We start from the raw sequence: 112,275 nt of genomic DNA, 5'->3' as shown, positions 1-112,275 counted from the left end.
GATGAAGCTGGAAACCATCAAGACGCGGCTGACCGAAACCAAGGACCGGCCGTCGGGTGTGCTCAGGGTAACGACCACGGTGGGCCTGGGCGCCGGCTGGCTGACCGAGCGCGTGCAGGAATTCATCGAGCTCTATCCCGAGATCAGCCTGCAGCTGATCCTCGCCAATGAAGAGCTCGACCTCACCATGCGCCAGGCCGACTGCGCGATCCGGCTACGCCAACCGCAGCAGCCCGACCTTATCCAGCGCCGGCTGTTCACGGTGCATTTCCACCTCTATGCCGCGCCGTCCTATATCGCCAAATTCGGCAAGCCGGCCTCGATCGCCGAGCTCAGGAACCACCGCATCGTCACGTTCGGCCTGCCGGTGCCCTCGCATCTGTCGGAGCTGAACTGGCTGGAGACGGTCGGCGATTTCGAGGGCGGCCAGCGGGTGCCGACGCTGCAGATCAACGACATCCTGTCGATCAAGCGGGCGGTGCAGGGCGGCGCCGGCATCGCCATGCTGCCGGACTATGTGATCAACAAGGACACGGACCTGGTGCAGCTTCTGCCCGAGACCGAGGTGCCGTCCTTCGACACCTATTTCGCCTATCCCGACGCGATGAAGAACCAGGCGAAGCTGCACGTGTTTCGCGACTTTATCATCGCAAAGGCGCGCAGCTGGTCCTACTGAATATTCAGGTGAGGCCGGCCTGCGAACGGCAGGCTCCTGCGCTTCCGGTACTCACGTACTGAAGTACGCTCCGTTCCGGTTCTCGGAGCCTACCGTTCTCGACTCGGCCTGACCTGAATATCGGCGCACTCCCCTCGGAAAGGGAGGCTTATCCGCGCCAGGGCGTGATGCGCGGCAGCCAGCCGGGCACGGCGCGGCGGTAGGCTTCGTATTCTTCGCCATAGCGGTTGGCGAGCGTCGGCTCTTCATAGAGCTTGACGAAGGAGATCATCGCCGCCGCGGCGATGAGGCCGTAGACCAGCACCGCCCAGCTCGAAAAGATAAGCGCCTGGCCGAGGATGATCGACAACACCGCCACATACATGGGATTGCGCACATGGCGGTAGACGCCGCCGACGACCAGTTTCTCGGTCGGCGCCACGGGAGCGGGCGTGCCCAGGCCCTCAAGCGCAAAGCGGGCGAACGCATGAAGCAGGATGGCGGCCGCTCCGATCACAAGAATCGAGCCCACAGGCACGAAGCCGGGCAGAGCCGACAGAGGTTTGCGATAATGGTCGGTCAGCAGCCACGGCGCGAAGCCGGCGACGACGCCCGGCGCTGCAACAAGGAACAGCGCGCTGCCGGCGATTGCTGAAAAAGTTCGCATCATCGGTCTCCTGCCGTAAAAATAAACTCGGCTTGCCGAAATCGACATCATTTCGCCGATTTGCATATTTCTGAGCAAAATCGGCTCGGTTTGCTTTTAAGCAGTCGCTTTAGCGCCGGAAACGCGCCGGAATCGGCGACTTTTCTGGTCCTATGGCTTCGATGAACAGGTTGGACCACAGCCTGCGTCTTTTTGCATGCGTGTGTTGCAAAATAGATGCTTGTTTCTTGGGCATGATGAGCACATATATAGTCACATCTCCGGGGCGCGTTCTCCTCCCATTAGCGCCCTCGAGTGTTCCCCTCTGGAGGTTAGCCTTAATCGGCACTTCCAATCAAACTCAGCCGGATCTTTATTGATCCGGCTTTTTTGTTGCCCGCACGCCTTCGGGCCGGCAAGAAAACGACTGAATCCACCGCGTAACAGTGACATGTAACATCGGGTAACATGTCGCAGACCCACTCTATCGTTTAAGTAGACGATAGGACGCGGTTGGTCGGTTCGGGAGATGGGGGCATCACTCGAAAGACCGGGCTCAGGCAAGCACCGCGTCCGAACCTTTTTTCCGGATGCGGCGGACTAGCCGTTGCCTCCCAGGAGAACGGTCCGCAATAGGAACGGCGTCCGGATCATCCGGACGCCGTTTTCGTATCTCCAACAGAAGCCTGCCAGACAGGCCGACCTGCTCGTGCGTTTCACCGTTTCACAGAAACGGCGAACCGCACTATCTCCTTGTTCTTACGCAACTCCGGACGGAAAACCGCGCACACTTTTCCCGGAATTGCTCTAGGCCGCTTTGCCGTTGGCGTTCATCGCTTCGTCGGCCAGCCGGCCGGTGAGCTCGGCCATGTGATCGAAAGTGGCCTTGTAGCTGGCGACGCCGGCGGTCGCCGAGCGCAGCTCGATGATCAGGTCGCCGATTTCGGCCTGGGGCATGGTCGCCTCGACGACGTCCCAGCCCGGCCAGTCGGGCCTTGCATCATAGCCGAGGATCTGGCCGCGCCGCTGCGGGATCAGTGCGATGATCTTCGAGGTCGCGTCGGAGGGCGTGACGATCTCGACCTTCATCACTGGCTCCAGCAGGACCGGCGAACAGGCGGCCATGCCTTCCTTCATCGCGAGCTTCGCCGCCATCTGGAAGGCCATGTCGGAGGAATCGACCGCGTGGTAGGAACCGTCCGACAGGTTGACGGCGACATCGACGACCGGAAAGCCGAGCGGGCCCGTCTTCAGATAGTCGCGAATGCCGGTCTCTACCGACTGGATGTAGGTTTTCGGCACCACCCCGCCGGTGATGGTGTCGGAGAACTGGAAGCCGGACCCGCGCGGCAGCGGCTTGATCTCGATCACCACGTCGCCGAACTGGCCGTGGCCGCCGGATTGTTTCTTGTGGCGGCCGCGCTGTTGCGCCGATTTGCGGATCGTCTCCCGGTAAGGCACCGCCGGGGCATGGCCCTCGATCGGGATCTGGTTCTTGCCCTCAAGGCGTTCGCGCACCACGCGCAGATGCATCTCGCCATGACCCGACAGGACGGTTTCGGCGGAATCCTGGTTGTGGCGCAGGCTGAGCGATGGATCTTCCTCGGCAAGCCGCTGGATCGCCGCCGACATCTTGACCTCGTCCTTGCGCTCCTTGGGGCGAAGCGCGAAGGCGAAGACCGGCTGCGGCGGCTCCAGCGTGACAAGCGGCCGGATGCCGCCCTTGGCCGAGCTCAGCGTCTGGCCGGTCTTGACGTTGTCGAGCTTGCCGAGCGCAACCGTGTCGCCCGCTTTGGCGGATGTCAGCTTCGACTGGTCCTTGCCGAGCATCCTGTAGATGCCGGAAACCTTCGCCGTGTCGCCGTTGGAAAGGAAGAGCTCGGCTGCGTCGGCCAGTTGGCCCGAGAGCACGCGCGACACCGAAAGCTTGCCGCCATGCGCGGTGTGAATGGTCTTCATCACCTGCACCACCGTCTGGCCGTCCGGCGCGCCCAGGCGCTTCCGCGTCGCCTCGACATCCGGTGCGTCATGGCGGATGGCTTTCAACAGGCGCAGCACACCGTTGCCCTTCTCGGCCGTGCCGATCAGCACCGGCGTCACCGCGCCGGCGCGCAGATCGGCCGAGAGATCGTCGAAGATCGCGTCCTTCGGCGGCTCGATCTCCTCCAGCAACTGCTCCATCAGGTGATCGTCATGATCGGCGAGCGTCTCCAGCATGGAGAAACGGGCTTCCAGCTCGCGCGCCTTGTCGTCGTTCGGGATCTCGGCAACCTGGCTCTCGGCGTATTCGCGATAGATGTAGGCGCGTTCCAGCGCCAGATCGATCGAGCCGATGACGATGCCGTCCTTGCGCACCGGAATCTGGCGCAGCAGCAGCGGTGCCGTGCTTGCCGGCTGCAGCATCTTCAGCGTCTCGCGCACGCCCGCGACCGCCTTGTCGACCTTGTTGAGGAAAAGGATGCGCGGAATGGCGAGATCGTCGAGCTTGCGCATGATGAGCTGCAGCGCCGGGATCTTCTTCTCATCGGCCTCGGCGACGACGACCGCGAGGTCGCAAGCGGCAAGCACGGGTTCGGCCTCGAAGGCGAATTCGATGGAGCCGGGACAGTCGACGAAAGTGATCTGCTCCCCCATGAAATCGGTGGTGGCAAAGGTCGCCTCGACGCTCATGGCGTGGGCGCGTGCCTCCGGCGAATGGTCCGAAACGGTGTTACCCGATGAAACTGGTGACTGGCGGGGGATGGCGCCCGTGCGGGCGAGGATGGCTTCGAGAAGTGTCGTCTTACCGCTTGCGAAGGGACCGACTATGGCAATGCATTTCGGTCCCGTGCGTCGTCCTCCGGCGCGAGTACCCATGGCTGAACCTCCACTCAGGCGTTTCCCGAGAGAGCGATCAGCAAAAGTGGAAACCGGTTTGCGTCCGATCGCACCCTGTGCAGAGCGGCGGCCGGCCTGTTCGGCCGTCGCGGGCGGGGTTTTCACCTCTTCCCAAAACCATCGTCACACGGGTTTGTCGGGAGGGCAAGAAAAATAGGACGTTCGCCGGCTTGGGTTCACCAGACCGCCATTTTTTACTTGTCAGGCTGTGAGGGCGAGCGGTTCGCGGGCGGCGGCACACAAGGCGCTTGCCTTGTCGCGCGGCGCCGGCCTGCCGAAGAAATAGCCCTGGAAGCGGCTGCAGCCGGCCGTCCGGGCAAGCGCGAATTCCTCCGCGGTTTCGACGCCCTCCGCGACGATGGCGATGTCCTGGATGCGGGCGATCTGGGCAAGCGCAGAAACGAAGATCTGCGCCACCTGGTCGTGGGCGAGGCTGCGGATGTAGGAGCGATCGATCTTGACGCTGTCGATGGGCAGCGACTTCAGGTAGTTGAAGCCGCAATGGCCGGTGCCGAAGTCGTCGAGGGCGATGTGGAAGCCGAGGCCGCGCAGTGCCTCGAGGCGCCTGAGAACCTCGGGCGTCGCGGCCGTCGCCACCGTCTCGGTGATCTCGATGATGAACTGCGACGCGGACCGGCCGGTCTCGCGCAGGACCCGGTCGCACATCGTCACGATCTCGTCGCGCTTCAGCTGCTCGCCGGAGACGTTGATCGAGATGCGCCGTCCGGGAAAATGCCCGATATCGGCGCAGGCGCGCTTGAAGACCCATTCGCCGATCATGTCGATCAGCGTCGAGCGCTCGGCGATAGGGATGAATTCCGACGGCGAGATCAAGCTGCGCACGGGATGACGCCAGCGGATCAATCCTTCCAGCGCGTCGACCGAGCCGTCGGGACCGACGATCGGCTGGTAGTGCAGTTCCAATTCGCCGAGATAGATCGCAGCGCGCAGCTCGCGCTCCACCAGCCGGCGATAGCGTTTGTCAGACAGCATCTCCTCGTCGAAAACGGTGACGCGGCCGCGACCGCCCGCCTTGCTCTCGTAGAGCGCGAGGTCGGCCAGCAGCATCAATTCAGTGCCGTTCGAAGCGTGCAACGGCGCGAGCGCGACGCCCACCGAGATCGACAAGGGAATGATCTTGCCTTCATGTCTCTTGCCGGCCCGCATCGCATCCAGCAGCCGGCGGGCGTCCTTGCCGATACTGGCGACGTCGCCATGCGGAACCATGATGCCGAACTCGTCGCCGCCGAGCCGGCCGATGACGCCGTCCTCGAAGATGCGTTGCGCTTCCGCGACCAGATGCGCCAGCGCCAGATCGCCGAACTGATGGCCGAACGTGTCGTTGAGCTGCTTGAAATGGTCGAGGTCGATCAAAAGCAGACTTGCCTGGCGACGGTTGCGCGAGCCGCTGAGCCAATCGCCCAGCGCTTCGATGAAATAGCGCCGGGTCATCGCGCCTGTCATGGCATCGTCAGTGAGAAAGCGATGCTTCTCGGCCTCGGCGTCCGCCGCCGATTGCAGGCGCTGGACGACGTTCGAGCGCATATACATCAACACCAGAAGCGCCATTAAGGTCGAAGTCACCGACACCGCGAGCGCGCCGGCGCGGGAGGCGTTCTCCGTCAGCGCGAAAGCCGCGAGCCCGGTGGCGGCGATGCTCATCACGAGCAATGCCTGGATGCCGCGATAGATACGGCCGCTGTGATCTTTGATTGTCGCCAAGATACTCATGTCCGCGCCCCCACAGCACGCGACATGGCTAGGACCTCAGCCGTTAAGAAACGCTGAGCGTGGCGGCTGCCTCGATTAATTCCTTTGCCGCTGAGTGGAGATCGCGATTTTATGGTTAAAAAGCAACGATTTATGACAATTTTCAGACATTCTAATGTTGCAATCCGCCCGCTGCGCGAATGAGAAATCGAGGTTGCCGCCGGGCAATGGCTCAAAGCCGGTTGCAACGGTCTCCCGACGAGGCGAAACTATCGCGTGAGACACCGCGCGGGGCGCTCTGTTCGAGAGGATCTGAACGATGAAGCTCATTGCGTGCGGCAGCGTGCCGACGATCGTCGCGCCGGAGACATATTTCACCGGGCGGGTGCTGCAGACGCCAATCATCGAGAAAGAGGCGCCGGCGCGGCTCAGAGCGACGCTGGTCAGCTTCGAGCCCGGCGCGCGCACCTATTGGCACACGCATCCGCTTGGCCAGACGCTCTATGTCACTGCCGGCGCCGGCCTGGCGCAAAGCTGGGGCGGCCCGGTGCAGGAGATCAGGGCGGGAGATGTCGTTTCCTTCGCGCCGGGCGAAAAGCACTGGCATGGCGCCGGCCGGAAAACCGCCATGACGCATATCGCCATGCAGGAGGCGCTGGAAGGCGTTCACGCCGACTGGCTGGAGCAGGTTTCCGACGAGCAATATGGCGGCTGATCGGCGCCTAAGAAAAACCCGGCGCGGCGCCGGGTTTTTCTTGCTGGCCGGCCGGATGGCCGATCAGGTCAGCGACGCGGTGAAGCGCTGGATGCGCGTGCAGGCTTCTTCCAGCAAGGCGTCCGACGTGGCGTAGGAGATGCGGAAGTTCGGTCCGAGGCCGAAGGCCGAGCCGAACACCACCGCGACGCCTTCGGCCTCCAGCAGTTCGGAGCAGAAGGCCTCGTCATTGTCGATCACCTTGCCCGTCTTGGTCTTCTTGCCGATCAGCTGGGCGCAGGACGGGTAGACATAGAAGGCGCCTTCCGGCGACGGGCAGGAGATGCCGCGCGCCTGGTTGAGCATCGAGACCACGAGGTCGCGCCGGCCCTGGAAGATCGCCTTGTTCTTCGCAATGAAATCCTGCGGCCCGTTGAGCGCCTCGACGGAAGCCCATTGCGCGATGGTGCAGGCGCCCGAGGTCTGCTGGCCCTGGATCATGTCCATCGCCTTGATGAGCGGCACCGGCCCGGCGGCGTAGCCGATGCGCCAGCCGGTCATGGCATAGGCCTTCGACACGCCGTTCATGGTCAGCGTGCGCTCATAGAGGCTCGGCTCGACCTCGGCGATGGTCTTGAAGACGAAATCGCCATAGGTCAGGTGCTCATACATGTCGTCGGTCAACGTCCAAACATGCGGATGCTTGAGCAGCACGTCGGCCAGCGCCCGCAGCTCGGCCTCCGTGTAAGCGGCGCCCGACGGGTTAGACGGCGAGTTCATCAGCAGCCATTTGGTTTTCGGCGTGATCGCCTCTTCCAGCACTTGCGGCGTGAGCTTGAAGCCATTGTCGATCGAGGTGTCGGCGAACACCGACGTGCCGCCGCAGATCGCCACCATTTCAGGATAGCTCACCCAATAAGGGCGCGGGATAACGACCTCGTCGCCCGGGTTCAGCGTCGCCATGAAGGCGTTGAACAGGATCTGCTTGCCGCCGGTGCCGACGATGGTCTGCTCCGGCCGGTAGTCGAGATTGTTCTCGCGCTTGAATTTTTTCGCGATCGCCTCGCGCAACGGCACGATGCCGGAAACCGGCGGATATTTGGTCTCGCCGCGGCGGATCGCCTCGATCGCCGCGTTCTTGATGTTGTCGGGCGTATCGAAGTCCGGTTCGCCGGCGCCGAGGCCGATCACGTCACGGCCGGCATTTTTCAGCTCGCGCGCTTTCTGCGTCACCGCGATGGTCGCGGAAGGCTTAACGCGGGAAAGGGCGTCGGCGAGAAAGGCCATGACGAAATGTCTCCTAGGAAAAGCGGCCAGGAGCGGCCGCGGCGCCTCTCATGTCGCATCATCGCGCGGAGCGCAAGCATTGTGCGATGAGCCAGAGGTCAAGGAGGCGTGACCAAAGTCAGCCTGCGTGAGCGGCAACGCTAAATTCATCAACGGCCGGTAAACCCTTGGCTGGCAGGATCGCAGATTGGATTGCGCCTATTCGCGGAGCGAGAAACCTTGTCGCGCAGCATCGGGCTTGCCCATATCATCCGTCATGATGACGGCACCTCGACCGGTGTCTGGGGCATCTATACGCTGCAGAGCGCGTTCCAGCCGATCTTCGCCTTCAAGGAGGGCAAGCTCTCGGTCGCCGCTTTCGAAGGGCTGATCCGGCCGTTCCGCGATGGCGAGCCGCAGTCGCCGGCGACATTTTTCGGCACCTGCCCGGCGGCCGACCGGCTGCATATCGAAGCGCTGACGCGCACGCTGCATCTTCTGAACGCCGGCGCCTGCCTGCCGCAAGAGGCCTCCATCTTCGTCAATTTCGACCCGTCGGTCTTCACCGATCGCCACATCGCCGACAAGGCCCTGCGCGACATGCGGCTGGTGCTGCACGAAGCCGGCATCGATCCGCGCCGCATCGTCTGCGAGGTCACCGAGCAGAAATCGGCTTCGCAGGAAGCGCTCTACGGTTTTGTCGAGGCGCTGAGGGCCAATGGCTTCAGCATCGCGGTGGACGACTATGGCGCCGATGATTCCGACATCAATCGGATCAAGGAACTCAAGCCGGACATCGTCAAATTCGATGCGAATTGGATCACCCATCTGATGGAGTCCGGCGCCGGCTTCGCCTTGCTGACGGCGATGGTGCAGAGTTTCGAGAACCAGGGCATCCGCACCGTCTTCGAAGGTATCGAGGAAGGCTGGCAGCTGGAGCTAGCCGAGAGGTCCGGCGCCTCCATGGTGCAGGGCTACGTGCTTGCCCGGCCGGAACTTGCCCCCACCAGCTTTCGCGTCTTCGGCAAGGGCGCGCAGCAGCCTTCGAGCGAAGACAGCAAGGCACCGGCCGCCGCAAGCCCGGCGGCCCCAACGCTGCACGGACGGCCGGCAAGGGTGTTCGGGCGCAAGGTCGCGCCATGAGCGAACAACCAGACAGGCGGCGCAACGTCGCCAAGGCGATCTTCGCCGACGAGATCGGCCTCCAATTCGGCGTCTATAGAGAATTCCGGCTGTGGAGCGCCTATCAGCCGATTTTCGCGCCGGAGGGCAGGGTGCTCAGAGCCGTCGCCGTCGAGGGGCTGATCGAGCCGCGCCGCATCGCGCAGCCGGTAGCCGCTTCGGTCTTCTTCGGCAGCATTCCCGCGCCCGACCTTCTGTTTGTCGAAACGATGTGCCGGATGCTGCATCTCGGCAATTATCGCAACATCGGCGTCGAGGGATTGACGCTGTTCTTCAACTATAATCCGACCATCAACGACCATCTCGGACGGGCGCTCGCCGAGATCCGGCTGATGACCAGGCATCTCGGCGATCTGGAGCTTGAGCCCAGCCTGCTGGTCTGCGAGATCACCGAACAGGCAGCCGATGACCAGGTTCTTGCCAGCCTGGTGCGCGAAATGCGGCGCGACGGCATCCGCATCGCCATCGACGATTTCGGCACGGGGCATTCGACCGAAGCGCGCATCGATCTGCTTACACCCGACATCGTCAAGATCGACGGCGCCTGGTTTGGCGAGCTCTGCCGCCATGCCGCCGCCGAACGCTTCTTCCGGCCGTTGGTGGCGGTGCTGCACGAGCGCGGCGCCAAAGTGCTGGTCGAGGGCATCGAGAATGCACAGCACTTGCGCGTCGCGCTCGAGGGCGGCGTCGACCTGCTGCAAGGTTTCCATCTCGCCCGCCCGGCGCTCGCCGGCACGATCTTCAAGGAAGAACCGCTTTCGGTCGACGCCCTGCTCGGCGCCGGCAACAAGGTCGTGCCCCTGCATCAGCATCGCTGATGCTCGATCCCAAAAGGTGCATCAGCATCGCTGATGCAGACGCCGAAAACATATCAGCGCCGCTGATGGTTCTTCTCAAATACAAATCACTGGATGGTCTCGCCTGGGCACGTTAGTGCCGTGCCGAAATGAGCTTCAGGCGACGCGCGAGGTATGTAGGATGATCCTTTACGACATGGCCGACAGTGGCAATTGCTATAAGCCGCGGCTGTTGCTGGCCAAGCTCGGCATTCCTTTCACCCGGGTAGAGGTGAGCTCGCATACCGGCGAGACGCGCAAGGCCCACTATGTCGCCAAGAATCCGAATGCGATGGTGCCGATGCTCGAGCTCGACGACGGCAGGCGTATCGCTGAAAGCAACGCCATCCTGCTCTATCTTGCCGAAGGCACGCGCTTCCTGCCCGCCGATAAATACGAACGCGCGCTGGCTTACCAATGGCTGTTCTTCGAGCAATACAGCCATGAGCCCTATATCGCGGTGCGCAAGGCGCTTTTGACTTTTCCGGAACGGGCGAAGGACGCCACGCCGGAACGATTGGCGCAGACGTTGGAGCGCGGCAACAAGGCGCTCAGCGTGATGAACCAGCATCTGAAGCAGAACGAATTCTTCGCCGGCAGCGCCTACAGCGTCGCCGACATCGCCTTATACGCCTATACCCACACCGCCGGGATGGGCGGCTTCCAGTTGGATGCCTATCCGGCGGTCGCCGCCTGGTTGAAGCGCGTCGAGGCGGATAAGGGGCATGTGCCGATCGAGTGGAAGGCATAATTCCTCACCGCTTTGCACCCAACCTGTATGGGCGCGCCAGCGAGCCGCTTTGCATGCATACAGCCGTAAGCGGCTATTTCAAAAGGCGTTCATACTCGGAGTGGGTGCCGATCCAAAACCAGATCATGTCGTCCTGGTCACGGACTGCAACAGCGCGGTAGTCCAGATCAACTCGAGCTGACCAGTAACGTCCAACTCGCTTGAAATGGAGCGAAGGATGAAACGGATCTGCACGCAGCTTGGCGAAGCTGCTGTCAGCCTTCATCCTGATTGCTTTAGGTAGTTTATCGTAGGCGTCCCAAAACGAAGGGGCGGCAGAGTGATTCACAGGGGCCGAGTCCGACCCGCGCGATGCTCAGCCAGTGCTTGTTCTGCAAGCTTGTCCAGCCTGCCCGCTTTCGCGTCGGCTTCGATCTGCTTGTCCCACAAATCGGCCCGCAGAGCCTCGAACCAGGCGGCAAATGCCTTCAGCTCTTCAGGGCTCAGTTCGGCGACGGATTTTTCGATCTGTTCGAGTTTGGTCATGTATCAATGATAGCACTGGTGGGCCAAAAGTGCCACCCGTGGGCCTGCTGGGACCGGAGAAGAACTCGCCAAAATCCAGGCAACAAAAAAGGCGGGCAATGCCCGCCTTCCTCTGCCGGTAGCCTGATCGGGAGCGTCTGGTCCGGGCCGGCAGCTATCTGCTGTTCCAGCTTGTCGGGTCTTTTCGCTCCGGCGCGCTTCTCGCGCGACCGTCAGTACATCCGTGACTTGCCGCGCGCCCCGAACCTTCGTCCGGCGCGCGCCTTTGCTTAGCCGCATTTCTGCAACGCCAAGCGATTCCGCTTGGCTGCAAAATGCTTAAGCCAAATCAGGCTGCCTTGCTAAGAGACCCAGCAGCGGACTTGCCGGTGCGGCGGTCCTGCTCGATCTCGAAGTTGATTTTCTGGCCTTCAGCCAGGCTCGTCATGCCAGCGCGCTCGACAGCGGAGATGTGGACGAAAACGTCCGCGCCGCCATTGTCAGGCTGGATGAAGCCGTAGCCCTTGGTGGCGTTGAACCACTTGACCGTACCAGTTGCCATATAGAATGCCCTTCACATTTGCTTTTGTTTGACCGGACCAACGTCCGGCCGGCGGTATCGAAATTTTGGAGATAGACGTCAGCAAACGCGAAGATCGCGGCCCGATCGATCGGCCAAATTCAATGCTGCGGATATAGGATAGTTTGAGCAAGAAAACAAGACGGGTTGCCTGGACGCTGCCCCGCATCCCGGATCGAGCGGGATACAAGCATGGAAGTTTTGACAGCGGTGCCGCGTTGTGGAGGGATGCGATGCTTGCCCTTCCGAGGAGAGAAGCCATGAAGACCATTCTGCTTGCCGCCTGCTTCCTGCTGCTGGCCGCGGAAGCGCAGGCGGTGACGCGCTACGATCCGACGCGCATGAGCTGCGACCGGGTGCAGGCGACGATCGCCAGACAGGGCGCCGTCATCCTGCGCTACCAGTCGACGCGCGTGCCGGGGCTGCCGCTCTACGACCGCTATGTGCGCGACGAGCGCTTCTGCAACGCGGGCGAGGTGAGGGCACGCGCCTATGTGCCGAGTGCCGACGCCAGGTCCTGCATGGTCTATGTCTGCAAGCGTCCGGATTTCGAGCGGCGCTTCCGCCGCCGGTTCCTACAGGACTGATACGCAGCGCCTTAGAAACCGAATGTGGCCTGCGTCGCCGGCGGCGGGCCGACGCGAACGCCTTCCATGGCCAGCATCCTTTCTTTGGTGACCGAGCCGCCGGGCGCGGAGAAGCCGCCGATCTTGCCGCCGGCCGCCAGGATGCGATGGCACGGAATGACCAGCGGCACCGGATTGGCGCCGAGCGCCGCGCCCGTTTCGCGCGGAAGGCCCGCATGGCCGGCGCGCTTGGCCAGTTCGCCATAGGTGGTGGTCTCGCCGAAGCCGAGCTTGCGCGCCGCGTCGTAGATGGCGAGGCGGAAATTGTCGACGCCGTCGAGATCGACCGGCACGCTCGAGAAGTCGACGTCCTCGCCGGCCGCATAGGCCTTGATCGAGGCGATCAGATCGATCACCCAGGACGGCTGGTCTGTCGAGGCCGAGACGCCGGGGTGGCGAAGCAGCCGGCGCTCGACCGCTTCGCGGCTGCGCTCCGGCAGGCAAAGCCGGATCAGGCCCTTCTCGCTCCAGGCTATCCCCATAAAGCCGATCACTGTTTCTAACACTGCGTGGCCGGCCGTGATCTGGGATGTGGGTTTCATGACGTATTCCTTCCGCAAAACAGCGAAAAACGAGTACATATCCAGAACAATATGGCACTTCGGCCCTGTTGTCGCCACCCGAAAACCGCCGGGTGGCCCCGATTGCCGGGTGTGAATCGCTGGTGTAAGGACTCCTTAACAACCGACAAACCGGACCCGCACGGCTTGCCCGCTAAAATCATATCCACCGCGATAGGCGTGCTCGTCGCAGCAGCCGGTCTCAGCGGCTGCACCTCGACTTCGCAGATGAAGGCCGCGCCCGCGCTTGCGGAAGCCTCGACGCCTGCTGTTGCGGACGACACGCCGACGCTCGCGCTGCCCGAAACGGTGGCCGTGCTGCCGGAACCTTCGGGTCTCGCGCAGGTGCAGACCGCGGCGCTGGCCGGCGATGTCGTCGCCATGGCGACCACGCCAGGCGCGCCCGCGACGCAAAGCGCACTGGTGATGCAAGGCGCGTCCGCGACGCAAGGCGCGCTTTTGCCGCCGCCTGTCCAACCCGGCGCGCCGGCCGCGGCGCTGGCGCAGCCTGCGGCTTTCGCCGGAGCGACGCCGATGGCCGGCCAGTTTCCGCCGCCGCCGGTGCTGACGGCCGGCGGCTCGCCGACCGGCCCTGGATCCATCAGCCGAGCGGCATCCATCAGCCGAGCGGCGGTCTATACGACCGCAGGCGTCGCCATGCCGGTCACCGGCCAGTCGGCGAAAGTCGCCCCGATGCCCGGCGTCCAGCAGGTCGCCTATATGATGCCGGAAAATCCGGCGCTGCTTGCGGCACCTGGCCAACCCGAGCAGCACGCCAGCGGCCCGCGCGGCGAGATCGAACGGCTGATCGAGAAATATTCGGCGATCTATGAAGTGCCGATCGACCTGGTGCGTCATGTCGTCAATCGTGAAAGCACCTTCAACCCGAAAGCCTACAATCATGGACATTGGGGGCTGATGCAGATCAAGCACGCGACGGCGCGCGGCATGGGCTATGACGGACCGGCGACCGGCCTGTTCGACGCCGAGACCAATCTCAAATATGCGGTCAAGTATCTGCGCGGCGCCTGGCTGGTTTCGGGCGGCAACGCCAAGCGGGCCGACATGCTCTACCAGACCGGCTATTACTACGATGCCAAGCGCAAAGGCCTGCTCGAGGCGACGGGCCTGGGCACCGACCGCAAGCGGCACCGCCTGCCACCCGACGCCTGAGCGGACGGTTCCGCGCGGCGTTTCGAGACAGCGCCATGCATGAAAACCCAATTCCCCGCCCGCCGGCTGCCAACGACATCCGCCTGCGCAAGCTGCTCGACGATACGCTGACCGCGCCGCATTGGCCGCAGGGTTTCGTCATGCGCGCGTTCGAGCACCGGGATGCGCAGGCTTTGCACGCGCTGCTGGAAGAGGTGTTCGACGACGGCGCCGACGGGCCGTTCGACGAGTGGTGGCCGCGCATTTCCGGCGATGCGGAGTTCGACCCCGCCCTCTGTTTCCTGGCGATCGACGGCAAGGGGCTGCTGGCGGGCGCGGCGCTCTGCTGGACATCCGGTTTTGTCAAGGATCTCGCCGTGCATCCGGAATCGAGACGGCAGGGCCTCGGCGAGGCGCTGATGCGGCAGGTGTTCCTGACCTTTCGCGAGCGCGGGGCGACCCATGTCGATCTCAAGACCAACACGGTGAAGAGCACCGCGGCCTTCAGGCTCTACGAGCGGCTCGGCATGATCCCGGTCGACTGGGAAGGCTGACGCGCAAAGCGCGGCGGGCCGGATCGGAGGCTCCCGGCGCGGCGTTGCCATCGCCTGCGCTCGGACATTGTGAACTCCTTCACATAGGCTGACGTTAGGGCATGCTAATTCGTCGTCGTGCCGGGCGGCCGATCGGCGGATCGACGCGGGCAAGGCGTCGGAGGAGGCTGTGCCGGCATGCGTCAGCCACTCCCAGGCGGGCTCCGGGGCGGGGGTTTCGGAGCCCGTCCGCTTTGCGTGAAGCGAGGCGGACGGGACGGGCCGCCGACGCGGTCGCGCCAACCGAGATCGGCTTCACCGACCCGCCGGCCCGGTCGGCACGCACAAGCGCGGGAACCCTAAGCGGCGTCGCGCATTCAACGCAGGGGCCTTGATGAGCCGCGACCTGTGCGTCGCCGGTCGCGCAGGGAGGTCCGCAATCCCGTGAAGCTCGCTTCAGCATTCCTGGCCGCCGGCATCCTGCTGGGCGCTGTTCAAGCGCGAGCCGTGGAACTGTCGATCGTGTCGGGCGATACCGGCAACGGAATCAAGGTGCTGCGCGAGATACTGGATCGTTACGAGAAGAAGAGCGGTAACAAGGTTGATATCGTCGTCATTCCGCCTTCGACCACCGACCAGTTCGGCCAATATCGGCTCTGGCTCGCCGCCGGCAGCAGCGATATCGACGTCTACCAGACCGACGTTATCTGGGCGCCGCAGCTTGCCAGCCAGCTGGTCGACCTGACCGGGGCGACCAGGGATGTGGTGGGCGAGCATTTCCCGTCGATCATCCAATCGCAGACTGTCAACGGCAGGCTGGTCGCGCTGCCGATCTTCACCGACGCGCCGGCGCTCTACTACCGCAAGGATCTGCTCGACAAATACGGCGCCAAAGTGCCGACCACCTGGAAGGAGCTGGCCGATACCGCGAAGCTCGTGATGAACAAGGAGCGGGCGGCCGGCGACAAGGACATCTGGGGCTTCGTCTTCCAGGGCAACGCCTATGAGGGGCTGACCTGCAACGCGCTCGAATGGGTGATGTCGAATGGCGGCGGTCGGATCATCGAGCCGGACGGTGAAATCTCCATCGACAATCCAAAGGCGGTCGCGGCGCTCGACATGGTCAAGGGCTGGATCGGCACGATCGCGCCGCCGGGCGTGCTCGCCTATCAGGAGGAAGAAACGCGCGGCGTCTGGCAGACCGGCAATGCCGTCTTCATGCGCAACTGGCCCTATGCCTATGCGCTCGGCAACAGCGAGAATTCGCCGATCAAGGGCAAGTTCGACGTGGCGCCGCTGCCGGCCGGCGAAGGCGGGCATCCCGCCGCCACGCTAGGCGGCTGGAATCTTGCCGTCTCCAGATATTCGAAACATCCAGACGAGGCGATCGAGCTGGTCAAGTTCATCGCGTCACGCGAGATGCAGAAATACCGGACACTGAGAACGTCCAACCTGCCGACCATTCCGGCCCTCTATGACGACCCCGACATCGCCCGGCAGCAGCCGATCGTGCCGCGCTGGAAAGGGATTTTTCTCAACGCGCAGCCAAGGCCGTCGGCAACCGCCAGGATCAAGTACAACGAGGCATCCAGCCAATTCTGGACTGCCGTGCACGACACGATCTCCGGCCAAGGCGCCGCCGCCGACAATCTGGCCGATCTCGGGGCGAGGCTGACCAGGCTGAAAGGCAAGGGCTGGTGAGCGCGGCAAGGCGATCGCCGCTGATGCGCCGACGCGTGCGCACGGCCTGGCTGTTCCTCGCGCCGATGCTTCTCGTGCTCGCTGCCGTTGCCGGCTGGCCGTTCCTGCGCACGGTCTATTACGGTTTCACCGATGCTTCGCTGGCCGATCTCGACGCAAGGCAATGGGTGGGCTTCGACAACTATTTCTCGGTGCTGCGCCTGCCGAGCGGCCGCCTGCTCTATGACGGGCTGCTCGTCGATCCGGTCTGGTGGCGCGCGGTGTGGAACACGGTGCGCTTTGCCGCGGTGTCGGTGACCTGCGAGACGGTGCTGGGCATGATCGTGGCGCTTGCGCTCAACACCGAATTCCCGGGACGCGGCATCGTGCGGGCAGCGATCCTCATTCCCTGGGCGATCCCGACCATCGTCTCGGCCAAGATGTGGCAGTGGATGCTCAACGACCAGTTCGGCATCATCAATGTCGCGCTTCTCAATCTCGGCCTGATCGACACCAAGATCGCCTGGACCGCCAATGCCGATACGGCGATGATCGCCGTGCTGATCGTCGACATCTGGAAGACGACGCCGTTCATGGCGCTGCTGATCCTGGCGGCCCTGCAGATGCTGCCGCGCGAGATCCTCGAGGTGGCGAAGCTCGACGGCGCCAACCCGTGGCAGATCTTCTGGCGGGTGACCTTGCCGCTGATCCGGCCGGCGGTGATGGTGGCGGTGATCTTCCGCGCGCTCGACGCGCTGCGCATCTTCGACCTGATCTACGTTCTGACGCCCAACAATGTGCAGACCAAGTCGATGTCGATCTTCGCGCGCGAGAACCTGTTCGAGTTCGACAAGTTTGCCTATGGCTCGGCGGCCTCGACGCTGCTTTTCCTGATCATCGGCCTGCTCACCATCGCCTATATCCGCATCGGCCGGCTGAGTTTCGACGGAGGGCGCTGATATGAAGATGCTGAAGCGCGCCGGCTTCTACTTGCTGCTCCTGGCGATCGTTTTCGTCGCGGTGTTTCCGTTCTACTACGCAATCGTCACCAGCCTGAAATCGGGAACAGAGCTGTTCCAGGCAGGCCTGTGGCCGCGATCGTTCGGCCTTGCCAATTACCGCAACGTGCTGACCGAAGGTCCCTTCCTGCGCAATCTCGTCAATTCGCTGATCGTCTCCGGCGCGGTCGTCGCGGTCTCGCTGCTGCTCGGCGTCACGGCGGCCTACGCGCTGGCGCGCATCCGCTTCCGCGGGCGCTCGGCGCTGATGCTGGCCATCCTGTCGGTGTCGATGTTTCCGCAGGTCGCGGCACTCGCCGGGCTGTTCGAGATCATCCGGGCGCTGCATCTCTACAATTCACTCTTGGCGCTCATCCTGTCCTACATGATCTTCATGCTGCCGTTCACGGTCTGGGTGCTCACCACCTTCGTGCGCGACCTGCCGGTCGAGATCGAGGAAGCGGCGATCCTGGACGGCGCCGGACCATGGACCATCCTCACGCGCATCTTCCTGCCGTTGATGTGGCCGGCTTTAGCCACCACCGGGCTGCTTGCCTTCATCAGCGCCTGGAACGAATTCCTCTTCGCGCTCACCTTCACCTCCACCAACACGCAGCGCACCGTGCCGGTGGCGATCGCGCTGCTCTCCGGCAATTCACAGTTCGAGATTCCGTGGGGCAACATCATGGCCGCCTCGGTGATCGTCACCGTGCCGCTGGTGGCGCTGGTGCTCGTCTTCCAGCGCAGGATCGTGTCGGGTCTTACGGCTGGCGGCGTCAAAGGCTAGATGCGACGCGAAAAAGTGACCGGAAAGCGTGTGCCGAAATGTCGGATCAGGTCGCGGCGAGCCGTCCTTGGATCGTAGAGCAACCCGCGCCGGGACGCCGGCGCCAGGAGACGATCATGATCACCTTTCCCAATGAATCCGCCAAATATCGCACCGCGCGCGAAAAATTGCTGCGCAAGGAAATCGAGCTGCGCCGCGCCATGGAAGCGGTGGCGGAGGCAAGGCGCGCTCTGCCGCCGGGCGGTTTGGTGCCGCAGGACTATGTGTTCGACGCCCTGGACGGCGAAGGCAGGCCGGCGAAAGTCAAGCTGTCGGACCTGTTCGCGCCGGGCAAGGATACGCTGATCCTCTACCAGATGATGTTCCCGCGCCATCCGCAGGAGACGCGCGAGGTGGCGAAAGGCGGCGAGACGGCGAAGCTTGCCAGGCAGGACCAGCCATGCCCGTCCTGCACGGCGCTGCTCGACCAGTTCGACGGCGCGATCAGCCATCTCGAAGCGGCGGGCTTCAACTTTGCCGTGGTGGCGAAGACAGCGCTCGACAATCTTGTAGCGCTCGGCCGCGACCGCGGCTGGCGAAACATGCGGCTCGTCTCGTCGGCCGGCAACGCTTTCAAGCGCGACTACAACTCCGAAACCGCCGAGGGCGCGCAGATACCGCTGCTTTCGGTGTTCCACCGCGATGGTGATGGCATCCGGCATTTCTGGTCGTCGGAGCTCGGCTTCGCGCCGACAGAGCCGGGACAGGACCCGCGCGCCATCGGCACCTGCGAGATCCTGTGGAACCTGATGGATTTCACGCCCGAAGGCCGGCCGGACTGGCACGAGCAGCTGCAATATGCCGGGCACGCCGCCGGCGCGCAATGCCACTGATGGCGATGCGGGCGCCGGGCCCCTGCGCTTCTTTCCGAGGCAACCTCTTAGGCAACCCTGGGGCCGGTGCTGCGTTGGGAAAGGCGGAGGGGCTGTTTCGGATCGGAGATCGAGATGAAAACGCTGCTGCCCCTGGTCGCCGTCGCGCTTCTTGCCGGCGCGCCCGCCGCGTTCGCCCAGTCGGACAATTCAGACGCCGTGGGACCGATGGTGACCGAGAACAAGGTCGACACCCAAACCTTCGTCACAACGGTGCCGAATGCCAACACGTTCGAGATCGAGTCAAGCAAGCTGGCGCAAGAGAAGTCGGCGTCGGCCGACATCAAGGCTTTCGCCGCGCAGATGATCAAGGATCACGGCAAGGCCGGCGAAGACTTCAAGACAGCGTTGAGCCAGGGCCAGACCACGGCGTCAATCAAGCCGGCCGGCCCCGCGCTGCAGCCCAAGGAGCAGCAGCTGCTCGACGACCTGAAGGCTGCGAGCGGCAAGGAATTCGACGCCAAATACATCAAGATGCAGGCCGACGCGCATAAGGACGCGGTGGCGCTGTTTTCCACCTATGCCAATTCAGGCGACGACCCGGCGATGAAGGAATTCGCCAAGAAGACGCTGCCGGTGCTGAAGATGCACGAGAAGCATGTGAAGGAACTGGCGGTGGCGCATCAGTGAGGCCGCCCTTGCCTTCTCCCCTTGTGGGAGAAGGTGGCCGCGAAGCGGCCGGATGAGGGGTGCTCCAGCGGAGTGAGACGCTGGCAATAAGCCATACGGTCACGGTTGGACGAGCGGTTTTGCCAGGCTGGAACACCCCTCATCCGTCTCGGCGCTATCGCACCGATCCACCTTCTCCCACAAGGGGAGAAGGGAAAACTGGCGTTCCCCCGCTGCCGCGATAAGCTCCCCGCCAAAACAATGGGAGGACCGCCATGGACAAGGAAGTCATCGAAGTGCCCGTGATGTCGGCAAAGGTGCGTTCGCTCGGCCTGCCGTGCTCGACGGCGGTGCGGGCCAACGGCTTCGTCTTCATCTCGGCGACGCCGCCGGTGGATATGTCGACCGGCGAGATGGTGCGCGGCGACATCGAGACCCAGACCGAAGCATCGCTGAAGGCCTTGAAACACTGCCTGGAAGCGGCCGGCACCTCGCTGGACAAAGTGGTGATGGTGCGCATCTACGCCGTCAATTCCGGCTTCTACAACGCCATCAACCGGGTCTATGCGAAATATTTCAGCATCGACCCGCCGGCGCGGAGTTTCGTGCCGGTGGCGTCATGGCCGATGGAATTCGATATCGAGATCGAGTGCGTGGCTGTGGCTTGAGGCCTGAATCATGGGCAGGTGCAGCGCCCGCAGATAAGTCAAATTAGAAACTCATAAGGTTTTAAGCTGACGGTCTTTTTGTGAGGGATTATCAAAACATATTCACCCTCTGCCGGCTCGCCGATGTGAACGTGCCAATATTGGCTTGTTTTTGTTTTTGAAGCGTGAAGATCAATTAGAAGTCTATTTACAACCAATCTAGGGATGGAAAACGCAATTTTTAAATCTAGACAACCGAGTACGAAATATCCATCCGGCGCGTCTCTCAGAAAATCATCCCATTTTGGGTGGTATGCGTACCAATACGGTGTTCGGCCATCGTATCTCTTCGATATTGTGCACGCTATCCTCTTTTTCCCATCGGCGTTTTGATACATTGCCTGACTTGTTTGTATCAATGTATCCCCAAGCCGGGAGGACATCGCAGTTACGATTTCTCGTCTCTTTTGAATGAGTGCTTGAGTTCTAATTCGATCCGACGAGCTGGAATTGTTGGTGAACTTGGCGCCTTTAGTAACGGCGCCGCTGAAATTGGCGTTTCCGATATTAGCTTTTGTGAAATCGCAGCCCGTGAAATCAAATCCTCTCAATTTGCAATTTGAAAAATCCATGCCCTCAAAATTAGCAAAACGAAAATCCGATGCTGGATCGAGGCCCGATATCCTCACCAACTCTACAAAGTTGTCGGTATCGGCTGAATGAACCTTCGCCAAAACCTCGTCTAGTTCCACCACCACTATAAATCCGTTTCACAGAGAGGTTGGTTTCGTTCACATATCGATGCTCGCAACAAGAGCCTTATAATTCCAAATTTATTCCCAGATGAGAATGAGCCATCCATCCGCTTGAATAGAAGGGCGTCATACGGGATTTCGAACGAGACGGAAACTTTTGGCTTAGGCCCGTTGGGCTCGGCTCTGCAGAACCGGTCGTGTTTGATAAGTGTTCCAAGCAGCGGTCTTTGCCCCAGTTCAGAGGTAAGACTCCAAGCTGGCTTTACCTCATTTCCATGCGCCAAAATCGACTTGTTTGTCGTGGAAAATCGTGACGTCTTTACACCTGTTTTTTTGATTGATCCCGAACGAGATGATTTTACGCCTCCACTTGGGGCGGACGCAGAGATAGATGCCATCCATTCATTGTCTACACCTTTGTTGATTTCGGTAGTCTCCGAAATCTCGTGGGCTACCTCTATGTCTCCCAAAGTTATGGCGTCAAAAGCCCAATCCTCTTCTGGAAGAGAACAATCTTCTGTGTGAAAATGAAGGACTATGCGGCTCACCGCATAACGAATAGTAGGGAAATGCCAGCCGATCTTGGCCTCCCCGGCGCGAACCGTGAGACCTAAAGTCTTTCCAACCTTGTTTGTAGGTGAAAGAGCAAGTGTCGCACTGACCAAGGCCTTCGAACTGTCCACGGAAAAATCCCGACTCCGCCGCTATGTACTGAAATTAGCAAGCGTCGGTTCAATCCGCAAATAATTGAAATACTTGTTGGCTGTGGTCTCTTGGTCGGAGCTCGACTGACGGCTTAGCGTTACCCCATGCAGGATGCCATGCGTGCCAAAGCTCACGCTGCAGACGGCCTGTCGGAACTCTGAAGGCAGAGTTAATCACCTAAGCAAAATACTCCTGCAGCGGCCGCACCTCCAAGTTCCCCGCCCGCAGCGCCGCAATCGCCTCCGCCACCGCTGCCGCACCCGACAGCGTCGTGTAATACGGCACCTTCTGCATCAGCGTGGCGCGGCGCAGCGATTTCGAGTCCGATACCGCCTTCTGGCCGTCGGTGGTGTTAAAGACGATCTGGACCTGGCGGTTGCGGATGGCGTCCTCGATGTGGGGGCGGCCTTCGAGCACCTTGTTGATCTTTTCGGCCGTCACACCGTTCTCGGCGAGGAAGCGGGCGGTGCCGGAGGTGGCGAGCACTTTAAAACCCTGGCCGGCGAGGCGTTTCACGGCCGGCAGGATGCCCTTCTTGTCCTCGTCGCGCACGGAGACGAACAGCGTGCCGGCGCGGGGGAGATCGACACCCGCTCCGAGCTGGCTCTTGGCGAAGGCCAGCGCAAAGTCGCGGTCGAGGCCCATGACCTCGCCGGTCGAGCGCATTTCCGGGCCGAGCAGGATGTCGACGCCGGGGAAACGGGCGAAGGGGAAGACGGCTTCCTTGACCGCGATGTGGCCGGGCCGCCTAGGATCGGGCATGGCGCCGTAATGGGCGAAGGCGTTTTCCAGCGTCTCGCCAGCCATGATGCGAGCCGCGATCTTGGCGATCGGACGTCCAATGGTCTTGGCGACGAAGGGCACGGTGCGCGAGGCGCGGGGGTTCACCTCCAGCACATAGACCGTGCCGTCCTTGATCGCATACTGCACGTTCATAAGGCCGCCGACATTGAGCGCGCGCGCCAGGGCCGCCGTCTGGCGCTCCAGCTCGTCGACGAGATCGGAGGGCAGCGAGTGAACGGGGAGCGAGCAGGCGCTATCGCCCGAATGGATCCCGGCTTCCTCGATATGCTCCAGAATGCCGGAGACGAAAGTATCCTTGCCGTCGCACAGGCAATCGACATCGACCTCGATGGCGCCGGAGAGATAGGTGTCGAACAGAAGCGGGTTCTTGCCGAGCAGCGTGTTGATCTGACCGGTCTTGTCGTTGGGGTATTTCTGCTTGATGTCCTCCGGCACCAGGCCGGGGACGGTGTCGAGCAGGTAGGTCTGCAGCATGCCCTCGTCATGGATGATCTGCATGGCGCGGCCGCCGAGCACATAGGAGGGGCGCACCACCAGCGGGAATCCTAGCTCGCCGGCGACGAGGCGGGCCTGCTCGACCGAATAGGCGATGCCGTTCTTCGGCTGGCTGAGGTTGAGCTTGTGCAAGAGCTTCTGGAAGCGGTCGCGGTCCTCCGCTAGGTCGATCATGTCGGGCGAGGTGCCGAGGATCGGGATGCCGGCCTTCTCCAGCGCGTCGGCCAGCTTCAGCGGCGTCTGGCCGCCGAACTGGACGATGACGCCGACCAGCTCGCCCGAGGCCTGCTCGGCGCGCAGGATCTCCAGCACGTCCTCCGCCGTCAGCGGATCGAAATAGAGCCGGTCGGAGGTGTCGTAGTCGGTCGAGACCGTCTCCGGGTTGCAGTTGATCATGATCGCTTCATAGCCGGCGTCGCGCAGCGCGAAGGCGGCGTGGCAGCAGCAATAGTCGAACTCGATGCCCTGGCCGATACGGTTCGGGCCGCCGCCGAGGATCACGACCTTCTTGCGCGACGACACGCGCGCCTCGTTGGCAGGCTCGCCGACGAAGGGCACTTCATAGGTCGAGTACATATAGGCGGTCGGCGAGGCGAATTCGGCGGCGCAGGTGTCGATGCGCTTGTAGACCGGATGAACGTCGAGCTTTTGCCTAGCCTTCTGAATCACTTCCGCGTCGGTCTTCGTCAGCGAGGCGAGGCGGGCGTCGGAAAAACCCATCGCCTTCAGCATGCGCAGATTGACGGCGTCCTGCGGCAGGCCATGCTCGCGGATGCGTTCCTCCATGGCGATGATGGCGGCGATCTGCTCGAGGAACCAGGGGTCGATCTTGCACATGGCATGCACGTCTTCCAGCGAGGTGCCCATGCGGATCGCCTGCGCCACCATGCGCAGCCGGTCCGGCGTCGGCGTGCCGAGTGCTGCGCGGATGGCGTTGCGGTCGTCGACATGGCTTGCGGCGGTGCTCCCGTGGCCAAGGCCCGGAATCTCGATCTCATCCAATCCGGTGAGACCCGTTTCCAGTCCACGCAAAGCCTTCTGCAGCGATTCCTGAAAAGTGCGGCCGATGGCCATCACTTCGCCCACCGACTTCATGGCAGTGGTCAGCACCGGCTCGGCGCCGGGGAATTTTTCAAACGCAAAGCGCGGGATCTTCGTCACCACGTAGTCGATGGTCGGCTCAAACGAGGCCGGGGTCGCGCCGCCGGTGATATCGTTCTCCAGCTCGTCCAGCGTGTAGCCGACGGCAAGCTTGGCCGCGACCTTGGCAATCGGGAAGCCGGTGGCCTTGGAGGCAAGCGCCGACGAGCGCGAGACGCGCGGGTTCATCTCGATGACCACCAGCCGGCCGTCGGCCGGGTTGACGGCGAACTGCACGTTGGAGCCGCCGGTCTCGACGCCGATCTCGCGCAGCACCGCGATCGAGGCGTTGCGCATCATCTGGTATTCCTTGTCGGTCAAGGTCAGCGCCGGCGCGACGGTGATGCTGTCGCCGGTGTGCACGCCCATCGGATCGAGGTTCTCGATCGAGCAGATGATGATGCAATTGTCCGCCTTGTCGCGGACGACCTCCATCTCATACTCCTTCCAGCCGAGCACACTCTCCTCGATCAGCACCTCGGTGGTGGGCGAGGCATCGAGGCCGGACTGGACGATGTCGTAGAATTCGGCGCGGTTGTAGGCGATGCCGCCGCCGGTGCCGCCCATGGTGAAGGAGGGGCGGATGATGGCCGGCAGGCCGACATGGTCGAGCGCCTGGGCGGCGATCGCCATGGCGTGGCTGATATAGCGCTGCTTGCGGTCGCCTTCGCCGAGATTCCAGCGGGTTTCCAACGCATCGAGGGCGGCGTCGAGGTTTTCGGGATGTTCGGCCTTCAGCGCGGCGCGCTCGGCCTCATGCGTCTTGCGGTCAGCGTTCTTGACGTCGGTGGCGTTGGCCAGCATCGACTTCGGCGTCTCCAGCCCGATCTTGCTCATCGCCTCGCGGAACAGCGCGCGGTCCTCGGCCTTGTCGATGGCATGAGCGTCGGCGCCGATCATCTCCACTTGATAGCGCTCGAGCACGCCCATGCGGCGCAGCGACAGCGCGGTGTTGAGCGCGGTCTGGCCGCCCATGGTCGGCAGCAGCGCGTCCGGCCGCTCCTTGGCGATGATCTTGGCCACCACTTCGGGCGTGATCGGCTCGATATAGGTGGCGTCGGCCAGCTCCGGATCGGTCATGATGGTGGCCGGATTGGAGTTGACCAGGATGACGCGGAAACCCTCTTCCTTCAGCGCCTTGCAGGCCTGGGTGCCGGAATAGTCGAACTCGCAAGCCTGGCCGATGACGATGGGGCCGGCCCCGATGATCAGGATCGACTTGATGTCGGTGCGTCTTGGCATGTCTGCGGGTTCCGTTCGGCGAGCAGCTTGCACGAAAAACCGGGCGGGAAGGACCCGGCCGGTTGTGCTTGCGATTCTGGTATCAGGCTAGGAGGGCCTTATAGGGAAGAGTTTTGGCGGATGTAACCCCGAAAATGAGGGAGTAGGGTGCAGGCAGCAGGCAGTAGGCAGTAGGCAGTAGGCAGTAGCCAGTAGCCAGTAGCCAGTAGCCAGCATGTGGGTTCGGAGCCTATTGCCTAATCCCTACTGCCTACTGCCTGTTCACCCAACGCCACCTGATCCGTGATCTCGAAGCGCTCGGACACGCCGATGCGGATCATGTTGAGGCTGCCTTCGCGGGTGAAGCGGAATTCGTCGGGGGAGTCGGAGCCGGCGGGCTTGCCGTCGTGGAAATTAATGAGGCGCGTGCCGCCGTCCGGCCAGGTCACGGTCACGACGCTGTCGCCGCCCTCATGCGCGACACTGATTTCGCAGCGGGTCATCGGCTGGCCGACATGGCGGGCGCAGGGGATGCCGGCGTCCAGGGTGTCGGACCCGGCGCTGGCCGAGGCCGCGAAGGCGAGGCCATACGCGTCCTGCATGGCGGTCCTGCCGATCTCGGCCGCAGATGGCGGCTCGGCCGGCTCCCCGCCACCCAAGCGCGCCGCGATGTCAGGTTGCGGCTCCTCGGAAGGTTGAGGCGCCGCGGCCGCCGGCGCGGCGGCATCTTCAGGCGCCGGCGCAGGGTTGTTGGGGCTAAGATAGCGGGCGGGCGCCCAACCGACGATATGCGCATCCCGCGCATCCTCGACCTTGCACCAGGGATAGCCGTTGACGACGTTACAGCCGAAATTCTTGACGGCCGTGCCGTTGGGCAGCCGCGCCGCCACTTTTCCACTCGGCGAAGCGGTGACGCGGATGTTGAGGAGATCGTCCGGCGCCAGGCCGCCGATAATCGAAACGATCGGTCCCGGCGCATCCTGGGCCATGGCCGGCAGGGCCGCAAGCAGCGAGGGAACGGCGAAGAGTGCCTTCAGCGTCAGTCGGAGCGTAGTTTTGCGCTTCATCTTTGGCTGCATTTTTCCGAGTCGCGCCCAGGGCCAAAGGGAGCTCCGACCGCAAGGCGATGGGTTATAGTCGGCGAGACCGCGGGATGTCATGCTGAATTTTAGCGGAATTGTGAGGCCCAGGGCACGCGCAGATCGTTCAGGCCGAAACCTCGATCTCAGACGTGCCGACCGCCGGCAGATCCTTGTCGCCGTCAGCCGCGGCGATCACGCTGTCGAGCAGGCCGGGAAAGCGCTTGTCGAGGTCGTCGCGGCGCAGCGTTATAAGTCGGCTGGTGCCTGCCGCCTCGCTGCGGGTGACGCCCGCCTCGCGCAGCTTGGCGAGGTGGTAGCTGAGATTGGTCTTGGAGGCGAGGTCGAGGAACTTGCTGCAGTTCATCGGCACGCCTTCCTTGCGAGCCAGATAGCGGACAATGGCAAGCCGGGTCGGGTCGCCGAGCACGGCGAGCACGATCGGCAGGCTGATCTGGTCGGCGGTTGGATGGGGCAGGCTCATGGCCCAGAATTAAGCATAAACGGCACGAACTTCAACGCGGCTTCCTTTTCTGCCGACAGACATTAGCCTCTTCCCTTTCGGCCCGTCCTGACACAGGGCTGTCAGCAGGGTTCAGCTATTTTCTGCCGGCTCGGTTGACATCATGCCCTGTTATGTCCAATTGTTCAATAACTTTTGAACTAAGGACGGTTCCCCATGGACAAGCGGATCTTCTGGCTTGCGCTCGGATCGTTTGCGATCTCGACCGAAGGCTTCGTCATCTCCAGCCTTCTTCCCGATATCGCGACTGACGCCGGCATATCCGTGCCGCTCGCCGGCTCGCTGATCACCGCCTTCGCGCTCGCCTATGCGTTCGGCGCGCCGGTGCTGGCGACGCTGACCGGCGAATGGGACCGGCGGCGCGTCATCTTATGGACGCTGGTGTTCTTCGTCCTTGGCAATGTTGCTGCCGCGCTCAGTTCGTCCTTCGAGGTGCTTTTGATCGCCCGCATCGTGATGGCGCTGTCGTCCGGCCTGTTCGCGGCGACCGCGCAAGGCACGGCAGTGGCGCTGGTCGACGACCACCATCGGGCGCGCGCCATCGCCGTCGTCGTCGGCGGCACCACTGTGGCGGTTGCCGTCGGCGCGCCGCTCGGCGCGCTGGTAGCGGCCATTGCCGGCTGGCGCGGCACTTTCTTCGCCATTGCCGGGCTCGGCGCGCTGGCCGGTGCGATCCTTTGGTACCGGTTGCCGCGCGGCATCGTCGGCACCAAGCTGCCGCTGAGGGCGCGGCTGGCGGCGGCAGTGCGGCCCGGCGTGATGCCGATCCTGCTGACCACGGTGCTGGCGCTGATCGGAGCCTTCACCGTCTTTGCCTTCATCGCGCCCTTGGCCATAGAAGGCGGCGGGCTCTCTGCGATCGCGCTGCCGGGCATGCTGCTCGCCTTCGGCGTCGGCGCCGTCATCGGCAACATCGCCGGCGGACAGGCCGCCGACCGCTTCGGCGCCACCCGAACCGTCGCCTGGTCGCTGGCGCTCTCCGCCGCGATGCTCGCCACCTTCTCGCTGATCCCGACCTTCCTGCCGCAATCGATCGCCGGGCCGGCGCTGATGGGTATGATGGTGCCGTGGGGCATTGTCGGCTGGGCCTTCCCGCCGGCGCAGGCGAGCCGCATCATAAAGATCGCGCCGGATGCCGCGCCCATCGTGCTGTCGCTCAATGCTTCGGCGCTCTATCTGGGCGTCGCCCTGGGCGCGGTGGTCGGCGCCGCAGTGCTGCGCTTCGGCGCGCCGGCCGATCTCGGCCTGATTGCGGCGGTGTTCCCGATCATCGGCCTGGGCGTCGTGCTTGCCGGCCGGATGTTGGCCCGCCCCGTGGCGATGCCGGCGGAATAAAGCTGCCCATGGAGACTGACTGGCGGCCTGGCGCCAAGGATCGTTTCTTCGTCTGTTTTTCCGACAAGTCGGCGGCCGCATGCATTGTCCAATGTAGCGCTGGTCGACCCCCACTCCGTCTCGGCTTCGCCGAGCCACCTCTCCCCCGATCGACGGGGTAGAGGAAGGCGCCAAGCCTTTTGCCGTCAACGCCCGTCCAGCAACGCTCCCTTCCTTTCCCTCCGGAGGGAGGAAAAGTGGCGCTGCGAAGCGGCGACGGATTGGGGGAACCACGTGGCAATCAAACCTCAGATCGATCAGTCACGCCGGTCACAGAAGATGTGCATAGCGTAGCCACCTTCGCGGGGCGAGGAACCAGCGTTTATACCGGTCGCCACATCTGCAGGATCGAGGCGGCCAGCAACAGGCCGAGCACGATGTTGAGCGCGCGCCACTGGCGCTCCGTCTTGAGCAGGCGGGCAAGCAGGGTTCCCGCCACGCACCACAGCGACAGCGAGAAGGCTGCGGTCAGCCCGAACACGGCGCCCAGCAACAGCGCAAGCTGCAACGGACCATCCGCCAGTGCCGCGAAGGATGCGGCGGCGCCGAGCCCCATCGCCCAGCCTTTCGGATTCATCCACTGGATGCCGGCGCCGCCGAAAAAGCTGTTCGGCCTGGCCATGCTGATGTCGAGATTGGGCGGGCCGCTGCGGCCGATCTTGATCGCCAGCCAGATCAGATAGAGCGAGCCGGCGATCTTCATGGCAAGCTGCAGGGATGGCACGGCGGTGAGCAGGCCGGCGAGGCCCGCCGCGCCCGCGGCCGCCACGGTAGCCAGCCCCGCGGCGCTCCCGGCCATCAGCGGCACCGACCGGCGAAAGCCGAATTGCGCGCCCGACGCGGTCGATAATGTCGTGGCGATGCCGGGCGTCGAGGTCGAGATCAGCGCGAACAGGACCAGCGGGATGATGGTGTCGGACATTCGGGCTTCCCAATCGAGGAGCTGGCATGCTTAGGCGCTTCGCGGCATCAGTAAATGCAATGTTTGATATGGTTTGCATTAGCGATTATAATTCCAGCCATGATCCGCGACCTCGACACGACCCTCATCCGCACCTTCGTCACCACCGCGGACAAGGCCAGCATGACGGCGGCGGCCAATGCGCTTCACCTGACGCAAGGCGCTGTCAGCCAGCAGGTCAGGCGGCTGGAGGAGGTGCTCGGCCAGAGCCTGTTCGAGCGCGACCGCCGCGGCCTCAAGCTGACGCGGCCCGGCGAGCGGCTGCTCGACAAAGCCCGCCGCCTGCTGCAGCTCAACGATGAGATCCTTGCCGAGATCAGGGGAAGGGCGGTTGCCGGGCAGGTGCGGATCGGCGTGCCTTACGACCTCGTCGGCACGTTGCTCGCGCCCGTGCTGAAGGCCTATGCGGAAGCCTATCTGCAGGTGGAGATTTCGCTGATCTGCGCGTCCTCGCCGGAACTCGCGGCGGCCCTGGCGGCGGGCACTATCGACCTTGCCGTCATCGAGGAGCGTGTCGGCCCGACCCTTGGCGAATGCCTGCTCGTCGACCGGCTGGTCTGGGTCGGCGCAAGAGGCGGGGCGGCACGCCTGAAGCGGCCGCTGCCGGTTTCGATCGTCGCCGACACCTGCGCCTTCCGACCGGCGGTGCTGACAGCGCTCGGTGAGCAGGGGCTCGACTGGCGCACAGTGTTCGAGAACGGCAACATCGATGCCACGACCGCGACGGTGCGCTCGGACCTCGCGGTGACCGCGTGGCTTGCCTCGACGGTCCCGGCCGATCTCGACATATTGTCAGACGCAAGCCTGCCGGCGCTGCCGAATTTCTCCGTCAACCTGCATCTGCCGAAACATGCCACCCGACCGGCGGCGCGAGAGTTTGCGGCACATATCCGCAAAGGCTTGGTTAGGCGGAGCGAGGCGGCCTGAAAGTCTCACTCCGCTGGAGTGTCCGTCTCGGCGCTGCGCCGAGACAGATGTTCCAGCCGGCGACAACTTCCCCAAATTCTACTTCCAGTTCTTGCGCCGTTCGAGCTCGGCTTCCGAAGGCTCCTGCTGGGCAAACGAGCCCGTACGGATTTCGCCTCCGCGCTCATAGGTCGCCATGATGACGCCGGTGGTGGAAGCCTGCGATTTGACGAGCTTGAAGGCCGCCGGCATCGCGTCGTCGCCGAACAGCCGCTTGCCCTTGCCCAGCAGCAGCGGGAAGGTCATCAGCCGGATCTCGTCGATCAGCCCGTTGGCGAGCAGGGTCTGGATCAGATTGCCCGATCCCTGGATGAGCAGGTCGGGTCCATCTTCCTGCTTGAGCTCCTTGAGCCTTGCAACGACATCCGGTCCGAGCGACTGCGTGTTCTGCCAGGTCAGCGTATCCGGCCGGTGCGTCGCCACATATTTGACCGCGGGGTTGAAGACAGCCGCGATCGGATCGTTCTGATACGGCCAGTACGCGGCGAAGATATCGTAGGTTCTGCGGCCGAGCAGCAGGTCGAACGGCTTGGAGAACATCTCCTCCATGGCCGCGCCTGCCACCTCGTCAAAATAATGGAAGGTCCAGCCGCCGAATTTGAAGCCGCCGACCGGATCCTCTTCCGGCCCGCCCGGCGCCTGCATGACGCCGTCGAGGCTAACGAATGTGGCGGCGATGATCTTGCGCATCTGTCTTCTCCCTTTCACGATCCGCGCCGTCGCGGCCGGATTTCTGCCTAAAGCATTCGACGCAATTCCTGACGGAAAACCGCTTCGCACTTTTCCTGGAATTGCTCCAAGGACGAACGGCAAGGCTGCTCTCCGACACAGCCCCACGAATTTTTAGCGCGTGTCGCCGGCGCGAATGGCGCGTGACGAGAACCAGACCTCACCGGAGACGGCGGTGGCGGTGCGGTCGGGCGCCTTGTCTTTCCTCAGCCAGATCGAGCGCGTGCGCGCGGCGCGCTCACGTGTCGGTATTTTCGCGCCCGGCCCGGCAACGGAGGCGCCGACGCAAGGGATGAACCAGGAGCCCATGAAGGGCCGGCAGGCAAAGCCGTTTTCCAGGCGCATTACGACCACCGCGAGGCCGACGGTTTCGGAGGGACGCCACGGAAAGATCATGCGGCCGCCGGGCTTCAGCGCTTTCAGCCACGCGGCGGGCGGCGCGACGACGCCGGCATTGACATAGATGATGTCGGAGGGCGGCAAAGGGTTGGCGACGGCGTCGCCATGGATCACCTCGATGTTTCGGTACCGGGCGAGGTTCGCCTTGGCGCGCGCGGCAAGGCCGGCCTCGATCTCGAAGGCGGTGACGCCGCCGCCCGGCTCGACCAGCCTCGCCAGAAGCGCCGTGTAATAGCCGGTACCGGCGCCGATATGGGTGACGTGCTCGCCCGGCTTCGGCTCGACCTTGCCGAGCCACATCGCGTGCAGCATCGGCTCGCCATTGTTGATGCCCTTGTCGGCATCGAGCACGACGAGGACATTCTGGTAGATATAGCCAGGATCGGCGCTTGGCGTCTGGAACCGGCCTTCGCCGGCAAAGACGGTCCATGGCCCCGGACCCAGGAAGGCCTCGCGCGGCACCGCGGCGAACGCCTCCTCGATGCGTGGATCGGCCGACCGGGCGTGCGCAGCCATCAGCCTGGCGTAGAATCTGCGGGCTTCGTCCGGTTTGGCCATGGCGCGAAGATAGCGCGGCCGGCGCGAATGTCGCGGTCAGCCGGCGACCGTGTCGTAGAGGAGCTTGAAATTGAGAACGAGGATGACGGCGGCAACCACCCAGGCCAGCGCCGCAACGCCGCGCGGTATGGCGAAATTGCCCATCTTCTTCTTGTCCGACACGAACTGCACCAGCGGCACCACCGCGAAGGGCAGCTGCATCGACAGGATCACCTGGCTGAAGACGAGCAGCTGGCCGGTTCCCTTCTCGCCATAGAGTGCCGTGACGACCACCACGGGGATAATGGCAATGCCGCGCGTCACCAGGCGCCGCGTCCATTGCGGGATGCGCAGGCGCAGGAAGCCTTCCATCACGATCTGGCCGGCGAGCGTCGCGGTGACGGTCGAGTTGAGGCCGGAGGCAAGCAGCGCGACGGCGAACAGGATCGAGGCAATGCCGAGGCCGAGCAGCGGCGAGAGCAGCTCGAAGGCCTGGCCGATCTCGGCGACGTGGTGATGGCCGGTATCGTGGAAGGCGACCGCTGCGACGATCAGGATCGACGCATTGACGAACAGCGCCAGGATCAGCGCGATGGTCGAGTCCGTCGTCGCCCATTTGATGGCGTCGCGCTTGCCGGCATCGGTACGCTCATAGGCGCGGGTCTGCACGATCGAGGAATGCAGATAGAGATTATGCGGCATGACCGTCGCGCCGATGATGCCGATGGCAATGTAGAGCATCGCCGGATTGGTGACGATCTCGGGCGAGGGCACGAACATCGAATGCAGGATCGTGCCGGCCGGCGGCGCGGCGACGAAGATCTGGATGGCAAAGCAGCCGAAGATGATGATCAGCAGCGCGACGACGAAGGCCTCGAGATAGCGGAAGCCCTTGTTCATCAGCAGCAGCACAAGGAAAGCATCGAGCGCGGTGAGGATGGCGCCGCCGATCAGCGGGATGCCGAACAGAAGCTGCAGCGCAATCGCCGTGCCGATCACCTCGGCGAGGTCGCAGGCGATGATGGCCAGCTCGCAGGCGATCCAGAGCAGCAGATTGACCGGGCGCGGATAATAGGCGCGGCAGGCCTGGGCGAGGTCGCGGCCGGTGGCGATGCCGAGACGTGCGGCAAGCGCCTGCAGCAGGATCGCCATCAGGTTCGACAGCATGATGATGAAAAGCAGCGTGTAGCCGAACTGGGCGCCACCGGCGAGGTCGGTCGCCCAGTTGCCGGGGTCCATATAGCCGACGGAGACCATGTAGCCCGGCCCCATGAAGGCGAACAGGCGGCGGAACCAGACGCCGGTCCGCGGTACCGCGATCGAGGCGTTCACCTCGCGCAGGCTCGGCTGCTCTTCGTCGGGCCTGTCGAATCGCCATGCGGGTCGGGCTACGGTTGCTGCATCGGCATCGGACATGGGATTTCCGCTGGAATTGTCGAATATGCCTCTTATCTACGCCATGGCTCAACATTATGCAATATGCTATATTTCATTGATCATGCTTTCGTGATGAGCCGAGACAAGGCTGGCGGCGGGCTGCCGCAAACGCCGGTTGCGCATGAGCGGGAATGCAAATAAACGGCCGGACCATCAGGGGTTCGTGTTATGGATGCGGTCCCCGATTCAAGGAGGAGCGCGGATTGGCGCTGAGGAACAAACCGGTTCGACGCGAAGAGCCGCTTCCCGATGCCGAAATCCATTCGGAGGGTTTCCGGCAGACGCGCGAGGCGCGCCGTAGCGCGCTGGTCGAGGACTATGTCGAGCTGATCGCCGACCTGATCGAGGACGGCAATGAAGCGCGGCAGGTGGATATCGCGGCAAGGCTCGGCGTCGCGCAGCCGACGGTGGCAAAGATGCTGACCAGGCTGTGCGCCGACGGGCTGGTGTCGCGAAAGCCCTATCGGGGTGTGTTCCTGACCGAGGCCGGCCGCAAGGTCGCCGAGGAAAGCCGGATCCGGCACCAGACGGTCGAGGCGTTCCTGCGCTCTCTCGGCGTCAGCGCCGAGACGGCGCGCATCGACGCCGAGGGCATCGAGCACCATGTCAGCGCCGAAACGCTGGAAGCTTTCCGCCGGGCGATGACCTCCGCTCGTTGAGCTCAGGCCCGATACGGGAATAGCGCTACAGGACGCAAAGTGTCGGTTCCGACCTCGCGAAAAATACTGACTTGACGTATTCGTTGCGATAATTGTCGGCAGGGGGCGGTGGCATGCCGGTCCCTCCAGGACATTCGTGTCGCGAGGAGTTGCCATGCTTTGGAGAGGCCGTCGTCAGAGCGACAACATCGAAGACGAACGCAGCGACAGCGGCGGCGGGCCTGGCGGCGGACTGGGCGGCGGTGGCCAGTTCCGCATCCCCATCGGCGGCCGTACCGGTGGCGGCGGCAGCATCATCCTGGTTATCCTTGTCGTGCTCGCAGGATGGTATTTCGGCTTCGATCCATCGCAGATCCTGGGTGACGGCAGCGGGGGCCTGGTGCCGGGAGGCGGCGGCCAGATCTCCGACACACAGGACAATGGCAACGCGCCCGCCAATGACGAGATGAAGCAGTTCGTCGCGACCGTGCTTGCCGATACCGAGGACACCTGGACCGGCATTTTCAAATCCCAGGGCCTGACTTACGAGGATCCCAAGCTGGTGCTGTTCAGCGGCCAGGTTCGTTCGGCCTGTGGCTTCGCCTCGGCGGCGGCCGGGCCGTTCTACTGCCCAGGCGATCGCAAGGTCTATCTCGACATGACCTTCTTCCAGCAGCTCGACCAGCAGTTCGGCGCGTCCGGCGAATTCGCCCGTGCCTATGTGGTGGCGCATGAGGTCGGCCACCATGTGCAGAACCTCACCGGCATCATGGGCAAGTTCAACCAGATGCGGCAAGGCATGAGCGAGGCCGACGCCAACCAGCTGTCGGTGCGCATCGAGCTTCAGGCCGATTGCTTCGCTGGTGTCTGGGCACATTACACGCAGCAGAAGGGCATCCTGGAGCAGGGCGATATCGAAAGCGCGCTGAACGCGGCCAAGCAGATCGGCGACGACACGCTGCAGAAGAGGATGCAGGGCTATGTCGTGCCGGAAAGCTTCAACCACGGCACCTCGCAGCAGCGGCAGACGTGGCTGGCGCGCGGCATCAAGAGCGGCAAGCTGTCCGACTGCAATACGATGGGCGGTCCGATCTGACCCGACCCTACCGCTTCCTTGGCGGCGAGGATCGGCGATCAAAGGCGGCTGGCAAGTGATGTCAGGATGAGGCAATTGCCATCGTTCGCGTATTGTTCCTGTAGGCGACGTCGCCTATAAGATGCCTCCCGCCTTTGCCCCCGGGCGGCCTGAGGAGATTATCATCATGATCGACCCCAAAACCGCCAGGCGGGGCCTTGCGCTCGTTTTCACCACGCTGCTGCTCGATATCATCGGTTTCGGCATCATCATGCCGGTGCTGCCGGCCTATCTGGAGGAACTGAGCGGCGTCAGCGTCAGCCAGGCCGCGATCGAGGGCGGCTGGCTGTTCTTCGTCTATGCGGCGATGCAGTTCGTCTTCGCGCCGATCATGGGCGGCTTGAGCGACCGCTTCGGGCGGCGGCCGATCCTGCTTGCCTCGGTGCTGACCTTTTCCATCGACAACCTGATCTGCGCCATCGCCTGGTCCTATCCGCTGCTGTTCATCGGCCGCGTGCTCGCCGGTGTTTCCGGCGCCAGCTATTCGACGACATCGGCCTTCATCGCCGACATCTCGAACGACGAGAACCGGGCAAAGAATTTCGGCCTGCTCGGCATCGCCTTCGGCGTCGGCTTCGTCATCGGCCCGGTGCTGGGCGGTCTGCTCGGCACGTTCGGGCCGCGCGTGCCGTTCTATTTCGCCGCAGCACTTGCCTTCGTGAATTTCCTGATCGCGATGTTCCTGCTGCCCGAGACGCTGGACGAAAAGCATCGTCGCCGTTTCGAATGGAAGCGCGCCAATCCGGTCGGCACGCTCATGCAGATGCGCAATTATCCGGGCATCGGCTGGATCGGGCTGGTGTTCTTCCTGATGACGCTCGGCCATATGATGTATCCGGCGGTCTGGGCGTTCGTCTCCAACTACCGCTATGGCTGGAACCAGCAGCAGATCGGCTTCTCGCTCGGCGCCTTCGGCCTGTGCGGGGCGATCATCATGGCGACGGTGCTGCCGCGGATCATTCCCAAGATCGGCGAGTGGAGGACGGCGGCGATCGGGCTGACCTTCACCGCGCTCAGCGCCTTCGGCTATGCGTTTTCGACGCAAGGCTGGATGATCTATGCGGTCATCGTGGCCGGCTGCCTGGAGGCGCTGGCCGATCCGCCGCTCAGAAGCCTCGCCGCCGCCAAGGTGCCGCCCTCGGCGCAGGGCGAATTGCAGGGCGCGATGACCTCGATCTTCTCGATCACCTCGATCATCACGCCGCTGCTCTACACCGCGATATTTTCCTGGTTCACAGGCCCGGCGGCGCCGGTCGTGTTCGGCGGCGCGCCCTATGTGCTCGGCGCAATTTTCCTGACGCTTGCAGTGATCGTCTTCGTGACGAAAGTTGCCAAGCCGACGCCGAAGGAAGTCGAGCGCATGCACACGCAGGAACCGGTGACTGACGCGGCGTGAGGCGCTCGATATTCAGGTGAGGCCGGCCTGCAAATGGCGGCCTGCCGCGTTGGCTGTTAGACGCGTTCAGCCAGCGCTTCCTCGCCGCGGCGTTCGCGGATGAGGTTGACGAAGCGCCGGAACAGGTAGTGCGAATCCTGCGGGCCGGGCGAGGCCTCGGGATGATGCTGGACCGAGAACACTGGACGGCCGGTCAGCGCGATGCCGCAATTCGAGCCGTCGAAGAGCGAGACATGGGTTTCCTCGACGCCTTCGGGCAGCGAGTCGGCGTCGACGGCGAAACCGTGGTTCATCGAGACGATCTCGACCTTGCCGGTGGTGTGGTCCTTGACCGGATGGTTGGCGCCGTGATGGCCCTGGTGCATCTTCTCGGTCCTGCCGCCGAGCGCCAGCGCCAGCATCTGATGGCCGAGGCAGATGCCGAACACCGGGATGTCGGTCTTCAAGAGGTCCTGGATCACCGGCACGGCATATTCGCCGGTCGCTTCCGGATCGCCGGGGCCGTTCGACAGGAAGATGCCGTCCGGCTGCATGGCCATAATCTCCTCGGCGCCGGTCTTGGCCGGCACGACGGTGACCTTGGCGCCGAGGCCCGCAAGCAGGCGCAGGATGTTGCGCTTGACGCCATAGTCGACGGCCACGACGTGCATGGAAGGCTCGCCCAGCTCGCCATAACCCTCGTTCCAGATCCAGGGCGTCTCGCGCCAGACCGAAGACTGGCCCGACGTGACCTCCTTGGCGAGATCGAGGCCGATCAGACCCGACCAGGCCGCGGCCTGCCGCTTCAGGTCCTCGATGTCGAAGACGCCGTCGGGCGCATGCGCGATGACGGCATTGGGCATGCCCTTCTCGCGGATCAGCACAGTCAGCGCGCGGGTGTCGATGCCGGACAGCGCGACGATGCCGCGCCGCTTCAGCCACTGGTCGAGATGGCCGGCGGCGCGATAGTTCGACGGGTCGGTGACGTTGGCCTTGAAGATCGCGCCGACAGCGCCGGCGCGGGCGGCTGGATGCAAATCCTCGATGTCCTCGTCATTGGTGCCGACATTGCCGATATGCGGGAAGGTGAAGGTGACGATCTGGCCGGCGTAAGACGGATCGGTGAGGATTTCTTCATAACCGGTCAGCGCGGTGTTGAAGCACACTTCCGCAACCGCCGATCCCGTGGCGCCAAGGCCGCGGCCTTCGATCACCGTGCCGTCGGCGAGCACCAGAAGGGCGGTCGGCTTTTCGGTTGCCCACGGGGCGGTGGTCGTGGCCATGGCGGCACTCCTGTCAGGCGCGGCAATCGGTCGGGAGGACCATTTGCGCAGCAAGGCGCGAAGCTGGATTGCCCGGCTCCCACGCGTCAACTCATTGTCTCATGCAGGACCGAGTACATAGGCGAACGCGCCGGAGCGGTCAATGCGGCGCCCCCGGACCACGGCCGATTTGCTTTCGTCCAGCAATATCAGCGGCTTGCCGGAATTTGCGTTGACCGTTCGGCAAAGCTATTGTCCGCCGCATTCGAAGGAGAAGCACGATGCGCGAGAAAATCGCCGAATCCATGAAGAGCGCGATGAAGGCGCAGGACAAGCACCGCCTGCCGACGCTGCGGCTGATCCAGGCCGCCATCCACGATCGCGACATCGATAATCGCGGCGCCGGAAAGCCGCCTGCCGGCGAGGAGGAGATCCTGCAGATCCTCGCCAAGATGGTGAAGCAGCGCGAGGAATCCGCCAAGGCCTTCGAGGACGGCAAGCGGCCGGAGCTGGCGGCGCAGGAGCGCGGCGAGATGGAGATCATCCGCGAGTTCCTGCCGACGCAGCTCGACGACGCGGCGATCCAGGCTGCGGCGCGCGAGGCGATCGCGGCGACAGGCGCCGCCAGCCAGAAGGACATGGGCAAGGTGATCGGCGCGCTGAAGCAGAAATATGCCGGGCAGATGGACTTCGCCAAGGCAAGCGCCATCATCAAGGGGTTGCTGCAATAGACGACGGTCTCAGTCCTTGCAGATCGGCACCGGCTGCGGGGGCGGCGCCGGATGATCCTTCCTGTACTGGACGATGATGGGCTCCAGCATGTTCTTCGGCCAGAATTTGGGAGTGCCGATCTCCTTCAGGCAGGAGGCGTTCCAATAGGTGCCCGCGTTTGAGAGCGCCTGGCCGGCGGCCTTGGCCCGGGCGACAGCGGCGATGTCGCGCGATTCCGGATAGATGTAGAGCGTCGTCGGTTTGTTCTTCACGAGGGGGATGATCTGCTCGGCGTCGGCGGGCGACCAGCTGGTGCAGCCATTGCTGCGGCCGCCGGCATAGTTCACCAGCTTGCCGAACGGAACGAGGCCGTCATGGTCGGCATAGGAGCTTTGCGGGCTCTTGCGCATGCACAGGCCCTTCAAGATCGCGGCCGGATGGCCGCCGATCACGCGCTGCCTGGCGTTCGCCGCTTCGCCTTCGCCGTCGAATTGGATGAAGCTGCGCATGAACACCGCGTTCTGCGCGCCGACACGGTAGTAGCCCTTGAAGGACGTCTTGGTCTCGGCCGTCATATAGGCGCCGCCGGCTGTCAGCGCCGAGTCCATGGCATTGCCGAAATTCTTGGCGCAGCGCCTGCCGTTGGAAAAATCGGCAACGCCTTTCAGGTTGCGGCCGCCGCCATGGCCCGAGGAAACCGCGCGGAAGAGCTGCTTGCTTTCACAAATGGTGTAGTAGCGCTGGCCAGGCACGCTGTTGCCCAAATCCCCGGGACGCGTGGCATCCATGGCGAAGTAGCAGGGGTTGCTGACCGAACCTTCGTTGACCTTCTTCTGGTAGAGCGCGCGCGCCCGCTCCAGCACGACCTGAGAGATCTGGCCTTCGCCGTCGCCGACATGGCGCTGCAGCCAGTCGGGAACGGTCGACGGCCGCAAGGCCGCAAAAGAGCTGACCGATGCCGTCAGGGCGGCCAGGATCGCGACAAGGCAGAAGATGGCCGCGCCCCGCGGAACAGATCTCAACCGCACCCTCTTGCCCCTCCCGTCGAAATGTCTCGTACCCGTGAATCAGCATGGACGATTATAGAAGGTCTCGCACGCATCGGCGAAACACTTCTAGTTTAGCGACGCCTTTTGGAGGTCGGATTTTCGGCCCGCTTCGATTGAGCTATGATCTGATTCCGGCGCGCCCACGCCTCCTCCCTCCGTCGGGAAGCATCATTCATGCAGGGCAGTTTATCACCGAACCAACTGTTCGAGCGCCAGGCATAAGGAGGGGTTGTCAAGACTGCTCGCGGCAGGAGGTTTTTCGATGCGGTTTTCCGCACCCGTCTATCATCTGAAGCGCCAGGCGAGACTTCTGTCCCGCAACGAAAATGTGCCCCTCCACCAGGCGCTCGACCGCGTTGCCGCCAAGCAAGGCTTCGGCAGTTGGAGCCTGCTTGCGGCTAAGGCCGCCGAGGCTGCGCCAGCCGGCGCCTTGTTGGCGCGGCTGATCCCCGGCGACATGGTCCTCGTGGCGGCGCGGCCGGGGCAGGGCAAGACGCTGATGAGCCTCGAACTTGCCGTAGCCGCCATGAAGCAAGGCAGTCGCGCCGTATTCTTCACCCTGGAATACATGCATGCCGATATCCTCGATCGGTTCCGTGACATCGGCGTCGACCCAGCCGATTTCAACCGCCTGTTCGAGTTCGACAATTCCGACGCCATCAGCGCCGCCTACATCATCGAGGCGTTGCGGGCGGCGCCGCGCGGCACGCTGGCGGTCATCGACTATCTGCAACTGCTCGACCAGAAGCGGGAGAATCCGGAACTCATGGTCCAGATCCGCGCCTTGAAATCGTTTGCCCGGGAACGGGGACTGGTGCTCATCTTCATCTCGCAGGTCGACAGGTCATATGATTCCGCCCGGAAAGCATTCCCGGATATCGGCGATATCCGGCTGCCGAACCCGCTCGACCTGTCGCTGTTCGACAAAGCCTGTTTCCTGAACAAGGGCGAAATCCGGTTTCAGGCGACTTGAGAGCGATCCGTATCGCTTCTATGCCGGTCTCGACAGGGAAGCCAAGAATGATCGAAATCGTCAAACCCGCGCTCGAACATTTGCCGTCCTACAAGGCGGCGCTCGAGCGCGGATGGTCGCCCGACAATGTGCGGCTCCTCGAAGCGACGCGCGAGCAGCTCGAGGCGATCGAGAAAGATCCCGTCGAATTTCTCGCCGGCCTTGACGACCCCGAAGCGAAGGGGCCGCCCATCGCGTTGCCCGACGGCACCGAGGTCGCGCGGCTGCCTGGATTCCGGCGCTGGATCTGGGACGGCGAGGCCGCCGGCTCGATCGGCTTTCGCTGGCAGAAGGGCACCTCGGAGCTGCCCTCGCATGTGCTTGGCCATATCGGCTATGCGGTGGTGCCGTGGAAGCGCAACCGCGGCTATGCCACCGAAGCGCTGCGGCTGATGCTGGACGAGGCGAGGGCGGTCGAGCTCGATCATGTCGAGATCACCAGTGATCTCGATAATCCTGCATCGCACAAGGTGGTGCTTGCCAATGGCGGCAGGCTGGTCGGGCGGTTTGCCAAAATTGCAGCCTATGGCGGCGCAGAGAGCCTGAGGTTCCGAATCGATCTTTAAAGCGCATCGCGCTGAAACAGATTCAGGCGACGCGCTTTAAATCTTTGTTTTGATGCATGTCGTTGTCCCAGAACCGCTGCATACTTCTGAGCGACATGCATTAAATTATTCCGCGGCCGCCGGCAGCGGCGGCGTCGCGCGGCTGCGCCATTCCCAGGTCTGCGAGGCAAAAGCCACCACGACCGCCACCAGCATGGCGAGCACGCCGGCCAGCGGCAGGCTGCGATAGCCCAGGCCGGCATTGAGCATCGCCGCGCCCAGCGAGGCAGCCAGCGCGATGCCGACATTGAAGCCGGACGGGATCAGCGAGGAGGCGAGGTTGGAGGCATCGGCCGTCCAGGCGAGGATGCGCGTCTGGATCGGCGCGCCGATGGCGAAGTTGAGACCGCCCCAGACGACGATTGCCGCGACCATCGGCACCGGATAGGGGCTGACGAGGTAGATGACGCCAAGCGTCACCGCCTGCAGGGCAAGCATGACGACCAGCGACGGCATCAGCTTCCAGTCGGCGAGCTTGCCGCCGACCAAGACGCCGATCGTGGCCCCGACGCCATTGAGCAAAAGCACAAAGGGGATCAGGCCCTCGTCGAGGCCCGTGACCTCGAGCAGCATCGGCGTGATGTAGGTGAACAGCGCAAACTGGCCGATCATCAGCATCAGCATCAGGATCAGCGAGGTCCAGACCTGCTGGCGGCCGAGCACGCGAACTTCGCGCGCCAACCCGGCTGGCCGGTTGGCGGCGCCCGCCGTGCGCGGCAGCAGCGCCAGCATGGCGACGATCGCGACGAGGCCCAGCGCGCCCATTACCCAGAAGGTCGCGCGCCAACCCCACAGGCTGCCGATCGCGGTGCCGGCCGGCACGCCGATGATATTGGAAACCGTCAGCCCCGAGAGAATGACCGCTACCGCCCGGCCGCGCTGGTCCTCGCGCACCAAGCTGACCGCAACCACCATGGCGACACCGAAATAGCAGCCATGCGCCACGGCAGTCGCGACCCGCAGCAGAAGCATCGAGGCGAAATCGGGCGCCAGCGCGCAAGCCGCCTGGCCAAGGGTGAAAGCGATCGTGAGCCCAATCAGCAGCGTCTTGCGCGAGACCTTGCCGGTGGCCAAAGCCAGCAACGGGCCGCCGATCGCAATGCCGCAGGCATAGCCGGAGACGAGATAGCCGGCGGTGGGCACCGAAACGCCGAGGCCCTGCGCCACCTCCGGCAGCACGCCGGCGATGACGAATTCGGTGGTGCCGAAGGCGAAGGCGGCAAGGAAAAGGGCAATCAGCGGCAGCATGGTTCAAAATATAGGCGAGGAATGCACGTCTCAAACCATGCCTGTGCGGGCGCGGCAATGCAGAAATTGGCGATGGCGCTTTAGCTTTTCTTGACGGGACGCATCAAAGTCGGCCTGTCGCCGCGACTACGCTGCCTTTTTGCGCCCGTAAGGGATCTTCAGCCAGGCCCGTTCGTGCAGGTAGTAAAGCAGCGACTTGGTGACCACTTCGGTGAGCCCGATCGTGGCGGCGAGCTTGATGCTGCCGGTGACCACCAGGGAGATGATCATTGTGTCGATCGTGCCGGTGACGCGCCAGGAAAGCGCCTTGGCGAAGCTGCGCGAATGCGTGTCCATCGACGGATCGTCCTCCCAACAGGTCCACAGGCGTTCCTTAGCCGACGGAAGCGAGGATGAGCAAAGACTTATTTTTTCGGAAGGTCCCGATCGCCTCAGCTGGCCTTCAGCCGCGAACCGCCGAGCAGGCCGCGCTCCTCGAGCACCGGATAGGCGATCGAGGCGAGCAGCGAGTTGATCTGCTTCAGGTCGCGGATGGTGTCGAGGTGGATCGAGCTCGTCTCGACGCTCTTGGCGGTGCCTTCGCGCAGGCGCTCAAAATGGCTGGCGCTGGTTTCCTTCTCGCGTTCGCGCAAGAGATCCTTTTCCAGCACCAGCTGGCGCGCGGTTTCCGGATCGCGCGAGACCAGCACGTTGAAGGCAAGCCGCGCATTGGCGAGCACCGAGGAATGGAAGGCGCAGAGCTCCTGCCAGCCTTCAGGCGTGAATTCCAGGCCGCGCTCCAGCTTCTTCCTGACATGCACCAGCATGTTGCGCACGATGATGTCGCCGACCTGCTCCAGCTTGACGCAGGCGCCGATCAGCTCCTGGCACCGCAACGCCTCATCCTCGGTCAGCGGGTTCCTGGTGATCTTGGCGAGATAGAGTTTTATCGCCGCGTGCTTCCTGTCGACGCGGTCGTCGAGCGCGGCCAGCGCCTTGATCTTGTCCGTGTCGGCGCTCTCGTAAAGCTCGATGATGCGCTTCAACATGATCTCGACCGTCTCGCAGACCCGCACCACCTCGCGCGTCGCATTGGCCAGCGCCTGGCTCGGCGTGTCCAACGCGCTTTCATTGAGCGCCGACAGTTCGACGACATCCAGCGTGGCGGCCGGCTCCGGCACGGCTCCGAGCGCAACGATCTTCTCCGAGACGCGATAGACGAGGCCCGCCAGCGGCAGTCCGGCGAGCAGGATGATCACATTGAACAGGATGTGGGCGTTGACGATCTGGTCCGGAACAGTGGCGCCGAGGAAACCGATAGGCAGCTTCAGCGTCATGAACAGGATCAGCATGACCAGCGAGCCCACGCCGCGCATCAAAAGGTTCCCGATCGGTACGACGCGGACGCCCGGATCGGCGTTGCGGGTAAGCAGGGGCGCGATGATCGAGGAGCCGAGATTGACGCCGAGCACCAGCACGATGCCGAGCTCGGGAGGGATAAAGCCGCGCCCGGCCAGCGTCACCAGGAGCAGCACGGCGGCGATCGAGGAATGGAACAGCCAGGTAACCAGCGCGGCGAGCAGGTAAGCGGTGACATAGTCGCCGGAGAAATAATTGACGATCAGCGGCATCAACTGGCTGTTGCGCAGCGGTTCCGACGCCTGACCGATCATCTCCAGCGACAGGATCAGCAGGCCGACGCCGATCAGGATACGGCCCATCTGCCGCCAATCACGCCGCTCGGTGGCCATGAACATGACCGTGCCCGCGATCAGGCAGAGCGGCACCAAAAGCGTCAGATCGAAGGTGAGCAGCTTGGCCACCAGCGCCGAACCGATCTCGGCGCCGCGCACTGCCAATTGCCCGGCGGCGCCCGAAACGATGCCGGCGCCGGCGAAGGAGCCGACCAGCAGCGTCACCGCGGTCGAGCTCTGCAGCGCGATCGCCAGCCCGCAGCCGGCCAGCACCGCCATGACCGGATTGCGCATGGTGGCGCGCAGCCGGTGGCGCAGCACGTCGCCATAGGCGCGCTCGACGCCCGTCTTCACCATGCGGGTGGCGAACAGCATCAGCGCCACCGCGCCGGCAAGGTGCAGGAGGACGACGGAGCCGCTCACAGCCAAACTCGCGAGGTGGCATCAGGGGTGCGGAGAGGGGTACGAATCTTAGTCATTTCAACGGGTCGAAATATACCAGATAAAATTAGCCGAATAATAGATTTTTCTGATGCGATGATCGTCTCGGCTCGGCGGCGCATGTCGGAAATGAATGTAGGAAGCATTGGTTGCATGCGCCTGCCGGCAGCGCTTCGCCTCATATCGCCCAACGCTCGGCCGCGTGATCCGACGCGTTGTTGAAGCGGCTGGTGCAAGCCTCGGAAAACATTACAGAATTGTAATTCTGGCGTTCAGTTTCGGTTCATTCATTGGCGGCTATTCCTCTGCGTATCGACAACAAGGAATACCGACCATGAAGCGTCTCATACTTTGCGCCGTCACCGCCTCGATGCTGGCCGCTACGGCCTTCTCCGGCCAGGCCGCGCCGCTCGCCCAGCCGAGCACGCCGCAGTCGAGCTACATGCAGGTCGACTGGCAGAAGCCCGGCAGGCATATCGACAAGCGCGTCATCGTCAAGAAGAAGGTGGTAAGGCGCAGCCATTGGCGCAGCGGCCAAAGATATTCCAACTGGAAGCGTCACCAGCCGCTCCGCGACTGGAACCGCTACGGCCTGCGCCGCCCTGGTCCCGGCCAGGAGTGGATCCGCGTCGGCAACGACTATTTGCTGGTCAGCATCCTCTCCGGCATCGTCTTCGGCGCGATCGCCGCTCAGTAATCCGCGACAATCCGCAAATCCGGTAGGCGGCCGCCCGGCCGCCTTCTTTTCGTCTGTGAAAAGCGGGTACGACGGGCCGGATGGGGTCGCCGTGCCCGGGCGGCTTGATTATATGGAGGGCAAACGAGTTCCCCGATGCGCTTTCCGCCCGCCTTCCTCGACGAGATACGCGACCGCGTGCCGATTTCGCAGGTCATCGGCACGCGCGTCGCATGGGACAGGAAGAAGACCAACGCGTCGCGCGGCGACTACTGGGCCTGCTGTCCCTTCCACGGCGAGAAGAGCCCGTCCTTCCATTGCGAGGACAAGAAGGGCCGCTATCACTGCTTCGGCTGCTCGGTTTCGGGCGACCATTTCAAGTTCCTCACCGAGCTAGACGGATTAAGCTTCCCCGAAGCCGTCGAGAAGATCGCCGAGATGGCCGGCGTGCCGATGCCGGTGCGCGACGAACAGGAAGAGCGGCGCGAGAAGGATCGCGCCAGCCTGACCGACGTCATGGAAATGGCGACCGCCTTCTTCCAGGAGCGGCTGCAGAGCGCCGACGGCGCCAAAGCCCGCGCGTATCTGCGCGACCGCGGGCTGACACCGGCGACGCAGCAATCGTTCCGTCTGGGCTATGCGCCCGACAGCCGCAACGCGCTCAAGGAGCATCTTGCCGGCAAGGGCGTGCCGAAGGCCGATATCGAGGCCTGCGGCCTGGTGCGGCACGGCGACGACATCCCGGTCTCCTACGACTGGTTCCGCGACCGCATCATGTTTCCAATCCCGGATTCGCGCGGCAAGATCATCGCCTTCGGCGGGCGCGCGCTGGCGCCCGACGCGCTCGCCAAATACATGAATTCGCCGGAGACGGAGCTCTTCCACAAGGGCAACGTGCTCTACAATTTCGCGCGCGCCCGCAAGGCGTTGGCCAAAGGCGGCACGGTGATCGCCGTCGAAGGCTATATGGACGTGATCGCGCTGGCGCAGGCCGGCTTCGAGAACGCCGTGGCGCCGCTCGGCACGGCGCTGACCGAAAACCAGCTCGAGCTTCTGTGGCGCATGGCGCCCGAGCCGGTGCTGTGCTTCGACGGCGACCAGGCCGGGCTGAAGGCGGCATGGCGTGCCGCGGATTTGGCGCTCCCCTCCGTGCAGGCCGGGCGCTCGGCACGTTTTGCGCTGCTGCCGGAAGGCAAGGACCCCGACGACCTGGTCAAGGCCGAGGGACCGGACGCGTTCCGCGTGGTGCTGGCGGAGGCGCGACCGCTTGTCGACCTTCTGTGGATGCGGGAGACCGCCGGCGGCGTCTTCGAGACACCAGAGCGACGCGCCGAGTTGGGAAAAAGGCTGAGTGAACTCGCCAGCCGTATCCGGGACGAGAGTGTTCGCTACGAATATCAACAGGTGATGCGCGAACGGGTGCGGAGCTTCTTCGGAGCCCAGCGGAATGTTCGGCAAGGCCGTCAGGATTGGAAGCCGGGGCAGGGCAAGACGCCCGTGCCCGGCGGGCAGTTCGCGAAAGGTGGGGCGGCCGGCGGGCGCGCCGCGATCACCGAGAGCCTGGGTCGCTCGGCGCTGGTCAAGCGGGCCGGCGAGGGGATGTCGGTGCGCGAGGCGACGATTATCGTGGCGCTGGTCAACCACCCGGCGCTGATTGACGAGAATTTCGCGCATGTCGAATTCCTCGACCTCGCCAATTTGGATTTGCGCAAGCTCCACGCGGCCATTCTCGACGCCATGGCGCATGAAGCGGCCGACGAGCGCGGCGCGGTCATCGCGACCATCGAGCGCGCCGGCTGCGGCGGCATCTGGGAGCGGGCTGTCGAGTTGATCAAGCGCGCGCGGCAATGGCCGGCGCTGGAAACGGCGGCGCTTGACGATGCCCGCGACGCCTTCAACCAGGCGCTCCACTTGCAGCGCAGCGCCCGCACATTACATAGAGAGCTGAAACAGGCGCAGGCGGCGCTCGATGCAGACCCTTCGGACGAAAACTTCCGGCATCTCGTCGAGATTCAAGCGCAATTCAACGATGTGCAGGCAACGGAAGCGCTGATCGAAGGATTCGGCGTCTCGTCGGGCAGGGTTGGCCGCGTTTAGGCCGAACACCACCCATTGGAAGTGAAGTGGAAATGCGCGGCGCGTCGAATCGACGCCTCTAAGTCGGGTAATTGATTCGCTTTTTTCATGCGAATCATGCCAGAGGCGCTTGACCTTCTGGCAGATTGGCGGAATCAGGACGATTCGAAACGTTAACCGTGGCACGGCATCGACGGGAATTCGAGCGATGTGAGGCACCGGTGGCGACTGGACAGGCAAAGTGCCCGCTCCAGATATCAGGGTTAATCTGGACTTAATGCATGTCGCCCAAAAGTGGAAATCGGTTTGGGACAGAGACATGCACAAAACAAAAGAGATGACACGGTTGCTGGGCCGGTGAAAAGCGTTCCGGCGCGAGCGCGTCCAGCATAACCGGTACGGCAGTTTACGCGGCCTCGATATTCGGCCGCTTGGAGACGACAAAGAATGGCGACAAAGGAAAAGGAAGAGGTCGAGACCGAACGCGAAGGCGCCACCGATGGCCCCCTGCTCGACCTTTCCGACGATGCTGTCAAGAAGATGATCAAGGCCGCGAAGAAACGCGGCTATGTCACGCTCGACGAGCTCAACGCGGTGCTGCCCTCGGAAGAGACGGATCCGGACCGCATCGAAGATATCAATGCGATGCTCAGTGACATGGGCATCAACGTCGTCGAGGACGACGAGGTGGGCGAGGAGACCGAAGCCGAGCCGGCCGCCGACGCCGAGGAAGACGCCAACGAGCTCGCCGAGCAGACCGGCACCGCCGTCGCCGCCACGACCACCAAGAAAGAGCCGACCGATCGCACCGACGACCCGGTGCGCATGTACCTGCGCGAGATGGGCTCGGTCGAGCTGCTGTCGCGCGAGGGCGAAATCGCGATCGCCAAGCGCATCGAGGCCGGCCGCGAGACGATGATCGCGGGGCTGTGCGAAAGCCCGCTGACCTTCCAGGCCATCATCATCTGGCGCGACGAGCTCAACGAATCGAAGATCCTGCTGCGCGAGATCATCGACCTCGAGGCGACCTATGCCGGCCCCGAAGCCAAGCAGGCGCCCGTCGTCGAACGCATCGAGGAAGCGCCCAAGCCCGAGGAGAAGCCGCGCGGCCGCTCGGCGGCACGCGAGGAAGAAGACGACATCACCAATGTCGGCGGCGACACGCGCGGGCTGGAGGAAGAGGAAGACGACGAGGACGAGGCGAGCCTGTCGCTGGCCGCGATGGAAGCGGAACTGCGCCCGCAGGTGATGGAGACGCTCGACGTCATCGCCGATACCTACAAGAAGCTGCGCAAGTTGCAGGACCAGCAGGTCGAGAACCGCCTGGCCGCGGCCGGCACGCTGTCGCCCAGCCAGGACCGCCGCCTGAAGGAGCTGAAGGACCAGCTGATCAAGGCAGTGAAGTCGCTGTCACTCAACGCCGCGCGCATCGAGGCGCTGGTCGAGCAGCTCTACGACATCAACAAGCGCCTGGTGCAGAACGAGGGTAAGCTTTTGCGCCTCGCCGAAAGCTATGGCGTGCGCCGCGAGGAGTTCCTGCGGGAGTATCAGGGCTCGGAACTCGATCCGAACTGGACGCGCTCGATCGCCAACCTGACCTCGCGCGGCTGGAAGGAGTTCACCAAGAACGAGAAGGATTCGATCAAGGAGCTGCGCGCCGAGATCCAGAACCTCGCCACCGAAACGGCGATCTCGATCCTGGAATTCCGCAAGATCGTCAACCAGGTGCAGAAGGGCGAGCGCGAGGCCGCGATCGCCAAGAAGGAAATGGTCGAGGCGAATCTTCGCCTGGTCATCTCCATCGCCAAGAAATACACCAACCGCGGCCTGCAGTTCCTGGATCTCATTCAGGAAGGCAATATCGGCCTGATGAAGGCGGTCGACAAGTTCGAGTACCGTCGCGGCTACAAGTTCTCGACCTACGCCACCTGGTGGATCCGGCAGGCCATCACCCGCTCGATCGCCGACCAGGCGCGCACCATCCGCATTCCGGTGCACATGATCGAGACGATCAACAAGATCGTGCGCACCTCGCGCCAGATGCTGCACGAGATCGGCCGCGAGCCGACGCCGGAGGAACTGGCGGAAAAGCTCGCCATGCCGCTGGAAAAAGTGCGCAAGGTGCTGAAGATCGCCAAGGAGCCGATCTCGCTCGAAACGCCTGTCGGCGACGAGGAGGATTCGCATCTCGGCGATTTCATCGAGGACAAGATGGCGATCCTGCCGATCGACGCGGCGATCCAGGCCAACCTGCGCGAGACGACGACACGCGTGCTTGCCTCGCTGACGCCGCGCGAGGAGCGCGTGCTCAGAATGCGTTTCGGCATCGGCATGAACACCGATCATACGCTGGAGGAAGTCGGCCAGCAGTTCTCGGTAACGCGCGAGCGCATCCGCCAGATCGAGGCCAAGGCGCTGCGCAAGCTCAAGCATCCGAGCAGGTCGCGCAAGCTCAGAAGCTTCCTCGACAGCTGAGCGGGAATACAATCACACGAAATCGAAAGGGCGCCTCGGGCGCCCTTTTTGCTTTTACGGCTACCTCTCATGCCGCCTTGCCGGGTTTGCCCGACAGGAGGATAATCGGGCGTCGGATGCATTTATGGGCGACAAGCCGGATGCCCGCCCCGGCGCCGGTCGCAGCGGCCAGGTGTCGCGCTCCGTGGCTCCCGGTGGGAGGTGTGCCATGACAACCTATATCGTGCTTATCAACTGGACTGAGCTCGGCGCCAAGAATGTGCGGGAATCGCCGAAACGGCTCGATGCCGCCAAGAAGCTGCTGGGGGAGATGGGCGGTTCGTTCAAGGCATTCTACCTGACCATGGGCGAATGCGACATGGTCGCCATCGTCGAAGCGCCGGACGATGCAGTGCTCGCCCGCTTCGCGCTGATGTTGTCGTCGGGCGGTAATGTCAAAACGCGGACGATGAAGGCGTTTCCGGAATTCGCCTATCGGGAGATCATCAGTTCGCTCGGGTAAAGCGGCTGACGGGCGCAGCGCGGCTGTTGCGAAGCCGCGCCGCATTCCCGATAGTCGCGCCATGCCCGAGCCGTTGCTGACCGTCTGGTACAACACACGCTGTCCAGTGTGCGACGCCGGCATCAACCGGCAGAAGCGGCGGCTGGTCGAGGCGGTCAAGGTCGGCCGCATCGAATTCCGCGACATCAATTTCGAACCCGAGGCGCTTTCCGCCTTCGGCGCCTCGCTGGAGAATATCCGCCGGCGCCTGCATGCGACCGATGCCGGCGGGCGGCTGCTGGTCGGCGCCGACGTGGCGATCGCGGTCTGGCGGATCACGCCGGGCGAGGGATGGCTGGCGAGCTTGTTCGGCAACGCCATCGCGCTGCCGTTGACGCGCTTTGCCTATGACCGTTTCGCGGACGTGCTCTACGCCTGGAACCGACGCAAGGGCCGTTGGTAAAGCGGTCTGGCCCAGCCGTATGAGGACGTATGCGCGATCTTGGAACGGCGTAAGATACATCTTAAGATATATCTTGACTCAACAAGCGCCGCGTCTTACTTACGATGTATCGTAAGATATAACTCAAGGAGCAATCCATGCACAGACACAACCACTTCGGCGAGCGCATGTTCATGCATATGGCCGGCAAATTTGGTGGCAGAGGGGGCGGCGGCTTCGGCCCGTTCGGCCATGGCGGCAGGGGCGGTGGACGCGGCGGCCCGGGCGACATGTTCCGCGCCGGGCGCATGCTGGCCGATGGCGATCTCAAGCTGATCACGCTGTCGCTGCTGGCCGATGCGCCGCGCCACGGCTACGACGTCATAAAGGCTCTGGAAGAGCGCACCAGCGGCATCTACAGCCCGAGCCCGGGCGTGGTTTATCCGACGCTGACCTTCCTGGAGGAGGCGGGCTACGCGGTATCCTCGAGCGAAGGCAACAAGAAGGTGTTTTCGATCACCGAGGCCGGCAAGGCGCATCTGGACGAGAACCGCGAGATGATCGACAGCGTGCTAGACCATCTCGAGCGTTTCGGCCGCAAGATGGCCGCGGCGCGCGAATGGTTCGGCTGGGGCGACGACAAGGACGAGGGGCGCCGCGGCCGTTCGGAAACGCGTGACCGGTTCCGCTCGCTGCGACACCGGCTGCGCGCCGCGCTCGGCGACATCGCCGACGCGCCGGAGGACAAGCAGGCCGAGGCGATCAGCATCCTGGAAGACGCCGCCGAGGCGATCGAAGCCTTGGCTCGCCGCTAAGACATTCTCGTAGGGAAGCCCAAAAGCCCGGATCGCTCCGGGCTTTTGCATTCAGTCAGCGATCGGCAAGGGCAGGGGATTATTCCTTGCCGACGTATTCGCTGATCAGCTTCTCGTTGCGCGCCTTCTCGATCTTGGCAGTGGTCTCGGCCGCAATCCGCTCGTCGGTGCGGTATTTGACCAGGTTCACCAGGCTGCCGGTGAGCAGCAGCACGCCCATCGCCCAGTAGCCTTTGGTCGAGAGGTCGACCGGCGCCAGCCACAGCGACAGGCCGAGCATGAAATAGGCAGCGCCCACCGATATGGTGTTGAACAGGATATAAGTCTGATTGCCATTCATCGTCGTGTTCCTTGGATTTGATCTGTCACGGGAAATTGCGGGCTCAGTTCAGGGTTTTGAGGCGCGCCAGAACATCCTGGGCGCGCACCTTGGTGGCCGGCCCATGGCCTGCTTCGGCGAGGCGTTCGCGGATCGCCTCGTGGCGCAGCTCGCCGTCGATCTCGTCGAGGATGCCGGCCTCCTCGAACGGGTCGGAGCTGTCCTTGATGCGGGCCAGCAATTCCTCCGCTTCGTTGATGCTTGCGGTGCGGCCGATCGAGCGGTTGAGGCGCGACTGCGCCTTGCGTTCGGCATCGATCGCCCGGGCTGAGATCATGCCTTGGTTGAGATCGATGATGCGGCGATGCGCCTGTTCCACGGACAGACGCATCCGCAAGGTCTTCTCGCTCAGGCTCTTGACTGTGGCGCGGCGGACCTCGCGCTCGTTCTCGAGTTCGGCGATTGCGGAGGCGCCGCCTTCGGCAAGCGCCTGATTGTTGGCGGAAAGCGCGCTGAGCGTGCGGGTTTCCAGATCGGCGATGCGGCGGTCGAGCTGGTCGAGGCTGGTCTGCTCGGCGCGCTGGCGCACGATCAGCGAGGCGAGCGTCTGCTTGGCGGCGGCAAGGCCCGCCTCCGCGTCGCGGATGCGCTGGGCCAGAAGGTCGATCGCAAAACGATCCTTCAGATTGTCCTCGGCCCGTGCGCTGGCGCCGTCCAGCAATGTCTTGATCAGGCTAAGCATGGTCTTCTTCTCCCTGTTTTCGTGAACGTTGTTCACAAGCTCAACATAACAGGAAATGAACATTGTTCAAGAGCTATTTTGAACGCTGTTCATGAGGCGCCGGACATGGTAAACGCAAGCAACGGAATGAATCGCGGGCTTGCCGACTACGGACGTAAGGACAAGAAAGCATGGCGCTGGACAAGGAAGAGATGAGCGAGAAGGTGCTCGCCATTGCCGAGGTGCTGCTCAACGAGGGCGGCGCCGACAATCTGAAGGCACGCACCATCGCCGAGCAGGCCGGCATCTCGGTCGGATCCGTCTATAACCTCTTTGCCGATCTCGACGAGGTGCACCGCGCCGTCAACATGCGGCTGCTCGACCGGCTCGGCGCGACAGGCTTGGCGGCCATGGCCGATCTCGAAAGGCAAGGGGTGACCGATGTCCGGCATCGCATCCTGGCGATGGCGGCGGCCTATGTGCGCTTCGTCGAGGCGCATCCCGGCAGCTGGCCGGCGGTGCTTGCCTTCAACCGCCGCCGCGCGACGCGACCGGGCCCCGATGCCTATGACGCGCTGCTCGACGCGCTCTTCGACATCGTTGCCGGCGTGCTCAAGGCCGGCGATTTCGGCCTCGACGACGACCGCCGCGCGCTTGCGGCGCGGACCTTGTGGTCGAGCGTGCACGGCATCGTGACCAGCGGCTATGTGGCGAATTCGAACAGCAGGCAGGCCGAGGAGATCTCGCGTCAGGTCGAGCTTCTGGTCGGCGTTTTCGTCAAGGGGCTGGAACACGGCGGCGCATTCGCGCATGCTGACGCAAAGCCTGCGTAACAGGGGCGCCGCGAATCCTTGGTGCCCGCGTGAATGGGAGTTTTGAAAATGTCTTTTCTGAAAAAGCTGTTTGGCGGCGGCGGTGGCGAGGCAACGGAGGCCGGCACCGCCAAGCCGGCCAAGCAGGTCGAGCACAAGGGGTTCCTGATCAGCGCGACGCCCTACAAGGCCGAGGGCCAGTACCAGACCTGCGGCGTCGTCTCGAAGGAAGTGGACGGCGTGATGAAGGAGCACCGCTTCATCCGCGCCGACCGCTTCGCCGGATTGGACGACGCCGTCGACATCTCGATCAAGAAGGGCATCCAGTTGGTCGACGAGCAAGGCGAGCGGATGTTCGGCTAATTAGAGCCGCGGATCGATCGGCTCGCTCTCGAGCGCCAATACAGCGAAGACACATTCGTGGACTCGCCGCAACGGCTGTCTCGCGACAAACCGCTTCAACGCCTCGTGACCGAGCGCGAACTCACTGAGCGCCAGGTTCCGTTTGCCGCCCAGATGCCGTTCCCGCAGCCGGACAAGGTTATCCGGGGCGTCATATTCGGGGCCGTAGATCATGCGCAGATATTCTTGGCCGCGCACCTTGAGCGCCGGCTGGATGAGGCCCTTCTTGCCGCGGCTAATGAAATCCCGCGGCTTGACCACCATGCCTTCGCCGCCTGAAGCGATCAGCATCTCCCACCAGGCGACGGCCTCCGTGCAGGCGCCGGCATCGGCCAGATCGACGCTGCGCCATCTGGTGTGCACGACGACGCCTTCCGCGGCGAGGCGATCGGCCAGCGACATATGCCAGATGTGGTCATGGTCGAACCAGACGCGGCCCTCGCTGGCCAGCAGATGGAAAGGTGCCGCCCTGAGATCATCGACGCTCGAAACCGGCCAGACATAGGGCGACCAGGCGCCGGCGTATTTGCCCGCGCGCATGGCCCGATCGGCGAACCGTGCGCTCAGATCCATCACGTCGACGCCTCGCGCCTTCGCTCTCTCCAAGGCATCGCGACAGAGCCGCAGACCGGCCGCGGACGACGCCGCCACTGGTTCGTACTGACTTTCGATGAGGCTGCGTGCCTTGGCCGACCAGGGCATGATTTCGGAGTCGAGCAGCAGCCAGTCGGTTTTTAGTTCCTCCCAGAGGCCAGCGGCATCGACGCTTGCGCGAAGCCGAGCGAGCAGGCCTTCCGTCATGGCGTTGTCGCCGAAGAAGGAACGCCCTGTCCGGGTCCATATTGCGCCGGTCTCGCCGCCCGAAACGCCGAAGCGGCTCAGCGCCGCCTGCGCGGTCCGGCACAGTGCGACGATCGCCCGCGAACCCATGTGCTTTTGTTCGCACACGACCTCGGCTATGCCGCGCTCGCGAAAATAGGCAAAAGCCTCTTCCGGGCGTTCAAGCCAGTCGGGGTGACCGCTAGTCTCGGACGGCGACATCGTCGGCGGCAGGTACACCAGCCACTGGGGCGCTATGGCGAAACGGCTCATGGCCTCTAGGGCGGCCGCCGCATTTTCCTCGGCCACGACGATCCGGCCTTTCAGCTCGGTCTCGATCCAGCGGCGGCCGGAAACATCTTCGATATCGAGCACACCATCGGCATCGGCCTGTGCCGATTTCTCCATATTCGATGCGCCAAGCGGGCGTATGGGTTCCGACCATGTTCGGATTGCCGGCACCTCAACCAGCTCGCGTTCCGGCCAGCGCACGGCCGTTAACTTACCGCCGAACACACAGCCGGTATCGATGCACAGGGTGTTGTTGACCCATTCGGCCATCAGCATCGGTGTATGGCCATAGATTACTGCCGTCTTGCCGCGATAGGCGGCTGCCCAGTCGGCCCGCACCGGCAGGCCGAATTCGTCGATCTCGCCGGTCGTCTCCCCATAGAGTGCGAATTCGCGCACGGCGCCCGAGCCTCGCCCGATCATCTCTTCCTTGAGCCCGGCATGGGCAACGGCCAGGCGTCCGCCGTCCAGCCAGACATGGCTGCGCAGGTCGTCGAGAAAGGCCGGCAGCGCTTCGCGCAGCCCGCGATCCTGCGTGTCCAACTGGTCGATGGTCTGTTGAAGGCCGTGGGCGACCGTGACCTTGCGGCCCTCCAGCCAGCGGCTGAGCTTGCGTTCGTGATTGCCTTGAACGCAGTAAGCGGTTCCGGCCGCCACCATGCTCATGGCGACGCGCAGCACATCGGGCGTGTTGGGACCGCGGTCGACGAGATCGCCGACAAAGACAAGCTTGCGGCCATTTGGGGGAGTGACGGCCACGGTTCGCTCGCCGCGATCCTGCGACCAGACGACCTCATACCCGAGTTTGCCGAGCAAGGCCTGGAGCTCGTCGGCGCAGCCATGCACGTCGCCGATGATGTCGAAGGGGCCGGTATCGTGACGCTTGTCGGTCCAAAGCGGCTGGCGCGAGATTTTGGCGGCCTCAATGCTGGCTTCGCTGGTGAGCTTCCAGACCTGGCGAAAGCCTTCCCGCTGCAATCCGCCCAGACCCTTGCGAATCTCCATTGTCATGCGCTGAGCCACCCCAGCGCCAAAGGAGCGGTCCGGTCGGCTTGCATTGCGCGCCAGGCAGATGTCGACACCGGGGTCGAGGACGATGGCGACCGGCAAGGCGTGCCATTTGCGGGCCAGTTCGATCCATGCCTTCCGATCCGCTGGCCTCACATTGGTAGCGTCCACCACAGCCAGCTTGCGATGCTTTAGCCGTTTGCCGATGATGTCGCGCATCAGCTCGAAGGCGTCGGCCGAAACATCCTGATTGGTTTCGTCATCGGAGACGAGTCCACGGCATCGGTCAGACGAGATGATCTCGGTCGGCAGGAAATGCCTGGCGGCGAAAGTCGACTTACCGGACCCGGTCGAGCCGATCAGCACGACCAGTGCGAAATCCGGAATTTCCAGATTGGTCTTGTCGACTTCCCTCATCGCGTGAACACCGCCATCTGTGTAGGCGCGCCCAGGTTGGCATCCTCAACCCCTATGCCACTGATTTCAGCGGCGTAGCCGTATGTCTCGCCTATTCTAGCTGTCCAGGTTTTGAACTCGGTGCGGCTCCACTCGAAGCGATGATCCGGATGACGGAAAGTGCCCGGGGGCAGACTGCTGAAAAGCGCGTTGTAATCCGCATTGGGCGTGGTCACGATAACGGTCTTTGGAGCGGTTTCGCCAAAGACAATCCGCTCGACTAAAGGCAGCCTGTCTTGGTCGAGATGTTCGACGACCTCGACCAAGACAGCGACGTCTGCTTCGGCCCAGCGACTGTCCCGGTAAGTCAACGAACCATGCAGCAGCGTGACGCGCCCTTCCGGCGGGCCGCCCGCTTCATTCAGTCTCAGCCGCCTTGCCGCCCATTCGAGCTCGCGGACCGCGGGGTCCAAGCCGAACAGTTTTTGGACCCATCGCTCGCGCATCAGTCGGTCGAGCAGCTTACCTTCACCGCAGCCCAGATCCGCGACAACTTTCCCGCCACTCGCGCGGATGGCTTCGACGACCGCATCCAGGCGCCGGTCGTGCAGCCGGATGGGCGCCTCGAGCGTTTCCTCGGGCGAGCTGCGGGTTTCAACTGGCGTCTCCGCTGCCGCGGTTTCAGGCACCAGTCGCGCCAGGGCCGCGCGGGCCAAAACCGATCGGTTGCGCAAATAGCGGCGCGCGATCAGCTCCTTGGCGGGGTGGTGCTCCAGCCATCCCGCACCCTTGGACAGCAGCTTGTCGACCTCGTCTTCGCCGACCCAGTAATGTTTGGCGTCGTCCATCACCGGGATTAGGACGTAGAGGTGGTTGAGCAGATTGCTCAGCCGGCCGAGGCCGGACAATTTCAGATGGCCGTAACGGAGCCCTCCCGAACTGGCACCGATGGCTTCGATTGGGGTCAGCTCGACGGTCCAGCCCAGCGGTTCGAACAGCTGCCGCACTATCGCCTCGCCGCCGCGCATCGGCAAGGGCGCCACGACAGCCTCCAGCGGCAGGTCGCTTTCGGCGAGTTGCGGGCGTTCCTTGGAGATGCCGCTCATTGCCGTCCGGAACATCTTGTTGAGCGCCACGGACAGAAAGGAAGACGCCGCGTAAGGCCTGTCGTTCACATATTGATCCAGCAATCCGTCCGCCCGACCCTTGCCCCTCACCAATCCAACGGGGTCGACGTCGAGCAGAAGTGCGGCCTCGCACCGCGCCTCGCTGGCCTCGGGATAGAACAACCATGCCTTGCCGAAAGAGAGATCGGTCTCATGCAGGCGCTCGGGGTGCTTGTGCAGCAGGAAGCCGAGATCGGTAGCCGGATGATGGGTAGTGGCGATTGAAAGGAACATTGGCGAGCGATAACGCAGCCCGATTGAATAACCAATGGTGCCACCAAGTTATTTCCACTTCCTTCCGGGAAGTGCAAAGAAACCGCTTGGTACCTGTGAGCGGCAGTATTTCCAAACAAAAAGCCAGGCGGCGAAACTATGGAATTTGGATTAGCGGTCAGAAAGCGACCTTGTCGCCGCCCTTGAGCTGGAGGATCTGCCGCGCTTCGTCGGGCGTGGCGATCGAGGCGCCGAGGCCTTCGATGATCTGGCGCACCTTGGTCACCTGTTCGGCGCTGGAGCGGGCGAGCTTGCCCTTGCCGATCCATAGCGAATCCTCCAGGCCGACCCGCACATTGCCGCCCAGCGCAATCGCCTGCGTAGCGATCGGTAGTTGGTGGCGGCCGGCGCCCAGCACCGACCAGTGATAGTCGTTGCCGAACAGGCGGTCGGCCGTGCGCTTCATATGGGCGACGTCTTCCGGGTGGGTGCCGATGCCGCCCAGGATGCCGAACACGCTCTGGACGAAGAACGGCGCCTTGACCAGGCCGCGCTCGACGAAATGCGCCAGCGTGTAGAGGTGGCCGATGTCGTAGCACTCGATCTCGAAGCGCGTGCCGTTGTCAGCGCAGGTGCGCAAGATGTGCTCGATGTCGCCGAAGGTGTTGCGGAAGATGCGGTCGCGCGAGGATTCCAGATAGGGCCGCTCCCAGTCATGCTCGAATGTCTTGAAGCGCTCCAGCATCGGGAACAGCGCGAAATTCATCGAGCCCATGTTGAGCGACGCGACTTCCGGCGCGAACACCTTGGCCGGCCTGACGCGCTCCTCCACGCTCATCGTCGCCGCACCCCCGGTGGTGATGTTGACGACGCAGTTGGAGCGCTGCTTGATGATCTGCAGGAACGGGGCGAACGCCTCGGTCGACTGGTCTGGGCGTCCGTCGACCGGATTGCGGGCGTGGAGGTGGACGATCGCCGCGCCTGCCTCGGCCGCCTGGATGGCCGCGGTCGCGATCTCTTGCGCCGTCACCGGCAAATGCGGCGACATTGACGGCATGTGGATCGAGCCTGTGACCGCGCAGGTGATGATGATCTTGTTCTGGTTCGCCACTTTTGATGCCCTGACTTCGTTGTTGGATTGCGCCTAATTGACCCCGCCTTGCGTGATGCCGGAAATGAACCGCTTCGACAGGACGAGGTAGAGCAGGGTAATCGGCAGCGCCGCCAGTGTCAGCCCGGTGAACAGCACCCCAAGTCGGTGGTGAATTCGTCGACGAACACGGTCAGCCCTTAAGGCAGTGTCTTCAAATTGTCGGAGGTAATCAGGACCAGGGGGAAGAAAAAGTCGTTCCAGCTGTTTGCGCAGGCGGCGGTCGGATCGCTGTCGGCAGAGCAGGATATCGGATCGCGCTCGGCGCCGCGAGGCTGATCCTGCGCGAGCACCGCCATCCGGCCGTGGTGCTGCCGCCGCTGCAGCGGGGCGAAAATGCAAAAAGAGGCGGGCGCTGATCGGCGCCCGCCTTCTTGGTTTCCAGATATTATCAGGCCGCGACTGCAGCCCGATCCGCATTGGCAGCAGCGATCGCGTCGACCTTGGCGGTGGCTTTGGCAAGCGCCGCCGCGACGGCGTCGGCGCCCATGCCGACGCCTTCGACGCGGATGACTTCGACGTCGGTCATGCCGAGGAAGCCGAGCACGCTGCGCAGATAGGGAACCGCATGATCCATCTGCACCGCGGCGCCTTCGGAATAGATGCCGCCGGAAGCGAGCACGATATAGACCTTCTTGCCGTTGACGAGGCCCTTCGGGCCGCCTTCGCCATAGGCAAAGGTCTTGCCGGAGCGGGCGACGTGGTCGACCCAGGACTTCAACGTCGAGGAGATGTTGAAGTTGATGAAGCCTGTCGCGAGGATCACGGTGTCGGCAGCGAAAAGCTCGTCGAGCACGGCGTCGGAAACGCCGACGACCTCGGCCTGGCGCGGCGTGCGCGCTTCGGCCGGCGTGTAGATGCCGGTAGCGTAATCAGGGTCGATATGCGGCAGCGGATTGGTGACCAGATCGCGCACGACAAGCGTGTTGGCCGGATCGGCGGCAGCGAGCTTCCGGGCAAGATCGGTGGCGACGCGGGTCGAGTGCGAAGCGTCGCCGCGCGGGCTGGAGGTGACGAGAAGAGTAGACATGGCGGTGTCCCCTTGGGGTTGGATTGAACTTCCCGGCCAATATGGGATTGCCGCCATATCAGGATAACTGGTATAATATGCATACAATCAATCTATAAAATGGATGGGATGCGCATGCAGCCGAACCCAACATTGGATCAGCTCCAAATCCTGGTAGCGGTGGCCGATACCGGCAGCTTCTCGGCCGCGGGACGCAAGCTCAACCGGGCGCAGTCGGTGGTGAGCTACGGCGTCGCCAATCTCGAAGCACAGCTCGGCCTGAAACTGTTCGAACGCGAAGGCGTGCGCGAGCCGCAACTGACCGATGTCGGCAAGGCGATGCTCGAGGATGCGCGGCGCATGATCGGCGTGCTGCATCGCATCCGCTCGCGCGCCGACGGCTACCGGCAAGGGCTGGAGGCGGAAGTGACGGTGTCGGTCGACGTGGCGCTGCCTTCACCGGCACTGGTGCGCGTGCTCAAGGCCTTCGAGGCCCAGTTCCCGGCGGTGATGCTGAGGCTTTATATCGGCTCGCTCGGCCTGATCGTCGACCAAGTCCTCAACGGCCAGTCGGATCTCGGCTTCGGCGGCCTGCACGGCGATGCCGACGTCAATCTGCTGCGCATAGGCTTCACTTCGATGGTGCCTGCGGCGGCCCCCGATCACCCATTGGCCAAACTACCGAAGCCGGTTGCCGTCGAGGATCTGCGCGAGCATATCCAGCTCGTCGTCTCCGACCAGTCGGAGCGGACGCGCGGGCGCGACTACGGCGTGTTTGCCTATCGGACCTGGCGATTGACGGACGTGCGCACCAAGCATGCCTTGATGCGCGAAGGTCTCGGCTGGGGCGGCCTGCCGCGCTGGTTGATTGCCGACGACCTGGCCAGCGGCCGACTGGTCGAGCTCGAACTGGAGCCCTATCGCGAGGTGCGCTCGCCGCTTTATGCCATGCACCGCACCGACCGCAGCCCCAAGCCGGCGGCATCCTGGCTGATCGACGAGTTCAAGCGGCAACTCGGCTGCTTCAACGAGATGGAGCCGGGCGTTTGGACGGAGGAGGAGCCGGAGACAAGCCGTCCATGAGTGCGATCATCACCGCGCGGTAATCCTCGCCGGACGCGCCGGCCTCGATGGCTAAAGCGGCCCGATCGAAGGCGGCCGCCAGCAAAGCGGTCAGCGCCTCGACCGGCAATCTGGTCATTGCCTGCGCGCGCATCGCAGCGACCAAACCTTCGCGCAACGAGCGGTTGCCGTGGCGGCTGTCGATCTCGTCCATGGCGGCGCGCCCGAGCACGGCCGGCCCGTCAAGCAGCAGAAGCCGCGTGCGGCCGGGCGCTCGCATTGCCTCGAGATAGGCGTCCGAGCCGGCGATCAGCGCGTCACGCGCGGATAACGACGACGGCGAGGCATGGTCGATCTCGGCCGCCACGGCCGCGGCTTCCTGTTCGACGACTGCCGCGAACAGCGCCTGCTTGTCGGCGAAGTGATGGTAGAGCGCGCCGCGCGTCATGCCGGCCTCGGCGACGATCTCCGGCGTGCCGGTCTCGGCATAGGATTTTTCCGTGAACAGCTTTCGCGCCGCACGGATCAGATCGGCGCGCGTCGCCTCGGTGCGGTCGCGGTTGGAACGGCGTCCGGACTCTTGTTGCATACATGCAGCCTGTATGTTATTTGCATTTACATACAGACTGTATGTTGGATGAGAGGAGAAGGAAAGATGAAGACGACAAGCTATTATCCCGTGCTGATGACGGATGATGTCGCAGGCACTGCGGATTTTTATGTCGAGCATTTCCGCTTCGAGCCGCTGTTTGCGAGCGACTGGTATGTGCATCTGCGCTCCAGCGAGTACAAGCGCGTCAATCTTGGCATCGTCCAGGGCGACCATGAGACGATCCCGCAAGAAGGGCGGGGGCGCACGTCGGGCCTGCTGATCAATTTCGAGGTCCGCGATCCCGATGCCGTCTATGAGCGGGTCGTCGCCGCAGGATTGCCGATCCTGCGCACGCTACGCGACGAGCCCTTCGGCCAGCGCCATTTCATCACCAGGGACCCCAACGGCGTGCTGATCGACGTCATCAAGCCGATCCCGCCGAGCGAGGAATTCCTGGCGCAATATGCCGAGGGCGTGACCGGGGGATAGGCCGGCGCGGCGATCTTAGCTCGTCCGCGCCACCGGCGTCACCATAACCTGGGAAACGCCGGTGCGGCGAACGACCGTGCAGAGCGTCTCGCGGCCGATGCGCTCGGCATCGAGCATGCGCACGAGGTCGTCGACGCCGGTGACCGGCCGGCCGTCTATTGCAGCGACGATGTCGCCTTCCTTCAGGCCGGCCTTGGCGGCGGGACCGTTCTTCTCGACGCTGCGCAGGCGCACCGCCGTGTTCGTGGTCACCTGCGACAGAAGTGCCGCACGGCGCGGCAGGTTGGTCGTGTCGGCGGAAACGCCGATGAAGGCGCGGCGCACGCGGCCGAAGCGGATGATTTCAGAGATGACGAAATTGGCGGTATTGGACGCGACCGCGAAGGCGATGCCCTGCGCGCCATGGATCATGGCGGTGTTGACGCCGATCACCTCGCCCGCCGACGAAACCAGCGGTCCGCCGGAATTGCCGGGATTGAGCGCGGCATCGGTCTGGATGACGTCGTCGATCAACCGGCCGGTCGAGGCGCGCATCGAGCGGCCGAGCGCCGAGACGACGCCGGCGGTGACGGTCCATTCGAAACCGAGCGGATTGCCGATCGCAATCGCGATCTGGCCGCGGCGAAGGCGCTTGGAATCGCCGAGCGGCGCAATGTCGGCGAAGCTGCCGTCGGCGCGCACAAGCGCGATGTCGGTGTCGGGATCGCGGCCAAGCACGTGGCCTTCGCGCGAGGCGCCGTCCGGCATGGTGACGCGCACGGCGCGCGCGTCGCCGACGACATGGAAGTTGGTGACAACCAGCCCGTCCTGCGCGATGACGAAGCCGGAGCCGTGGCCGCCGGCGCCGATGCGCTCGATGCGGCACACGGCCGGTCCAATGCGGTCGACGGCGTCGGCGACCGTCGCCGAATAGGCGTCGAGCAGACTGTCGTCAGACGGAAGTTTTTCGGCTGCGAAAGCCATCGGCGTGTTCCCTCGTGGAATGATGTTTTCCTTGGCGCGTGTCGTTGCCCCAAGAACCGCGCAGCACTTTTGGGCGACACGCACTATATGTGCGGAGCAGCCGCAATTGCCGCGACCTGACCAGATGGCCAGTCCGGCCGGCGACTAGCCGTCAGGCGAGTACCCGCGGCGCTGTTGCCGAGCGATATCTGGGTCACGAACCCAGGAGACAGTCTTATGAGCGACTTCAACCTCAGTGCCTTTTCCGACGCGATCGCCGATATCGCGGCTTCCGCCGCCCCCGCGCTGGCGAGTTTCGTCACGCACCATCACCGCACCGCGAGCGCCTTCCATTGGCGCGACGGCTATTTCGTCACCGCCGAGGAAGCGGTCGAAGCCGGCGAGGAGACCGAATTGACGCTGGCTTCCGGCGAAACTGTCAAGGCCGAGCTCGTCGGACGCGATCCTTCGACGGGCGTTGCCCTGTTGAGGCCTGCTTCCGGGGCCGCCGGGTTGCCGCAACTGGCTCAGGCCAGCGCCGTGCGGCCCGGCCACATCGCGATTGCGGCCGGCAACAGCGACGGCGCCGCGCTTGCGGTGCTCGGCACGGTCGGCGAGGTCGGGCCGGCCTGGCGCTCGATGCGCGGCGGCACGATCGACCGGCGCATCAATCTTGCCATCAACACCGGCGGGCGCTTCGAGGGCGGGCCGGTGCTCGACGCCAAGGGCGGCGTGATCGGCATGCTCTTGTTCGGGCCGCGCCGGCGGACGCTGGTGATGCCCTACGAGACGATCGAGCGCGCGGTGGCGACGCTGCGCGAGAAGGGCCATGTCGCGCGCGGCTATCTCGGCGCCGGGCTGCATCCGATCCGCAATGGCGACACGAAAGGCGCCATGGTGATGAGCCTCGACGATAACGGCCCTGCCAAGGCCGCCGGCCTGCATGTCGGCGACATCGTCGTCGCCTGGAACGGCGAGGCGGTGCATGGTCCGCGCGAGCTTATCCGCAAGCTCGGGCCGGACAGCGCCGGCACCACCGTCACGCTCGGTGTTTCAAGCGGCGGCGCTGAGCGCGACGTCTCGATCACCATCGGCGAGAAGCCGCTGAGCTGAGAGGGTCTATGGCAAACAGCGCAGCACAAGCAGTCGCGAGACCGGCGATCGCGAGGCCGGAGCCGGCAATTCACCGGCTGACGGTGCTGGTCGCGCTCGGCGATGCCCAGCGCGCCGAGCAGCTTGCCGATGCGCTGGCCGCGAGCGACGATCTGGCGCCGGCCTTGGCTGGAAGCGGCGTCGGCCAAATGGCGGAGGTCGCCATCGCCGATGAGGCCGGCCTGGAAAGCCGGGTTGTCAGTTCGGCCACCCCAATCGTCCTGCTTTCGCGGCGTGCGGGCAGCGAGCAGGTGGCAGACAACGTGCTGGCCGTGCTGCCTGCCTCCGCAGATGGCCTGCTGATCGCCGCCGCGGCGCGATTGGCGGCCTCAGGCTACCGCGTCGGCAAGGCGGCGCCGTCGGAGGCCGCGCATGGCGATTTCCACGATGACGAGCCTGTCGAGGAAGAGACGCCTGACGACAACCAGCCTCGCCCGGCTTTGTCGCCGCGCGAGGCGGAGGTGTTGGCGCTGCTCGCCGAAGGCGCGCCAAACAAGGTCATCGCCCGGCGGCTCAACATTTCCGTGCACACGGCGAAGTTCCATGTCGCCGCCATCCTGATCAAGCTCGGCGCCGCCAACCGCACGGACGCGATTGCTATCGCGATGCGGCAGGGGCTGGTGCTGGTTTGACGCCTCAAACAGCGGGTTCGATATCGGTGAGCCGAAAATGGTCGCCCTTGAACAGAAGCGGCATCGCCTCGAGCCGGGCGGTGGCGTAAGCGATGCAGGCGCCAAAGTTCAACGCTGCGGGATGACGACCCTTGCCGTAGCGCAGGAAAGCGTAGCGCGCGATGGCCGTGTGGTCGGCGGTGAAGGCGATCGTCTCGATCGAAGCCGTGCGCAGGAAGGCGTCGAACGGCTCCAGGATTTCATCCTGCCACCCGCCGGCGAGCACCATGCTCGTTTCGAGAAGGGTGGGCGCTGCGATCAATCGCCTTGTGGCATTCGCAATCGCCCGCACGAAACGATCATGACCCGGCTCGGCGCGGAGGATCGCGACCAGGGCCGATGAATCGATGATCATCGCGTCGGGATTCCAAGATCGTCGTAACCGAGGATCTCATCCTCGGTCATCGCATTTTCCCGCCTCGGAATCCGCGCGCCGCTGTCCGAAATCGCCATCAGACGTTGAAAAAGATCGCTGCTTTCGTCGCGAGGCACAAGCCGCTCGCGTGCAACTTCGCGCTCGAGGGACTGACGGATCGCCTCCGTCACCGACACGCGACGTCGGCGGGCTAGCTCGCGCGCCAACTGCTCGACTTCCAAATTCTTGATCGATAGAGCCATTATATATTCTACCTGCTTGTCTAGAATATATATCGCTCCTGCAAAGCTCGGCAAGACGACAAGGCTCCGCAGCGTCATCACGGACCACATGCGCGCGCCCTTGTGTCCGCGGGTCGGTGCGGGCAAGGATCGCACCGAAGAATGACGGGAGGCAAAAAATGTCGCTCCACGGAAAGACGCTGTTCATCTCGGGCGGATCGCGTGGCATCGGGCTGGCGATCGCGCTGCGCGCGGCGCGCGACGGCGCCAATGTGACGATCGCGGCCAAGACCGCCGAGCCGCATCCGAAGCTGCCGGGCACCATCTACAGCGCGGCGGAAGAGATCGAGCGGGCCGGCGGCAAGGCGCTGCCGGTGCTTTGCGACATCCGCGACGAGGCGCAGGTCGCCGATGCGGTGGCAAGAACCGTCGAGCGGTTCGGCGGCATCGACGTCTGCGTCAACAATGCCAGCGCCATCCAGCTCACCGGCACGCTGGAGACCGACATGAAGCGCTACGACCTGATGCACCAGATCAATACGCGCGGCACCTTCCTGGTCTCCAAAATGTGCGTTCCCCACCTTAAGTTGGCAAAGAATCCTCACATCCTGAATCTGTCGCCGCCGCTCGACATGAAGGCCAAGTGGTTCAAGAACCATGTCGCCTACACCATGGCCAAGTTCGGCATGTCGATGTGCACGCTGGGCATGAGCGCCGAATTCGTCAAGGACGGTATCGCGGTCAATTCGCTATGGCCGATCTCCACCATCGATACCGCGGCCGTACGCAATCTTCTGGGCGGCGCCACAGTGGCCGCGATGAGCCGCTCGCCCGACATCATGGCCGACGCCGCGCATGCGATCTTCATGCGCCCGTCGCGCGAAGCGACCGGCAATTTCTACATCGACGAAGAGGTGCTGCGCGCCGAAGGCGTGACGGACTTTTCGATCTATGCGCCGGACGCCAAAGGGGCACTTGCCGGCGATTTCTTTGTTCCTGACGAGGTGTTCGCCAATTCGAACACGAAGATAACGCGAGCCTTTTAGAGGTGTCTCGGATAATCCATCTGTTGATGTAAAATACGAACAACGTCAATGGATTGCCCACTCATCCGCAGATACACGACGTGCGAGCCGACTGAATATTTCAGCAGGCCAGGTCGAACATCCGACGCGTTTCGTGCTATCGCCGGAAACTGGTCTATCAGATTGATCATGGAGTGGATGGAGCGGATGTAGGCTTCTGCCCGCTCTGCGCCCCATTGGCTCAGCGAATAATCCCAGATACCATCAAGGTCCCGCCTCGCTTTCGGCGAAAACCGGACCGTTCTTTTCATCCGCGTTTCTTTGCCTTCAGAAACGCCTCAATGTCGAACGGCTCGGGGTTGCCCGACATGTCTCCTTCGTCGATAGCGGCACGCAGCTGCTCGAGTTTCAATTCTTGTTCTTCGAGAAGGCGAAGACCGGCACGGACGGTTTCACTTGCCGAGCCGAAGCGGCCTTTCGCTATTTGCCGTTGGATGAAAGCATCATACTGATCGCCAAGGGTCACGGAGGTGTTTTTGGGCATCTCTCATCTCCAATACCAATAGATGGTATCAAGGCGCCGTCAAGCTGACAAGCCTAGGCCAAATCCGTCGGAGCGTTTCACCGTTTCACGGAAAAGGCGAACCGCTCCATCTTTTGTTTTGACGCAAGTCCAGACGGAAGGCTACGGCGAAGGCGCCGGGCGTAACCGCTCACACTTTTCCTGGAATTTGCTCTGGGCGTATTTCGGCCAGGTGACACAGGTTTTCAAGGCAAAAAACCCCGCCGGGGAGGGGGCCCGGCGGGGCTCGACGTGTCCCGCTGGAGTCGGGACAGGGCAGGGAACGCCCTGTCTGGAATCTGGGTGCCGCAATGCGGCAATTCAATGAGCAGGGCGGGCCAGGCAGGACAATTCTTCTTGAGCCGGCAAGGAAAAAAGCCCATCCGGGCGACGGACTTTCATCTTGCGCGCTGATTCCGAAAATCCGGACAGCATCTTGAAATCAAACGCTAAACCGCGACGCGCTGAAACGGATTCAGCGCGTCGCAGTTTACGTCTCCTTTCAATGCATGTTGTTGTCCCAAAACCGCTGCACAGTTCTGGGCGACATGCATCGATCACTGCCCGCTGTTGCTCGCCACCGGCGCCACCAGCGAAGTGATGCGGCGGATGGCGACACGCCGGTTCTCGCGGTTCGGACCGGGCGTGTTCACCTTGAGATACTCCTCGCCATAACCCTGCGTGGTGAGGTTCTCGGCCGGGATGCCAAAGGCGTTGGTGAGCGCCTCGGCCACCGCCTCGGCGCGGCGGTCCGACAGAGCGAGGTTCGCGTCCGGCGTGCCGACGGCGTCGGTGTGGCCTTCGATCAGGAAGGTCTCGGCCGGGTTCTTCTTCAGAAGCTTTTCCATGGCGGTGGCCACGCCTTCGAGCTTCTGCACCTCGGTGTCGGAGATCGTGGCCGAGCCGAAGTCGAAGTTCAGCGTGTCGAGATCGATACGCCGGGCGATGTCGCGCACGCGGGCCGAGCGCTTGACCTCGTCGATCGAGTAGAGGCGCTGCACCCTTTCTACCGGCGGCTGCTCGAGGAAGGTATAATATTCGTCCGGATCCTCGACTTCCTCCGAATCCAGGATGTAGTCCCGGCGCGGGATGTCGAGCCGCATCGGTGGCAGGTCGTCGCCGGGATCGCGCCACTCGTCGACGTCGTTATAGTAGCGCTCGTCGACATAGCTCAGCACATATTCGCGGCCATCCGATGTAACGCGAGATCGCCGGACGACGTCGCCATTACGGTTGCGGATGGTGATGATCCTGACGCCGTTGTCGCGCTCCACGATTTCGCGGGTGCGGCCGCCCGAAAGATCCTCGTAGTAAACATCCCTGGCGCCGCGGGTGATGCGAGGAGCTTCGTTGCTTTCCACGAATGTCTGGTTGTTGAACTGAAGGATCACCCGGTCGCCGAACTGCTTCACCACGTCGGCACCCTGCGGCCGGCGACGCTCGCGGACAACCTGCTCGGGCGTAAGCTCGATCCGCTTGCCCTTCTCCTGGTCCACTGGGACGATCTTTTCGGGCTTGATCGCCTGCTGCGCCGACTTGTCGTCGGTGGGCGGCGGGCCCTGATTTACGGGAGCCTGCTTCTCGGCCTGCTGGCCGGCTTGTTGCCCGGCCTGATTGCCGCCCTGCTGCTCGGCTTGATTACCGCTCTGTTCAGCGCCGGCTTGGCCAGTCTCGTTCTGGCCGGCCGGCTGGCGGCCCTTGTGCCTGCGCATGGCATCCTTCTGGCTGTCAAGCACAGGTGCCTCGTTCGGATTGGCAGGCGCCGCGCCCTGCGCGGCATTGCCGCCGCTTTCGGGCTGGTTATTGTTGGCAGGCTGATTGTTGGCCGGCTGTTCACCAGTGGCAGGCTGCTGCTGCCCGGTTGCGGGCTGCTCGGTCAGCGGTTTCTTGGCCTGCCTCTTGTTCTGGTTCGAAAGCTGTTCCTGTTGAGCCGGCGCTTGCTCGGTCTCGGCAGGTGCCTGCGCGGTTCCGGGAACCGGCAACGGCTTGAGCTTGCGAGAACCCTGGCCTGCTGGCGTCTGTTCGGCAGGGGTCTGGCTTTGCTCGGCAGGTTGCTGGGCCTGCTTGCGCCGCTTGCCGGGCTGGTTGTCATTTGCCGGCTGTTCTGACGGCTGTTCCGCGGGTGCGGCTTCCTGCTGCTGCTGATTGAGCTTCTTCTTGCGCAGTTGCTGCTGCTGGTCGGGCGTGGCCTGCTCGGCCGGAGCCGTCTCGCTTTGCTGCTGCTGATTGAGCTTCTTCTTGCGCAGTTGTTGCTGCTGGTCCGGTGCGGCCTGCTCGGCCGGTTGCTCAGCCGGCGCCGTTTCGGCCTGCTGGTTGCGCTTCTTCTTACGTGGCTGCTGCTCTTCGGTTGCAGGCTGACTGCCCTGATCGGCTGGAGCAGCTTCGGTCTGCTGGTCGCGCTTCTTGCGCGGCTTGAACTGCTGCTCGTCGGCCGCAGGCTGGCCGCCCTGGTCGGCGGGCGCTGCTTCGATCTGCTGCTGTTGGTCGCGCTTCTTGCGTGGCTTGAACTGCTGCTCGGCCGGTGCAGCTTCCCCGGACTGGGCGCCCTCCGTCTGCTGCTGCTCGTGCCGCTTCTTGCGCGGCTGTTGCTCGGACTCGGCGGGCGCGGCCTGTTCGGCCGGCGCCGATTCGCTTTGCTGCTGCTGCTCGCGCTTTTTTTTACGCGGCTGTTCAGCTCCACCCTGCGCGCATTCTTCGGCCGACTGCCCTTCGGCGCAGGCGGCCTGAGCCAGCACGAGCGGCGCTCCATGCAGGCCGCCGGAAGCGACCCCCCCCTGCAGCGGGTACGCGCCCAACGGCGCGGATGCCATAAGCAGGCCGATTGCCGTGCCCGCCAGAATCCGTGGTTGGCGTTTCATATCGATTTCTCCTAATGGGGTCCCATCCCTGCCCAAACTTTCATCAACCATAATTGGTTCCGTCGGGCATTGGCGCCAACCAAGGATGCCTGGCCGGCCTTTTGAAGGCAATTTCGTGTTTTTCTAATGTTGATACTGGGTCGCCGCCACACAGCGCTTGACCGCAAGGCCGCGGAGGGCCAAATCCAGCCAAATGACCGCGCCATTCTGGAAAACCAAGACGCTTGAGGCGATGACCCCGGCCGAATGGGAATCGCTTTGCGACGGCTGCGGCAAATGCTGCCTGTCGAAGCTCGAGGACGAGGATACGGGCGAGATCTTCTGGACGAGCGTCGGCTGCAGGCTGTTCGACGCCGAGAACTGCCGCTGCTCCGACTATGCCAACCGCCTGGCGCGGGTGCCCGATTGCGTCGGCCTGACGCCGCAGAACGTGCGCACCATCACCTGGCTGCCAAAGACCTGTGCCTACCGGCTTATCGCCGAGGGCCATGATCTCTACTGGTGGCACAGACTTGTTTCGGGAAGCGCTGAGACCGTGCACGAAGCCGGCATCTCGATCCGGGGCCGGGTGAAGGCCAAGGAAACCGATCTGGCCGAGCCGGACGATTATTTTGATTATATATTGGACGACGAACCGTAACCGGTTCGCGTCTGGACGACCGTAGCAGTTCGCGTCTGGATGACGAACCCTGACGAGGCGCTTTGACGAGGAACGACGAACCCTGCGGGTTCGCGTTTAGAATCCTGAAGGACCTCGCTTTTAAGCACTATGAGCGACGAACCCTGGCGGGTTCGCACCTAGAACCTAGGGGTTCGCGGTTTTGGCACGAGCGACGAACCCTGGCGGGTTCGCGCTTATATGAACCGGACATGAATGGCCGGTTCGCGGAAGGTTCAGACGCAAAAAGGCATTTTCCAATCATCGGTTCTACGGGCGACAGCCCAAAATAAGGAGAGAAGACGATGTTCAACACGATCAGGACGGCAGCCCTTTCGGCCCTTGTCGGGCTTGGCGCTTTGACCGCCATTCCGGCACATGCGGACAGCCTCTATCTCGGTTTTGGGGACAGACACGACCCGCGTTTCGGCATCTACACCGGCGACGATGACGGTTATCGCCGCGACTGGCGCCGCGACCGCGATTGGCGCGGCTGTTCGCCGGACCGCGCCCTCGACAAGGCCGAGCGCATGGGTCTGCACCGCGCCCGCATCGTCGACATCAGCCGCCGTACCGTGAAGGTGGCAGGCCGCCAGTATGGCGACCGTGTCGTGGTGGTGTTCGCCAACGAGCGCGGTTGCCCGATCATCTATCGCTGAGGCTGAAAGGACGATCCTCTGCGAGGATCGCCTATGCGGACGATCCTCTGCGAGGATCGCCTATGAAACGCCCCGCAGGATGATCCTCCGGGGCGTTTTGCTAACGGCATGTCTGCGGCTGGGCTGGATATCACCTCAGCTCGAAAGTGACCGTGACCTGGACGTTGTAGGAATTCTCGCCGGCCTGCACCGGGACGGCCGAACGGGCCGCATCGAACGACTTGGCCGCCATCGGCATCGGCACCGGTGCGATATTCTGGTCCGTGATCTCGAGCACCTTGCCCAGACTGACGCCGGCCGCTTCGGCGAGCGTCTTTGCCCTGGCCATCGCGTCGGCGACGGCCTTCTTGCGCGCCTCGGTGATCGTGGCCTTCGGATCGTCATTGGTGAAGGCGATGCCGCCGCCCTGGTTGACGCCGAGCGACACCGCCTTGTCCAGAATCTCGCCGGTCTTGTCGACGTTGCGCACGCGCACCGACAGCGTGTTGGTCACCTGATAGGCGACGAGCTGGGCTTCCTGGCTGCCGTCGGCCTTGTTGGTGTAGTTGTAGCGCGGGTTGATCTGGATGCCGGCGGTCTGCAGGTCGCGTTCGGCGATGCCGGCGGATTTCATCGCCGCGATCACCGCCGCCATGGCGTCGTTGTTGGCATCGAGCGCTTCGCGCGCGCTCTTGGCCTCGCGCATGACGCTGAGCGAAAGGATCGCCATGTCCGGCGCCACGGTCGCTTCGCCTTCGCCGGACACGATGATGCGTGGCGGAGGCTGGATGTCGGCGGCGCTCGCCAGCACCGGGAACGCGACCGCGGCAGCGAGCGCGATGGGCAAAAGATGTCTGGTCATGAAAACTCCTCGAAGTCTGCGGTCTGCCGCCCGTGCCGCATCTGCCTCGGCCCGCAAAAGGCATCGATTTCCCGGCAGTGCGGCGCAAGGGTTGGACCTTTCTCGCGCCATATGGGCGCAGGCCGCTCTACGGCGCGAATATGGGCTGATTTTGGCGTTTTGCGCCAGAGTTTTCGAAAGCCTTGTGCGGACGAGCGAAAAACACTAAGCCAGCCCGCGTGGGGCCTGTAGCTCAATGGTTAGAGCCGGCGGCTCATAACCGCTTGGTTGGGGGTTCGAGTCCCTCCGGGCCCACCATTATCATTATTTATCAATGGCTTACGGGTCGGTTCGCCAACAGGTTCGCCAAAAGGTTCGCCAGCAACGGCTTGCGGGTGACGAGCCGCACGACCCGATCCATGCCTTGCACCGCCAGACGAACCTGTGATGCCTCGCGTGAATAGAGTTCCGCGTGATCGATGTCGTCGTGCCCCAGCACATTCATGAGCTGTCTGGTCGAGGCCTCTGCCTCGGCGAGATAAATGCCAAGCGACTTTCTCAGTCCGTGCAGCGTCAGCCCTTTCGGAAGCCCGGCGAGCTTGCACCAGCGAGCCATGGTCCAGGTCAGGGATTTGGCGGAGAAGGGCTGGCCGTCGAGGCTGGATTTATCAAAGATGGTAGCGGGAGGTCGCTACCGCCGTTCCCCACACTAAGGGGACGTACGATACTTCCTCCGTTGTCCTCCGTTGTTGCGCGTAGTGGTGGTTCACCTCTATGTCGCTTTGATCCGTCGAGAACGGAAACTTTGACCCGAAGCAGGGTATTGGCAAACCTTGGTCCAGATTTTCGGGGGGCGGTGCTCACTCCATGTCGAGATGGTGTTGGAACATCGCGGCCCGCGAGCCACTCATGATCGTCAAACCGCGCATCCTTCCTTATCGAAGAAATGCAGATGCTCGGGTGCAGCCTTCAACCCAACCTCGGCGCTAATTTCAGGCATTGTCCCCTGGTTATGGATCACGAGGCAAGTCTGGCCCCCGTCCAGTTCGACATGAATGAGCGTGACGGCGCCGGTGTATTCGGCGAGCCTTACCTTGCCGCGCAGCGTTTCGGCCGAGGGCTGCACGAGCGACAGGTGCTCGGGCCGGATACCGACCGAGACAGCCGTCGCGGGCACGGACGCGCCGTGGCTGATCGGCTGCCCATCGGCCAGCGGCAGTATGTTCATCTTCGGGCTGCCGATGAACTGGGCGACGAAGATGGTGCCAGGGCTTTTGTAGAGGACGCGGGGTGTGCCAACCTGCTCGATCTTTCCTTCGCGCAACACGACGATCTTGTCGGCAAGGGTCATGGCTTCGATCTGATCATGGGTGACGTAGATCATCGTGGTCGACAGGCGTTGATGCAGCGCCGCGATCTCGGAGCGCATGTGGACACGCAGTTCGGCGTCGAGGTTCGAAAGCGGTTCGTCGAAGAGAAAGACGTCGGGATTGCCGACGATGGCGCGGCCGATGGCCACGCGCTGGCGCTGTCCACCCGACAGTTGACGCGGGAAGCGGTCAAGCAATGGTTCGAGCTTCAGCGTCGAGGCGGCTTCCGAGACGCGCCGGGCGCGCTCACCGGCCGGCACTTTGCGGACCTTGAGGCCGAAGCCCATATTGTCGCGCACCGTCAGATGCGGATAGAGCGCATAGGACTGGAACACCATGGCGACGCCGCGTTTGGCTGCCGGCACCTCGTTGACGATGCGACCGCCGATCGAAAGCTCGCCTTCGCTGATATGCTCCAGGCCGGAGATCAACCGCAGCAGCGTCGACTTTCCGCACCCCGACGGGCCGACGAAGACGACGAACTCGCCGTCCTCAATCTCCAGATCGACGCCACGGATGACCTCGACCGTGCCGAAGCGCTTGCGAATATCCTTGAGCAGAACCTTGGTCACGACTTGCCTTATCCCTTGACGCCGGAGAGCGCGAAGCTCTCGATGATCTGGCGCTGGGCGATCAGATAGATGATGAGTATGGGAACTACGGCCAGGCTCGTCGCCGCCAGTTGCAGGTTCCACAAAGGCAGGCCGTAGCTGTCGTTGAAGTTGGACAGCGCCAGCGGCAGCGTGAACTTATCGAGCGAACTGAGGAAGATCAACGGCTCGAGGAACAGGTTCCACGAATGCAGGAATGTGATGATCGCAACCGCGGCAAGTGCCGGCCGCGCCATTGGCAGGGCGATCTTCCGCCAGACGCCGAACCGCGACAGCCCGTCCACCTTGCCGGCTTCTTCGAGTTCCCTGGGCAGCGCCAGGAAGAACTGGCGCATCAGGAATGTCGCCACCACGCCCTGCGGGCCGAAGACCGGCAGCAGGATGAGCGGCCAGTGCGTGTCGATGAGGCCCATGGTGCGGATCAGGAAAAAGTTCGGGATGATGGTGACCTCTTCCGGCACCATCAGAGCCATCACCAGGAACAGCATCAACAGTCCAGCGCCGGCGAAGCGGATGCGGGCGAGTGCGTAGCCCGCGAGCGAGGCGATGAACAAGGTCAGCGCCGTCACGGTCGCTGCGATGTAGAGCGAGTTGAAATACTGCCGCGCGAAAGGCTGATAGGCGAACACTTCCGCGAAGTTCTCGAAGCGCCAGACGCGGGGGATCAAGGTCGGCGCGCCGAAGATTTCGGTGGTGCTCTTAAAGCCGCCGGAAATCATCCACAGGAACGGGAACACGAAGGGCACAGCCAAAAGCAGCAGGGCCACGGTCCAGCAGATGCGGTAGAGAGTCTCGATCCGGCGCGGGGTCATTCCATGTCCCTCCGCCGCAGCATCACCTGCACGAGGGTGAGCGCCATGACGATGGCGAACATGATCAGCGCAAGTGCCGCCGCATAGCCGACATTGAAGAATTTGAAACCCTGCTGGTAGATGTAGAAGGCCAGCACCAGGGTGCCGTTTTCCGGGCCGCCGCCGGTCATCTGATAAATGTGGTCGAACACCTTGAACGAACCGATCGTCGTCAGCACCATGATGACGAGCGTCGTCGGCGCGAGCAGCGGCCAGGTGATCATGCGGAAGACCTGCCAGCGCGAGGCACCCTCCAGCGTCGCGGCCTCCTCATAGTCGCGCGGTATCGATTGAAGTGCGGCGATATAGAGGATCATGTTGAGCCCGACCATCTTGATGACGCGGGTGACGATAACGGCCGCCATCGCCCAGTTGGGCTCGCGCAGCCAGTTCGGACCATTGATGCCGATCCATGCGAGCATCTGGTTCACGGCGCCGCCTTCACCCTGCAGCATGAATTTCCAGACGATCGCCCAGGCGATCGCCGACGTGACCACCGGCGCGAAGAAAACCGTGCGAAAGAAGACGACGCCGAAGAACGGCCGCGACAGGGCCAGCGCAAGCGAGAGCGCCAGCGCCATGTTGAGCGGCACCAGCCCGAGCGCAAAGACCACTGAATTGCGCACGACATGCCAGAAATCGGGATTTTCCAGCAGGGCATTTTCGAAATTGCGGAGCCCGACGAATGTCGCCTGCTGACTGAGCAGGTTCCACTCGGTCATCGAATAATAGAAGATGGCGACCAGCGGCCCCAGGAAGAAAATCAGGAAGCCGATGAAGGTCGGGCTGACGAACAGCCAGGCCTCCAGCATTTCCCTGGTTTTCAAGGTCAGCCACGGCGCGCCTGGCTGGCGCGCCGCATTGTCTCGCGATGCCGTGCCGGCCACGAAGCGCGGTCCTCTCAGAGCAGCGGCTGGATGGCGGCGCAGACGCCTTTCAGCGCCTCCTCGACATTGGCATCGGCGCGCCACAGCGCGTCGACGCGCGGCGCCATCGCGGCGAAGATCTGCGGCACGTGCTCATGCGAGGGGTGGACGCGGCCGTTGACGATCGCGGCGGCGACATTCTTCATCTGCGCCGGCGGGATCAGCTTGTTGGAATTGACGAAGGCATCGCTTTCAAGAACGCTCTTGCGGGCCGGCGGGAAGAACTGCGCCATGACAGCGACATTCTCCTTGCTGGTCATCTCGGTCACCAGCTGGGCGGCAAGCTCGGTGTTTTTGCCGGAGGCAAAGACGGTCAGCGCGGCCTGGCCGATGACAGGAGCCTCGCCCGCCGGTCCCGAAGGCAGCGGCGCGATGCCCCATTTGAAGCCCGCCTCGGGCATTTTCGAGGCGCGCGAGATCTGGTTCACGGTCATGGCCGAATTGCCGGAGAAATAGTCGCCCTGTTCTCCCGGCGGTACGATCGACTTGTCCTTGAACACCATATCGTGGAGCTGTTTGATGGCGGCCACCGCTTCCGGCTTGTCGAGGCCGCACTGGCCGTTGGCCCACAGATCGCCGCCATAGGCGCGCACGGGCGGCAGCAGCGCATGCGTCATGCGCGAGGCGTAGCCTTCGCCGTCCTTGAACTCGAAGCCCCATTTGCCGGGATTGGCCTCGGTGAGCTTCTTCGCCACCTCCTGGAATTTCTGCATGTTCCATTCGCCCTTGGCGGCGAGCTGGTTGGGGTCTTCAAGGCCGGCTTTGTCGAACATGTCCTTGTTGTAGTAGATCAGGAAAGGCGAGGTCGAGAACGGCACGCCAAGCACCTTGCCGTCCTTCTGCCACAGCGCCATCGCCGGCTGGGTGAAATCGTCGAAATCATATCCCTGGGTCGCCTTCAGCGTCGGGCCGATGTCCATCAGCAGCCCGGCATTCTCGAAGGCGGGTGCGGCATCCTCCATCATCCAGGCGATGTCTGGAGCATTGCCGCCGGCGACCTGGAAGGTGAGCTTTTGCGTATAATCGGCGACGGGAACGGTTTCGAATTTCACCGTGACGCCCGGGTGCTTGGCGATGAAACCGGCGGCGATGCTGTTCAGCATCTTGAGATGGGCCTCGCTGCCGGTCCACACGGTTACCCTCAGTTCCTGCGCCAGCGATTGCGCCGACAGGGCGAAGAGTGCCAGCGCCGATAATGCGAATTTCAGTGCGGTCTTCATGGTTTCCTCCCGAAACGATGATGGTTCAATCGACGGCCCGGCCCGATAGCCGGCGGCGGCGTCTTGTCATGCGGTTGTTCCCGGCAGCACGCCGGGCGCATCGCCGATCGTCCAGCCGCCATCGACGGGGATGTCGGCGCCGGTGACGTAGCGGGCGGCGTCGCTGCACAGGAAAACGAAAGCGCCGACGAGGTCGTCGGCCTGGCCGTGGCGGCCGGCGGGGATCTTCGCCGCGACCGCCTGGCGGAAAGCGGCGTCGCGGTAGCGCGCGGCCGTCGCCTCTGTCTCGACTGCGCCGGGCGACACCACGTTCATGGTGACGCCATGCGGAGCCACCTCACGTGCCATGGCGCGCATCGCCGTCAGTTGCGCCGCCTTCATCGAAGCGTAGACGATCGTTTCGGCGCGCGGACGCCTGGCCATGACGCTGCCGGTCGCGACCACACGTCCCCAGCCGCGTTTGGCCATGGCCGGGACAAGCCGCGTGGCCAAGGTCAGCAAGGCCGTGAAGTTTGCTGCGACATGGGCTTGGATATGCGCTTCGTCGACCTCGCTCCATGCACGCCGCCGCTCGATCGCCCCATTCGAGATGAGGATGTCGATGGGGCAGGCGGCAACGTCGTCCGCGAAAGCCGACATTGCCTTGCTGTCGGTGAAGTCGGCCTCGAGAACCGCGGTGCCGGGGCCGATGGCCGCCGCCGTGTCGCGCGCGCCGGCGGCGTCGCCGAAATGATGCAGCGCGACCGAAGCGCCATGCTCGGCAAGGGCGATCGCCACGGCGCGGCCGATGCCTGAGCTGGCGCCGGTGACCAGCGCACGACGGCCGACCAGCGAAAAGCGGTCGCGGCTCACGACGATTGCTCCCCGAGCTTGTCGGCGACTTCGAAGGAAGCGATGTCGGCGGCGTCGAAATGCGCGTGGATGCGCTTGTCGGCGAGGTCGGTGTCGCCCGCCGCGATCGCGTCATAGATCGCTTTGTGCCGCTCGACGGTCGCCCGCCAATCCGCCTCGGTGCGGTTGGAGCGCCGCGAGAACAGTTCCGAAACCTCGCGCTGGACTGAGCGCATGCTTTCCATCTGGATGCGGATCATGGAGTTGCCGGTGGCGACCGCGAGGCCGAGATGGAACAGGATATCGGCCTGCGTGAAATCGCCCGGCTTGCCGATGTCTTCATGCATGTCGTGCAGGGCCTGGCGCATCATCTCAAGCCCGCGCGGGTCGCGACGCTCGGCCGCCAGACGGGCGATGCCGACCTCGATGACGCGGCGCATCTCGTTGGCTTCCTGCAATCGCGTCAGGCTGGAGCGGACCGCATAAGCGTAGATGCGGTCCATCGGCTCGCCGCTCAGCGCCCTGGCGCGGGCGACCTTGCCCTGCTGCGTCGACACCAGGCCGGCATTGGTCAGCTGGCGCAGCGCCTCGCGCGCGATCGGCTTGGAGACGCCGAATTCCCTGGCGATCTCGCCTTCCGGCGGCAGCGCTTCGCCAGGCGCGATGCGTCCGTCGAACAGGGCCGCGGCGATGGCATCGGAGACGCCGTCGGCAAGCCGGGACGGACTTGCGAGCTTTGCGGCGAAAACCGACTTGCGGGTGTCTTCTGCGGTCATTCGGGTTCCTTTCAGGACTGCCTAGCATGAATGGCTAAAACATAGCAACTAAGTTTTATGGTTGCTAAGTTTATAAGTGGACGTTACAAGCCATCCGGAAGGACGTTTGGAGGCGATGCGCGTGAGCGATCCAGTCGCGGCGGGACCGCTGAAGATTGCCGAGGTGATTGCCCATCCCCTCAGCCAGACACTGCCGAGGCCGACGGTCACCTCCTGGGGCGTCTATGAAAAAGTCTCGCTGGTGCTGGTCGAGGTGCGCACGGCCGAGGGCATCGTCGGCGTCGGCGAAACGCTGGCGCGGTTTTCGCCCAAAGCCTATGTCGAATTTATCGAGAGCTCGCTCAAGCCGCGCCTGCTCGGCCAGGACGCGCGCAACATCGGCGGCTTGTGGCAATCCATGCGCCGCGCGCTGTCGGGCCGGGCAGGGGGCGTGCTGATCGAGGCGATCGCCGGCGTCGATATCGCGCTTTGGGATATACTGGGCAAGGCGACCGGACAGCCGATCGCGAAACTTCTCGGCGGCATCGGACGCGACCGCATCGACGTCTACGCCGCCGCCGTCAACTGGGTCGACGACAAAGCCGCCGACGCTGAACTCGATCGCTATGTCGGCGAGGGCTTCACACGCATCAAGGTGAAGATGGCGCGGCCCGTGCTCGAGGCCTGCAGACGGATCGAGCGCGTGCGCAAACGAGCTGGCAACGCGATCGGGCTCTGCGTCGATGCGAACTGGGCCTACGATCTGGACGAGGCCGTCGAGGTCGGACGTGCGCTTTCGGCAAACGGCTATTTCTGGTTCGAGGAGCCGCTGCGGCCGGAGAACGAGCAGGGCTATGAGGAACTGCGCCGGCGCTGCGACGTGCCGCTGGCCGCGGGCGAGAGCAATTTCACCCTCGACCAGGCGCAACGCCTGATCGCCAACCGGACACTGTCGGTGCTGCAGCCCGACGTGGCGCGCGCGGGCGGCATCTCCGAGACGCGCCGCATGGCGGATTACGCTGCCGCGCACGACGTCCGCTACGCTCCGCATATCGGCATGTCGGGCATTGTCTGCGAGACCGCGAGCGTCCACTTGGCGGCAGCGGTGCCGAATTTCGGCGTCATGGAATGCGAGTGCGACGCCAGCCCTTTCAAGACGAGTTTGGCCGATCTGGCGCCCGGCTGCGTCAGGCAGAAGAACGGCACGCTCGATGTCCCGCAGCGGCCGGGGCTCGGCATCGAAATCGACTGGAATGCCGTCAAGAAACTAAAAGCCGGATGAGGCCGAGATGAAGAACCAGGCTCCAAACCAGGCCGGCGACCTGACCGAGGCGATGCGGCTGGCGCTGCTGCGCGCGGATCCCGCGCTCAGCCGCTTCGACCCGCTGCCGCGGATACTGTCGTTCGACAATTTCGCGCGCGGCCATTGCGGCTGGTCACAGCTTGTCGGCAATTATGAGGACGATCTGGACACGATGCTGCCGGGCTACGCGCAGCATACCAGCGCGATGCTGTCGACGCTCGCGCACTGGGACGCCGGCTCGCATGGCGGGATGGATTCATCCTATGCGCTGAAGATCGCGACACGCCCGCTGCCAGGGGCCCGCAACGTCGTCATCAAACGCCATACATTCAGGAAACGCGGGCCGATCCGTTTCGAAATGTATTTTACCTTCAAGCCCGAGGCCAATGCGCTCAAGCTGTCGGAAACCGATGTGCGCTCCGTCGGCCTCCTCTTCGACCTGCAAGGGGGAGACCAGGACGGCAACAGCAACAACGATCGCGTCATGCCGCATCTGCGCTTTCTGAACGCGCTCGACGGCCAGCATCTGCAGAAATGGCAGTACAAGCGCGAGACCGAAAGGATCATCCCGATCGGCACCGACAACAAGACGATCAGCCACTACCATCTGTCGCCGGAGGGCTGGGTCGATCTTCCCGATGGATCGCAGCGCCTTTGCTACAACGAGATTCCCACCAAGGTGAACTGGACGTATCTGTGCTTCGATTTCGATCTGGCGACGATGACGGCGCTGGGGTTGCGCTGCAACGATCGCAGCTTCGATCTCTCGGGATTCGATTCGATCCGCATTCCGGCGATGAAGAACCTGTGGTGCATGCTCAATTTTGGTCTGTTCGCCGAAACCGACATTGCCAAGCGGGCCTTCCTCTACGTCGATTCCATCTGCATTTCCGGAGATTTCTGATGCTGCCCGAGAACATCACCGCGGTCGTCTCGCGCAACGAGCGCTGGCGCGGCGAGGCGGCCAGCGAGCCTTACGAGGCGGGATGGGCGCGCGAGGCGATCTTCTTCGTGCGCGCGCTGAAACAGCCTGTCGGCCCCACGGCAACGGCGTGGGTCGAGATCTCGCCGGATGGAATGCACTGGCTGCGCGAAGGCACCGAAATTGCCATGCCGGCCGAGCGCGACGGTGTGGCAATGGCGCGGCTTAGCCATTTCGGCAACTGGCTGCGTATCGCGGCGCGGTTCGACAGCGGCGCGGAGTGCAGCGTGCTCGTAACGCTGCACCTGAAGGCCTGACCACCAGCCTTGCCGTCGCCGACCAACCCTTCTGGTTCCACGGAGACATCATGACCGATCCATGCGCGACATTCGCCCCGGACAGTTTTGCCGGCAAGACCGTGCTGGTGACCGGTGCCGCGAGCGGCATGGGTTTCGAGACCGCCCGTGCATTCCTCTCCAAGGGAGCCGAGGTCGTGATGTGCGACCGCGACGCCGACGGGCTCGCCAAGCGCCATGACGACCTGGCCGGAATGGTCGGGACACCGCACAAAGTAGTGGCCGACATGGGTGACCCCGACAGCATCGGGCGCATGTTCGATTATTGCGACGCCAGGCTGGCGCGGCTCGACAATGTGGTCACCTGCGCGGCGATCATCACCGCCAAGAGAATCCCGGAGCAGGATTGGGCGCATTGGCAGCGCGTGCTCGGCGTCAATCTGCTGGGCACCTTCTTCACCGTCCAGGGCGCGGTGCAGCGCATGCAGACCAACGCCGGCGGAGGAAACATCGTCTGCGTGGCCTCCGACGCCGGCGTGCATGGCGGCGGCGGCCTCATCGCCGACACGGCCTATGCGGCCTCGAAGGCCGGCACGCTGTCGCTGGTGAAGTCGGTTGCGCGCGAACTGGCGGGAAAGAAGGTGCGCATCAACGCCCTCAATCCGGGGCCGACCGATTCGCCGATGCATTCCCATATCGATCCGGCCCTCAAGGACCGCATCGCGGCCAACCTGCCGATACGCCGCATGGGCCGGCCCGAGGATATGGCTGCCGCGATCCTGTTCCTGTGCTCCGACGCCGCGACCTTCGTCTACGGCGCGGCGCTCGACGTTGATGGCGGCTCGATGTTCCGCTGAGCGACATGGCGGTGGTCAGTCATAGGAGAGTTTGACGCGCCTATATGGCGGTGGCGTATTTGGCTTTGGCTGCCATCAGCATCCAGAAATTGGCTTCGCGACGCACGACTCCGCGGCCTTCCTGCTCCGCCCAAGTGGACCCGTGACGGGGCCGCGACCGGGGCGGCCTCCAACTGGAGGTTTATGAAAATGACGAGGAAAGAAACTGCAGAGCGCATCGATGTCTATGCGCGGATCACCGACCGCATCGTCGCCGAGCTGGAGAAGGGTATCCGTCCTTGGATGCAGCCATGGCAATCGAGCAATGCCTCCGGCAGCGTCACCCGGCCGCTCAGGAACAATGGTCTGCACTATAACGGCATGAATGTGCTGCTGCTTTGGTCGGAGGCCGTCGCACGCGGCTTTTCCAGCCCGATGTGGATGACATTCAAGCAGGCGCTCGACCTTGGCGGCGGGGTTCGCAAGGGCGAGACCGGCTCTATGGTGGTCTTCGCCAGCCGCTTCACCAGGACGGAGACGGACACCAGGGGCGAGGAAATCGACCGCGAGATCCCGTTCCTCAAGGCATATTCCGTTTTCTCCCGCTGGAACTACATCGCCGAGGGCGAGCAGGCGAAGAGCAGGAAGGCCGCCCTAGCGGCGGAGCCTCGAAAAATCGTTTCCGGTCAGTGCTAGGCGGCTGTCGCCTCTTCTTCGACGAACTCGCCGTAAATGCGCCGCCTTGGCACGCATTGGGGCAAGGCAAATTGAGCCATTTCTGACGGCGCGAATGACCTCGGCTACCGCTTGCATCGGCGACATTATCAAGCAGATAACGGACAATCGTTAGGCTTACGTCCGATGAAGCAGTAGGCTGTTCCTCGACGCACAGATTTTGTGATTGCGATCCAATTTGTTGGATTTGCCAGGCGGTTTCGACTGGACGCTCGTGCTTCTTGATTTTCGGAGTTATGCGCGTGGCGTCGGCCGATGATGGCTCACGCGGGGACCGCCCCGAGTGAGTCAGGGGACTTGGGCATCGAATTCAACGACGAATCCCGCGTCGATCGCCCTTCTCGCTATTTGATCCCGAAGTTCCCAATCCGTTAGCTGACAAAGTGGAAACGTTTCTCTGACGGCGCGGATGACCCCGGATATCGCAACGCTCGGATTGTCGACGTTGTCGATCAGGTAGTGGACAATCGCTTGGCGAACATCCGATGAAGTAGGCGTGGGGACGAGCGCGGGCACTCCGGGCCTATGAGTACAGCCGCGTTTCCGCGGTGTCGGCCGTTGCAATGTCGAAAGCGACTGGAACATTGTGAACGACGCATACCGCCGCCAGCATTTCCTCCAACTCGCGGTCGGACGCCCCGGCAGGCTGGCATCAATATTCGGATGGCGCGGATTGCCTGCGCGACGGAGAGGAACCGGCCCTTCGCTCTGGAACGAACATAGGCCTCGGCCGCTTCTTCAACTGTGATGGCGTGAAATGCGTTGGTCATCAAGAATGCCTCCCTGAACCCAAACCCACGCGATTTACGGACAATATTCGGCGGCCTTCAAGCCTGTGTCCGATTCCGGACAATCAGCCGGGGATGGTACCGAAATGACGTTGCTCCTCCTCCCGCCCTCGCTGTGCGAGCGAGTCCTCTCGGCAAGCTTTTATCGAAGTCATCAATACCGGCATTCCCATAATGAATTGGCCGCGTATGGAAAGACAACGAAAATAAACGAAACAGAATGACGACTGCGAGGAAATGAATGGCGGCGGAAACGACCACAAAGGACATGCAATGGATACAGGCGATCCGTGTTGACAGTCTGCCGGTCGGCGACGCGATACGCACAGAGCACGCCGGGGCATGTATCGCAATCTTCAATCTCGGCGGCAGATTCTACGCGACAGCCGGCATCTGCACCCACGCACATGCATTTCTTTCCGAAGGCTACATCGATGGCCAGACGATTGAATGCCCGCTGCATCAAGGACTGTTCCACATCCCGACGGGTATGCCGCTTTCGCCACCGGTTACCGAGCGGCTGAAGACTTACGAAACCAAGGTGGCGGATGGCTACGTCCACATCCTGGTGGAAGGAGGAAAGTAGCACCGACGTCTTCGGGACATATCCCGGGCTGAAACCAAAATATGGGAGGAAATCTTAATGCTCAAATTATCTCGCCGTCATCTCTTGAAGACGGCCGCGACACTGACTGTGCTTGCTGCTGCTCCGCTGGCGATTGCTCGAGCGGCGGCTGAGGAGTCGGTTCATTCCGTCATCAACGCGCTCATCAAGAAATACTCCGACGAGGCGAGGGCCGGAATGTCGAACGGGGACGTGAGTGCGCTGTTCGAAAAGGACGGCTTTCGCGATTACCTCGACGCCTATCCTGTCGGCGATCTCGCCGGCGGGTTCGTGTGGAAACCCGGCATGGGGGCGAGTTTCGTCGGTCCTTACAGCAAGCTCCAGATCAAGTCGCCGTTCACCGACTATCTGCCGCTGACCGAAGGTCCGGTGCTCGATCACAGCAAGAAGTACCGCATAGGGCTGGTCTTTCACGGCTTCAACCACCCCTGGCTGATCAGCCTCGCCGACACCGCCGCCTGGGAGGCCGCACGCCATCCCAACATCGAGCTCGAGGTGATCGACGCCGAGTTCGACGACAACAAGATGGGCCAGGTTATCGATACCTGGATCGCCAAGCAGTATGACGGCATCGTGCTTTGGCCTAACCGCGAGGCGCCGATGGGGCCACCGGTCGATCGCGCCATCGCGGCCGGTATCCCGGTGGTGAGCCTCGATCGCCGCACTTCGTCCGAGCAGATCAGCTCGGAGGTACTTGGCAACTTCTATGCCAACGGTCTGCAGCAAGGTCTCTATCTCAGGCATGCTGCGCCCGAGGGCAACATCATCTTCAATCGCAAGGATCTCGGCAGCACGGCCGACTCGATCCGCACCGGCGCCTTCCTGGAGGCGATCGGTAACACGCCCGGTTACAAGGTGCTCGCCAACTATCACACCAACAGCCAGCGCACGCTGGCCTTCAAGTCGACGGCGGATGCGCTGCAAGCCTTCCACGACATCTCGGTGTCGTTCAACACTGGCGGCGAGGAAGCCATGGGCGCACTTGACGCGATCCGTGAGGCGAACCGGCTGAACAGCGCTCCGGGCGGGAAGAAGATCATGATCCTCGCCAATGACGACGCCCGTGAGGTGCTGAAGGAAATCAGGTCCGGCAATATCGAAATGGTGTCGCCCTACACGCCGCTGATCGGCGACATCGGCATCCGCGCCGTTGTCATGCATATCGGCGCCAAGGCAGGCCTCAACGAAGCGCCGCCGAAGCTCATCATGACGCCTAACCTGCCGATGATCACCAAGGAGAAGATGAACATCGAGGGCATCGAGACGCTGACGCCGGACGAGTGGCCCTACGCCTACGGTCCGGAAGTCGCGGGCTGATCGCCAACTCCTTCCACGCGCCTGTCGGCTTCTCTCGCGCGAGGACCGGCAGGCGTTGACCGAAAAGGTAGGCGAGCACGTCATGACCATGAGCACTCTCGAAACCCAGGTCGCCTCACAGGCGCGGCCTCCCGACGCTTGGCGGCACCTGAGCGTTAGCGAAACGAGCCGCGTCGCGGTGTTGATCGCCCTGCTTATTGCCGGGCAGGCGATCACACCTTCCTTTCTGTCGCTCGCCAACATCCATGTCATACTTCTCGCCGTGGCCGCGATCGGCATCATGGCCTACGGCATGACGCTGGTGGTGATCACCGGTGAGATCGACTTGTCGATCGCCGGGATCGCGATCCTATCCTGCATCGCCGGCGGGCTGATGATCCCGACAGGCTCTGCGGCGCTCGTCATCGGCACCACCTTGCTCACAGGCCTTGCCATCGGCCTGATCAACGGCATTCTTGTCGCCGCGTTGGGCATTCCCTCGCTGATAACCACGCTCGGCATGCTCGGCATAAGCCGCGCGCTAGCCAACATCTTCTCGGGTGGCCAGGCGCTTTATCCCGAACCGATCGCCGCCTACCTCTGGCTCGGCCGCGGCGACCTCGTAGGCATTCCGCTGCCGGTCGTGCTGCTCGTCGTGCTGGGCGCAGCCGCAATCGCGCTTACGAAGTACTCGATCTTCGGACGTGCGCTCTACGCGACCGGCGGCAATGTCAAGGCGGCCGCTCTGTCCGGCATCAATGTCGTCGGCGTCCGCGCCGTCGTGTTCGCGATTTCCGGCGCCTGCGCGGCGCTTGCCGGCATGCTTGAAAGCGCCAGGCTGTCTTACATCAATCCTGCGGGCTTCGAAGGCATGGAGCTTTCCGTTCTGGCGGTCACCGTGCTGGGAGGCGCGTCGCTATCCGGGGGCTCGGGCTCGATAACCGGTACGGTTGTGGCTGCCCTGATCATCGGTATCGTCAACAATCTTCTCAATCAGCTCGGCGTCAGCATCTATCTGCAGCAGGTGGTGACCGCGGCAGTCATTCTTGCCGTCGTGATGCCCGGCATGTGGCAGCGGGGGATTGCGAAATGACTGTCCTGGAATTCTCCACCCCGCGCGTCGCGCCCTTCCTGCAGGGGTTGCTGCGTGATCCCATCATCTGGCTGATCCTGCTGATCTTCGCGGTCGGTGCGCTGACGTCGGAGTATTACTTCACCGCGCTCAACATCGAGAATCTCATGCGCAGCATCGCCGTCATCGGCCTGTTGTCGCTCGGCATGACCGTGGTGCTGCTTACCGGCCGCATCGATCTGTCGGTCGCGGCGCTGATGATCTTTTCGGTCATTGTCGGCGTGGTCGTGATGACCGAGATCGGCCCAATGCTGGGAAGCCGTTGGCTGGTGCGTGGCAACACCTATGCCGGCCCGATCGTCCCGGTCATTTTGATCGCGCTGGCGACGGGCATCGCGGTCGGCGCGCTCAACGGCATTGGCGTAGCGTATTTCAAGGTGGCGTCCTTCATCATGACGCTGGTGTCGCTGACGGCGCTGCGCGGCTTCAACTACGTGCTCACCAACGGCCATCCTTACTATCTCAAAGCGCCGTTCTACAGCTGGATCGGCGACAGCAAGATGGTCGGCATCCCGATCAGTTTCGTTATCTTCCTTCTCGTTCTTCTTGCCCTCATGGGTTTCATAAACGGCACCATGCGGGGCGGCCGCTTCTACGCCATTGGCGGCAACGAAAAAGCCGCGCTCTATGCCGGCATCAAGACGCAGCGCTACGTGGTGCTGGCCTATGCCATCAGCGGATTGTGCGCCGCCATTGCCGGCATCATCTTTACCGCGCGACTGAAGTCCGTCGATGCGCCGCTCGCCGCTGGTTATGAATTGACCGCCATCGCCATCGCCGTCATCGGCGGCACGGCGCTGGCTGGAGGCGTCGGATCGCCTTGGCGTACGCTGCTGGGCAGCGTTGCGTTTGCCGCCGGTCTCAACCTGCTTGCCATCTGGGGCGTCGGGACCTGGTATCAGAACCTCGCCATCGGCGTTGTTCTCATCATATCGGTCGGCTTGTCGCAGATGAGCCGCAAGAAAACACAAGCATAACGACTTAGGGAGGAGCGATTTCATGGGTGGACACCTCACGCTCGGCATCGATATCGGCACGACCAATGTGAAGGCCGCGGTTCTGGACACCAATACCGGCAAGGTGGTGGCGTCCGGCTCGCAGGAGCATCCGCTGTTTCACCCGTTTCCCGGCTGGGCCGAACAGGATGCGTCGAATTACTGGGGCGCCGTGGTCTCATCCGTGAGGCAATGCCTGGAGCAGGGCCGCTTCGCCGACGACATCGCGGCCGTGGCGCTTTCGGGCCTTGTCGGCGTAACGCTGCCCGTCAGCGATCAGGGCAGGCCGTTGCGTCAGGCCATGATCTGGATGGACTCACGCTCTGAGGAAGAGTGCGAAGACATCCGCCGAAGCGTCGGCGAGGCGACCATCAACAAGAACAACGGCAACCGTATCGCGCCCTGGTTCATCGACCCCAAGGCGCTGTGGATCAAGAAGCACGAGCCGCACATCTTCAACGCCACGCATAAGTTCCTGTCGCCTTCCGGCTATTGCACCTACCGGATGTGCGGCAACTTCACGATGAACACTGGCGACGCCGGGCTCGCTTACGCCTACGAATATCGTGAGCAGCGCTGGAACGAGTCTGTCGCCAGGGCGATCGGCATTCCGCTGGAGAAGCTGCCGCGGCTCTACCAATCCCATGAAGTGGTGGGCGAGGTGACCAGGCAGGCGGCCGAGGAGACGGGGCTGCGTCCCGGCACCATAGTCGCGGCAGGCGGCACCGACATCAGTTCGGCAGCCCTTGGGGTCGGTGTCACCAAAGCCGGTGAGGCCTATTACTCCATGGGCACGGGTTCCAACCTCGGCATCATGATCCCGACCGAGCAGAACGTCGAGGAATACCGCATCCTAAAATGGGCGCACGTGCTGCCCGGCCTGACCATGTTCGATGGCCCGATGGCCTTCACCGGTGCGTCGTTGAAATGGTTCCGCGATCAGTTCGGCGATGCCGAATTCCGCCTGGCCGAGCGCATGGGCCACAACGTGTTCGACCTTTTCACCGAGCAGGCGAGGCGCGTGCCGGCTTGTTCCGACGGCCTGCTTTATCTGCCATATCTCGGCAACACGCTGTCGCCCAACTGGAACAGCAATGCTTGCGGCAACTTCTTTGGCCTACGCCCAACGACGACACGGGCGCATTTCATCCGCGCGCTGATCGAGGGCGTCGCCTTCGACCTTTACTCCAACGTCCGCGTCGCCAACGCGGCCGGCGTCAAGGTCGACGGTTTGATCCTGAACGGTGGGCCGACGAAGAGCCGGTTCTGGAACCAAATCACGGCCAGCGTGGTGAACCTGCCGTTGAAGACGCCCGACATCGGTGAGGCCGCCCCGATCGGCGACGCCATCCTGGCCGGCGTCGCCGCCGGAATCTACAAATCGCCGACTGAGCCTCTTGCGAGCATCGTTCGCGTCAAGGAGACGATCGACCCTGATCCGAAACTGCATGAGCGTTATCGGGACTTCTTCGAAGTCTGGTCGTCGGTCTATCAGAATCTGCGCGGCGACATGGATCGGCATCGCGCGCTTCTCAACAAATATCATTCGGCGTGATCGCAATGAGCGCCCCGCTGCTCGAGGTCCAATCGATCCGCAAGACATATCCCGGCGTCATTGCACTTTCCGACGTGACCTTCGATCTGAAGGCCGGTGAGGTACATGCCCTTGTCGGCGAGAACGGTGCCGGCAAGTCGACGCTGCTGTCGGTCATGAACGGCCTCGTGGTGCCCGACAGCGGCGAAATCAGGATCGACGGACAGGCTGTGGTTCTGAACGATCCCACGGTGGCTCTCGCCAACCGGCTGGCGCTGGTCCACCAGGAACTGGTACTGTGCCCGAACCTGAGCGTTGCCGAGAACATCTTTCTCGGTCGTGAACCGGCCGGACGTCTCGGCAAGACGCGCGCGATGCTCAACCGCATGGCGAAGGACTTGCTCGATCAGATCCATGTCAACCTTGATCCTTCGCGGGCGGTCGGCGAACTCAGCCTCAACGAGCAGCAGATCGTCGAGATATGCCGCGCCTTGGCGTGCCGTCCGCGTGTCCTCGTCTTCGACGAGCCGACAGCCTCGCTGAACGATGATCAAGTCGTGCATCTGCTTGCCGTCATTCGCAAGCTGAAGGCCAACGGTCTCGGCATCGTCTACGTCTCGCATCGGTTGAGCGAGGTGATGCAGATTTCGGATCGCGTCACCGTGCTCCGCGACGGCAATGTCGTTGCGACCCGGGACATGGCCGGCTTGAACGAGGCTGCTCTCGTCGCGTTAATGGTCGGGCGTGAACACAAGCCGGGCCAGTCCGCCTACAAGGAGAGGCGCTGCGGCGATGTAGCGCTGGAGACGAAGGCGATCGGCAAGGCCGGGGTCTTCGACGATATTTCCCTGCAGGTGCGGACGGGCGAGATCGTCGGCATCGCCGGATTGCTTGGCTGCCAGCGCGAGGCAGTCGTGCGCGCGATCTTCGGCGACCAGTCTATCGATCGCGGCGAGATCCGCGTTCAGGGACGCAAGGTGCAACTGCGCTCTCCGCGTGACGCCATCGCCTTCGGCATCGGTTTCATGCCCGCCGATCGCAAACGTGAGGGCCTCATCCTGCCGATGAGCGTCGGCGACAACGTCGCAATGACGATCCTGCGCCGCCTCGGTCGCCTCGGCTTCATGAAGCGCCGGCAAAGAAACGCGACGGCCAACAGCCTGGTGCGCACATTGGCAATCAAGACCAACGGCCTGTCGCAGCTGGCGTCACAACTGTCCGGCGGGAACCAGCAGAAGATCGTCATCGGCAAATGGATCGCACGCGGCGGCGACATCGTGATCGCCGAGGACCCGACCCGTGGCGTCGATGTGGGCGCCAAGTTCGAGATATGGCGCACCATCCAGGACCTGGCGGAACAAGGCAAGGCAATCCTGCTGCTGACCACGGAACTGCAGGAGATGATGGATGCCTGCGACCGCATCCTCGTCATGAGCCGCGGCCGGGTGACGGGACATTTTCACCGCAAGGACTTCTCTGCGGAAGCAATCGCGCATTGCTTCGTGGCCTGACGCCGAAGCGATAACGCCATGGGAACAATCAATTTTTCTTCAATGTGGCGACCCGTTAGACCTGTCGCGACAATGCGCAATCTGAAGGAGGATCGGCATGCAAGGCGATAATTCCGCGAGCTATGCTGGGATCGGTGGCATCGGCAGCAAGATATGGCCGCTGACGGGACCGGAGATCATTTCACGCGACAAGCTGAAGACGCTCCGCACGCGGTCCAACGGACCTGGGCTGACCAGATTGGCGGCCCATCTTACGGCCCTGGCTCTCGGCGTGCTCGCCGTCTATCTCTCGGGTGGAACACCGTGGCTGCTGATACCTTCAATGCTCGCTTACGGCATCGTCGTCGTGCTGCTGTTCGCGCCCTTGCACGAATGCTCGCACGGCACTGCTTTCCATTCGCGATGGATCAACCACGCCGTCGGTTTTGCGGTCGCTGCCTTCACCTTCCGTCCCTTTCTCTACTTCAAATACAGGCATGCCGCGCACCATACCTTCACCCAGCACGAGGACCATGATCCAGACATCGTGCCGTTCCCAACATCGCTTCGCGACTATTTCGGGCAGATAATCGGCCTCTCCTTCTGGCCGAAGCTGGTCGGCACGCTGTGGCGCGGCACGACCGGGCGCTTCACCGAGGAAGAGCGTGAGTTCCTGCCGGATTCGGTCTGGAAGCAGGTGATGCTGGAAATCCGGCTGCTCGTCCTCTTCTATGTCGCCGTCGCCGCCGTCTCGATCTATTTCGGCAGCACGATCGCGCTGGTCTATTGGCTGCTGCCCCGCGTGATGGGCGAGCCCGTGCTGCGCGCCATCCGTATGGCCGAGCACACCGGCGCCGAGGAAAGTCCGAACCTGCTTGCCAATACCCGGACCACGCTCGCGAATCCGTTGCTCAGGATGCTATACTGGAACATGCCGTTCCATGCGGAGCACCACCTTGCTTCCTCGGTGCCGTTTCATGCGCTGGGCCGGCTTCATGACGAGGTCTCGCCGCATCTTCAATGCGTCAGCAAGAGTTACTTCCATGTGCATCGCGAGATCATCCGCGAGGTGCTGCGCAATGGCCGCGCCGGCGCCACGCCTGCCGGGCAGGGGGCCTGAACGGCAGTGGCGGGCCCAGGGAGGACGGCCGGGGTTGTGATCGTCGGCGCAGGACACGCCGGCGGTCGCGTCGCGGAAAGATTGCGGCACGGCGGCTTTACCGGGCCGATCGACGTGGCCGGCGCCGAAACGGAGCTGCCTTACGAGCGGCCGCCTTTGTCCAAAGGCGTGCTGACATCGTCGGGCGTCCCGGCAAATGCTTATCTGCTATCGCCGGCACGGTGGAACGAAATCGGCGTCCGGTTCCATCTGGGTGTCGAGGCGGTCGGCATCGACCGGCGAGAGAAGATCGTGGCTCTCTCTAACGATGCCAGCCTCTCCTACCGAAAACTGGTTTTGGCGACGGGATTGTCCCCCCGCCGGATCCGATCGCTTGAACCTGTCGCGGCACGCATCTTCTATCTTCGCTCGTTCTCGGATGCGCTCGCGCTACGCGGCCGTATCGTGGCTGGCACGCGGTTGGTGCTTGTCGGTGCGGGGCTGATCGGCCTGGAGGTCGCCGCAAGCGCGGTCAAAGTCGGTGCGGCGGTGACGGTTCTGGAAGCCGCCGACCGCCCATTGAGCCGTTTGCTTCCGCCTTATCTTTCACAATGGCTCGCCGATCTCCATGAACGGGCAGGCGTACGCATTCTCTGCGGTCGGCAAGTCGTCTTGTCCAAGGCTCTGAGCACCGCCGGACGCCTCCATCTCGATGACGGATCGATGCTGGAGGCCGACCTTGTCGTGGTGGGCATCGGCGGCACACCGAACGACCGGATTGCCGGAGAAGCCGGCCTGCATGTCGACAACGGCATCGTCGTCAATGAGTTCGGGCAGACCAGTGATCCCGATGTCTTCGCCGCCGGCGATGTCGCAGCGCATGAGAATCGCGTCTTCGGCCAGCGCTGGCGGTTGGAGTCGTGGAAGAATGCTGAAGACCAGGCGGCCGTCGTTGCGTCCTATCTGTGCGGTAATCCATCCCCTTACAGCGAGGTGCCCTGGTTCTGGACGGATCAATACGACCTCAACATACAAGTGGCAGGGGTGCCAAGCATCGGAGGACCGGCGTATGAACGCGGCAAGCCGGGCGACCGTGCCTATCTCGCCTATTTCACGACTGGTGGCCGGCTGATCGGTGCAATCGGCGTCGGCTGCGGCCGTGACATCCGCATCGTGCGCGAGATGATCAAGGCAGGCGCAAGGCCGGACGACGCCGAACTCATTCGCAAGGGCTTCACCCGCTTCGGCGATGAACTCGGCAGGCAGGCGTCATGATCCGTTCACGCGCCGCGATCTGCTTCGAGATCCACAAGCCGCTAGCGATAGAAGAAGTGCAGGTCGCGCCGCCCGGTCACGGCGAAGCGCTCGTCGAGATCGTCGCCTCGGGCCTTTGTCATACGGACCTCACCGCGCTCGACGGCGTCAATGCGACCAGCGTCTATCCTCTCATTCCCGGGCATGAGGGCGCAGGACGAGTGGTCGAGGTGGGCGAGGGAGTCTACGATCTCGAGCCGGGCGATCACGTCATTCCGCTCTATGGTCCCGAATGCCGGCATTGTCGCATGTGCAGGAGCGGGCGGACCAATCTTTGCTGGACCATCAAGCCGACCCGCGACAAGGGCGTCATGCCGGATGGCACGTCGCGCTTCTCGATCGGATTACAGCCGGTGCACCATTTCATGGGCACCTCGACCCTTTCCCGCTATACGGTCGTCCCTGAAATTGCGCTGGCGAAGATCCGCAAGGATGCGCCGCTGGACAAGGTCTGCCTGTTCGGATGCGGCGTCACGACGGGCGTCGGCGCGGCGCTGGCCGAGGTCCGCGAGGGCGACACCGTTGCCGTCTTCGGGCTGGGCGGCATTGGCATCAATGTCGTGCAAGGAGCGCGGCTTGCCGGCGCCGCAAGGATCATTGGCATCGACCTGACGGACAGCAAGTCCGAACTCGCCCGCTCCTACGGCATGACCGATTTTGTCCACGCGTCACGCGAGCGCGGCAAGGTCGTGCCGGCGATTCGCGCTCTTACCGACGGCGGCGTCGACGTTGCCTTCGAATGTACCGGCATTGTGCCGGTCATGCGGCAGGCCTTCGACTGCTGCCAGCCGGCCTGGGGCACCGCAGTGCTGCTCGGTGTCGAGCCACCCGGCGCCGAAATGGGGTTCCCGCCGGTAGGCGTCCGCTACGGCCGCTCGATCCGCGGCAGCTATTTCGGCGGCGTCAAAGGGCGCAGTGGGCTGGGCATGCTGATTGACCACTACATGGCCGGCCGGCTCGATCTCGATGGGCAGATCACACACAGGCTGGTCCTCGATGATCTCAATCGCGGCTTCGAGCTGATGCGAGCGGGAACGTCGGTGCGCAGTGTCGTTCTCTTCGAATGATCGGCGCGAATTCCAGCAAGGAATATGGCTACGTCTTCCGTGACCGTCATCCTGAAAGAATGGACGTCTATAGACGTTTCGATGAGACGAGCGCCGCTGCCCGCAGTTCACTGACATGCCGGCGCAACGTCGCCTACGGCGCGCATCCGCGTGAAGTGTTCGACCTGTTTGCGGCCGGCGCAGGCGCGCCGCTGGTGGTTTTCGTACATGGCGGCTACTGGCAGAGCCTCGACAAGGACCGTTATTCCTTCGTCGGCTCGGCGCTCGTTCGCCGCGGCTTCTCCGTGGCGCTGCCAAACTATCCGCTGGCGCCTGAGACCCGTATTGACGCGATCGTTGCGCGCATCGGGGCCTGCGTGCCGGCGATTTTGCGAAACCTTGCAACGCCCCCGGCTTTCTGGATCGCGAGCGGCCATTCCGCCGGCGGTCATCTTGCTGCCACACTTGCTATGAGAAGCCTCACGGCAGGCGCGCCGCTGGCGGGCTGCGTCCCGATTAGCGGTATCTTCGATGTCGAGCCGCTGACAGAGACATCACTCAATGCGGCGCTTGCGCTCGATCGCGAGCGGGCAGCAAGGATCAGCCCGATCCGTTGGCCAGTGCCGCGTTGTCGACTCGCGGCCGTCGTCGGCACAGACGAGACCCAGGAGTTCCGCGAGCAGTCCCGGCGGTTCTCTTCCTATTGGAGCGGCTCGGGCCAGCACGCCGAACTGGTTCCGATGCACGGAAAAAACCACTATACGATATTGTGCGATCTGTTGGAGGAACGCTCGGAAATCGCTGAACAAATCGTGCGGATGGCTGAAGCCTTTCGCAGGGAGACAGGTCGTGGGCGGCACTAACAAGCTTCATTTCGTCAATTTCAGCCAGCTGCGTTCCTTCTACGCGGTGGGTCGCGAGCTTAGCTTTACAAAGGCAGCCGATCTGCTCTGCATCGGCCAGCCGACCGTGACCACCCAGGTCAAAGCGCTTGAAGAGACGTATGATGTTCAGCTCTTCTTGCGATCGCCGCGCGGCTTGAAACTGACGGACGCGGGAGAAGCGCTTCTGACCGTGGCGCGCCAGATCTTCTCGCTGGAGGAGCAGGCGGTCGGCATACTGCGCGCCGAGGGCAATCAGATTTCGGGCAAGTTGCGCGTCGGCACAGTGGGTCCGTTCTTCGTCATGGAACTTCTCTCCGCGTTTCATGCTCAATATCCCTTGGTGCAGGTCTCGCTCGAAAGCGGCAATTCCGACGTCGTCTATAACAAGCTCATAAATTACGAGGTGGACGTCGCCATCATCGGCCGGGACTATGACGATCCGCGTCTCGATCTCATTCAACTCGGCCGCCATGAGGTCATCATCTTCGTCCACCGCAACCATCCGTGGGCAGGCCGGCAGCAGATCGATCTTGAGGAACTCGACGGGCAGCGGATGATTTTTCGCGAACCCGGTTCGATGACGCGTCGGGCGTTGGAGGAGATGCTGGAATTGCATCGGATCCGACCAAACCTGGTCATGGAGATCCCGCGCGATGGTGTTCGGGAAGCGGTTGCGGCAGGCTTGGGTGCCGGTATTGTGTCAAAGACCGAGTTCCAGCTCGACGACCGGTTGACGCCATTGTCGATCGCAGATCACAAGCCATTCACTGAGTCTTTCGCAACGTGCCTGAAGGCACGTCAAGAACTTCGTCCAATCGGGGCCTTCATGAAACTTGTGACGGAAGTTTCAAATCTGAAGTTCAACCAGATGGCTGCCGCCGTCCTCTGCAAGGAATGAACCTCAACCAGGCGCGCTAGGATCACAGGCGTGAATGCGCCCGCCTTCGAATCGTAAGTCGCTATCGCCTTCTCCGGCCCTTGCCGTGCAACTCGCCCGGCGGTCAGTATTCACTGCCGATTGGCACTTTCAGCGTTCCACATAGACGATGCGGCGCGTCGACGGCTCAACCAGCACTGGTCGGTTGTTCACATAGACATATCGGTACCGGTAGTTCGGGACCTTCTGTAGAGCCACCGTCTCAGGCAGGGTCGCGCCGGTTACAACCTTTCCTTGAAGGTAAACAGGCTTGACCCGATGCACGCTGATGTAAGTGCGCACCTGCTCGGGCGGATTGATCACGGTACCGGCTGCACCGCCGCCGACGACCCCCGCTGCGCCGCCCACAGCAGCGCCCACCGGTCCTCCGATGATAGCGCCGGCGATCGCTCCGGTGGCGCCGCCGGCGACCGCTCCGGCATGAGCCTGATCGCGAGGAAGTTTCACGACCGCGATGCCGGAATCGGCCGGTCGCTCGGTCAAGACGACCCGATTGCCGCCAAATTCTGCGGTGACGTAGTCGGAATAAACCCAGCCTTGACCACCGGCCTCGGCGATGGTGCACCATTTCGAGTTTTGCAGGCAGCCGTTCAGTGTGGCCGTCTGCCCCGCCCGCAGCACGCCGATGACCGGATACTGCGAGCCTGGACCAGCGCGAACATTGAGGTTTGTAGCGGCCGATATGGGAGTGTCGGCAAAAGCTGCGCCCGACAAGGCGACAAGCGCGCCTGTCACAACAGGTAACAAAAGCCTTCTCATCGTTCTGTCTCCGTTTCATGGTTCCCTCAGAGCCAAAACGAGGAAGAACCATGCGCGTTCCGCTGGCGGATCGCTGAATGAATGGATTCCAAATGTCACCATTGGGTGCTCTGCTGCTCCCGCTTGCGTCTAGATATGGTCGGGGCTGCCATCATCGGAGCGGCCGATCTTGCCGCACACCCTGCGCGGTCCGCCCGTGGAGTCGTTGAGGTCTGATCGCTGGAACAGCCATCGTTGCGGGGAGAAGCCGGGTAGGTCTTGAATGCCGGCGTTACTGACGCTATATTGCGTCATAGTTTTTGGCAGTGCACGGAGGTGCTGCGATGGGCCTGGCACGATATGCGGATAACGGTTTGTTCGCACCGAAGAAGATGGCGGACGCTTTCCGCACCACGAGCGAGGAGATCGCGCGTACGGCTGGTCTGGGGAAAGACGCGGTCCAGCGCCGGGAGCGAGTGCGCTCAGCCAAGACGCAGCGCCGCCTGCGCGAGATGGTGGAAATCGTGAACAAGGTCGAGCCGCGATTTGGCTCCGCGCTCATGGCCTATGCCTGGTATCGGTCCGAGCCGCTGCCGGGATTTTCGGGGCAGACGGCCATGCAGCTCGTGCGGGAGGGTCGAGCTGATGAGATCCTCGACTTCATCGACGCGGTCGATGCGGGGATTTACGCCTGACCATCGCCGCCATCACCTATTCGGGCCGGCTCTACCGCGCCCTCAATCCGGTGTATGCCCGCGAGCCTATGTCGGGACGCGGTGCCGAGCTCTATGGAGGGCGTTTCAACCCGAAAGGCATGCCGGCGCTCTATGCGTCCACCTCGGTCCTGACGGCTTTGCGCGAAGCCAACCAGGTGGGCGATCTGCAGCCGACGACGCTGGTCGCTTACAGTGCCGAGATCGAGGCCGTCTTCGATGCGGGTGACGGTACCGCTCTTGCAGCAATGGGTCTCGATACTGCGGCCGTCGCCGACCCGACATGGCGCGATCAGATGAGAGACCATGGCGAGGCGCATACGCAGCGATTTGCCCGTGAGCTGGTCGCGCAAGGCTATAATGGCCTGCTCGTGCCGAGCTTCGCCAAGGGCGCCGCAATCGGCGACTTGAATCTCGTTCTGTGGCGATGGGGTGACGCTGCTCCATCCAGGCTCGAGCTGATCGACGACGAGCACCGGCTCGGTTGATCTAGCCGGCCGCTGCGCGCGTTGCCAACTATGCTGTCTTCAGCAGGGAGCCGGGAACTCAAGTCTGACGGAAAGAGTGCGTGCACTTTAAACCCAGTAGGGCACCCCTGTGCTTAAGCCATCCGGGTGATTTCGTCGCCACCGCTTCAGTTACAACCACCCCTGGCGGCAACAACGCCGCGTTCGCGTCTCCTTGGTCATTTTAATTGGAACTGAAATATCTCCCGGATGCTTCATGATCGATAGCGCGACAGAGTTGGCGCTGCTTGCCAGAGGCTTCAACCGGCAGAAGAATTTACCACACACTGCTGAAGAATTTACCACACACTGCTGACGAGCGGGAGCAAAGACTTCCGCATAATAGCCTACTAGCTGGCCGGCTTAGCCGATGAAGCCGAATTGGATGAGCCTTATCGTAGGCCTCTCGGCTGCTGGTCCCAAATTAACAGCACTTCGACAGCGCGCCGCTTTGCTCCGGCGCCTTGTCAATAAGCGGGCAAGCCCGAGCCGTCCTTGGTTGAAAAAGAATTCAGGTCCATTCTCTCGACACGGGAGGGATTGCCGTCCCGCATCCCCCGTGCAGTGCCGGCTGCCGAAGCATGAAGTCCCCCTTGATGGCAACCGGTCGCCCAGTTCTTATGCCGATTCCCTGGCAGTCAGTCCCATCTTTTTGATAAGCCACTGCATCGTCAGGCCCTGGACAAAGATCGAGAACGCCACAACGGCAAACGCCGTGACGATGATCGCCCCGCGTTCTGCTATGTCTTGGGGGAGTGCCAACGCCAACGCCAGGGCAAGCGAACCGCGCAGGCCTCCCCAGACAAGAACATGCTGATATCTAAGATCGACTTTCAACGAGGTGGGGTAGAGCAGGAAACAGAGGGGGTAAATAGCTAAAACCCTGCCGAGAAGGACGAACACCACGGCGATCGCCGAGCTGGCTGCGAAAATGCTGAGCGGCTGATGCGCCTCATGGCCGCCAAGCAGGATGAACACGATCGAGTTGGCGAGGAACGCGGCGTAGCCCCAGAAGGCCAGCACGTGACTGCGCGCGTTGGCCGATATTGCGCCTTTCCAGCCTACATTTCCGACCAGCAGACCCGCGGTGAGCGTCGCGAGGACGCCTGACATGCCAAATTTCTCGGCGATCAGAAACGACCCATAGGCGGCAATCGTCGTTAGTGTGATTTCCACCAGATGGTCTTCCGTCCGCCCCGCGATGAGAAGGAGCACCGCTGCAACGGCCGCGCCGATCCCGATGCCGCCGGCGACGATCCAGACAAAGGAAGAGGCGATGCCCACGGGCGTGGCGCCGGCGCCTGACGCCACTGCGACCAGGATGGCGAAACCGACTGCCGCCGCGCCATCATTGAGCAGGCTTTCGGACTCGACCAGCAACCCGAGGCGCGGCTGCACCTTCATCTCCTTGAAGGCAGCCAACACCGAGACCGGATCCGTCGCCGCGATCAGCACGCCGAAGAGGCTTGCGCCAGTCCAGCTCCATCCGAGCAGCCAATGCATGCCGAGTGCTACTACAGCAGCGGCGATCGCTACCCCCGGAAAGGCAAGCAAAGCAGTCACCGGTAGGTTGACGCGGAAATGGCGCCATTCGATTTCAAGCGCCGCCTGGAAAATCAGCGGCGGCAGAAACACTGTGAAGATCAGCTCCCGGCTGAGAGGCAGCTCGGTTCCACCCGGGACAAATCCGAGCGCTATCCCGGCCGCTACCAGCCCGACGCTGTAGGGGAGGCGGAGCCGCCTCGAGATCATGGCGACAAGCGAGGCCGTCAGGAGTATGAGCCCGACGGTGGGAATAGAGAGTTCGTCCATTCCGGATTATGGCTAGGTGGGATGGGATTCGGCAAGCAAAGCCGTTGTCAAAACAAGCGCGGTCATGGACGGCGCCAACTGTGGACACCAGAGCGTGAACAGGCCAGGAAGGTCTCAGCCGATTCTGCCTTTGAGGATGGATAAACCTGCCATCTGATCATGCGATATCAACATCGGCGAAAGTCGGCGGATACCGGTGCCTTCGCACGCACGGCGCCTCCAACACAGCAAGTGCCGCCGTCGGGCCTAAATGCTGCCTGCGCGCGGAGCGGACTTAGGGCGTTCTGCGTGCACTCAGCCCAAACCCTCGCCTGCACGTGGGAGAAGGTCTATCGCAATGCCGTTGGCTTTCGTGGTGCGAGCGCAAGATTGAAGTAACCCGGCAGTTGCTGGCGCTTGTCGCGGATCGAAGCTGTCTTGTCAGGATCCGGCAGAAGGACCACCATTCGTGCTTGGCGCCTCGGGAAGAGCGGCCTGCCGGCTACCAAGAAAATGAGGGCGAGGCCGCATACTACCAAGATTGCAGCTAACATGTTTGCGATAATCTCGCCCAGATGCATCGCGACGGCCTCATTCGCAGCTGGGTAGTCGACGCCAGCTCCCCATCGATACCGTCGAGCAAGGGATTCTATTCCACGCTTGCTTCGCCAAGGAGCGGGGCCCGCACTCCCAGTTATTTTCGCTGTTGCCTGGAATAGTTTCCGGGCGGCCTTAGTAAATGGTGCAAGGAGGGTGAGCACGAGGCCGAGACGTATCGAAGGCCATATCGGACACGGGAGCGGCGCAAGCATCTGAGGTTACATGGCACCCAGATCTTGGAACCGGGAGGAGCACGCTCCCAGTCGGCCCAGCGGTAGCTGTCCCTGCCCGCTGGGCCGCCTACTCGTCAGCGTGATGCAAGGTGGAGGCCTGAAGTGACTCAAAAGTGTACATCTTTGGTGATATGAAGACCAACTTGGACGTCATACCGCACCTCGAGGATCTTTGGCGTTACGGTCGCGTCCTCACCGGCAACGATTCTGACGCGGATGATTTGGTTCAGGAGGCGCTTGCCCGCGCACTGACGATGGCCGCCAGCTACGACACGTCACGTCCCTTGCTGCCCTGGCTCATTACTATCGTTCGCAACACCTTCCTCACGCATGCCAGCCGCGCCCTTGCCACCCGGGAGCGGATGGCATCATTTGCAGATGTAGCGGAGTCAGCCTTGCCGCCGTCGCAGGAGCATTCGGCTGACCTCGCGAATGTACAAAGGGCGCTAAAGCGAATGCCGGCCGACCAAGCCGAAATACTGCATCTGGTCGCGGTGCTGGGTTTCACATATTCAGAGACCGCCGACCTTCTGGGCGTGCCGGCGGGAACGGTGATGTCGCGCCTCAGCCGCGCCCGTGCGGCGCTGAAGCGCAACCTGGAAAACACCGATGGCGGGACTTCTCGTCTCAAGATAGTGGGAGGGCGCGATGCGGCATACTGATGGCATTTCCCAAGAGGATATCAATCGTCTGCTGGATGGTGAGCTCTCTGCGTCGCAGAGATCCGATCTGCAAGCCCGCCTTGCACGTGAGCCGGCGCTGGCGGCGGAGGTCTTTGCTCATGCACAACGCATGGAGGCGTTGCGCGCCTCACAGCCCCAGCGGCTGTTTCCGCCGGGTGCGAGTGTGGCGAAGGCAAAGAAGCTGGAGGGTGCGTTTCGCCGAGGGAAGATGCTCGCGCTGCTCCGACTCCAACTCGCCGCCGTCGTGCTGGTTGCTATCGGCTGGGGCGCGAACTCGTTGACTATGCCGCTCCGCCAGGGAGGCAAGACGGCTGATGAAACCTTCATCTTGGCCGCGCGGGACGCGTTGCGGGTCGCGCAGCTCAATGCAGGCCCCGAGAGAGGTGTCGAGCCGAAGCAGGACAAGATCGAACGGCTGGTCGGCGCCATCAACGTCAGCATGCCGACCCTACCGTCGGTATGGGTGGTCAAGGACGTCCAGGTGCAGCCGTGGAACGGGAAACAAAGCGTGGTCGTCACAGCCGATACACCAAGCGTTGGGCGCATCACCCTCGTCGCTGCCCCGATGAATGGCGAGGACGCAGTACCGCCCACCCCGGCCACTGACGGCCGGGTACCGACAGTTTACTGGCAATCGGGCGGAACGGCGTATGCGTTGATGGGGTCCGCCGCGCCGGACCGGCTCGAAGTAGAAGCAAAGCAAATTGAAGTCGCCACCCGGAGGAACGTTGCTCCCAAGACAAGAGGTTGACCGTCGCCCCGCCTTGAACCGCATTCCCGTCCACCAATTCCCTGCCGCCGCTGCCTTCGGTTTCTCTGCGGCGCTCTCGATACGGCCTGAAAGAAGGCTCGCGTGATGAACGTCTTGTCGTTTGAAAGAAGATACTGTCCCTCTAAATGTCCGATCTGCGCCGGAATGGCTTTGGAGGCCGATATCGCGCTCCGCAAGGTGGAATTCCAGTGCGCTTCTTGCGGTGCCTTTGAAATCACTTCAGCGGCGCGCGTCGCAATGAAGGGGCTTTCTCAGGAGAGCCGCGGGATGTGGCTATCGCAGGCTCGGCAACAGCATTCGACGATCCCGGTCGTTGCCTGTGCAAACGAGACGCTGCCGACGGGCGCATCGTGAGATCCGCGTCACGGCAGTCAGGAAGTGCGGCCGCGCGGGCACTTCCTCACGGCCCGGCATCAGGTTGGGGTGGTGCCGGGCCGCTAGGTCGCAATACTTGCGTTCGTTCTTCACCATCGAAAGGCATTTGGTTTTGAGTGCGGCAAATGCAATCCCGTCAGCTTGAAGACTATGAAGAAGTTGGGCTCATCGGGTATCCCTGCGATGGAGACTACGTCGCGGTAGTCGGCGCCAACCGCCGTCAAGATTGGCTGCTCGGCGGCGAGTTGTGCGGCTTGAACGGTGCTGTTATTGCCGATCAGGCGGCGGCGCTGCCGCGCTACTATCCGCAAGGCTGCCGCCTCGTCCTGGCCACAATCAGGAACGACTGGGTTGTCGCCATCCGCAATTACGATGACTCTCAAGCCAGTCGGCGCCCCGAGCTGCAGTCATGACGGCGGGATCAGACGGCCGAGACCCGCTCGCCCTCGATGATGCGCCTGCCGATATTCGCGCCGCGATGATGCTGCGGGAATCTGCCTCGATGCCATTCGACCCTGGCATCGAACTGGCGCTTGCCGAGGCTGCCGCTGCAATGGGGGTCCCGCGATCGGATATCATCCGACTTGCCCTTCGCGAATGGCTGGCCACCAATGCGGATTTGGTCGATCAACGACGTCGAACGATGTCGGCGAAACCGGGTAACGCCAAGTCGATTGATAGCTGACGTCGATGCCTCAAAGATCCTTTAACGGCCGATCCACGTTGGGTCTGTACGAGCCGATCAATGTTCTCAAGCCGGTCGCTTCGGACCTGTGGATCGTTGATGGACCGTCGATAGAGTATGATCTGGGGCTGATGAAATTTCCTTTCAGTACCCGTATGACGATCCTGCGGCTCCGCAACGGCGATCTGGTTCTCCACTCGCCTACAGCTCTCACACCGGCGCTGCGCACCGCAGTCGATCTGCTCGGACCGGTCCGATTTCTGGTTGCTCCGAACTCGTTGCACTATTGGTGGATCCCGGACTGGAAGGTTGCCATTCCAGACGCCGAGGTTCTGGCCGTGCGCGGATTGCAGAAGCGGCCAAGCGTCCAGGCAAAGGGGTGCCCTCGATAGCCACGCGGAGCCTGCGTATAGCCGGTACCGAAGGTGAGTCCGCCCGAAGCGATACCTATCACCGCCACAGCAAGCCCGCAGACCCCTGCCACGACCAGTGTTCGCCAGAGAGGTTGCAGCGCATTCCAGCGCCGGATCCGGCGTGTGATCGTCAAAGCAAGTAGCGAAAACAGCGCGCCGAAGCCGCCGCCGATGACACCACAGGCTATCACCAACGGCCAGTCGGCGCCGAATGCCACCGTGTCCTTGGCTGCGCCAAAATAGGTGTAGTTGCCGACGAGACCGAGCGAGGCAAGGCCGGCGAGTATCACCGCAGTAAGCACCAGTCCGTTGGTACGAGCCTCGTAGGTCCGCCCCATCTCCTCGATGGCGAACACGATGCCGGCAAGAGGGGTGTTGAAGGCCGCGGCAATGCCGGCGGCCGATCCGGCCAGGATCAGACCGCGTGCCTGTGCCATTCCTCCCCTCCGCGCAGCCTGCAGCATCAGCGAGGCGCCAACCTGTACCGTCGGCCCCTCTCGTCCGATCGAGGCTCCGCAGAACAGACCTATCACCGTAAGCGCGATCTTGCCGGCGGCCAGCCGCAGCGACAGGATACGACTGCGGTCGTGTTCATCGCGCAAGTGGCGGGCGGCGATCGCCTGCGGGATACCACTGCCTTGCGAGCCGGGAAAGAATACCTCTGCGAGCCAGGCGCAGAGCACGAAGCCGAGCGGCGTCGTGATCAGCGGCAGGTAAGGGCGCCAGCCGGTGTCCCTGCCGACAAGAGCACGAAACAGCCCCTGTGCCTGATCTGCGAGTGCCGCGAACAGCACGCTGATCGATCCGATCGAGATGGCTCCAGCCCAGAAGACAATCCGCGGTTGCCAGACGCGACGCGAGGTCCACATTGCCCGCGAGCGCCGCAGCATGGGGTATTTTCGTGAAATGCCTGCCATGCCTGTCCTCGTGGGAAACCCTGCCCTAACGCAGGCACGGCGCTGATCAAATCCGCCGAGCCGATCTAGCGGACTAAACAATGAAATGAGGATCAGATGGCCGTCTCAGCAGCTGGGCTCATGGAGGCAGTCGTCCGCATGAGTTACCCATGCTGGGCACCGACCAGAGCAGCGGCTACCTGCCTTCCGAGAAGTGGAGGCTCGCAGCCCGATCTACCGCCCAGGCAGCGGCTTTGGGAGTCGCTTTCCAAAGAGAGACGTTCGGTGCTGGCGGAGCTAGGACCGGCTAACGCCAGTGATAGTCGGGGAGTTGCACCGCGTCGGTAATTTCTTTTCCGATCACCAGACGCGCCAGGCCGGGTAGGGCAAATGCATTTGTCACCAAATTGCGGAACACAAGTCCCAACTGCGTCCTGGGCGCCAAGGCGCTGGCGAATCGCGCTGCGCCCTGCTGCTTGGCTCGTATATAGTTCCGCAGAAGCGCTTCGTAGCTACTGAAAGCCTCTTCATGTCGGCCGTCGGCCTTTAAGAGCTCCCCTGCCAGGATATATGCGGAAATCATGGCCAGGGCTGAACCCTGTCCAGCTAACAGGGAAACGCAAAACGCGGCATCGCCGGTCAACACTACGCGACCTTTGGACCATCTGCTCATTCTGATCTGGCTGACGCTGTCGAAGTAGAGTTCATCGGTATGGCCCAGTTCCTCCAGGATGCGGGGGCATTCCCATCCGCCATCGGCATACTTCTTGCGCAGCATTTCCTTTTGCAGGTCCAGCGCCGTTGGCAGAGGACTCTCCTCAACGGTGAAGACGAACAGGAAAAGGGTGCGGTTGCCATGCAGCGTGAAACGGCCGAGCATCCGCCCCGGCAGGCCATACATCAAATACACGTCTTCATCGCGTGGCCGGTAACCCTCGACCTCGAACGCAGCGACTGCATAGCCGAGTTTCTTCTCAAACTGTTGCCGGGCTCCGAACGCGAGCCGCCGAACGCCTGAATGCAAGCCATCGGCGCCGATTACCAAAGCGTAGTCGCGTTCGCCTCCACGTTTCAGTTGCACCCGGACACTCTCCGATTTTTCCTCAAGCCCGACGATCTCATTGCCGAACATGATGTCCGTCGTGTCTTTGATCTTTTCGAAAAGCAATCGCGAGAGATCGCTACGCGCGAGGGTCACATAGCGGCCGTTTGTCAGCTCGCCGAAGACGTCTGTGCCAAAGCCTGCGACACGCTTTCCGTTCTCACCCACGATGCGCATTTCGCGCACGTGATATCCTACGCGATTGACGTCTGCCTCAACGCCCATCCACGAGGCTATGTCATAGCCGAGACCCCAAAAGTCAATGACATAGCCGCCGGTGCGCAATTGGGGCGCCTGTTCGATCAGGGTCGGCCGGAATCCGGCGGCTGCAAGCCAAAAGGCTAGTGCCGGTCCAGCAATTCCTCCACCAGAAATCAACACCGTTCGGTCGGCCATATAGAGCCACCAATCTAGAGCACTTCACCGGGGTAGACGCCCCACAGCCCTACTTGTTTCATAAAACCCATTGAGGGACCGGCCGCGAGCGCGCACCACTGTCCGTCGCACCAGCTCAGCTTGACTTCAACGCGAGGCTCGAGCCAAGCAACTATGGCGCTGTCCGCCGCCGGCTTGGCGTACAAAGCGAGGCGATCCTTTGACCAAGGAGCGACGATGCCAGTTCTGCGCCCTGACAGGAGCGAGTGATGGATCCAGCCGGAGCTTCCGTCCCAATCTCTCACCCGGCGCCAATTGCCGTACTCCTGATAGATCTCCAAGGGGATGCCACGTCGCTTGAAAACCCATTCGATACTGTAGCCTATACCCGGTCCGATGAGCAGATTGGCAGATGAAGCCTTCAGCGAGACGAAACGAGGCAGAGAAGGCGAGCCAGTCTCTGCGCGAACCCCGTGATATTGGCGGATGCTGCGACCAAACAGAATTGCAAGGGCGAGACGGACGAAACCGAGGCATCCGTGATATCTAATTTGTCGACTGGCCGGCGAGAAGCCAAACGGCGCACCGCGTTTTCTCATGACGACGAGCTATATTACTCGACGAGCATGTGCGCCTCTCGAGCCGCGTCGACCAAGGCGTCCCTGGCCACGTCAGCCGCAATACCACCGTTCATCGCTTGCCGGCAGGCCCTGAGCGCCGCCAGATGCTTCTGGCTTCCCGCGCTGCGCCAGTGCTTGGAAAGCAGGTCGACAGCCTGTTTGGCATTGGAAAGATTGTTGATCTCGCCAAATACGCCGGTGGCCACTGGCACGGGCCTTGAAAACCACGCTTCATACATGGCTGCGCCTCCGTCGCGAGTAGCGCCCGGCGACAATCGCCTCGCCGGGCGAAATCAAAGCAATCAGCTCTTGGTGTTCTCCTGAGCCACGCCGTTCGTCGGGATCGTGTCCATCGCTGACAGTTTATCGGCACACAGATCCGCCGCACCCGGCACATCGCTTTTTATCCCGGCCAGTTTCACCCACCCGCCATCGCTGATGAAGCTGTCTCGCTGATAAGAGGAGGTTCCCTTCAGCTTGGCGAGGTTGTCGCCGGCGTTGGACGCCGTGATAAATTTCTCGACACAAAGATTGGCAGCCAGTTCAGCCTTTGCCTTCATGGCGGATGTCTTGGCCATCTCCGCCGCCGTTCCAGCCGTCGTCCAACCTCCGGCGGTGAAGCCGATGATCATCGTCAGCACAACAGCACACACGACTGTCCAGAACCACAGGGTCTTGGACGGTTGGTAAGCGTCGAAGCGTTGCGAAAGTGTTTGATCCATTATTTCCTCCCTTTGAGACACCTGTGTTTCAGGTTGATTTCCACTGCCTTGGTGGACGCTGGTCATGTGGCGATCGGTCGATCGAACGACACGGTGAGGAGTTCTCGGCCGGGGCGACCCAGATCAAGAGGCGGGGCAGGGGGACGCTGGGACCGAGCGGCAGAACTTTCGGTCTTGAGCGCCTCGGAGCAGATCCTCGTGCGCTCGTCTCCCGCATTTCAGCGCCAGAAACGCTATGCCTGAGCACCCGAAAATTATGCAAAGTGACGAGCACGGACAAACTTCACCTGGTTGTTGCATATACCGAGATCGAGCGGAAACTATTCCATGCCAGTCGCGATTATGTGAGACTCGGTGAACTCGTCTGCTCCCTTGGGGCCCAAGGCTTCGTGCCGAAAGGTCTGCTTACGCATGGGGTAAGGTCAGGAGACCGCACGAGCGGCAACCCCAACGTCAGCCAAATTACTGGCCGGAAGGTACCGTACGCGGCCGAAATTATCTGATGGGCAGCCAGCTGAGTTAATCAGGCGCCGCGTGATTAAACCACGCATCCTCGAGCTCGCGCCGCAAGCGTTCGGCTGAACCCGGCGCACTGGCTGGCATCAGCGTGAAGCCAATGACGACGACGTCGCATGCGACGGGGAAGATGGGCTTACGCGTTCCCAGGCTTCCCGCGGCCGGCAGAAGTCGCATCAGCCCGCAATCATGGAAGAGGGCATTCCCGGCGCCATGTGCTCGAGATGGGTGCCGTTCAGAAAGCAAATCGCCGGGGAGGACTGCCCGAGATCGGAGCGGCCCTCGAATGACTACTTTACGATCATGCGCTGGCTGTTGTGGTTTTCGGCCCATGTGCTTTGTCAAAAGCTACGAAATCGTCCGGCTTTGATGCCAACCTCGGCCTCTGCGGTCACGCCGGCGCTCTCCTTGCACAAGGTTTTCAAAAAAATGTCTTCCGGCCGGGAATAGTTCGCCTCCCTGTCTGGTAAGTCGAGCAGCAAGGATGAACTTTCGGCCTGTCCGTCAAACCCAGCGGGCCTCTCGGACACGCCATGGCTAAGGGGGCAGGGACCGGGTCGCGTTGCGTTCGGAACGAGCCGCGCCCGTCAGGCCCAGCGGCTGTTGTCTCATGCAGCCGCTCGGCCGGTAGAGGCTTTGTGAAAGATGACGGCGTGAGAACGCAGTAATGGAACGCAGTAATGGTCAGAAAAGGAGCAGGCCTTACTATCAGCAATTGGGGTTTCATGACAAAGCTTAGTGCTGAAAAGCGCGGTGTCCACGAATGAATGTCTTGCCGTTTGATAGAGGCCGCAAATATTATCCATCAACTTGCCCGATTTGTGAGGGGGCCGCCCTGGAAGCCGATCTGGCGCACCGGCAGGCAGAGTTCCAATGCGCCTTTTGCTGCGCGTACGAAATCACCCCCGCGGCGCGCTCGGCCATGAGAGGTCTTTCACAGGAGCACAGAGCCTTATGGCTGTCTCAAGCCGACAACAAGCCGGAGCCTCGCGACAACTTGCGCTCGTAGTTTGCGCCAACGAGTCGTCGGTTCCTCAGTCGAGCAGCTCTCAGTGATCCGTCAGGCATGTGTTCGAGGAAGTGCGACTGCGCGGGCACTTCCCTGCGGCCCGGCACCCGTTGGGGTGGTGCCGGGCCGCCCATCGCATGCGCGGGACCTTGCCATTCGTAGATACGAAACGATGTCCTTTGGAGGGATGTAAACTCAGATGCGCGAATTGGAAGAATATGAGCAGATTGGGTTAATTGGTTACCCGCGCGACGGGGATTACATAGCTGTGGTGGGGGACAGGACTGGTCAGAATTGGTTACTCGCAGGTGCGTTGTGCGAAATTGATGGCGCAACCATTGAGGATCAGGCGGCTGCATTACCGAAATACTATCCGAACGGCCGGCTCGTGGTGGCCACTATCCGAGGCAGCTGTCTCGTTGCTGTTCGAGACTATTGACTGGGGCGGCCCGAAGAAGCCTTCATTCATCGACCGCGCCAACGGCAAGTCCACGACAGCCGGCGGTCAATTCGAGACCCGCGCCTTGCAGACCATGGCGCGGCAAAAGGCAAAAGTCAGACTGGGCCCGCATCATTCGATGCGAGGACAGATAGCGTTCGAATCTCTAGTCTGCCTGCTTTCAGGCGCGTGATTGTTTCTGGATCAAATCCGGGGAGCCGCGCAACTTCCCGCCAACTCGAGAGTGGCCTGGCCTCAAAAATTGCACTTGCCTGCGCGAGGTCGAGCCCTCCGGCCGCCATGAACTCGCCAATGGTCGCTGAGTTTATGTCGACCGCCTCCCCGGCGTGATGAGCTTCGCGAGTCTTCGAATCTGGCATTGTTCCCTGGGGCACGCCGTGAAATTTGCCAGGGACCCAACGAGCAGCGGGCAAAATTGGTCTGACAGTTCTCTCAAACCTATTCGCTACGATCTCAACGCTGCCAGCTATTTCGTAATGAGGCGCCGGTATGGATTGGCCGTCCAAAGCCCCGGAGCCGCTGCGCGACAGTATCGACCAGAACCGCATTTGATGCCGCAATCGAACCGTCCGGAAGCAGAAGATTGTTTTCGAACCCGACCCGGACGTCTCCACCAAACAATGCTCCCGCGCATACGCAAGCAGCCTCGTCACGACCGAAGGCGCAGACCATGAACGACCGGAAGCGTGGAACGTGAGGCGAAAGGAATGGCAGCAGATCGGTGGGGGCAGATTGCTGCGACGCTGTATAGCGGCCCAAGACAAACAGCACAGGAATGTCGTCCCAGGGAATTAGCCCCCGTCGGTGCAAATCGAACAGGTACAACGCCTCGTCAGGATCATAGAGGATGATCTGCGGCAGCACGTGCTCGTGCCTTAGCCAGGCGAGGAACGTGGCGAAAGCCGCCTCGGCATGTCGATCCGGGACAAGTTCACGCAGCGCCAGCGAGACCGCCTCGGGTCTGGTCTGGCGCACCACCTTCATCTGCCTTTCGGGCTCATAAAGACCAAGCGCCTCGCTTGTTATTTGCACCACCAGGGCATCGCCAACGCAGCGTCGGACGGCAGCGGTAGCGGCGCGATACGCGTCAGGGTCGAGAACGTGCCGCCCGTGCCGGTCGCGGACGTGGAGGTGGATCATGGCCGCGCCTGCCTCGAGACACTCCGCGGCTGCCCGAGCCAGCTCGGTCTGCGTCATCGGCAGAGCCGGATGATCGGCTCTCGTGCGCCTGCCGCCATTCGGTGCGACGGCGATCGCGACCGCGCGGTTTGATGGTTGAGACTGCATTCGGATGACCGATGTTGACAATTGGATCACCAAAATACCGTGTGAAACATTTGTTGCAAACCGAATTCAAGCGCGGCAGACTGCTTTGATGGATCAGGGGCCCTTGGCGGAACGCCTTATAGCCGAGTTCGATGGCATGTCGGCGCAGCTGCAGACAGCGGCTCGCTACATGCTTGATCATCCGAGCGACGTGGCCCTGTTATCCATGCGTGAGCAGGCGCGGCAGGCGGGTGTGCAACCGGCCACCATGACGCGCCTCGCCAAACACCTGGGTCTCGAAGGCTACGACGTCGTGCGCGATTCCTACGCGGCGGCGGTGCGGGGCGGCCACCTCGGCTTTGCCGGGAAAGCAGGAATCCAGGTGAAGAGCCAAAAGCTCAAGGGTGATCGCGCCCAGGCTACCGAGATGATGGACTCGCTTGCCGTCCAGATCGCCCGGCTGGGCCGGCCGGAAGTCCTGGAGCGGATCGTGGCGGCGGCGAAACGCCTCGCGGAGGCACGACGCATTTATTGCCTTGGCCTGCGATCCAGCCATCCCATCGCCTGGCACGTGCACTATGTTTTGTCGCTCATCGGCGAGAGCTCGGTTCTGCTTGACGGTATTGCCGGAACCGGCGCCGACGCCATCGGTCGCGCCACCGATGCCGACGTGCTACTGGTGGCAAGCGTGCTTCCATATACCCGACAGACCGTGGAGATCGCCGAACATGCTGCTGGGCGCGGCGTCCCGGTTGTCGCGATCACGGACAGCAAGGTTGCGCCACTTGCTCAGATTGCGCAGGACGTGATCGTCGTTCCTACGCACAGCCCGTCTTTTTTCCACACTATGGCGCCCGCTTTTGCCGTTGCTGAAATCCTGGCCGCGCTGGTGGCTGGCCACGGCGGCGAGTCGGCGCTGGCTGTGCTTCGGTGTACAGACGAGCACCACGCAGCGCTCAACATACATCTGAAACCGCGGCTTGGCATGAAATGACCCATCTTCTGCATCGCACGACCAAAGGCTTGCTTCCGATCGCCGTCGGCGGCAAAGGCGTCCAGATATTCGACAGCAACGGTCGCGCCTATATCGATGCATCCGGCGGCGCGGCCGTGTCGTGTCTCGGTCATGGCCATCCAGATGTCATCGCGGCGCTGCACGACCAACTCGATCGCATTGCTTATGCTCATACCAGCTTCTTCACCACAGAGGTTGCCGAGCGGCTCGCCGATCGTCTCGCTGAAGATGCTCCCGCTGGACTGAGCCATGTCTATCTCGTGAGCGGCGGGTCCGAGGCCGTCGAGGCGGCACTGAAGATGGCGCGGCAATATTTTGTCGAGAAAGGCGAGCCGCGGCGCCGCCACGTCATCGCCCGCCGTCAGAGCTATCACGGCAACACACTCGGCGCGCTCGCCACAGGCGGCAATGAATGGCGGCGGCGGCAGTTTCAGCCGTTGCTCATCGAAACCCATCATATCGATCCATGTTTCGCTTATCGCTATCAATTGCCCGGAGAAAGCGATGCTGACTACGCTGTGCGGGCGGCGCAGGCCCTGGAGGACAAGATACTCGAACTTGGTGCCGGCGAGGTCATCGCCTTCGTCGCCGAAACGGTGGTCGGCGCGACTGCCGGAGCCGTGCCGCCGGTGGCCGATTACCTGAAGCGCATTCGGGCCATCTGCGACCGTTACGGCGTGCTGCTCATCCTGGACGAGGTGATGTGCGGCATGGGCCGCACCGGCACGCTTCACGCTTGCGAACAGGAAGGCGTCGTTCCCGATCTGATGACTATCGCCAAGGGACTCGGCGGAGGCTATCAGCCGATCGGCGCCGTGCTGCTCGGCCGGCATATCTTCGACGCTTTCGCCAACGGCTCCGGCTTTTTTCAGCACGGCCACACCTATATGGGGCATCCGATGGCCGCGGCCGCCGGTCTCGCGGTCCAGGAGGTGATCCGTCGCGACCATCTGCTTGACAATGTCAAAGCGATGGGCGCGCGTCTTGAGCGGCGCCTGAGCGAACGTTTCGGCAATCATCACCATGTCGGCGACATTCGTGGCCGCGGCCTGTTCCAGGCGATCGAACTCGTGGCCGACCGTGGTTCGAAGGAGCCTTTCGATCCGGCGCTGAAACTCAACGCGCGGGTCAAGAGCGAAGCCATGAACAACGG

The 112,275-nt window shown here is 62.9% G+C and carries 112 protein-coding genes, 1 tRNA gene and 2 pseudogenes (1 of these 115 only partly in view); 64 read left to right on the top strand and 51 right to left on the bottom strand.

What is annotated here, in order from left to right; all coding sequences use genetic code 11:
* Positions 1-676 carry the 3' portion of a LysR family transcriptional regulator gene (locus FJ980_RS03085; RefSeq protein WP_140541478.1) on the top strand. The gene continues 221 nt to the left of window position 1, outside the view, so only the last 676 of its 897 coding nucleotides appear in the window; its start codon lies beyond the left edge, outside the window; its stop codon occupies positions 674-676.
* A gap of 148 nt (positions 677-824) precedes the next feature.
* On the opposite strand, the gene FJ980_RS03080 is transcribed toward FJ980_RS03085, so the two are convergent.
* From FJ980_RS03080 to FJ980_RS03070, 3 genes are all read right to left on the bottom strand, one after another.
* Entirely contained in the window at positions 825-1,322 is a 498-nt protein-coding gene (locus FJ980_RS03080; protein ID WP_140541509.1) for an isoprenylcysteine carboxylmethyltransferase family protein, read from the bottom strand.
* Between the two features lie 786 nt (positions 1,323-2,108).
* Positions 2,109-4,157 (bottom strand): elongation factor G, encoded by a 2,049-nt coding sequence (locus FJ980_RS03075; protein ID WP_140541477.1) that lies wholly within the window; start codon positions 4,155-4,157, stop codon positions 2,109-2,111.
* 222 nt (positions 4,158-4,379) lie between these two features.
* The gene (locus tag FJ980_RS03070) at positions 4,380-5,909 is read right to left on the bottom strand and encodes a GGDEF domain-containing phosphodiesterase (protein WP_140541476.1); all 1,530 of its coding nucleotides are present in this window, start codon (positions 5,907-5,909) and stop codon (positions 4,380-4,382) included.
* 298 nt (positions 5,910-6,207) lie between these two features.
* Here FJ980_RS03070 and FJ980_RS03065 point away from each other — a divergent pair, with 298 nt between their 5' ends.
* A complete protein-coding gene (locus FJ980_RS03065) occupies positions 6,208-6,603 on the top strand; it encodes a cupin domain-containing protein (RefSeq protein ID WP_140541475.1) in 396 nt (131 codons plus the stop codon).
* Between the two features lie 63 nt (positions 6,604-6,666).
* On the opposite strand, the gene FJ980_RS03060 is transcribed toward FJ980_RS03065, so the two are convergent.
* Entirely contained in the window at positions 6,667-7,869 is a 1,203-nt protein-coding gene (locus FJ980_RS03060; protein WP_140541474.1) for a pyridoxal phosphate-dependent aminotransferase, read from the bottom strand.
* A gap of 219 nt (positions 7,870-8,088) precedes the next feature.
* Here FJ980_RS03060 and FJ980_RS03055 point away from each other — a divergent pair, with 219 nt between their 5' ends.
* From FJ980_RS03055 to FJ980_RS03045, 3 genes are all read left to right on the top strand, one after another.
* Positions 8,089-8,991, top strand: coding sequence for an EAL domain-containing protein (locus FJ980_RS03055; RefSeq protein ID WP_140541473.1), 903 nt, complete (start codon positions 8,089-8,091; stop codon positions 8,989-8,991).
* Positions 8,988-9,848, top strand: coding sequence for an EAL domain-containing protein (locus tag FJ980_RS03050; RefSeq protein WP_140541472.1), 861 nt, complete (start codon positions 8,988-8,990; stop codon positions 9,846-9,848). Before FJ980_RS03055 ends, FJ980_RS03050 begins: the two co-directional genes overlap by 4 nt.
* Before the next feature lie 160 nt (positions 9,849-10,008).
* Complete coding sequence (locus FJ980_RS03045) at positions 10,009-10,617, top strand: glutathione S-transferase family protein (protein WP_140541471.1); 609 nt, start codon at positions 10,009-10,011, stop codon at positions 10,615-10,617.
* A gap of 73 nt (positions 10,618-10,690) precedes the next feature.
* On the opposite strand, the gene FJ980_RS03040 is transcribed toward FJ980_RS03045, so the two are convergent.
* The 3 genes from FJ980_RS03040 to FJ980_RS03030 all read right to left on the bottom strand — a co-directional run bounded on the left by FJ980_RS03040 (position 10,691) and on the right by FJ980_RS03030 (position 11,683).
* Positions 10,691-10,945, bottom strand: coding sequence for a hypothetical protein (locus FJ980_RS03040; RefSeq protein WP_140541470.1), 255 nt, complete (start codon positions 10,943-10,945; stop codon positions 10,691-10,693).
* Positions 10,942-11,142 (bottom strand): hypothetical protein, encoded by a 201-nt coding sequence (locus tag FJ980_RS03035; protein WP_140541469.1) that lies wholly within the window; start codon positions 11,140-11,142, stop codon positions 10,942-10,944. Before FJ980_RS03035 ends, FJ980_RS03040 begins: the two co-directional genes overlap by 4 nt.
* A 328-nt stretch (positions 11,143-11,470) precedes the next feature.
* A complete protein-coding gene (locus tag FJ980_RS03030; protein ID WP_027168154.1) occupies positions 11,471-11,683 on the bottom strand; it encodes a cold-shock protein in 213 nt (70 codons plus the stop codon).
* A gap of 278 nt (positions 11,684-11,961) precedes the next feature.
* Here FJ980_RS03030 and FJ980_RS03025 point away from each other — a divergent pair, with 278 nt between their 5' ends.
* Positions 11,962-12,288 carry a hypothetical protein gene (locus FJ980_RS03025; RefSeq protein WP_140541468.1) on the top strand — a complete coding sequence of 109 codons (327 nt, stop codon included), beginning with the start codon at positions 11,962-11,964 and terminating at the stop codon, positions 12,286-12,288.
* 11 nt (positions 12,289-12,299) lie between these two features.
* On the opposite strand, the gene FJ980_RS03020 is transcribed toward FJ980_RS03025, so the two are convergent.
* Positions 12,300-12,869 (bottom strand): methylated-DNA--[protein]-cysteine S-methyltransferase, encoded by a 570-nt coding sequence (locus tag FJ980_RS03020; RefSeq protein ID WP_140541467.1) that lies wholly within the window; start codon positions 12,867-12,869, stop codon positions 12,300-12,302.
* 198 nt (positions 12,870-13,067) lie between these two features.
* Between FJ980_RS03020 and FJ980_RS03015 the strand changes: the two genes are divergently transcribed.
* From FJ980_RS03015 to FJ980_RS02980, 8 genes are all read left to right on the top strand, one after another.
* Positions 13,068-14,060: a lytic transglycosylase domain-containing protein gene (locus tag FJ980_RS03015; protein WP_246676286.1), complete on the top strand. Its 993-nt coding sequence runs from the start codon at positions 13,068-13,070 to the stop codon at positions 14,058-14,060.
* 35 nt (positions 14,061-14,095) lie between these two features.
* Positions 14,096-14,593 (top strand): N-acetyltransferase, encoded by a 498-nt coding sequence (locus FJ980_RS03010; protein ID WP_140541465.1) that lies wholly within the window; start codon positions 14,096-14,098, stop codon positions 14,591-14,593.
* A 423-nt stretch (positions 14,594-15,016) separates the two neighbouring features.
* The gene (locus tag FJ980_RS03005) at positions 15,017-16,273 is read left to right on the top strand and encodes an ABC transporter substrate-binding protein (protein WP_140541464.1); all 1,257 of its coding nucleotides are present in this window, start codon (positions 15,017-15,019) and stop codon (positions 16,271-16,273) included.
* A 23-nt stretch (positions 16,274-16,296) separates the two neighbouring features.
* Positions 16,297-17,211 carry a sugar ABC transporter permease gene (locus FJ980_RS03000; protein WP_140541508.1) on the top strand — a complete coding sequence of 305 codons (915 nt, stop codon included), beginning with the start codon at positions 16,297-16,299 and terminating at the stop codon, positions 17,209-17,211.
* Between the two features lies 1 nt (position 17,212).
* A complete protein-coding gene (locus FJ980_RS02995; protein WP_140541463.1) occupies positions 17,213-18,037 on the top strand; it encodes a carbohydrate ABC transporter permease in 825 nt (274 codons plus the stop codon).
* Between the two features lie 116 nt (positions 18,038-18,153).
* Entirely contained in the window at positions 18,154-18,909 is a 756-nt protein-coding gene (locus FJ980_RS02990) for a DUF899 family protein (RefSeq protein ID WP_140541462.1), read from the top strand.
* 114 nt (positions 18,910-19,023) lie between these two features.
* Positions 19,024-19,578: a DUF4142 domain-containing protein gene (locus FJ980_RS02985; RefSeq protein WP_140541461.1), complete on the top strand. Its 555-nt coding sequence runs from the start codon at positions 19,024-19,026 to the stop codon at positions 19,576-19,578.
* A gap of 254 nt (positions 19,579-19,832) precedes the next feature.
* Positions 19,833-20,225 (top strand): RidA family protein, encoded by a 393-nt coding sequence (locus tag FJ980_RS02980; protein ID WP_140541460.1) that lies wholly within the window; start codon positions 19,833-19,835, stop codon positions 20,223-20,225.
* Positions 20,226-20,263: 38 nt separating this feature from the next.
* Here FJ980_RS02980 and FJ980_RS02975 read toward each other — a convergent pair whose 3' ends face one another.
* The 5 genes from FJ980_RS02975 to FJ980_RS02955 all read right to left on the bottom strand — a co-directional run bounded on the left by FJ980_RS02975 (position 20,264) and on the right by FJ980_RS02955 (position 26,887).
* Positions 20,264-20,962 (bottom strand): pentapeptide repeat-containing protein, encoded by a 699-nt coding sequence (locus FJ980_RS02975; protein ID WP_140541459.1) that lies wholly within the window; start codon positions 20,960-20,962, stop codon positions 20,264-20,266.
* Positions 20,962-21,642 carry a hypothetical protein gene (locus FJ980_RS02970; protein ID WP_140541458.1) on the bottom strand — a complete coding sequence of 227 codons (681 nt, stop codon included), beginning with the start codon at positions 21,640-21,642 and terminating at the stop codon, positions 20,962-20,964. Before FJ980_RS02970 ends, FJ980_RS02975 begins: the two co-directional genes overlap by 1 nt.
* A gap of 199 nt (positions 21,643-21,841) precedes the next feature.
* Positions 21,842-25,345 carry a carbamoyl-phosphate synthase large subunit gene (gene carB / locus FJ980_RS02965; RefSeq protein WP_140541457.1) on the bottom strand — a complete coding sequence of 1,168 codons (3,504 nt, stop codon included), beginning with the start codon at positions 25,343-25,345 and terminating at the stop codon, positions 21,842-21,844.
* Positions 25,346-25,581: 236 nt separating this feature from the next.
* On the bottom strand, positions 25,582-26,391 hold the full coding sequence (locus FJ980_RS02960; RefSeq protein ID WP_140541456.1) for an SH3 domain-containing protein: 810 nt from the start codon (positions 26,389-26,391) through the stop codon (positions 25,582-25,584).
* Between the two features lie 139 nt (positions 26,392-26,530).
* Positions 26,531-26,887, bottom strand: coding sequence for a helix-turn-helix transcriptional regulator (locus tag FJ980_RS02955; RefSeq protein WP_140541455.1), 357 nt, complete (start codon positions 26,885-26,887; stop codon positions 26,531-26,533).
* A gap of 195 nt (positions 26,888-27,082) precedes the next feature.
* On the opposite strand from FJ980_RS02955, the gene FJ980_RS02950 reads away from it, so the two are divergent.
* Positions 27,083-28,261: an MFS transporter gene (locus tag FJ980_RS02950; RefSeq protein WP_140541454.1), complete on the top strand. Its 1,179-nt coding sequence runs from the start codon at positions 27,083-27,085 to the stop codon at positions 28,259-28,261.
* A gap of 361 nt (positions 28,262-28,622) precedes the next feature.
* On the opposite strand, the gene FJ980_RS02945 is transcribed toward FJ980_RS02950, so the two are convergent.
* The gene (locus FJ980_RS02945; protein ID WP_140541453.1) at positions 28,623-29,222 is read right to left on the bottom strand and encodes a LysE family translocator; all 600 of its coding nucleotides are present in this window, start codon (positions 29,220-29,222) and stop codon (positions 28,623-28,625) included.
* Between the two features lie 99 nt (positions 29,223-29,321).
* Here FJ980_RS02945 and FJ980_RS02940 point away from each other — a divergent pair, with 99 nt between their 5' ends.
* The gene (locus FJ980_RS02940) at positions 29,322-30,188 is read left to right on the top strand and encodes a LysR substrate-binding domain-containing protein (RefSeq protein ID WP_140541452.1); all 867 of its coding nucleotides are present in this window, start codon (positions 29,322-29,324) and stop codon (positions 30,186-30,188) included.
* 78 nt (positions 30,189-30,266) lie between these two features.
* Here the strand turns inward: FJ980_RS02940 and FJ980_RS02935 are convergent, their stop codons facing one another.
* The 3 genes from FJ980_RS02935 to FJ980_RS02925 all read right to left on the bottom strand — a co-directional run bounded on the left by FJ980_RS02935 (position 30,267) and on the right by FJ980_RS02925 (position 33,308).
* Complete coding sequence (locus tag FJ980_RS02935; RefSeq protein WP_140541451.1) at positions 30,267-30,917, bottom strand: dihydrofolate reductase family protein; 651 nt, start codon at positions 30,915-30,917, stop codon at positions 30,267-30,269.
* 153 nt (positions 30,918-31,070) lie between these two features.
* Positions 31,071-31,913, bottom strand: coding sequence for a protein-L-isoaspartate O-methyltransferase (locus FJ980_RS02930; protein ID WP_140541450.1), 843 nt, complete (start codon positions 31,911-31,913; stop codon positions 31,071-31,073).
* Between the two features lie 36 nt (positions 31,914-31,949).
* The gene (locus FJ980_RS02925; RefSeq protein ID WP_140541449.1) at positions 31,950-33,308 is read right to left on the bottom strand and encodes an Nramp family divalent metal transporter; all 1,359 of its coding nucleotides are present in this window, start codon (positions 33,306-33,308) and stop codon (positions 31,950-31,952) included.
* 224 nt (positions 33,309-33,532) lie between these two features.
* Between FJ980_RS02925 and mntR the strand changes: the two genes are divergently transcribed.
* The 3 genes from mntR (at position 33,533) to FJ980_RS02910 (ending at position 36,498) form a co-directional block, all read left to right on the top strand.
* Positions 33,533-33,988: a manganese-binding transcriptional regulator MntR gene (mntR, locus tag FJ980_RS02920; RefSeq protein ID WP_140541448.1), complete on the top strand. Its 456-nt coding sequence runs from the start codon at positions 33,533-33,535 to the stop codon at positions 33,986-33,988.
* A 154-nt stretch (positions 33,989-34,142) separates the two neighbouring features.
* Entirely contained in the window at positions 34,143-35,063 is a 921-nt protein-coding gene (locus tag FJ980_RS02915; protein ID WP_140541447.1) for a neutral zinc metallopeptidase, read from the top strand.
* A 166-nt stretch (positions 35,064-35,229) separates the two neighbouring features.
* Positions 35,230-36,498, top strand: a complete 1,269-nt coding sequence (locus tag FJ980_RS02910; protein WP_140541446.1) for a TCR/Tet family MFS transporter — start codon at positions 35,230-35,232, stop codon at positions 36,496-36,498.
* A 56-nt stretch (positions 36,499-36,554) separates the two neighbouring features.
* On the opposite strand, the gene carA is transcribed toward FJ980_RS02910, so the two are convergent.
* On the bottom strand, positions 36,555-37,760 hold the full coding sequence (gene carA / locus FJ980_RS02905) for a glutamine-hydrolyzing carbamoyl-phosphate synthase small subunit (RefSeq protein ID WP_140541445.1): 1,206 nt from the start codon (positions 37,758-37,760) through the stop codon (positions 36,555-36,557).
* 260 nt (positions 37,761-38,020) lie between these two features.
* Between carA and FJ980_RS02900 the strand changes: the two genes are divergently transcribed.
* Positions 38,021-38,470 carry a GatB/YqeY domain-containing protein gene (locus FJ980_RS02900; RefSeq protein WP_140541444.1) on the top strand — a complete coding sequence of 150 codons (450 nt, stop codon included), beginning with the start codon at positions 38,021-38,023 and terminating at the stop codon, positions 38,468-38,470.
* 9 nt (positions 38,471-38,479) lie between these two features.
* Here FJ980_RS02900 and FJ980_RS02895 read toward each other — a convergent pair whose 3' ends face one another.
* A complete protein-coding gene (locus FJ980_RS02895; RefSeq protein ID WP_140541443.1) occupies positions 38,480-39,478 on the bottom strand; it encodes a hypothetical protein in 999 nt (332 codons plus the stop codon).
* 283 nt (positions 39,479-39,761) lie between these two features.
* Here FJ980_RS02895 and FJ980_RS02890 point away from each other — a divergent pair, with 283 nt between their 5' ends.
* Together FJ980_RS02890 and FJ980_RS02885 are read left to right on the top strand one after the other, a co-directional pair.
* The gene (locus FJ980_RS02890) at positions 39,762-40,472 is read left to right on the top strand and encodes a DNA helicase (RefSeq protein ID WP_140541442.1); all 711 of its coding nucleotides are present in this window, start codon (positions 39,762-39,764) and stop codon (positions 40,470-40,472) included.
* A 47-nt stretch (positions 40,473-40,519) separates the two neighbouring features.
* Entirely contained in the window at positions 40,520-41,077 is a 558-nt protein-coding gene (locus tag FJ980_RS02885) for a GNAT family N-acetyltransferase (protein ID WP_140541441.1), read from the top strand.
* Between the two features lie 105 nt (positions 41,078-41,182).
* On the opposite strand, the gene FJ980_RS02880 is transcribed toward FJ980_RS02885, so the two are convergent.
* From FJ980_RS02880 to FJ980_RS02870, 3 genes are all read right to left on the bottom strand, one after another.
* Positions 41,183-42,364: an MFS transporter gene (locus tag FJ980_RS02880; protein ID WP_140541440.1), complete on the bottom strand. Its 1,182-nt coding sequence runs from the start codon at positions 42,362-42,364 to the stop codon at positions 41,183-41,185.
* A gap of 126 nt (positions 42,365-42,490) precedes the next feature.
* Positions 42,491-42,700 carry a DUF2061 domain-containing protein gene (locus tag FJ980_RS02875; protein ID WP_140541439.1) on the bottom strand — a complete coding sequence of 70 codons (210 nt, stop codon included), beginning with the start codon at positions 42,698-42,700 and terminating at the stop codon, positions 42,491-42,493.
* Between the two features lie 95 nt (positions 42,701-42,795).
* Positions 42,796-44,460 carry a Na/Pi cotransporter family protein gene (locus FJ980_RS02870; RefSeq protein WP_140541438.1) on the bottom strand — a complete coding sequence of 555 codons (1,665 nt, stop codon included), beginning with the start codon at positions 44,458-44,460 and terminating at the stop codon, positions 42,796-42,798.
* A 352-nt stretch (positions 44,461-44,812) separates the two neighbouring features.
* On the opposite strand from FJ980_RS02870, the gene FJ980_RS02865 reads away from it, so the two are divergent.
* The 6 genes from FJ980_RS02865 (at position 44,813) to FJ980_RS02840 (ending at position 51,443) form a co-directional block, all read left to right on the top strand.
* Positions 44,813-45,175 (top strand): RcnB family protein, encoded by a 363-nt coding sequence (locus FJ980_RS02865; RefSeq protein WP_140541437.1) that lies wholly within the window; start codon positions 44,813-44,815, stop codon positions 45,173-45,175.
* 135 nt (positions 45,176-45,310) lie between these two features.
* Positions 45,311-47,251 carry a DNA primase gene (dnaG, locus tag FJ980_RS02860; protein WP_140541436.1) on the top strand — a complete coding sequence of 647 codons (1,941 nt, stop codon included), beginning with the start codon at positions 45,311-45,313 and terminating at the stop codon, positions 47,249-47,251.
* 426 nt (positions 47,252-47,677) lie between these two features.
* The gene (gene rpoD / locus FJ980_RS02855; protein ID WP_140541435.1) at positions 47,678-49,705 is read left to right on the top strand and encodes an RNA polymerase sigma factor RpoD; all 2,028 of its coding nucleotides are present in this window, start codon (positions 47,678-47,680) and stop codon (positions 49,703-49,705) included.
* Between the two features lie 208 nt (positions 49,706-49,913).
* The gene (locus tag FJ980_RS02850) at positions 49,914-50,207 is read left to right on the top strand and encodes a GYD domain-containing protein (protein WP_095766734.1); all 294 of its coding nucleotides are present in this window, start codon (positions 49,914-49,916) and stop codon (positions 50,205-50,207) included.
* 61 nt (positions 50,208-50,268) lie between these two features.
* On the top strand, positions 50,269-50,649 hold the full coding sequence (locus tag FJ980_RS02845) for a DCC1-like thiol-disulfide oxidoreductase family protein (RefSeq protein ID WP_181181083.1): 381 nt from the start codon (positions 50,269-50,271) through the stop codon (positions 50,647-50,649).
* A 137-nt stretch (positions 50,650-50,786) separates the two neighbouring features.
* Positions 50,787-51,443 (top strand): PadR family transcriptional regulator, encoded by a 657-nt coding sequence (locus FJ980_RS02840; protein WP_140541434.1) that lies wholly within the window; start codon positions 50,787-50,789, stop codon positions 51,441-51,443.
* Positions 51,444-51,522: 79 nt separating this feature from the next.
* Here FJ980_RS02840 and FJ980_RS02835 read toward each other — a convergent pair whose 3' ends face one another.
* Together FJ980_RS02835 and FJ980_RS02830 are read right to left on the bottom strand one after the other, a co-directional pair.
* A complete protein-coding gene (locus FJ980_RS02835) occupies positions 51,523-51,783 on the bottom strand; it encodes a YiaA/YiaB family inner membrane protein (RefSeq protein ID WP_095766630.1) in 261 nt (86 codons plus the stop codon).
* A gap of 43 nt (positions 51,784-51,826) precedes the next feature.
* Positions 51,827-52,504, bottom strand: a complete 678-nt coding sequence (locus FJ980_RS02830) for a PspA/IM30 family protein (protein ID WP_140541433.1) — start codon at positions 52,502-52,504, stop codon at positions 51,827-51,829.
* A gap of 170 nt (positions 52,505-52,674) precedes the next feature.
* On the opposite strand from FJ980_RS02830, the gene FJ980_RS02825 reads away from it, so the two are divergent.
* Together FJ980_RS02825 and FJ980_RS02820 are read left to right on the top strand one after the other, a co-directional pair.
* On the top strand, positions 52,675-53,316 hold the full coding sequence (locus FJ980_RS02825) for a TetR/AcrR family transcriptional regulator (protein WP_140541432.1): 642 nt from the start codon (positions 52,675-52,677) through the stop codon (positions 53,314-53,316).
* A 48-nt stretch (positions 53,317-53,364) separates the two neighbouring features.
* Complete coding sequence (locus tag FJ980_RS02820) at positions 53,365-53,658, top strand: HlyU family transcriptional regulator (RefSeq protein WP_140541431.1); 294 nt, start codon at positions 53,365-53,367, stop codon at positions 53,656-53,658.
* On the opposite strand, the gene FJ980_RS02815 is transcribed toward FJ980_RS02820, so the two are convergent.
* The 4 genes from FJ980_RS02815 to FJ980_RS02795 form a co-directional block, all read right to left on the bottom strand.
* Positions 53,659-56,232, bottom strand: coding sequence for a polynucleotide kinase-phosphatase (locus tag FJ980_RS02815; protein WP_140541430.1), 2,574 nt, complete (start codon positions 56,230-56,232; stop codon positions 53,659-53,661).
* Positions 56,229-57,611, bottom strand: coding sequence for a 3' terminal RNA ribose 2'-O-methyltransferase Hen1 (locus tag FJ980_RS02810; RefSeq protein WP_140541429.1), 1,383 nt, complete (start codon positions 57,609-57,611; stop codon positions 56,229-56,231). Before FJ980_RS02810 ends, FJ980_RS02815 begins: the two co-directional genes overlap by 4 nt.
* A 157-nt stretch (positions 57,612-57,768) precedes the next feature.
* Positions 57,769-58,701: a 3-keto-5-aminohexanoate cleavage protein gene (locus tag FJ980_RS02805; protein ID WP_140541428.1), complete on the bottom strand. Its 933-nt coding sequence runs from the start codon at positions 58,699-58,701 to the stop codon at positions 57,769-57,771.
* A 430-nt stretch (positions 58,702-59,131) separates the two neighbouring features.
* The gene (locus tag FJ980_RS02795; protein WP_140541427.1) at positions 59,132-59,770 is read right to left on the bottom strand and encodes an FMN-dependent NADH-azoreductase; all 639 of its coding nucleotides are present in this window, start codon (positions 59,768-59,770) and stop codon (positions 59,132-59,134) included.
* 114 nt (positions 59,771-59,884) lie between these two features.
* On the opposite strand from FJ980_RS02795, the gene FJ980_RS02790 reads away from it, so the two are divergent.
* Positions 59,885-60,832, top strand: coding sequence for a LysR family transcriptional regulator (locus tag FJ980_RS02790; protein WP_140541426.1), 948 nt, complete (start codon positions 59,885-59,887; stop codon positions 60,830-60,832).
* Here FJ980_RS02790 and FJ980_RS02785 read toward each other — a convergent pair.
* Positions 60,774-61,400 carry a TetR/AcrR family transcriptional regulator gene (locus FJ980_RS02785; RefSeq protein ID WP_140541425.1) on the bottom strand — a complete coding sequence of 209 codons (627 nt, stop codon included), beginning with the start codon at positions 61,398-61,400 and terminating at the stop codon, positions 60,774-60,776. The genes FJ980_RS02790 and FJ980_RS02785 overlap by 59 nt on opposite strands.
* A 66-nt stretch (positions 61,401-61,466) precedes the next feature.
* Here FJ980_RS02785 and FJ980_RS02780 point away from each other — a divergent pair, with 66 nt between their 5' ends.
* A complete protein-coding gene (locus FJ980_RS02780; RefSeq protein ID WP_140541424.1) occupies positions 61,467-61,892 on the top strand; it encodes a VOC family protein in 426 nt (141 codons plus the stop codon).
* A 15-nt stretch (positions 61,893-61,907) separates the two neighbouring features.
* Here FJ980_RS02780 and FJ980_RS02775 read toward each other — a convergent pair whose 3' ends face one another.
* Positions 61,908-62,855, bottom strand: coding sequence for a trypsin-like peptidase domain-containing protein (locus tag FJ980_RS02775; RefSeq protein WP_140541423.1), 948 nt, complete (start codon positions 62,853-62,855; stop codon positions 61,908-61,910).
* A 216-nt stretch (positions 62,856-63,071) separates the two neighbouring features.
* Here FJ980_RS02775 and FJ980_RS02770 point away from each other — a divergent pair, with 216 nt between their 5' ends.
* Positions 63,072-63,947, top strand: a complete 876-nt coding sequence (locus tag FJ980_RS02770) for a S1C family serine protease (RefSeq protein ID WP_140541422.1) — start codon at positions 63,072-63,074, stop codon at positions 63,945-63,947.
* A gap of 8 nt (positions 63,948-63,955) precedes the next feature.
* Positions 63,956-64,618 carry a helix-turn-helix transcriptional regulator gene (locus FJ980_RS02765; RefSeq protein ID WP_140541421.1) on the top strand — a complete coding sequence of 221 codons (663 nt, stop codon included), beginning with the start codon at positions 63,956-63,958 and terminating at the stop codon, positions 64,616-64,618.
* A gap of 4 nt (positions 64,619-64,622) precedes the next feature.
* Here the strand turns inward: FJ980_RS02765 and FJ980_RS02760 are convergent, their stop codons facing one another.
* Both FJ980_RS02760 and FJ980_RS02755 read right to left on the bottom strand, forming a co-directional pair.
* Positions 64,623-65,012 carry a type II toxin-antitoxin system VapC family toxin gene (locus FJ980_RS02760; protein ID WP_140541420.1) on the bottom strand — a complete coding sequence of 130 codons (390 nt, stop codon included), beginning with the start codon at positions 65,010-65,012 and terminating at the stop codon, positions 64,623-64,625.
* The gene (locus FJ980_RS02755; protein ID WP_140541419.1) at positions 65,009-65,275 is read right to left on the bottom strand and encodes a type II toxin-antitoxin system VapB family antitoxin; all 267 of its coding nucleotides are present in this window, start codon (positions 65,273-65,275) and stop codon (positions 65,009-65,011) included. Before FJ980_RS02755 ends, FJ980_RS02760 begins: the two co-directional genes overlap by 4 nt.
* 158 nt (positions 65,276-65,433) lie before the next feature.
* Here FJ980_RS02755 and FJ980_RS02750 point away from each other — a divergent pair, with 158 nt between their 5' ends.
* Entirely contained in the window at positions 65,434-66,300 is an 867-nt protein-coding gene (locus tag FJ980_RS02750; protein WP_140541418.1) for an NAD(P)-dependent oxidoreductase, read from the top strand.
* Here FJ980_RS02750 and FJ980_RS02745 read toward each other — a convergent pair.
* The 3 genes from FJ980_RS02745 to FJ980_RS02735 all read right to left on the bottom strand — a co-directional run bounded on the left by FJ980_RS02745 (position 66,297) and on the right by FJ980_RS02735 (position 69,699).
* Positions 66,297-66,590, bottom strand: a complete 294-nt coding sequence (locus FJ980_RS02745; protein WP_140541417.1) for a type II toxin-antitoxin system RelE/ParE family toxin — start codon at positions 66,588-66,590, stop codon at positions 66,297-66,299. The two genes, FJ980_RS02750 and FJ980_RS02745, sit on opposite strands and share 4 nt — an antisense overlap.
* Positions 66,587-66,823, bottom strand: coding sequence for a type II toxin-antitoxin system ParD family antitoxin (locus FJ980_RS02740; RefSeq protein ID WP_140541416.1), 237 nt, complete (start codon positions 66,821-66,823; stop codon positions 66,587-66,589). Before FJ980_RS02740 ends, FJ980_RS02745 begins: the two co-directional genes overlap by 4 nt.
* A 575-nt stretch (positions 66,824-67,398) precedes the next feature.
* Positions 67,399-69,699 carry an OmpA family protein gene (locus FJ980_RS02735; RefSeq protein WP_140541415.1) on the bottom strand — a complete coding sequence of 767 codons (2,301 nt, stop codon included), beginning with the start codon at positions 69,697-69,699 and terminating at the stop codon, positions 67,399-67,401.
* A gap of 193 nt (positions 69,700-69,892) precedes the next feature.
* Between FJ980_RS02735 and FJ980_RS02730 the strand changes: the two genes are divergently transcribed.
* On the top strand, positions 69,893-70,339 hold the full coding sequence (locus FJ980_RS02730) for a YcgN family cysteine cluster protein (protein ID WP_140541414.1): 447 nt from the start codon (positions 69,893-69,895) through the stop codon (positions 70,337-70,339).
* A gap of 323 nt (positions 70,340-70,662) precedes the next feature.
* Positions 70,663-71,016, top strand: coding sequence for a hypothetical protein (locus FJ980_RS02725; protein WP_140541413.1), 354 nt, complete (start codon positions 70,663-70,665; stop codon positions 71,014-71,016).
* 130 nt (positions 71,017-71,146) lie between these two features.
* Here the strand turns inward: FJ980_RS02725 and FJ980_RS02720 are convergent, their stop codons facing one another.
* Positions 71,147-71,857 (bottom strand): SIMPL domain-containing protein, encoded by a 711-nt coding sequence (locus FJ980_RS02720; protein ID WP_140541412.1) that lies wholly within the window; start codon positions 71,855-71,857, stop codon positions 71,147-71,149.
* A gap of 221 nt (positions 71,858-72,078) precedes the next feature.
* On the opposite strand from FJ980_RS02720, the gene FJ980_RS02715 reads away from it, so the two are divergent.
* Positions 72,079-72,154: transfer RNA gene (locus FJ980_RS02715), tRNA-Ile, on the top strand.
* Positions 72,155-72,167: 13 nt separating this feature from the next.
* On the opposite strand, the pseudogene FJ980_RS02710 reads toward FJ980_RS02715, so the two are convergent.
* From FJ980_RS02710 to FJ980_RS02680, 7 genes and pseudogenes are all read right to left on the bottom strand, one after another.
* Positions 72,168-72,488, bottom strand: a pseudogene (locus FJ980_RS02710) (tyrosine-type recombinase/integrase); the annotation flags it as partial.
* 264 nt (positions 72,489-72,752) lie between these two features.
* Complete coding sequence (locus FJ980_RS02705; protein WP_140541411.1) at positions 72,753-73,778, bottom strand: ABC transporter ATP-binding protein; 1,026 nt, start codon at positions 73,776-73,778, stop codon at positions 72,753-72,755.
* An 8-nt stretch (positions 73,779-73,786) separates the two neighbouring features.
* Positions 73,787-74,629 carry a carbohydrate ABC transporter permease gene (locus FJ980_RS02700; protein ID WP_140541410.1) on the bottom strand — a complete coding sequence of 281 codons (843 nt, stop codon included), beginning with the start codon at positions 74,627-74,629 and terminating at the stop codon, positions 73,787-73,789.
* A complete protein-coding gene (locus FJ980_RS02695) occupies positions 74,626-75,480 on the bottom strand; it encodes a sugar ABC transporter permease (RefSeq protein WP_140541506.1) in 855 nt (284 codons plus the stop codon). Before FJ980_RS02695 ends, FJ980_RS02700 begins: the two co-directional genes overlap by 4 nt.
* An 89-nt stretch (positions 75,481-75,569) precedes the next feature.
* Entirely contained in the window at positions 75,570-76,814 is a 1,245-nt protein-coding gene (locus tag FJ980_RS02690) for a sugar ABC transporter substrate-binding protein (RefSeq protein WP_140541409.1), read from the bottom strand.
* A gap of 66 nt (positions 76,815-76,880) precedes the next feature.
* Entirely contained in the window at positions 76,881-77,666 is a 786-nt protein-coding gene (locus FJ980_RS02685) for an SDR family oxidoreductase (RefSeq protein WP_140541408.1), read from the bottom strand.
* Complete coding sequence (locus tag FJ980_RS02680; protein WP_140541407.1) at positions 77,663-78,421, bottom strand: FadR/GntR family transcriptional regulator; 759 nt, start codon at positions 78,419-78,421, stop codon at positions 77,663-77,665. Before FJ980_RS02680 ends, FJ980_RS02685 begins: the two co-directional genes overlap by 4 nt.
* Positions 78,422-78,536: 115 nt before the next feature.
* On the opposite strand from FJ980_RS02680, the gene FJ980_RS02675 reads away from it, so the two are divergent.
* The 16 genes and pseudogenes from FJ980_RS02675 (at position 78,537) to FJ980_RS02590 (ending at position 95,593) form a co-directional block, all read left to right on the top strand.
* The gene (locus FJ980_RS02675) at positions 78,537-79,682 is read left to right on the top strand and encodes a mandelate racemase/muconate lactonizing enzyme family protein (RefSeq protein ID WP_246676284.1); all 1,146 of its coding nucleotides are present in this window, start codon (positions 78,537-78,539) and stop codon (positions 79,680-79,682) included.
* A gap of 52 nt (positions 79,683-79,734) precedes the next feature.
* Positions 79,735-80,607 (top strand): DUF6772 family protein, encoded by an 873-nt coding sequence (locus tag FJ980_RS02670; RefSeq protein ID WP_140541505.1) that lies wholly within the window; start codon positions 79,735-79,737, stop codon positions 80,605-80,607.
* Positions 80,607-80,942, top strand: coding sequence for a hypothetical protein (locus tag FJ980_RS02665; RefSeq protein ID WP_140541405.1), 336 nt, complete (start codon positions 80,607-80,609; stop codon positions 80,940-80,942). Before FJ980_RS02670 ends, FJ980_RS02665 begins: the two co-directional genes overlap by 1 nt.
* 50 nt (positions 80,943-80,992) lie before the next feature.
* Positions 80,993-81,778, top strand: a complete 786-nt coding sequence (locus FJ980_RS02660; RefSeq protein WP_140541404.1) for an SDR family oxidoreductase — start codon at positions 80,993-80,995, stop codon at positions 81,776-81,778.
* Positions 81,779-81,967: 189 nt separating this feature from the next.
* Positions 81,968-82,360, top strand: a pseudogene (locus FJ980_RS02655) (ArdC-like ssDNA-binding domain-containing protein); the annotation flags it as partial.
* Between the two features lie 1,161 nt (positions 82,361-83,521).
* Positions 83,522-83,866: a non-heme iron oxygenase ferredoxin subunit gene (locus tag FJ980_RS02640; protein ID WP_210243726.1), complete on the top strand. Its 345-nt coding sequence runs from the start codon at positions 83,522-83,524 to the stop codon at positions 83,864-83,866.
* A 57-nt stretch (positions 83,867-83,923) separates the two neighbouring features.
* A complete protein-coding gene (locus tag FJ980_RS02635) occupies positions 83,924-85,222 on the top strand; it encodes a sugar ABC transporter substrate-binding protein (RefSeq protein ID WP_140541401.1) in 1,299 nt (432 codons plus the stop codon).
* Between the two features lie 82 nt (positions 85,223-85,304).
* Complete coding sequence (locus FJ980_RS02630) at positions 85,305-86,294, top strand: ABC transporter permease (RefSeq protein ID WP_140541400.1); 990 nt, start codon at positions 85,305-85,307, stop codon at positions 86,292-86,294.
* A complete protein-coding gene (locus FJ980_RS02625) occupies positions 86,291-87,310 on the top strand; it encodes an ABC transporter permease (RefSeq protein ID WP_140541399.1) in 1,020 nt (339 codons plus the stop codon). Before FJ980_RS02630 ends, FJ980_RS02625 begins: the two co-directional genes overlap by 4 nt.
* A 22-nt stretch (positions 87,311-87,332) precedes the next feature.
* Positions 87,333-88,883, top strand: a complete 1,551-nt coding sequence (locus tag FJ980_RS02620; RefSeq protein ID WP_140541398.1) for an FGGY family carbohydrate kinase — start codon at positions 87,333-87,335, stop codon at positions 88,881-88,883.
* 5 nt (positions 88,884-88,888) lie between these two features.
* Positions 88,889-90,373, top strand: a complete 1,485-nt coding sequence (locus FJ980_RS02615) for a sugar ABC transporter ATP-binding protein (protein ID WP_140541397.1) — start codon at positions 88,889-88,891, stop codon at positions 90,371-90,373.
* Positions 90,374-90,470: 97 nt separating this feature from the next.
* Positions 90,471-91,472: a fatty acid desaturase gene (locus FJ980_RS02610; protein ID WP_140541396.1), complete on the top strand. Its 1,002-nt coding sequence runs from the start codon at positions 90,471-90,473 to the stop codon at positions 91,470-91,472.
* A gap of 36 nt (positions 91,473-91,508) precedes the next feature.
* Positions 91,509-92,726 (top strand): FAD-dependent oxidoreductase, encoded by a 1,218-nt coding sequence (locus tag FJ980_RS02605; RefSeq protein WP_181181082.1) that lies wholly within the window; start codon positions 91,509-91,511, stop codon positions 92,724-92,726.
* Positions 92,726-93,832: a zinc-binding dehydrogenase gene (locus FJ980_RS02600; protein ID WP_181164893.1), complete on the top strand. Its 1,107-nt coding sequence runs from the start codon at positions 92,726-92,728 to the stop codon at positions 93,830-93,832. The genes FJ980_RS02605 and FJ980_RS02600 overlap by 1 nt, the downstream gene beginning before the upstream one ends.
* Complete coding sequence (locus FJ980_RS02595) at positions 93,829-94,674, top strand: alpha/beta hydrolase (RefSeq protein WP_140541393.1); 846 nt, start codon at positions 93,829-93,831, stop codon at positions 94,672-94,674. The genes FJ980_RS02600 and FJ980_RS02595 overlap by 4 nt, the downstream gene beginning before the upstream one ends.
* On the top strand, positions 94,661-95,593 hold the full coding sequence (locus FJ980_RS02590) for a LysR substrate-binding domain-containing protein (protein ID WP_181181081.1): 933 nt from the start codon (positions 94,661-94,663) through the stop codon (positions 95,591-95,593). Before FJ980_RS02595 ends, FJ980_RS02590 begins: the two co-directional genes overlap by 14 nt.
* Positions 95,594-95,722: 129 nt before the next feature.
* Here the strand turns inward: FJ980_RS02590 and FJ980_RS02585 are convergent, their stop codons facing one another.
* Complete coding sequence (locus FJ980_RS02585) at positions 95,723-96,391, bottom strand: DUF1236 domain-containing protein (protein WP_140541391.1); 669 nt, start codon at positions 96,389-96,391, stop codon at positions 95,723-95,725.
* A gap of 323 nt (positions 96,392-96,714) precedes the next feature.
* Between FJ980_RS02585 and FJ980_RS02580 the strand changes: the two genes are divergently transcribed.
* Together FJ980_RS02580 and FJ980_RS02575 are read left to right on the top strand one after the other, a co-directional pair.
* On the top strand, positions 96,715-97,065 hold the full coding sequence (locus FJ980_RS02580; protein ID WP_140541390.1) for an antitoxin Xre/MbcA/ParS toxin-binding domain-containing protein: 351 nt from the start codon (positions 96,715-96,717) through the stop codon (positions 97,063-97,065).
* Positions 97,066-97,076: 11 nt separating this feature from the next.
* Positions 97,077-97,571 (top strand): RES family NAD+ phosphorylase, encoded by a 495-nt coding sequence (locus FJ980_RS02575; RefSeq protein WP_140541389.1) that lies wholly within the window; start codon positions 97,077-97,079, stop codon positions 97,569-97,571.
* 636 nt (positions 97,572-98,207) lie between these two features.
* Here the strand turns inward: FJ980_RS02575 and FJ980_RS02570 are convergent.
* Entirely contained in the window at positions 98,208-99,401 is a 1,194-nt protein-coding gene (locus tag FJ980_RS02570; protein ID WP_140541388.1) for a cation:proton antiporter, read from the bottom strand.
* Positions 99,402-100,356: 955 nt separating this feature from the next.
* On the opposite strand from FJ980_RS02570, the gene FJ980_RS02565 reads away from it, so the two are divergent.
* The 5 genes from FJ980_RS02565 to FJ980_RS02545 all read left to right on the top strand — a co-directional run bounded on the left by FJ980_RS02565 (position 100,357) and on the right by FJ980_RS02545 (position 102,728).
* A complete protein-coding gene (locus tag FJ980_RS02565; protein WP_246673276.1) occupies positions 100,357-100,875 on the top strand; it encodes a sigma-70 family RNA polymerase sigma factor in 519 nt (172 codons plus the stop codon).
* Positions 100,862-101,647 (top strand): hypothetical protein, encoded by a 786-nt coding sequence (locus FJ980_RS02560; RefSeq protein ID WP_140541387.1) that lies wholly within the window; start codon positions 100,862-100,864, stop codon positions 101,645-101,647. The genes FJ980_RS02565 and FJ980_RS02560 overlap by 14 nt, the downstream gene beginning before the upstream one ends.
* A gap of 105 nt (positions 101,648-101,752) precedes the next feature.
* Positions 101,753-102,022, top strand: coding sequence for a hypothetical protein (locus tag FJ980_RS02555; RefSeq protein WP_140541386.1), 270 nt, complete (start codon positions 101,753-101,755; stop codon positions 102,020-102,022).
* 146 nt (positions 102,023-102,168) lie between these two features.
* A complete protein-coding gene (locus FJ980_RS02550) occupies positions 102,169-102,456 on the top strand; it encodes a hypothetical protein (protein WP_140541385.1) in 288 nt (95 codons plus the stop codon).
* Positions 102,453-102,728 (top strand): ribbon-helix-helix protein, CopG family, encoded by a 276-nt coding sequence (locus FJ980_RS02545; RefSeq protein WP_140541384.1) that lies wholly within the window; start codon positions 102,453-102,455, stop codon positions 102,726-102,728. The genes FJ980_RS02550 and FJ980_RS02545 overlap by 4 nt, the downstream gene beginning before the upstream one ends.
* A gap of 283 nt (positions 102,729-103,011) precedes the next feature.
* On the opposite strand, the gene FJ980_RS02540 is transcribed toward FJ980_RS02545, so the two are convergent.
* From FJ980_RS02540 to FJ980_RS02520, 5 genes are all read right to left on the bottom strand, one after another.
* Positions 103,012-104,058, bottom strand: a complete 1,047-nt coding sequence (locus tag FJ980_RS02540; RefSeq protein ID WP_246676283.1) for a chloride channel protein — start codon at positions 104,056-104,058, stop codon at positions 103,012-103,014.
* A 286-nt stretch (positions 104,059-104,344) separates the two neighbouring features.
* Positions 104,345-105,535, bottom strand: coding sequence for an FAD-binding domain (locus FJ980_RS02535; RefSeq protein ID WP_140541383.1), 1,191 nt, complete (start codon positions 105,533-105,535; stop codon positions 104,345-104,347).
* Between the two features lie 14 nt (positions 105,536-105,549).
* Positions 105,550-106,113, bottom strand: coding sequence for an SH3 domain-containing protein (locus FJ980_RS02530; protein WP_140541382.1), 564 nt, complete (start codon positions 106,111-106,113; stop codon positions 105,550-105,552).
* Between the two features lie 14 nt (positions 106,114-106,127).
* On the bottom strand, positions 106,128-106,373 hold the full coding sequence (locus FJ980_RS02525; RefSeq protein WP_140541381.1) for a DUF982 domain-containing protein: 246 nt from the start codon (positions 106,371-106,373) through the stop codon (positions 106,128-106,130).
* A gap of 63 nt (positions 106,374-106,436) precedes the next feature.
* Entirely contained in the window at positions 106,437-106,856 is a 420-nt protein-coding gene (locus FJ980_RS02520; RefSeq protein ID WP_140541380.1) for a hypothetical protein, read from the bottom strand.
* 1,944 nt (positions 106,857-108,800) lie between these two features.
* Between FJ980_RS02520 and FJ980_RS02510 the strand changes: the two genes are divergently transcribed.
* Complete coding sequence (locus tag FJ980_RS02510) at positions 108,801-109,013, top strand: hypothetical protein (RefSeq protein WP_140541378.1); 213 nt, start codon at positions 108,801-108,803, stop codon at positions 109,011-109,013.
* A 281-nt stretch (positions 109,014-109,294) separates the two neighbouring features.
* Here FJ980_RS02510 and FJ980_RS02505 read toward each other — a convergent pair whose 3' ends face one another.
* Positions 109,295-110,128: a 3-keto-5-aminohexanoate cleavage protein gene (locus tag FJ980_RS02505; protein WP_140541502.1), complete on the bottom strand. Its 834-nt coding sequence runs from the start codon at positions 110,126-110,128 to the stop codon at positions 109,295-109,297.
* Between the two features lie 88 nt (positions 110,129-110,216).
* On the opposite strand from FJ980_RS02505, the gene FJ980_RS02500 reads away from it, so the two are divergent.
* Together FJ980_RS02500 and FJ980_RS02495 are read left to right on the top strand one after the other, a co-directional pair.
* Positions 110,217-111,101, top strand: coding sequence for a MurR/RpiR family transcriptional regulator (locus FJ980_RS02500; RefSeq protein WP_140541501.1), 885 nt, complete (start codon positions 110,217-110,219; stop codon positions 111,099-111,101).
* Positions 111,098-112,275, top strand: a 1,178-nt coding sequence (locus FJ980_RS02495) for an aspartate aminotransferase family protein (protein WP_140541377.1), incomplete at its 3' end; no start/stop codon positions are given. The genes FJ980_RS02500 and FJ980_RS02495, both read left to right, overlap by 4 nt.

This window comes from Mesorhizobium sp. B1-1-5 (assembly GCF_006443065.1).
Taxonomy (GTDB): Bacteria; Pseudomonadota; Alphaproteobacteria; order Rhizobiales; family Rhizobiaceae; genus Mesorhizobium.
The sequence above is the reverse complement of the archived record's forward strand: the minus strand, read 5'-3'. Positions and strand labels throughout refer to the sequence as shown.

Coding starts and splice junctions, on each gene's coding strand:
- FJ980_RS03080 (WP_140541509.1), bottom strand. CDS start 1,322: ATGCGAACTTTTTCAGCAATCGCCGGCAGCGCGCTGTTCCTTGTTGCA.
- FJ980_RS03075 (WP_140541477.1), bottom strand. CDS start 4,157: ATGGGTACTCGCGCCGGAGGACGACGCACGGGACCGAAATGCATTGCC.
- FJ980_RS03070 (WP_140541476.1), bottom strand. CDS start 5,909: ATGAGTATCTTGGCGACAATCAAAGATCACAGCGGCCGTATCTATCGC.
- FJ980_RS03065 (WP_140541475.1), top strand. CDS start 6,208: ATGAAGCTCATTGCGTGCGGCAGCGTGCCGACGATCGTCGCGCCGGAG.
- FJ980_RS03060 (WP_140541474.1), bottom strand. CDS start 7,869: ATGGCCTTTCTCGCCGACGCCCTTTCCCGCGTTAAGCCTTCCGCGACC.
- FJ980_RS03050 (WP_140541472.1), top strand. CDS start 8,988: ATGAGCGAACAACCAGACAGGCGGCGCAACGTCGCCAAGGCGATCTTC.
- FJ980_RS03045 (WP_140541471.1), top strand. CDS start 10,009: ATGATCCTTTACGACATGGCCGACAGTGGCAATTGCTATAAGCCGCGG.
- FJ980_RS03035 (WP_140541469.1), bottom strand. CDS start 11,142: ATGACCAAACTCGAACAGATCGAAAAATCCGTCGCCGAACTGAGCCCT.
- FJ980_RS03030 (WP_027168154.1), bottom strand. CDS start 11,683: ATGGCAACTGGTACGGTCAAGTGGTTCAACGCCACCAAGGGCTACGGC.
- FJ980_RS03025 (WP_140541468.1), top strand. CDS start 11,962: ATGAAGACCATTCTGCTTGCCGCCTGCTTCCTGCTGCTGGCCGCGGAA.
- FJ980_RS03020 (WP_140541467.1), bottom strand. CDS start 12,869: ATGAAACCCACATCCCAGATCACGGCCGGCCACGCAGTGTTAGAAACA.
- FJ980_RS03010 (WP_140541465.1), top strand. CDS start 14,096: ATGCATGAAAACCCAATTCCCCGCCCGCCGGCTGCCAACGACATCCGC.
- FJ980_RS03000 (WP_140541508.1), top strand. CDS start 16,297: ATGCGCCGACGCGTGCGCACGGCCTGGCTGTTCCTCGCGCCGATGCTT.
- FJ980_RS02995 (WP_140541463.1), top strand. CDS start 17,213: ATGAAGATGCTGAAGCGCGCCGGCTTCTACTTGCTGCTCCTGGCGATC.
- FJ980_RS02990 (WP_140541462.1), top strand. CDS start 18,154: ATGATCACCTTTCCCAATGAATCCGCCAAATATCGCACCGCGCGCGAA.
- FJ980_RS02985 (WP_140541461.1), top strand. CDS start 19,024: ATGAAAACGCTGCTGCCCCTGGTCGCCGTCGCGCTTCTTGCCGGCGCG.
- FJ980_RS02980 (WP_140541460.1), top strand. CDS start 19,833: ATGGACAAGGAAGTCATCGAAGTGCCCGTGATGTCGGCAAAGGTGCGT.
- carB (WP_140541457.1), bottom strand. CDS start 25,345: ATGCCAAGACGCACCGACATCAAGTCGATCCTGATCATCGGGGCCGGC.
- FJ980_RS02960 (WP_140541456.1), bottom strand. CDS start 26,391: ATGAAGCGCAAAACTACGCTCCGACTGACGCTGAAGGCACTCTTCGCC.
- FJ980_RS02955 (WP_140541455.1), bottom strand. CDS start 26,887: ATGAGCCTGCCCCATCCAACCGCCGACCAGATCAGCCTGCCGATCGTG.
- FJ980_RS02950 (WP_140541454.1), top strand. CDS start 27,083: ATGGACAAGCGGATCTTCTGGCTTGCGCTCGGATCGTTTGCGATCTCG.
- FJ980_RS02945 (WP_140541453.1), bottom strand. CDS start 29,222: ATGTCCGACACCATCATCCCGCTGGTCCTGTTCGCGCTGATCTCGACC.
- FJ980_RS02940 (WP_140541452.1), top strand. CDS start 29,322: ATGATCCGCGACCTCGACACGACCCTCATCCGCACCTTCGTCACCACC.
- FJ980_RS02935 (WP_140541451.1), bottom strand. CDS start 30,917: ATGCGCAAGATCATCGCCGCCACATTCGTTAGCCTCGACGGCGTCATG.
- FJ980_RS02930 (WP_140541450.1), bottom strand. CDS start 31,913: ATGGCCAAACCGGACGAAGCCCGCAGATTCTACGCCAGGCTGATGGCT.
- FJ980_RS02925 (WP_140541449.1), bottom strand. CDS start 33,308: ATGTCCGATGCCGATGCAGCAACCGTAGCCCGACCCGCATGGCGATTC.
- FJ980_RS02915 (WP_140541447.1), top strand. CDS start 34,143: ATGCTTTGGAGAGGCCGTCGTCAGAGCGACAACATCGAAGACGAACGC.
- FJ980_RS02910 (WP_140541446.1), top strand. CDS start 35,230: ATGATCGACCCCAAAACCGCCAGGCGGGGCCTTGCGCTCGTTTTCACC.
- carA (WP_140541445.1), bottom strand. CDS start 37,760: ATGGCCACGACCACCGCCCCGTGGGCAACCGAAAAGCCGACCGCCCTT.
- FJ980_RS02900 (WP_140541444.1), top strand. CDS start 38,021: ATGCGCGAGAAAATCGCCGAATCCATGAAGAGCGCGATGAAGGCGCAG.
- FJ980_RS02890 (WP_140541442.1), top strand. CDS start 39,762: ATGCGGTTTTCCGCACCCGTCTATCATCTGAAGCGCCAGGCGAGACTT.
- FJ980_RS02885 (WP_140541441.1), top strand. CDS start 40,520: ATGATCGAAATCGTCAAACCCGCGCTCGAACATTTGCCGTCCTACAAG.
- FJ980_RS02880 (WP_140541440.1), bottom strand. CDS start 42,364: ATGCTGCCGCTGATTGCCCTTTTCCTTGCCGCCTTCGCCTTCGGCACC.
- FJ980_RS02875 (WP_140541439.1), bottom strand. CDS start 42,700: ATGGACACGCATTCGCGCAGCTTCGCCAAGGCGCTTTCCTGGCGCGTC.
- FJ980_RS02865 (WP_140541437.1), top strand. CDS start 44,813: ATGAAGCGTCTCATACTTTGCGCCGTCACCGCCTCGATGCTGGCCGCT.
- dnaG (WP_140541436.1), top strand. CDS start 45,311: ATGCGCTTTCCGCCCGCCTTCCTCGACGAGATACGCGACCGCGTGCCG.
- rpoD (WP_140541435.1), top strand. CDS start 47,678: ATGGCGACAAAGGAAAAGGAAGAGGTCGAGACCGAACGCGAAGGCGCC.
- FJ980_RS02850 (WP_095766734.1), top strand. CDS start 49,914: ATGACAACCTATATCGTGCTTATCAACTGGACTGAGCTCGGCGCCAAG.
- FJ980_RS02845 (WP_181181083.1), top strand. CDS start 50,269: ATGCCCGAGCCGTTGCTGACCGTCTGGTACAACACACGCTGTCCAGTG.
- FJ980_RS02840 (WP_140541434.1), top strand. CDS start 50,787: ATGCACAGACACAACCACTTCGGCGAGCGCATGTTCATGCATATGGCC.
- FJ980_RS02835 (WP_095766630.1), bottom strand. CDS start 51,783: ATGAATGGCAATCAGACTTATATCCTGTTCAACACCATATCGGTGGGC.
- FJ980_RS02830 (WP_140541433.1), bottom strand. CDS start 52,504: ATGCTTAGCCTGATCAAGACATTGCTGGACGGCGCCAGCGCACGGGCC.
- FJ980_RS02825 (WP_140541432.1), top strand. CDS start 52,675: ATGGCGCTGGACAAGGAAGAGATGAGCGAGAAGGTGCTCGCCATTGCC.
- FJ980_RS02820 (WP_140541431.1), top strand. CDS start 53,365: ATGTCTTTTCTGAAAAAGCTGTTTGGCGGCGGCGGTGGCGAGGCAACG.
- FJ980_RS02815 (WP_140541430.1), bottom strand. CDS start 56,232: ATGAGGGAAGTCGACAAGACCAATCTGGAAATTCCGGATTTCGCACTG.
- FJ980_RS02810 (WP_140541429.1), bottom strand. CDS start 57,611: ATGTTCCTTTCAATCGCCACTACCCATCATCCGGCTACCGATCTCGGC.
- FJ980_RS02795 (WP_140541427.1), bottom strand. CDS start 59,770: ATGTCTACTCTTCTCGTCACCTCCAGCCCGCGCGGCGACGCTTCGCAC.
- FJ980_RS02790 (WP_140541426.1), top strand. CDS start 59,885: ATGCAGCCGAACCCAACATTGGATCAGCTCCAAATCCTGGTAGCGGTG.
- FJ980_RS02785 (WP_140541425.1), bottom strand. CDS start 61,400: ATGCAACAAGAGTCCGGACGCCGTTCCAACCGCGACCGCACCGAGGCG.
- FJ980_RS02780 (WP_140541424.1), top strand. CDS start 61,467: ATGAAGACGACAAGCTATTATCCCGTGCTGATGACGGATGATGTCGCA.
- FJ980_RS02775 (WP_140541423.1), bottom strand. CDS start 62,855: ATGGCTTTCGCAGCCGAAAAACTTCCGTCTGACGACAGTCTGCTCGAC.
- FJ980_RS02770 (WP_140541422.1), top strand. CDS start 63,072: ATGAGCGACTTCAACCTCAGTGCCTTTTCCGACGCGATCGCCGATATC.
- FJ980_RS02765 (WP_140541421.1), top strand. CDS start 63,956: ATGGCAAACAGCGCAGCACAAGCAGTCGCGAGACCGGCGATCGCGAGG.
- FJ980_RS02760 (WP_140541420.1), bottom strand. CDS start 65,012: ATGATCATCGATTCATCGGCCCTGGTCGCGATCCTCCGCGCCGAGCCG.
- FJ980_RS02755 (WP_140541419.1), bottom strand. CDS start 65,275: ATGGCTCTATCGATCAAGAATTTGGAAGTCGAGCAGTTGGCGCGCGAG.
- FJ980_RS02750 (WP_140541418.1), top strand. CDS start 65,434: ATGTCGCTCCACGGAAAGACGCTGTTCATCTCGGGCGGATCGCGTGGC.
- FJ980_RS02745 (WP_140541417.1), bottom strand. CDS start 66,590: ATGAAAAGAACGGTCCGGTTTTCGCCGAAAGCGAGGCGGGACCTTGAT.
- FJ980_RS02740 (WP_140541416.1), bottom strand. CDS start 66,823: ATGCCCAAAAACACCTCCGTGACCCTTGGCGATCAGTATGATGCTTTC.
- FJ980_RS02735 (WP_140541415.1), bottom strand. CDS start 69,699: ATGAAACGCCAACCACGGATTCTGGCGGGCACGGCAATCGGCCTGCTT.
- FJ980_RS02730 (WP_140541414.1), top strand. CDS start 69,893: ATGACCGCGCCATTCTGGAAAACCAAGACGCTTGAGGCGATGACCCCG.
- FJ980_RS02725 (WP_140541413.1), top strand. CDS start 70,663: ATGTTCAACACGATCAGGACGGCAGCCCTTTCGGCCCTTGTCGGGCTT.
- FJ980_RS02720 (WP_140541412.1), bottom strand. CDS start 71,857: ATGACCAGACATCTTTTGCCCATCGCGCTCGCTGCCGCGGTCGCGTTC.
- FJ980_RS02700 (WP_140541410.1), bottom strand. CDS start 74,629: ATGACCCCGCGCCGGATCGAGACTCTCTACCGCATCTGCTGGACCGTG.
- FJ980_RS02695 (WP_140541506.1), bottom strand. CDS start 75,480: ATGCTGGAGGCCTGGCTGTTCGTCAGCCCGACCTTCATCGGCTTCCTG.
- FJ980_RS02690 (WP_140541409.1), bottom strand. CDS start 76,814: ATGAAGACCGCACTGAAATTCGCATTATCGGCGCTGGCACTCTTCGCC.
- FJ980_RS02680 (WP_140541407.1), bottom strand. CDS start 78,421: ATGACCGCAGAAGACACCCGCAAGTCGGTTTTCGCCGCAAAGCTCGCA.
- FJ980_RS02675 (WP_246676284.1), top strand. CDS start 78,537: ATGCGCGTGAGCGATCCAGTCGCGGCGGGACCGCTGAAGATTGCCGAG.
- FJ980_RS02670 (WP_140541505.1), top strand. CDS start 79,735: ATGCGGCTGGCGCTGCTGCGCGCGGATCCCGCGCTCAGCCGCTTCGAC.
- FJ980_RS02665 (WP_140541405.1), top strand. CDS start 80,607: ATGCTGCCCGAGAACATCACCGCGGTCGTCTCGCGCAACGAGCGCTGG.
- FJ980_RS02660 (WP_140541404.1), top strand. CDS start 80,993: ATGACCGATCCATGCGCGACATTCGCCCCGGACAGTTTTGCCGGCAAG.
- FJ980_RS02640 (WP_210243726.1), top strand. CDS start 83,522: ATGGCGGCGGAAACGACCACAAAGGACATGCAATGGATACAGGCGATC.
- FJ980_RS02635 (WP_140541401.1), top strand. CDS start 83,924: ATGCTCAAATTATCTCGCCGTCATCTCTTGAAGACGGCCGCGACACTG.
- FJ980_RS02630 (WP_140541400.1), top strand. CDS start 85,305: ATGACCATGAGCACTCTCGAAACCCAGGTCGCCTCACAGGCGCGGCCT.
- FJ980_RS02625 (WP_140541399.1), top strand. CDS start 86,291: ATGACTGTCCTGGAATTCTCCACCCCGCGCGTCGCGCCCTTCCTGCAG.
- FJ980_RS02620 (WP_140541398.1), top strand. CDS start 87,333: ATGGGTGGACACCTCACGCTCGGCATCGATATCGGCACGACCAATGTG.
- FJ980_RS02615 (WP_140541397.1), top strand. CDS start 88,889: ATGAGCGCCCCGCTGCTCGAGGTCCAATCGATCCGCAAGACATATCCC.
- FJ980_RS02610 (WP_140541396.1), top strand. CDS start 90,471: ATGCAAGGCGATAATTCCGCGAGCTATGCTGGGATCGGTGGCATCGGC.
- FJ980_RS02595 (WP_140541393.1), top strand. CDS start 93,829: ATGATCGGCGCGAATTCCAGCAAGGAATATGGCTACGTCTTCCGTGAC.
- FJ980_RS02585 (WP_140541391.1), bottom strand. CDS start 96,391: ATGAGAAGGCTTTTGTTACCTGTTGTGACAGGCGCGCTTGTCGCCTTG.
- FJ980_RS02580 (WP_140541390.1), top strand. CDS start 96,715: ATGGGCCTGGCACGATATGCGGATAACGGTTTGTTCGCACCGAAGAAG.
- FJ980_RS02570 (WP_140541388.1), bottom strand. CDS start 99,401: ATGGACGAACTCTCTATTCCCACCGTCGGGCTCATACTCCTGACGGCC.
- FJ980_RS02560 (WP_140541387.1), top strand. CDS start 100,862: ATGCGGCATACTGATGGCATTTCCCAAGAGGATATCAATCGTCTGCTG.
- FJ980_RS02555 (WP_140541386.1), top strand. CDS start 101,753: ATGAACGTCTTGTCGTTTGAAAGAAGATACTGTCCCTCTAAATGTCCG.
- FJ980_RS02550 (WP_140541385.1), top strand. CDS start 102,169: ATGCAATCCCGTCAGCTTGAAGACTATGAAGAAGTTGGGCTCATCGGG.
- FJ980_RS02545 (WP_140541384.1), top strand. CDS start 102,453: ATGACGGCGGGATCAGACGGCCGAGACCCGCTCGCCCTCGATGATGCG.
- FJ980_RS02540 (WP_246676283.1), bottom strand. CDS start 104,058: ATGGCAGGCATTTCACGAAAATACCCCATGCTGCGGCGCTCGCGGGCA.
- FJ980_RS02535 (WP_140541383.1), bottom strand. CDS start 105,535: ATGGCCGACCGAACGGTGTTGATTTCTGGTGGAGGAATTGCTGGACCG.
- FJ980_RS02530 (WP_140541382.1), bottom strand. CDS start 106,113: ATGAGAAAACGCGGTGCGCCGTTTGGCTTCTCGCCGGCCAGTCGACAA.
- FJ980_RS02525 (WP_140541381.1), bottom strand. CDS start 106,373: ATGTATGAAGCGTGGTTTTCAAGGCCCGTGCCAGTGGCCACCGGCGTA.
- FJ980_RS02520 (WP_140541380.1), bottom strand. CDS start 106,856: ATGGATCAAACACTTTCGCAACGCTTCGACGCTTACCAACCGTCCAAG.
- FJ980_RS02505 (WP_140541502.1), bottom strand. CDS start 110,128: ATGCAGTCTCAACCATCAAACCGCGCGGTCGCGATCGCCGTCGCACCG.
- FJ980_RS02500 (WP_140541501.1), top strand. CDS start 110,217: ATGGATCAGGGGCCCTTGGCGGAACGCCTTATAGCCGAGTTCGATGGC.